Below are 110,784 nucleotides of genomic sequence, written 5' to 3'. Positions count from 1 at the left end.
TCCGACCTGAGCGGGTCGGGGCAGTGCAGTCTCAGTGGCCCGTCGTCCGGCAGGGCCCCACCGACCACGATGCGATCCTCGTGGGAGTAGAGCAGCCGGACCTCCCCTGGCACGAAGAGCTGTTCCACCAGGAACCGGCGGCGCAGCCAGTCGGTGGCCGCCCCGGTGATCTGGTCGGGTGCCGTGGCGTGCCGTACCTCCATCGCCCCTCCATTGTTCTATTACATGAAATTAGAAGCTGCTACATAGAACATTATGAGCATACAACGGCCCCCTTCCCCGCGCACTCACCGCGATTCCCGCCACGCGCGGGCGCCCGGAAAACGATCGCCGGAATGAGAACTTTTCCCGCCGGAACCGGGTCCCACATAGGGAATCGCCACCGAACGGACCACCGAGCACGCGGGAGAGACCGATGACGACTGGCATGACACGGACGACGATCCGGCTGGCGGCGGCCGGCACGGTCGCGGGCACGGTCCTCGCGACCGCCCTGGCGGGCGGCACCGCCCTCGCCGAGACGGGCGGACCTGGCGGAACGGGCGAGACGGGAAGGACCGCCGCGGGGATCCCGAAGAACTTCCTCCTGCACGAGCCCCGGGCCCGCAAGCCGGTGAGGTATCCGGGCGAGGAGACGTGGACCATCAGCGACAGGCTGGGAGCGAACCTGGGGATCAACCCGTGCGGCCTGCGCCGCCCCGCCGATCGCGACCGGGTGGCCATGCGGAGCGTCGACTACCAGGCTCCCGAGCACCACTCCGGCGAGCAGCTGGTGATCTACCGCTCCACGGCCGCCGCGCGCCGGGCGCTGGCCGGGCTCCTCGGGCAGGTCGAGAGGTGCGCCCGCGTCAAGTCAGAGGGCACGGTCACCAAGACCTGGGCCGACCCCGTCCGGGCCGGGGACCGGGCCGTGCGGATCACCCTCCAGGGCTACGACGCCAAGGGCGTGCGTCCGGCTGTCGGCGGGCAGCGGGCCGTCGTCGTCCGCGAGGGCCGGGCCGTCGCGGTCTACGTGCTGGCGGGCGAGTACGGCAAGGTGCGCGGCTCCGACTTCACCCGGCAGCTGAAGGACGCCAGGAAGATGGCGGCCAAGGTCTGCTCCCTGCGCGGCGTCTGCTGACCGGCGCGGGAAAGGCCCGCGGAACCGGCGCGCGCCCGCACGACGACGGGCAGGCGCGGCAGGGCCGGGCGGGACGGGCCCGCGGCAGGGCCGGGCGGGACGGGACGGGGTCCGCCGATCCGGGCGGCCCGGCGGTCCGTACGGCGACCGGTGCGGCCGCCGTACGGTGCGAGGGTCAGACCTCGACCACCACGGGGATGATCATCGGGCGGCGGCGGTAGGTGTCGCTCACCCAGCGCCCCACGGTCCTGCGGACCACGCGGCGGACCTGCTGGATGTCCACCACCCCGTCGGCCGCGTTCTCCTGCAGGGCCCTCTCGACCTGCGGCAGGATGTCGTCGAACATGGCCGGGTCGATGCCGGATCCCCTGGCGTGGATCTCCGGGCCCCCGGCGAGCTTGCCGGTGGCGGTGTCGACCACGATGACGATGGAGATGAAGCCCTCCTCGCCCAGGATGCGGCGGTCCTTCAGCGCGAAGTCGGTGACGTCGCCCACCGAGGTGCCGTCCACGTAGACGTAACCGGCGGGAACCGCGCCCACGATCTTGGCCCGGCCGTCGACCAGGTCCACCACGACGCCGTCCTCGGCGATCACGATGTGGTCGTCGGGCACCCCGGTCAGCGCGGCGAGCTTGGCGTGCGCCCGCAGGTGGCGCCACTCGCCGTGCACCGGCATGAAGTTGGACGGCCGCGTCAGGTTGAGCACGTACAGCAGCTCACCGGCGGCGGCGTGCCCGGAGACGTGCACCTTCGCGTTGCCCTTGTGCACCACGCGGGCGCCCCAGCGCGACAGCCCGTTGATCACGTTGTTGACCGCGGTCTCGTTGCCCGGCACCAGCGAGGAGGCCAGCAGGACCGTGTCGCCCTCGGCGATGCGGATCGGGTGGTCGCGGTTGGCCATGCGCGACAGCGCCGCCATCGGCTCGCCCTGGGACCCGGTGCAGATCAGCACCACGTCCTCCGGCGGCCAGCCCTCGATCTCCTTGGAGTCGACGATCAGGCCCGGCGAGACCCGCAGGTAGCCCAGGTCGCGGGCGACGCCCATGTTGCGCACCATCGAGCGGCCGACCAGCGCGACCTTGCGGCCGTGCTTCTCCGCCGAGTCGATGACCTGCTGGACGCGGTGGATGTGGGAGGCGAAGCTCGCCACGATCACACGCTTGCCCGCGGTGCGGATGACCTCGTCGATGACCGGCGCGATCTCCCGCTCGCTGGTGACGAAGCCCGGCACCTCGGCGTTGGTCGAGTCGGACATCAGCAGGTCGACGCCCTCGGCGCCGAGCCTGGCGAACCCGCCCAGGTCGGTCAGCCGCCCGTCGCTGGGCAGCTGGTCCATCCGGAAGTCGCCGGTGTGCAGGACGATGCCCGCGGGCGTCCTGATCGCGACGGCCAGCGCGTCGGGGATGGAGTGGTTGACGGCGAGGAACTCGCACTCGAACGGCCCGAACCGGTGCCGCTCCCCCTCCACGACCTCGCGCTTGGTGGGCTGGATGCGGTGCTCGGTGAGCTTGGCCTCGATCAGCGCCAGCGTCAGCCTGGATCCCACGATCGGGATGTCGCGGCGCTCGCGCAGCAGGTAGGGCACGGCACCGATGTGGTCCTCGTGCGCGTGGGTCAGGACCACGGCCTCGATGTCGTCCAGGCGGCCCCGGATGTATTCGAAGTCGGGCAGGATCAGGTCGATGCCGGGCTGGTCGGGCTCGGGGAACAGCACCCCGCAGTCGACGATCAGCAGACGGCCTTCGTACTCGAACACGGCCATGTTGCGGCCGATCTCGCCGAGCCCGCCCAGCGCGACGATGCGCAGGGCACCCTCGGGCAGCGCGGGCGGCAGCCCGAGTTCGGGGTGGGGGTGACTCATCCGGCCACACCTCTCTCAGAGGTCTCACATGCGACGGAGGCCCTGGTGGGCAGCAGGACTACTCCCTCGCCGAGCACTCCGTCCCCCAGCGGACCGTTGTGTCTTCTTTCTCGCAAACTCTCGTTCCTCCCGGATGCGGCCGGTGAGGGCCGCGGTGTTTTATCTCATGTCACAACTTCGTCGGACAGCTTCACACCGCCCGCGATCAAGTCTTCGCGCAGCCTCGCGAGCTGCTCCCGGGTCGCCTCCACCAGGGGCAACCTCATCGGTCCCGGGGGTTGTCCGACCAGGGACAACGCCGCCTTCGCCATGATCGCACCACCGGCCTGCATCATGATCGCGGAGACCACGGGAAGCAGCCTGCGGTGGATGGCGAGCGCGCCCGCGACGTCCCCTGAGCGGTACGCCTCGATCATCGCGGCGATCTCCGCGCCGACGACGTGGCCGATCACGCTGACGCACCCCACGGCCCCCACCGACAGCCACGGCAGGTTGAGCGTGTCGTCACCCGAGTAGTAGGCCAGGCCGGTGGACGCGATGATCTGCGATCCCTCGAACAGGTCGGCCTTGGCGTCCTTCACCGCGACGATCCGCTCGTGCCCGGCGAGCCGCGCCAGCGTCTCACTCCGGATCGGCACGCCGCTCCGGCCGGGGATGTCGTAGAGCATGGCAGGCAGGGCCGTCGCGTCCGCCACGGTGGTGAAGTGGCGGTAGATCCCCTCCTGGGGGGGCTTGCTGTAGTACGGCGTCACCAGCAGGAGACCGTGCGCCCCGGCGCGCTCGGCGGCTTTGGCCAGCCCCACGCTGTGGTGGGTGTCGTTGGTCCCGGCTCCGGCGACGACCGTGGCGCGGTCGCCGACCGCCTCGACGACGGCGCGCAGCAGGCGCTCCTTCTCGTCGTCCGTGGTCGTCGGGGACTCCCCCGTCGTGCCGCTCACGACGATGCCGTCGTTACGCTGCTCGTCCACCAGGTAGGTGGCGAGGCGCCCCGCTGTCTCGTAGTCGACCGCTCCGTCACTCGTGAACGGTGTGACCATCGCGGTCAGCATGCGGCCGAAGGGGGCGTCGGAGGTTCCAGTTGGCGCTGCCATAGACCGAACGCTACCTGGATCCGCTGAAACGGTGGACCCCGCCACCCCGCCTAACCTCCGTCCGCCGATGGGCCCAAGAGCGAACATCCCCCGAGGTGCCCGCTGCACACCGTACACGCGGATATACACCGCCGCGGCGACTGACCCCGGCCGACGCTCCCCGCGGGCCGTTCCGGCCTTGCCGTACGGGGAGGCGGAACGGCGACCGGGCCGGGCGTCCCGGGCAGCGGGAGGCCCGGAGTGATCGGGACGCGGATCCGGGTGGTCTCCGTCGGCGCGGGTTCGGCGCGGGTTCGGCGCGGGTTCGGCGCGGGTGAGGCCGGTCACCGCCGAAGGGCGGAAGGAAAGCGGGCAGAAAACGGCTTCCGCAGACCTCGCGCCCGATTACGTGAAATAACGAGGACTTTGTCCGCTTTGGCGGCGGCGAGGACATCCTTGAACGAGAAAGAGGCCGCCGATATGTGCTCGGGGGTACACACATCGACGACCTCTACCGTTGAATCGGTGATCCTTACGCGGGCGTTACAGGGTCTCTGAGATATTTTTGGCCACTTCTGGGAGCGGCGGTAAAGTTGGAGCTCCAAATCGGGGCCATTACCCTGCGTTGTGCATTGAATACGACAGGATGGGACAACGCCCCAGACCCCCAGGGATGGACACGTGGCAAGCTCCGATCCTGTCTACCTGCGCGTCGTCGCCGACATCCGGCGCCAGATCGTCGACGGCTCCCTTCCCCCCGGCGCCCCGATCCCCTCGCGCGCCCAGCTGACCAGGAAGTACGGCGTGGGCGAGACCGCCGCCCGGCACGCGCTGCGCGTGCTCGTCGCCGAGGGCCTGATCGTCGGCCGCGTCGGCTCGGGTCACTACGTACGAGAGCAGCCGGTGCTGCTCCCCCTGCACCGATGGCGTTTCCACGACCACCACGCCCCCTTCGGCGCGGACATCCAGTCACAGGGCACCCGGGCCACCTGGGACTGGCGGGCCGAGCCCGCCGGCGCCACCCCGGACATCGCCCACCGCCTCCGGCTGGACGAGTCGGCCCCGGTCACCCGCACCCACTACGTCTTCCGCGGCGACGGCAAGCCGATCCAGCTGGCCACCTCCTACGAGCCCGCCGAGTTCGGCGAGACCGCGGAGGAGAGCCCCCGGAGCCTGATCGCCCGCCTGTCGGCCATCGGCGTCAAGGTCACCGAGATCGTCGAGCAGGTCTACACCCGCGTCCCGCAACCGGCCGAGAGCGACGCCCTCGCCCTGCCCGCGGGCGTCCAGGTCCTGCACGTCGAGCGCACCCACTGGGCCGGAGACCGCCCGGTGGAGACCAGCGACATCGTCGTCCCCGGCGACCGCTTCCGCCTCGTCTACAGCCACCCTCTGCACCCCTGATACCCCGGGCCTGACGGCTGGCACCTCTCGTCTGCGCGGCGGGTGAGGGCGTTCCCGCGCGCCCGGAGGCGGGTCCTCACCGGCTCGTGTCCCGGCATCCACGCGCCGCCCGCCACGGAACCTCGGAAGCCCTCGTGGAGCCGTCGCGGAGCCTCGCGAAAACCATCGTGGAGCCGTCACGGGAGCCCGGAAGCCGGAAGGGCGTCCGCCGACCCGCGGCGCCACGCCGGGCAGCGAAACGGTCATAAAGCTTTAAAATTCCCTTCAGCCCCAATATCCCCTCCGGCCGCACACGTGGCTGACTCTCGGACGGAACGGATCACTCAACCATGATCCGGTCACCTGAAGATCAGCCACGAAGAGGGACAACAGATGCGTAGATGGCGTGCGGCCGCAGTGATCGCGACGATCGGTGTCGCGATGGGGGCGCTGTCCGGGACGGCGACCGCCGACGGGCACGGCGACGGCGACAGGCACCACCGCCGCACCTTCGACCTGCAGGCCCACCGGGGTGGGCTGGGGCTGGTCGTGGAGAGCACTCTCGCCTCGTTCGCCAACGGTCTGGAACTCGGGGTCAGCACGCTCGAACTCGACGTGCAGATCACCGAGGACGGCAAGGCGGTCGTGACCCATGACCGGCAGATCAACGGCAGGAAGTGCCGGGACACCGCCCCCGCGTTCGACGGCGACCCCGAGTTCCCCTACGTCGGCAAGTTCATCAACACGCTGACCCTGGCGCAGGTCAGGACCATGGACTGCGGCAGCCAGACGCTGGCGGAGTTCCCCGGCCAGCGGCCGGACCCCGGAGCCCGGATGCCCCTGCTGAGCGAGGTGTTCGACCTGGTCAAGCGCTACCGCGCGCACGACGTCATGCTCAACGTCGAGACCAAGGTCGAGGCCGGGGCGCCGCAGCAGACGGCCCCCAGGGAGCAGTTCGTCCAGGTCACGGCGGCCGAGATCCGCAAGGCCGGGATGCGGCGCCAGGTCACCATCCAGAGCTTCGACTGGGGAGCCCTGATGCGGATGCGCCAGGTCGACCGGAAGCTGCCTCTCGTGGCCCTGACCAACCGGGACTTCCTGCAGACGGGACAGCCCGGCGCGTCCCCCTGGCTCGGCGGGATCGACATCGACGACTTCGGCGGCGACCCGCTCAAGGCGATCAAGTCCTTCGGCGCGACCGCCTTCTCCCCCGTGCACGGCACGCCGCAGAACGGGAAGATCACCGACCCCGGCTACCAGCCCTACGTCACCAAGGAGATGGTCGACCAGGCGCACCGCCTCGGCATCAAGGTGATCCCGTGGACCGTCGACGACGAGCCGACGCTGAACAAGCTCATCGACGACGGCGTCGACGGCATCATCACCGACTACCCCGACCGCCTGCGCAAGGTGATGTCGGAGCGCGGGTTCAAGCTCCCCCGGCAGTACTCCCTCAGGTAGTCCCGACCGGGGTTCCCGCGCCGGCTTCCAGGCGGTCCCGACCGGGGTACCGCGCCGGTCTCGCGACCACATCGCCCCTCCCGGTGCCGGGTTCCCCCGGGACGGGGAACCCGGCGGGCGCTTGCGAAAAAGAGACGATCCCCGGGCCGCTGTACGGCGATCCCGCACCGGTCCCCTCCGACCGATGCGAGACCGCCGCCCGCCCACTCGCCATCCGGCCGGAATGTCGGCGCCACCTGGTAGAACCGACCTGGTTTCCCGAGCCGGAGGTGCCGATTGCGCGTCAAGGACATGCCCGCCAACGACCAGCCGCGCGAGCGCCTCCTGTCCGGCGGGGCGACCGCGCTGGCCGACCGGGAGCTGCTCGCCCTGCTGATCGGCTCCGGCAGCCGGGGCACCAACGCGATGGAGCTCGCCTCCCACCTGATCGCCCACTGCGGCGACCTGCACGGCCTGGCCCGCTCCGACGCCCACCGCCTGATGCGGGTGCCGGGCATCGGCCCCGCGAAGGCCGCGCGGGTCATCGCCGCCTTCCATCTCGTACGGCAGGCGCAGGCGGAGCCCGAGCGCCGCCGCGTCACCTGCTCCGGGGACCTGGCCGCCGTGGCGGCCCCGCTCCTGCGCGGCCTCAGCCACGAGCGCGTGGTCGTCGTGGTGTGCGACCCGGGCGGCGCGGTGACCCGCAAGGCGATCGTGAGCGAGGGCGGCAGCGACCACGCGCCCGCCCCGGTCCGCGAGATCATGAGCACCGTCCTCACCTCCGGCGGCTCCTCGTTCGGCCTGGCTCACAACCACCCCAGCGGCTCCCTCGACCCCAGCCCCGCGGACCTGGAGGTCACCGCCCGCCTTCGCGACGCCGCCGAGACCGTCGGCCTGCGCTTCCTCGACCACCTCGTCGTCACCGACACCGCCTGGCGCCGCATTCCTCCGTGACAGGAGAACCGGCGCCGTGTTCCCCGGGACAGGAAAGCCCGGGACAGGAGAGCCCGTGACGGGAGACGGAGCCCGGCAGGTGAGTGTGGGAAGGGACGCCTGCCGGGCCGCTGTCCGGCGGTCCCGCACCGGACCCTCCGACCGATGCGGGACCACCGCCCGACCTCCCTGGACGACATGGCCTCCTTCAGGGAGATCGGGGGCTTTTCGCGGGCGCCGGTCCGGGGTCGTCCCCCTCCCGGCGCCCGATCGTCAGTGGGCGGCTCCCATCAGGAGCCGAAGCCACAACTCCTGTGTCCGCTTGGCGACCACCCAGGGCGACTCGTGCACGACCACTCCCTTTCTCGCCCGTTCCGTTCGCCGTACGAACATCAGCCCGCCCGCCTGACAGAGCTCGTAGAAGGTGGGAAGGCAGTCACAGGTGTGTTCCTTGATCCGCAACCGGTCGGCCCTCGGCCGCTCGGGCCTCCAGTCGATCGGCTCGTATCCCACCTGCAACGGCGCCGCGTGATGCCCGTGATGCCGCCCGACCGGCACCCCCGCCACCACGAGGACTCCCATCCCCCACGTGCTCACCGAGACACCATAGTTCACTCAGCCCCTACTGGTCTAGCACACCTATCTACTCGTTCATTAAATGTCTGGTTTGCGGGTATACGTACCTTGCGGTCTATGATGCGGGCATGCTTGACCGCGAAGGCCCCGTCCCGGTCTACAAACAGGTCGCCGAAATGATCCGTGCGCGCATCGAGACGGGCGATCTCGGCCTTGGCGAGGCCGTGCCCAGTGAGACGGAACTCGAAGTCGAGTACGGCATCGCCAGGACGACGGCACGTCGAGTCGCGAGGGAGTTGCGCGAGCAGGGCCTGGCGTACACGGTCCAGGGAGAAGGGACCTTCGTCGGCGAGCCCGGAACCCCACGGCCAGAGGACCAGACCCCCGTATATCAGCAGATCGCAGCCGATGTACGGCGTCAGATCCAGGCGGGCGAGCTACGCCCGAACCGGCGGGTGCCCAGCGAGAAAGAGCTCATGCAGAAGCACGGTGTCGCCAAGGCCACCGTGCGCCAGGCGATGGCGTTCCTGCGCGACCAGGGATGGGTCTTCACCGTGCCGTATCGCGGCACATACGTATCGCTCGTCGAAGACTGGCCCGAAGTGACAAAGTAGGAACTATGCCGACAAACTCATCCCTATAGGTCTAGCACTCATAGCGACCGGTTACGTCGCCTGCCCGGCCGCAGGAGCGGAGTCATCCCCCAGGAGATTCTGATCTTGCCGAACGAAACAGGAAGTCACCACCAGAGCCTGGCGTCCCGGTGGTTCGACGAATCCCTGCGCATGACCTGGTCCCGCCGAGCCGGCGGCCGCCAGACCCGGCCGGGCGTCACTGGAGTTCGTAGATCAGGGACGTTTTCCCGGGGCCGTCGCCGTGCTGGGCCTGGACCCACAGGTGGGTGGTGCCGGGCGCCGGAGCGATGTCCACGATGCGGGCGGGCGGACCACTTCGAGGAAGAGCAGACCTCGTCCATTCGCCGTTGCGCAGATTGAGCACGTAGGGCGTTCCGTCGGCGGGATTGGCGGCGATCCACACACCGCCGACGGGGTCGGTGCGCACAGCCGCCAGCCCTGTGTGGTGGTTCACATCGAGTTTCACCTGGTTCCACGCCGCGCCGTTCCAGTGGAGGACGACCGGGCGGGCACCGTCGGCCCAACCGGGGCCGACCGCCCACACGTCATTCCTCGACCCCGCCGCCAGACCGCTCAACCTGCTGAGGAAGGGACGTCCGTGGCAACCGCGCCGGGCGAGAGCAGGAGTGCACGGTAGCGGGGCCACGCTCCATCGCCCGCCGTCCCAGTGCAGCGTTCTGGGCCAGCCCCTGTGATCGACCACCCACACGTCATCGGGACCGGCCGCCGCCACCACGGCCAGGTCCGTCGCCTCCGGGGGTGTATGCCGGCGCAGGGCCGTGCCGTCCCAATGAACCATGTCCGGAGGGGGTCCGTCGGGACCGCCTCCCTGCGCGAGCCACACGTCGTTCCGGCCGACGACGGCGAAGTCGCCGGTCCAGTCCAGGTGGCGGGGACGATGATGCGTCCAGCGGCCACCGGAGAACTGCCAGAGGTGCTCGGTCGAATCATCCCATTCGTCCGGCACATGGTTGATCACCAACACCGCGTCGCCGGACGCCGAGGCGCTGACGTCGATGTGTTCGGCCTTCTTCAGTTGGCCGGGCAGGCTGCCGACGGGATTCCAGCCGGAGGTGTTCCAGTGCAGCAACGACGTACCGGGGCGCCCTTCGCCGGTGACGAACAGCCATGCCTGGTTTCCCGCGGCGGGAACGACCCGGTGCGTGATGTCGGCAGTCGCGGGTTCGGTCGCGTATCTCAGGTGCCAACGGGAGGCCGGCTCACCGATCCGCCGCACGTCGGCCGGGCCGGCGTGCCTCACGACCCGGCCCGCCGCGTCTCCCGTCAGCAGGCCCGCGATCAACAGAGCAGAGAGCGCTATCCGCCATCCCGATCCACTGCTCATGACTCAGATCTTCGTGCGACACCCGTGTTCGCGGGACCTCGACGGGAGAGATCACGGAGTGTCACCGGAGCATCAGGGGGCTTTCTCGCTCCGGTCACGGGTGCGGGCGGGAGCGGAGGGCTTCCAGTGCCCGGTCGGCGTGGGCCTCCATGGAGCTCTCGCTGTGGATCACTTCCAGGAGGCGGTGGTCCACGTCGATGACGAAGGTCATCCGGCGGGTGAGGAACGGGCCCACCGCGACGGTGCGGCGGGCGCCGAGGCGCCGGGCGACGGTGCCGTCAGGGTCGGAGAGAAGCGGGAAGCCCAGCTGGTTGGCCTGGGCGAATCTCGCCTGCCGGTCGACCCGGTCGCGGCTGATCCCGATCCTGGTCGCCCCCTCGGCGGCGAAGTCGGCCGCCAGGTCGCGGAAGTGGCAGCTCTCGGCCGTGCATCCGGAGGTCATGGCCGCCGGATAGAAGAAGAGCACCACCGGCCCCTTCGCCAGGAATTCGCTGAGCCGCCGCCGCGTGCCCGTCTCGTCAAGAAGCTCGAAGTCCTCGACCACATCTCCCACCGAGAGGCCCACGCCCACGAGTCATCTCCTTATGTCATCGGAGGATCTCCGCTCGCCCCTGGCCGTCGTGATCGGGCGAGAGTGGAAGTCGGAGTCCCGATCTCATTTCTAAGCGATTCACCGGCCGAGCGACAGACCCACAATCGACCCGCCCTGGAATATCCATTCTCGTCCTGCGAAAACCTCATGAACCGGCCGCGAATCACCGCTGGGGCTCTCGGTCCGGTCGTCCTCGGCGTCCCCGGAAACGCGCCCCCCGCACGTACGGATGTACGACGACGAGCGCGAGGAACGTGCAGGCCGGGGCGACCACACCGGCCCAGGGCGGCGCGAAACGCAGGAGCAGGGACGCGCAGAGGGCACCGAGGACGAGAGCGACCACGATGGCGGCGCGACGCCGGTTGTCGGTGGACCAGCCCGACGCCGAGGTCTCGAACAGCGAGGTGAGGGTGCCCGTGACGAACGTGGCCGTGATGCCGGCGAGGTTGACGCGGCGGGCCGCGGCGGCCTGCATGCCCATGGCGCAGGATCCCGTCCCGATCAGCGCGAGGATCGCGACAGGGCCGGGGGCTCCCGCGATGAGCGCCCAACCGGCGAGGAAGGCGATCTGGAGGGCCAGATCGGCCCACAGGAGCCTGACGGCGGCCAACGGCCACAACGCGTGCCCCTCGCGACGCCCCGGCATTGTGAAGCCGATGAGGAGCCCCGCGCAGAACCCCGCGCAGGCGAGTCCGGAGCGCATCGCGTGGAGCAGCCAGTCCTCGCGGCCGACGAGGGCGAAAAGGATGAGATTGCCGGTCATGTTCGCCGTGAAGACACCGCCGAGCCCGAGGAAGGCGATCGCGTCCATCGCCCCCGCCGCCAGCGTCAGCAGCACGAGGGCGACATGACTTCGCCGCTGGAGGGACCTCGTCTCGGGTGTTCGTACGGGAACGGGCTCCGCACCGGACGCGGGGGCCGGATCGGAAGCGTGCGCGAGAGGTGGACCGACGGGCGCCGAGGGGTCTTCGCCCTCAGGGCGAGTCATGGGGCTGATCGGCCATCTGCCGTCCTCCGGGGTCATGCGGTTGCGCGCACGGTGAATTTTCCCAGCTCGGAGCGGTTTCACCCGGCTTCCCGCCTTCGAAAGCGGGTGACGCGACGCTTCCTTCCGAATCGGCCTCACGCTCGCGGGGGATCGTCCTATCCTGGTCGCATACCGTGCATCGAGGATCGGATCGACACCGTCGAATCCGACATCGCTGAGATCAAAAGCGACATCGCAGCAATCAAAGCCGGGCAGAGCGGTATGGAGCTGAAGCTCAACCGCGTACCCCAGGACGTCGCCGAGCTCAAAGCCGGGCAGGTCGAGATCCGCGACCTGCTCGTCCGTGTCGTTGCGCGGCCGGAGAACGTGGCCTCGTAGCCCGGTACGAGACCCGGACAGCAGCGAGCCCCGGTCCAGGGAGGGCCGGGGCTTTCGTATGCCACCGGCCAGGCGCTTAGAACACCGGGATGATGTCCTCGGGGTCGAGGACGTCGACCTGGACGCCGTCGATGTCGAGTTCGGGGATGGCGGGGAACTCGATGCCCCAGCGTTCGACGATGGCGCGGATCCTGGCCATGGCCACGCGCCAGTTGTCCGCCTGTTCCTCGTACGAGAGCACGCCGAGGCCCGCGTCGCGGGCGTGGTCCATCAGGACGCGGTGGTTGGGCAGGAAGTACGGCGGGAGCTCCCAGAAGCCGCCGGGGGGCTCCCAGAGGATCATCGAGAGGAAGACGAAGCCCGCGCGCAGCTGGCGGGTGATCAGGGAACGGGTGTCGTCGGTGAGGCCCGGCCACTCGTTCTCCAGGATGGTCACGCAGATCTGCAGGTGGCGCGACTCGTCGCGGCCGATGCGGTGGAACATGTCACCGAAGACGGGATGCCTGGTCCCGGTCGCCATGCCCCGGAACAGGGTGGACGCGGCCATCTCCCCCATCATGAAGCTGGTGAACAGCACCGGCAGGCTGTATCTGCCGACGGCGCCGCTGTAGCCCGTCCAGTAGCGGCCACCGTTGTGATAGAGCCAGCCGATGTTGTTGTGGGCGGCCTTCTCCAGGTCGGTGGCGGGGATCCAGTCGAGCGGCCCGCCCGGCCAGAGCCTGGCGATGGTGCGCTGGCAGCACTCCTCGTGATTCATCTCGTCACGCGTGATCGAGAAGAAGCACTTCCTCACCGGGTCCTCCTCGTGCTTCTCGAACGCCTGGATGGTGGCGCGGGCGAAGACGGCCGGGCCCGAGGCGTCGAAGTTGGCGAGCACGGAGAACCAGTACATGATCCCGAGGCGCTGCTCGTGGGTGAAGTCGCTCGGCCTGAGATCCTCCCAGGGCAGGTCGGCCGGGTTCCAGACCGTCCGCTTGGACTTCTCGTAGATGGCGGCGAGCTTCCCGGTCTCGACCCGCCACTCCATCGGGTAGATGTTCGGCTGAGGGATCTCGGGAGCGGGCCAGAAACCGCCCTCGGGAATCGTCAGGTCCGCCATGGCCACACCCCCTGTGACACCTTCGTTTCACATCTTGCGCCTGTATGTCACGTCTTTCAAGAACGCCCCGGGGTCCGGCCCGGCGCGCCCCGCTTCGGGATCCGTCACAGGACCTGCCCCACCTCGGGACCCGGCACAGACCCGTCCCTGCCCCGAAGACTTTCAGGAGCGGGCCCGCTGCGTCAGGGCGACGCACGCGAGGACGGCCAGCGCCGCCGCGATCGTGACCGGGCCGAACAGCTCCCCGAGCAGCAGCCAGGCCCACAGCAGCGTCAGCAGCGGCTGGGCGAGCTGGGTCTGCCCGGCGCGGGCGATGCCGCCCATGGCCAGGCCCGCGTACCAGGGGATGAAGCCGAGGAACATCGAGACCAGGCCGACGTACGCGAACCCGGCCAGCGAGGCGGCGGTGGGCCGCACGTCGGTGGTGAGCGCGAGCGCGACGGTGATCGGCACGGTCAGCGGGGTGGCGAGGACGAGGGTGTGGGAGATCACCCGCCAGCCGGGGGTCGCGCGGGCCAGGCGCCCGCCCTCGGTGTAGCCGACGGCGGCCGACAGCAGCGCGCCGACGAGCAGCAGGTCGGCCCCGGTGACGTGGCCGCCGCCCATGCTGAGGGTGAAGGCGGTGATCGACACGGCTCCGAGGCCGCAGGACACCCAGAACAGCGCCCTGGGCCACTCCCCCGCCCGCAGCACCGCGCAGGCGGCGGTGGCCGCGGGCAGCAGCCCGATCACCACGGCGGCGTGCGAGGTGGAGGCCCCGGCGTAGAGCGCCAGGCCGCTGAAGAGGGGGAAGCCGAACACCACGCCCGCCACGATGACGCCGTACGACCGGAGCTGGGACCTGGGCGGCAGCAGCGGCACCCCGGCCACGAGCAGGAACGCGGCGGCCGCGGCGGCGGCGACGGCGGCCCGGCCGACCGCCACCAGGTAGGGGTCGAAGCCCTCCATCGCGAAGACGGTCGCCGGGAACGACCCCGAGAACGCCAGCACCCCGAGCCCGGCCAGCAGGGTCCCCCGCCAGGCCCTGCCCGGTGCCCCGGGCGGCACCGGGCCGGCCGGCCTCCGATCGTGACGTGCCTCCCGTGGAGGCACCACACCGGGCAGCACCTCTCCTGGCGAGACCGGCGAGACCGTACCCGCCGCTATCCGATTTGGTACGATAGCGCTACTCTTTTCACTCATGAACGACGATAGCAGTATCGTCAGGCTCACCGCCACGCTCCGTGAGGAGGTGTCGCGGCTCCGTCCGGGCGACCGGCTGCCGTCGAGCCGGGAGCTGGTCCGGCTGCACAACGTGAGCCCGGTGACCGTGTCGCGCGCGATCGGCAGGCTCGCCGCCGAGGGACGCGTGATCACCAGGCCCGGCAGCGGCGCCTACGTGGCTCCGGCGATCACGCGGGGCGGCGACAGCGCCGACATGTCGTGGCAGACGGTGGCGCTCGGTGACAGGGTGGTGGACGACAGCGAGGTCAGCGGCCTGCTCACCGCCCCGCCCGAGGGGGTCATCCCGCTCACCGGCGGCTACCTCAACCCGGTCCTGCGACCCTCCCGGGCCCTGTCGGCCGCCGCCTCCCGGGCGCTGCGCCGCCCCGACGTCTGGGCGATGCCGCCGCTGGCCGGTCTCCCCGAGCTGCGCAGGTGGTTCGCCCAGGAGCTGGGCGGCGACGTCACCCCGTCGGACGTGCTCATCGTCAGCGGCGGGCAGGCGGCGCTCATCCACGCCTTCCGCGCCCTCGCCGCCCCCGGCACCCCCGTCCTCGTCGAGACCCCCACCTACCCGGGCGCGCTCGCGGCGGCGCGGGCCGCCGGGCTCCGCGCGACGGCCGTGCCCGTCGACCGCGACGGGGTGCGACCCGAGCTCCTCGCGGAGGCGTTCGCCGTGACCGGCGCGCGGGTCTTCCTCTGCCAGCCGACCCTGCACAACCCCACCGGCGCGACCCTGCCCCTGGAGCGCCGCGAGCAGGTGCTGGCGATCGCCCGCGCCGCCGGGGCGTTCGTGATCGAGGACGACTACGCCCGCTACTTCACCACCTCCCCCGTACCGCCGCCGCTGGTCGCGCTGGACGCCCACGGCACGGTCGTGCACATCAACTCCCTGACCAAGGTCCTGTCGCCGAGCCTGCGGGTCGCCGGGGTCGTCGCCCGGGGGCCCGCCGCCCGGCGCCTGAGGGCGAGCCAGCTCGTGGAGTCGTTCTTCGTGGCCAGGCCGCTCCAGGAGACGGCGCTGGAGTTCGTCGGCTCGCCCGCCTGGCGGCGCCACCTGGCCTCCCTGGGCACCGAACTGGCGCTTCGCAGGGACACCCTCGCCGCCGCCCTGACCGCCCGGATGCCCGGCGCCGGGATCCACCTCGTCCCCCGTGGCGGCCTGCACCTGTGGGTACGGCTCCCCGAGGACCGGGACGAGGAGATCGTGGTGGAGACCGCCAGGAGGGCGGGCGCCCTGGTGAGTCCCGGGCGCATCTACTACCCCGCCGAGCCGCCGGGCCCGCGCATCAGGGTGACCCACTCGGCGACCGTCCACACGGCCGAGCTGGTCGAGGGCGTGCGCAGGCTGGCGACGGCCCTGGACGGCCCCTGACCGCGCCCGGCCCGCCCTTCGACGGGCCCGCTTCCGTTTTCTCCCACGGGCCCCGGCATCGCACCTGAAGTCAGCCCGGCGGCGCCCATGGACAGCCCCTGGCCACCTGGTCGCCCTCGCGGGGGTTCGGGGGCGCCCCCTGCTCCCGAACCCCCGCGAGAGTGGTCAGGTGGCCGCGAAGACCTCGTGGTGGGTGACCGTGAGCTCGCGCTCGACCAGGAAGCGGTCGTCCTCGTCGTAGAAGACGGCGCGCGACGGATCGTCCCCCGCGAAGGCGATGATCGCCTCCCACGACTCCCAGAGCGAGGTCAGCAGGAACTCGGCCCGCTCCCCCACCTCCCGACAGGTGAAGCACACCCCCCGGTTGCCCTCGGTCGAGGTGTAGCCGACGTATCCCGTGGCCAGCAGGTACTTCTCATAGGCGGCGGCGTCCTCGGCGCGGGTCCAGCCTCTCCACACCCTCATGATCATGATCTCTCCTCCGGTACGACGCGCGCCTGCCGGTCTCCTTGAACGCGAGATAGGCCAGGTACCACATGACAACCTCCTCAAAACACCATCTATGACCTTATGATGGTGTCGAAAGGAACACAACCCCCTAATGGCGTACAGTGGTTGCGAAGAGGGAGGAGGCAAGGGACGACATGAGCGACCCCTCCGAGCTGGTGATCGCCTTCGTGAACACGTACGACGTCGAGGAGGGGACCGACTCGATCCCTTCCCCTGCCGCGCTGACCGCCTGGCTGGCCGGACGAGGCCTGACCGGCCCGCAGGACACGGCCACCGATACGGATCTGGCGACGGCCGTCGAGCTCCGCGAGACCCTCCGCGAGGCCCTCCGCCACAACCACGACCGCCCCGGCAGCGGTGATCACGACCCCGGGCCGTCGCGGTCCTTCGGCGCCCTCCCGCTGCGCGTCGCCCTGACCGCCGGTGGGCCGGTGCTCGAACCGGTCGCGACTGGGGTGCCCGGCGGCCTGGCCGGGATCGTCGCCGCCGTGATGAGCGCCCACTCCGGCGGGATGTGGCCGCGCCTGAAGGTCTGCACCGAGAGCACCTGCCAGTGGGCGTTCGTCGACTCGTCCAAGAATCGTTCACGCTCGTGGTGTTCCATGAGGGTCTGCGGCAACCGCACGAAGACAAGGGCATATCGGGCCCGACGGCAGACGGAGCCGGGTTCACGTCATCTCTGAGTCGGATTCCCCGATACGGTGTAAGAGCCTGCCTCACGGATCCACCCGCCTGATGCCCGCTCGCGTGGCACGAGATCTACGAGACAGCGCGTTTCGAGGCGACGGCAGACGGCAGAGAAGGAGCGGGCCGAGATGGCAGACGTAGGCGTGCGGGCGGCTCGGCACGAGGATGTCGCCGCGGTGACGGGCACCCAGATCCGCGCGTGGAAGTACGGCTACCGGGACTTCCTTCCCGAAGGACCGCTGGAGCAGATGACCGGCCCGGCGGCCGAGAAGATGTGGCGCCAGCAGTGGGAGGACGCGATCACCTCGCCGCCCAGCCGCCGGCACCGCGTACTGGTGGCCGTGGAGCAGGTCGTCCTCGACACCGACGCCTTCCCGGCGCTCGGTCCCGGCGGCATCGAGGCCATGGCCGCGCTGCAGGGCGCGGAGAAGGTCGCCGGTCTGGCCTCACACGCCCCGGCGGAGGATCCCGACCTCGACCCGACCACCGCCGGGGAGATGCTCACGTTCCTGATCGACCCCGACCACGTCCGGCGCGGCCACGGCAGCAGGCTGCTGAACGCCACGGTCGACTACCTCCGTGACGACGGCTACCACACCATCGTTACCTGGGTCTTCGCCGACAACTACGCGGTGCTCGGCTTCCTGGAGTCCGCCGGGTGGGGCGCCGACGGGGCCGAGCGGGTCATCGACATGGGCCGTACGGTGCGGATGATCCGCCTGGCGACCGACATCAGCTAGAGCCGGAGAGGAACCTCGCACGCCCATGGCCACCCCGAGCCAGTGGATCGCCGGAGCACGTCCGCGCACCCTTCCCGCCGCAGTCGTCCCCGTCGCCGTCGGCACCGGAGTCGCGATCGGATACGCCGGAGGGGTGTGGTGGCGGGCCCTGCTGGCCCTGTTCGTGGCCCTCGCCCTCCAGGTGGGCGTCAACTACGCCAACGACTACAGCGACGGGGTGCGCGGCACCGACTCCGACCGGGTCGGCCCGATGCGCCTGGTCGGCTCCCGCGCCGCCTCGCCCCGCCAGGTCCTCACCGCGGCCCTCGCCTGCTTCCTGGCCGCCGCGGTGGCCGGGCTGGTGCTCGTCGTGACCACCGGGGCGTGGTGGCTGCTGCTGGTCGGCGCGCTGGCGATCGCCGCCGCCTGGTTCTACACCGGCGGCTCCAGCCCGTACGGCTACCGGGCGCTCGGCGAGGTCTCGGTCTTCGTGTTCTTCGGCCTGGTGGCGGTGGCGGGCACCACGTACGTCCAGCTCGAGTACCTGCCCTGGCTCGCGGTGGCGGCGGCCGTCCCGGCGGGCCTGCTGGCCTGCGCGATGCTCGTGGTCAACAACCTGCGCGACATCGTGACCGACGGGCCCGCGGGCAAGCGCACCATGGCCGTGGTGCTCGGTGACCGCGGCACCCGGGTCCTCTACACCCTCTGCCTGCTGCTGCCCCTGGTGATCGCGCCCGCGCTGGCGCCGTGGCGGCCGTTCGCGGCGCTGGCGCTGCTCGCCGCCCCGCTCGCCGTCGCCCCGGTGAAGGCCGTGCGGGCGGGCGCGACCGGCCCCGCGCTCATCGCCACGCTCCAGCAGACGGGCCGCTTCCAGCTCGTGTACGGCCTGCTGCTCACCGTCGGCCTGGCCCTCTGAGCCCGCGAAGGCCCGGCTCGCCGGCCCCGCCGAGGCCCCGCCACCCGGCCCCGCCGAAGCCCGGCTTCACGATCCGCTGAACCGGTCCCGTCACAGGATGCGGCGCATCACGACGCGGGGGGCGATCTCGATGCCCAGCTCGCGCTCGTGGCGCACCAGCTCGGCCAGCTCCGGCCCCCACTCGGCCGGGTCGAGCACGGAGAAGCCGCGCCGGGCGTACCAGGGCGCGTTCCAGGACACGTCGCGGTAGGTCGTCAGCGTCACGGCGGCGAAGCCGGTCGAGGCCGCGTGCTCGTAGACGGCCTCCAGCAGGCGCCCACCGGTCCCCCTGCGCCCGTGGTCGGGGTGGACGGCGAGCTGGTCGAGGTGGACCTGCCCGTCGACCAGGCCGAACAGGGCGAACCCGATCGGCGGGTCGCCCGCCACGAGCACCCGGGAGGGGTCGTCGGCCTCCTCGACCATCGTGGTCCCCGGCGGGAAGGTGATCCCCACCTGGGCGAAGACCCCGTCGGCCGCCAGCTCCACCGCCACCAGCCCGGCCAGCTCCTCCGGCCGCGCCCAGCGGACCTCAGTCGAAGTCGAAGATGGAGTGCTTGTCATAGAAGTGGAGGATATAGCGGCACCGCTCGCAGATCATCAGGGTCAACCGGTGCGAGGTGATACCCCAGCGGCTGTCGAGCCTGCCCTGCTCCTGCTGGAACGCGGTGCCGTGACAGAGCGGGCAGGCGAGCTCGGAAGGCGTCATGGTCGTGCAACGAGCGGCGCGAGACCCGGGGTTCCGGAGGCGGCGGAACCGGCGGGCCACGCGCTAGAGGTCGAGAAGGTGCTCCAGGCCGACGGTGAGGCCGGGGAGCTCGCGCACCCGGCGCACGCCCAGCAGCACGCCCGGGGTGAACGACGAGCGGTTCATGGTGTCGTGGCGGATGGTGAGGATCTCGCCGTCGCCGCCCAGGATGACCTCCTGGTGGGCGATGAGCCCGGCCAGCCGGACCGCGTGCACGCGGACCCCGTCGACGTCGGCGCCGCGCGCCCCGTCGAGCTCCGTGCTGGTGGCGTCCGGCATCGGCGCGGAACCCGCCTTGCGTCGGGCCTCGGCGACCAGCTCGGCCGTGCGGCGGGCGGTGCCCGAGGGCGCGTCGGCCTTGTTGGGGTGGTGCAGCTCGACGATCTCGGCCGACTCGAAGTAGCGGGCCGCCTGCTGGGCGAAGTGCATCATGAGCACGGCCGCGATGCCGAAGTTGGGGGCGATCAGCGCGTTGACCCCGGGGTTGGCGTCCAGCCAGCCCCTGACGGTCGCCAGCCGTCCCGCGTCGAAGCCGGTGGTGCCGACCACCGGGTGGATGCCGTGGGAGACGCACCATTCGAGGTTGCCCATGACGACGTCGGGGTGGGTGAAGTCGACCACCACCTCGGCGCCTTCCAGCCCCTCGATCGGGTCACCCTGGTCGACGGCCGCGACCAGCTCCAGATCGTCCGCCGCCTCGACGGCCCTGCACACTTCGACACCGACGCGCCCTCGGGCGCCGAGAACTCCAACCCTGATCACGGGCCCAAGGCTATACCGAAGGACCCCGGGACGACGGACGGCCCCGGCACGGGACGACGGGGTCGCGCTCGTACGTGGAGCCGGTGAGGGCCGTCACGGAACGACGAACGGCCCCGGCGCGGGAACGCCGGGGCCGTTCGTACCGGAAGCTGTGAAGGACCGTCAGCCGGTGACGACCGCGCTGAAGTCCCTGTCCTCCTCGTAGGGGCCGATGACCGCGAGGGACATCGGGCGGGTGAGGACCTCCGAGGCGACCTCGGCGATCTGCTCCGGGGTCACCGCGTCGATCCTGGCGAGCAGGTCGTCGACCGAGAGCAGCTCGTCGAAGACCAGCTCGCCCTTGCCGATCCTGGACATCCGGGAACCGGTGTCCTCCAGGCCGAGCACGAGACCGCCGCGCATCTGGCCCTTGCCGCGGACGATCTCCTCCTCGGTGATGCCGTCGGCGACCACACGGAGCACCTCCTCGCGGCAGATCTTCAGCACGTCGTCGATCTTCGACGGCAGGCAGCCGACGTAGATGCCGAACTGGCCGGTGTCGGCGAGGGCGGAGGTGTAGGAGTAGGCCGAGTAGGCGAGGCCTCTCTTCTCCCTGATCTCCTGGAACAGCCGCGAGGACATGCCGCCGCCCAGCGCCGCGTTGAGCACGCCGAGCGCGAAGCGGCGCTCGTCGGTGCGGGTCAGCGCCGTCGTGCCGAGGACCAGGTTGGCCTGCTCGGTCGGCCGGTGCACCACCCGCGTGCCGGAGCGGAGCTCGACGCCGGGGCCCGACACGCGCGGGGGCACCGGCGAGGCGTCCCCGCCCAGGGCCCCGGCCCGCTCGTAGGCCGCGGCGACCAGGGCCACCACCCGCTCGTGGTCGACGTTGCCCGCCACCGACACCACGGTGTGGGTGGGCAGGTAGTAGCGCCGGTAGTACTCGGCGATCCGGTCGCGGGTGACCGCGGTGATCGAGTCGACCGTGCCGAGGATCGGCCTGCCGACCGGCGTGTCACCGTACAGCTCGGCGGAGAACTGCTCGTGCACCACGTCCGAGGGATCGTCGTCGTGCATGGCGATCTCCTCCAGGATCACGCCACGCTCGGCCTCGACGTCCTCCTCGCTGATGAGCGAGGAGGTCACCACGTCGGCGAGCACGTCGATCGCCACCCGCAGGTCCTCGTCGAGGACCCGCGCGTAGTAGCAGGTGTACTCCTTGGCGGTGAACGCGTTGATCTCGCCGCCGATGCCCTCGATGGCCGCGGAGATCTCCAGGGCGTCCCGCGTGGGCGTGCCCTTGAACAGCAGGTGCTCAAGGAAGTGGGAGGAGCCCATGTGCTGGGGGGACTCGTCTCTCGATCCGATGCCGACCCACATGCCGACCGCGACGGAACGCACGGTCGGCATGGACTCGGTCACCACCCGGAGCCCACCGGGAAGGACGGTGCGCTTCACGACCCCGGCGCCGTCCTTGCCGGGGTGCAGAGTGGTGGTGATCACGAGTTGCGGTCTTCCCCTCCGCCGCCACCGCGGTTGCCGCCGCCACCGCCGTTGCTGCTGCGGGTGCGGGTGCGGCGGGGCCGCTCCTCGCGGGGCCGCTCCTCGCGGGGCCGCTCGTCGGCGGCGGCGGACGCCTCGGCGGCCGGGGCCGCGGACGTCTCGGTGTCGCCGGACTCTGCCTTCGCGGCGGCCTCCTTCTCGATGACCTCGACGGGCACCAGGGAGAGCTTGCCGCGCGAGTCGATCTCGGCGATCTCCACCTGGACCTTCTCGCCGACGTTCATGACGTCCTCGACGTTCTCGATGCGCTTGCCGCCGTGCAGCTTGCGGATCTGGGAGACGTGCAGGAGGCCGTCCTTGCCCGGCATGAGGGAGATGAAGGCACCGAAGGCGGCGATCTTGACGACCGTGCCCAGGTAGCGCTCGCCGACCTCCGGCATGTGCGGGTTCGCGATGGCGTTGATCGCCGACCTGGCCGCCTCGGCGGACGGGCCGTCGGTGGCGCCGATGTAAATGGTTCCGTCGTCTTCCAGGGTGATCTCGGCGCCGGTGTCGTCCTGGATCTGGTTGATCATCTTGCCCTTCGGGCCGATGACCTCTCCGATCTTGTCCACCGGGATCTTGATCGTGATGATGCGCGGGGCCGTCGCGTTCATCTCCGCCGGGGAGTCGATGGCCTCCTGCATCACGTCGATGATCGCCAGGCGGGCGCCCTTGGCCTGCCGCAGCGCGGCCGACAGCACGGAGGCCGGGATGCCGTCCAGCTTGGTGTCGAGCTGGAGGGCGGTGATGACGTCCTTGGTGCCGGCGACCTTGAAGTCCATGTCGCCCATGGCGTCCTCGGCACCGAGGATGTCGGTCAGCGTGACGTACTGGTCGCCCTCGTTGATGAGGCCCATCGCGATGCCCGCGACGATGCCCTTCAGCGGGACGCCCGCGTCGAGCAGCGCCATCGTCGAGGCGCAGACCGACCCCATGGAGGTCGAGCCGTTGGAGCTCAGCGCCTCGGAGACCTGGCGGATGGCGTACGGGAACTCCTCGCGCGCCGGCAGCACCGGCAGGAGCGCCCGCTCGGCGAGCGCGCCGTGACCGATCTCGCGCCGCTTGGGCGAACCCACCCGGCCGGTCTCACCGGTGGAGTAGGGCGGGAAGTTGTAGTTGTGCATGTAGCGCTTGGTGCGCTCGGGGTTGAGCGTGTCGATCATCTGCTCCATGCGGAGCATGTTGAGCGTGGTGATGCCCAGGATCTGGGTCTCGCCGCGCTCGAACAGGGCCGAGCCGTGCACGCGGGGCACGATGTGGACCTCGGCGCTGAGCTGCCGGATGTCCTTGACGCCGCGGCCGTCGATGCGGACGCCCTCGGCGATGACGCGCTCGCGCATGAGCTTCTTGGTCAGCGACCGGAACGCGGCGCCGATCTCCTTCTCGCGGCCCTCGAAGTCGGGGCCGACCTTCTCCAGCACCAGGGCCTTGACCCGGTCGAGCTCGGCCTCGCGCTCCTGCTTGCCGGCGATGGTGAGCGCGGAGGCGAGCTCGCTGCGCACCGCGCCGGTCACGGCCTCCAGGACGTCGTCCTGGTAGTCGAGGAACAGGGGGTACTCGGCGGTCTCCTTGGCGGCGACCTTCGCGACCTTGGCCTGCGCCTCGCACAGCACCTTGATGAACGGCTTGGCGGCCTCGAGGCCCTGGGCCACGGTCTCCTCGGTCGGCGCCACGGCACCCTCGGCGACCAGCTTGAGCGTGTCGCGGGTGGACTCGGCCTCGACCATCATGATCGCGACGTCGCCGTCGGGCAGGACGCGGCCCGCGACCACCATGTCGAAGGTGGCGCTGGCCAGCTCGGTGTTGGTCGGGAAGGCGACCCACTGGCCCTCGATCAGCGCGACGCGGACGCCGCCGATCGGGCCGGAGAACGGCAGCCCGGCGAGCTGGGTGGACAGGGACGCGGCGTTGATCGCCACGACGTCGTACAGGTGCTCGGGGTGCAGCGCCATGATGGTGGCGACGACCTGGATCTCGTTGCGCAGACCCTTGACGAACGAGGGGCGCAGCGGCCGGTCGATCAGGCGGCAGGTGAGGATGGCGTCCTCGGAGGGACGGCCCTCACGCCGGAAGAACGAGCCGGGGATGCGGCCCGCGGCGTACATTCGCTCCTCGACGTCCACCGTGAGGGGGAAGAAGTCGAGGTTCTCCTTGGGATTCTTGGACGCGGTGGTCGCGGAGAGGACCATCGTGTCGTCGTCGAGATAGACGACGGCGGAACCCGCCGCCTGGCGCGCGAGCCGCCCGGTCTCGAACCGGATGGTACGCGTGCCGAATGAGCCGTTGTCGATAACGGCTTCGCTGCTGTGGACACCCTCCACGGGGGACCTCCTTGTGGGTCGGTCGCCCGCGTCCGGCCAGACGCACGTGTCGCGCCTGGTTCGTCGTGTTGCCGGCTCCCCGTAGGTGCAGCGCCGGTCTTCGATCGAAGCGCCCGGTTCCGTATGGCTTGTGCCATGATGACCGGGGGCCACTACCGAGGACCGGCCCTCCGACGCCGTGGGGCGCGCTTGCTTGCGGACGCGGGGCACTGTCTCGGCTATTCAGTTTGCTCACCGGGGCGGCGTCTTCGTGGCGCGACGCGCCGACACCACCCCGTATGAGATATGAGGGAGCGGCGCGAACGCCACTCCCTCACGACACTATCGGCGCAGGCCGAGCCGCTCGATGAGCGAGCGGTAGCGCGCGATGTCCTTGCTCTGCAGGTACTTCAGCAGCCGGCGACGGCGGCCGACGAGCAGCAGCAGGCCACGACGGCTGTGGTGGTCGTGCTTGTGCACCTTCAGGTGCTCGGTGAGCTCGCTGATGCGCTTGCTGAGCAGCGCGATCTGCACCTCGGGGGAACCGGTGTCGGTCTCACCCTTGGCGTAGTCACCGATGATCTGCTTCTTTGCTGCGGTGTCGAGCGACACTTTTCTCCTTGAACCTCTGCGGGCACGCGCAATTCCGGCTCCCCGAACGACCGTGCGTGCCTACAGTCGCCGTGGCGAGATCAGCACCGGGATCATGGACCACCGGTTACAGAGCTGACATGCCAGGTTACCACCGGCTTCGGCGCCCTCGCACATCGTACGAAAGCACCGGCGAGCCCTGTCCGGGAACCCCGATGGGACCGGGAGAGCGGGGCCGGAGGGGCCGCGTGGCGCGAGGTCCGTGTGACACGAGGGCCGGGCGGGACCCGGGCGGGAGCGGGTGGTGGCGGGCGGGAAAGGTCAGCTCGTCAAGCGCCGCACCTCGTCCACGTCGGCGTGGATCTGCGCGACGAGCGCCTCGATCGAGTCGAACCTGGTGTTGCCGCGCAGCCTCGGCCCGAAGTCCACGGCCACGTGCGCGCCGTAGAGGTCGAGGTCATCGCGGTCGAGCGCGTACGCCTCGACCGTGCGGGGCACGCCCTCGAAGGTCGGGTTGGTGCCCACCGAGATCGCCGCGGGCCAGCGCTCGCCGCCGTAGACGGCGGGCAGGTTTCCGGTCGAGACCCCCTGCAGCCAGCCGGCGTAGACGCCGTCGGCGGGGATCGCGGTGAACTCCGGCGACTCCAGGTTCGCCGTCGGGAAACCGAGTTGCCGGCCGCGCTGGTAACCGCGGACCACCACGCCCTCGACCCGGTGGGGGCGGCCGAGCGTCCGCGTGACCGCCTCCATGTCCCCGGCGGCGATCTGCTCGCGGATCCGGGTGGAGGAGATCGTCTCCCCCTCGCTGACCAGCGGGACCGCCTCGGCCACGAAGTCGTACTTCTCCCCGAGGGTGCGCAGCGTCTCCACGTCACCGGAGGCCTTGTGCCCGAAGCGGAAGTTCTCCCCCACCACGACCCCGGCGGCGTGCAACCGGTCGACGAGCACGGTCTGCACGAACTCGTCCGGGCTCATCCGGGAGAACTCCAGCGTGAACGGCAGGACGCACACCGCGTCGACCCCCAGCCCCGCGAGGAGCTCGGTGCGGTGCCTGGCCGTCGTCAGCCTCGGCGGGTGCGTGCCGGGACGCACGACCTCCTCCGGATGCGGGTCGAAGGTCACCACCACCGAGGACACCCCGAGACGCGCGGCCATCGCGACGGCACGGGTCACCATCTGCTGGTGCCCGCGATGAACGCCGTCGAAGACGCCGATGGTGATGACGGACCTGCCCCAGTCTTCGGGCACGTCGTCCAATCCGTGCCAGCCTCGCACCGCAGCCTCTTCCCTCGTAGCGGATGAACCCCTAAAGACTGCCATGCTCTCGGTCCTTCTCCCCAATCGGGGAGCCCCTTGGCCGCGCCCCGCCGCCGGCCACGCGGGACCTCGGAGAGCGTCAAGGAACTTCGGAGGACTTTCCACGGACTTTCCACGGACTTTCGACGGACTTCGCAGGACGAACAGGACAGACGCTGGCAGGCAGTCCGTCAGGAGACGAAGACCGCCAGGGACTTGGCGATCTGGCCGTGCTCCTCGACGAGCGCCACCAGGGTTCCGTCGGGGCCGAACACCCCGATCGGCCCGCTTCCCAGGCCCAGCGCGGGCAGCCGCCCGCCGTGCGCGACGGAGGCGGCCTCCTCGGCGGTCACGTCCCTGCGGGGAAAGGCCGCCGCGACCGCGTCGGCCATCGGCAGGATCACGCACTCGGCGGCGAGCCGCTCCAGGGTGTGGGCCGCCGACAGGTCGTAGGGGCCCACCCGGGTACGGCGCAGGGCGGTCAGGTGGCCGCCGACCCCCAGTCCGGCGCCCAGGTCGCGGGCGAGCGCGCGGATGTAGGTGCCGCTGGAACAGGACACCGAGGCGTCGACGTCGACGAGGTCGCCGTGCCGGCGTACGGCGGTGATCTCGAAGCCCGACACGGTCACCGGGCGAGCCTTGAGCTCGACCTCCTCGCCCGCCCTGGCCCGCTTGTAGGCCCGCTCGCCGTTCACCTTGATGGCGCTGACCTGCGGCGGGATCTGCATGATCGGGCCGGTCAGCGTGGCGACGCCCTTCCTGATCTCCTCCTCGGCGACCTGTGCCGCCGGCGCCGTGGCGATGATCTCGCCCTCGGCGTCGTCGGTGTTGGTGGTCTGGCCCAGGCGGATCGTGGCGTCGTAGCCCTTCTCGGTGAGCGCGAGGTGGCCGAGCAGGCGGGTGGCCTTCTCGACGCCGACCACCAGCACGCCGGTGGCCATCGGGTCGAGGGTGCCCGCGTGGCCGACCTTGCGGGTGCCCGCGATGCCGCGGAGCTTGGCCACGACGTCGTGCGAGGTCCACTCGGCGGGCTTGTCGACGATGATCAGCCCGCTCGGCGGCGGGGTGCGCTTGGCGCGAGCCGTACTCATTTCGATCCTTACAGGCGTGCCGGGAAGGGTTTTACAGCAGGGCCCGGAGACTCGGGAAGGGTTTTACAGCAGGGCCCGGAGACTCGGGAAGGGTTTTACAGCAGGGCCCGGAGACTCGCGATCGTCTCCTCGACGGGCTGGTGGGAGGTGAAACCCGCCGCCTTGGCGTGCCCGCCGCCCCCCAGCGCGGCGCTGACGCGCGAGACGTCCACCCCGCCCTTGGAGCGCATGGAGACCTGCCAGACGCCTTCGTCGTCCTCCTTGAGGATGGTGGCGACGTCCGCCTGGTCGGTGCGCCGGATCACGTCGATGATCCCCTCGATCTCGTCGTACGGCAGCCCGTACGCGGCGCGGTCGGCGCGGGTGACGAACGTCCATACCAGGCCGCCGCCCACCTCGGGCTCCAGCCGCACCCTGTCGAGCACGGCGCCGAGCACCTTCAGGTAGCCGAACGGGGAGCGGTCCCACAGCTCACGGGCGATCTTCTCGGGATCGAGCCCGGTGGCCAGCAGCCGGGCGGCCATGGCGTGCGCGTCAGGAGTGGTGGAGGAGTGCCTGAACGAGCCGGTGTCGGTGACGAGCCCGACGTACAGGCAGGTCGCGATGTCCTTGTCGACCGGCAGGCCGAGCCGGTGGATCAGCTCCTCGGCGAGCACGGCGGTGGCCGCGGCGTCGGGGTCGACCAGGTTGAGGGTGCCGAAGCCGGTGTTGGACGGGTGGTGGTCCAGCACGACCAGCTCGTGTGCCTTGGCCGTGTTGCCGGTCAGCACGCCGAGACGCCCGACGGTGGGAACGTCGAAGGTGACCATCACCTCGGGCGCGGCCGGGTAGTGCGCGGGATCGGCGAGCAGATCCTGCCCCGGCAGGAAGCGCAGCAGCCTGGGCACCGTGAAACGCCGGTCGCCGAAGGAGGCGGTGACCCGCTTGCCCGCCGCGCGCAGCGCGAGCCCGACGCCCAGCATGGAGCCGAGCGCGTCGCCGTCGGGCGAGACGTGGCAGGCCAGCGCGATCTCGTCCGCGGCGGAGATGAGCTCGACGGCCCGGGCCCAGTCCTGACCGGACACCGGGCCCGCCGAGTCGTCGTCACGCAGGTCGGGCGTCACGTCGCGGAGTGTCCCGCGCGTTCCGAGGATTCGTCTTCTTCGTCCCCGGAGTCGTCGCCGTCTTCCCGGTCCTCGGGCTTGCGGTAGGGGTCGGCGTCCCCGGCGTGCGAGGCTCCCTCGGCCCGCTTGGCGATCTCCACGTCCCTGGCCTTCGCCTCGGCGAGCAGGTCCTCCAGGTGGCGGGCGGTGTCGGGAAGCGGGTCGTGGGTGAACGTCAGCGTCGGGGTGTGGCGCAGGCCCGTCTGGCGGCCCACCTCCGAGCGGATGAGCCCCTTGGCGCTCTCCAGGGCCACGGCGGAGTCGGCCCGCTCGGCCTCGGAGCCGAACACGGTGTAGAACACCGTGGCCTCGCCCAGGTCGTTGGTGATGCGCGTGTCCGTCACGGTCACGAACCCCAGCCTGGGGTCCTTGATGCGGCGCTCCAGCATCTCCGCCACGATCTGCTGGATCCGATCGGCGATCTTGCGTGCGCGTGCGGCGTCCATAGCTCCCCCCTTCTCACGGGGAGGGCCGGTGGCGGTAGGGGTGCTTCCGCCCACCGGCCGTCTCCGTATCTAGTCCTCGTCCTCGTTGTAGAGCCGGTGCCTGGCGGACAGCAGCTCGATCTCCGGGTGGAAGGCGATCAGCCGCTCGCAGTCGTCCAGCACCGCGCCGCAGTTGGCGGCGGTGGAGGAGACGACCGCGATCCCGATCTCGGTACGGCGATGCAGATCGAGATGGCCGGTCTCCGCGACGGCCACACCCGGGAACCGTCGCTGCACCTCGGCGACGATGGGACGCACCACCGAGCGCTTCTGCTTCAGCGAGTGGACGTCGCCGAGCAGGATGTCCAATGTCAGGGCACCTACATACATAGTGGGTCACTCGCCACGGTCGGCACCGTGCCACGGGGCGCGGGCCCCGCCCGCCGGCCGCGCACCCGAGGGGCACTCGGGTGGCACGGCCGGCGGAACGGTTCCTTCGCCTGTCGAGGCATCAGGCTCGCGGCTTCTCCCGCATCTCGAAGGTCTCGATGACGTCATCGATCTTGATGTCGCTGTAGCCGACACCGATACCGCACTCGAACCCTTCACGGACCTCGGTCGCGTCGTCCTTGAAACGGCGCAGCGAGGAGACGGTGAGGTTGTCGGAGATGACGACCCCGCCGCGGATGATCCGGGCCTTGCTGTTGCGGACGATCGTGCCCGAGCGGACCAGAGCACCGGCGATGTTGCCGATCTTCGGCACCTTGAAGACCTCGCGGACTTCGGCGGTGCCCATCTGGACCTCTTCGAACTCCGGCTTGAGCATGCCCTTGAGGGCCGCCTCGATCTCCTCGATCGCCTGGTAGATGACCGAGTAGTAGCGGATGTCGACGCCCTCGCGCTCGGCCAGGTCGCGCGCCCTGACCTCGGGGCGCACGTTGAAGCCGATGATGACGGCGTTGTCGTCGGCGACCGCCAGGTTGACGTCGTACTCGGTGATCGCACCGACGGCGCGGTGGAGCACCCGCAGGCGCACCTCGTCGCCGACGTCGATCTTGAGCAGCGCGTCCTCCAGGGCCTCGACGGAACCGGAGACGTCACCCTTGATGATGAGCTTGAGCTCGTCGACCTGGCCCTTCTCCATCTCGCTGAAGAGCTCTTCGAGGGTGCGGCGACGGCCGGACTTGGCCATGTCCGCGATGCGCTTGCGCGCGGCGCGCTGCTGGGCGATCTGGCGCGCCATCCGGTCGTCGGTGACGACGATGAAGTTGTCACCGGCTCCGGGCGTCGCGGTCAGACCCAGGACCATCACGGGACGGGACGGGTCGGCCTCCTGGATCGCCTCGCCCTTGTCGTCGAGCATCGCCCGGACGCGGCCGAAGGCCTCGCCACAGACGATCGAGTCGCCGACGCGGAGCGTGCCGCGCTGGACCAGCACGGTCGCGACCGGGCCGCGGCCCTTGTCGAGGTGCGCCTCGATGGCGACGCCCTGGGCGTCCATCGTGGCGTTGGCCCGCAGGTCGAGCTCGGCGTCCGCGGTGAGCAGGATGGCCTCGAGCAGGTTCTCGATGCCGATCCCGTTCTTGGCGGAGATGTCGACGAACATCGTGGTGCCGCCGTACTCCTCGGCGACCAGGCCGTACTCGGTGAGCTGGGCCCGGACCTTGCCCGGGTCGGCGCCCTCCTTGTCGACCTTGTTGACCGCGACGACGATCGGCACGTCGGCCGCCTGGGCGTGGTTGAGCGCCTCGACGGTCTGCGGCTTCACACCGTCGTCGGCCGCGACGACCAGGACGGCGATGTCGGTCACCTTGGCGCCTCGGGCACGCATGGCGGTGAACGCCTCGTGACCCGGGGTGTCGATGAAGGTGATCTTCCGGTCTTCGCCCTCGTGCACGGTGCCGATCTGGTAGGCACCGATGTGCTGGGTGATGCCACCGGCCTCCCGCGCCACCTCGTTGGTGTTGCGGATGGCGTCGAGCAGCTTGGTCTTACCGTGGTCGACGTGACCCATCACGGTCACCACCGGCGGGCGCGCGACCAGGTCGGACTCGTCGCCCTCGTCCTCGCCGAACTCGATGTCGAAGGTCTCCAGGAGCTCGCGGTCCTCCTCCTCCGGGCTGACCACAAGCAGGTTGTAGTCGAGCTCGGCGGCCAGAAGCTGGAGCGTCTCCTCGTTGACCGACTGCGTGGCGGTCACCATCTCGCCCAGGTGCAGCATGATCTGCACCAGGGACGCCGGGATCGCGCCGATCTTGTCGGCGAAGTCCGACAGGGAGGCGCCGCGCGACAGGCGGATCGTCTGCCCGTTGCCGCGGGGGGCCTGCACGCCGCCGATCGCCGGGGCCTGCATGTTGTCGAACTCTTGACGCCGCTGGCGCTTGGACTTGCGACCGCGGGTCGGGCGCCCTCCGGGACGGCCGAACGCGCCCGCGGTGCCTCCACCGCGACCACGGCCACCGCCGCCGGGACGGCCGGCGAAACCGCCGCCACCGCCACCGGGACCACCGGTTCCGGTGCCGGGACGGCCGGCGCCGCCACCGCCACCCGGGCGACCGGCGAAACCGCCGCCGCCACCGGGACGACCGCCGCCACCGCCGGGACGACCGGCGCCGCCACCGCCGGGACGACCGGCACCCGCACCGCCACCGGGACGGCCGGCGCCGCCACCGCCGCCACCGGGACCGGCGGGCCGGCCCTGGGGCATCATCATCGGGCTGGGACGCGGACCACCGGGACGCGGGCCACCGGGGCCGCCCGCACCGCCGCCGGGACGCGGGCCACCGGCACCGGGACCCGGACGCGGGCCACCGGATCCGGGCGGGCCGGAACGTGCGCCGGGCGGACGGGGACCGGCGTTGTCGCGGTCCTGACGAGGACCGCGGTCCTCGCGGGGGCCGGGACGCGGACCCCTGTCGCCGGGACCGCCGTCACGGCCGGGGCCACCGGGACCACCGGGGCCGCCGGCGCGCGGCGGACGGGCCTGGCCCATGCCGCTGGCGTTCGACGAGAACGGGTTGTTGCCGGGGCGCGGGCCACGCGGGCCCGGACGCGGGCCGGGCTTGGGCGCACCGGCACCGGGGGCACCGGCACCGGGCCTGGGGCCCGAAGGCGCTCCACCACCCGGACCGCCCGCCGGACGACCGCCCTCGGGACGCGCCTCGGGACGCTGGGCGGGACCCGGACGCGGAGCGGGCCTGGGACCCGGCTTGGGACCGGGGCCGGAGGCCGCCGGACGTGCGCTGTCGGTGCGGGGTGCCTCGAACCGCGGGGCCTGCACCTGCGGCGGCTGCTGACGCGGCGGCTGCGGGGGCTGGACCGGCGGAGCCGGGGGGACGACCGGCGGGGCCGCCTGCGGCGCGGGGGCCGCGGGACGAGCCGGTGCGGGACCCGGACGAGGACCCGGCCTGGGGGCCGGTCCCGGCTTGGGGATTGATGTCGACGCCGTGGAGGCGCCGTTGGGCTGGCCGTCTCCCGGCCGAGGGGCCGCCTGAGGCGGCCTGGGGCCTCTGCCCCTGTCGGACGAGCCCTTACTGGGGCCGCCCAAAGCTTCCGTGAGCCTGCGGACTACCGGTGCTTCGATAGTCGAGGACGCCGAACGCACGAACTCGCCCATCTCCTGGAGCTTGGCCATGACGACCTTGCTCTCCACACCGAACTCCTTGGCGAGCTCGTATACCCGGACCTTCGCCACTGCACTCCCTTGTCTCGGCCCGGGAGGCGGTGCCGCCGGACCGTCGTTACGTTGACGTACTCATCGCCGCATGCTCATCAGGCGCTCATAGCTATCTGACCAGCCCATCAAATCGGCGTCCTACATGACAGTCGGTAACCATTTCACCCGATCCTTTCATCGTGTTGCTCTTCCAGGTGGCCACGCAGCCGCGACAGGTCGAGTGATTCCGCGACGCGAAAAGCACGCGGAAACGCTCGGCGACGCTCTGCGAGTTCGAGACAGCTCAAGGTGGGATGCAGTGAAGCACCACGACCTTGGAGCCGTCTTCGCAGGTCAGGGACGATAACGCCCTCGACCACCACCAGGCGGAGCAGCTCGGAGGAAACCGTGCGAACCCGGCACCCCACACATGTTCTCAGTGGGGCAGCCTGGCCACCATATTCCAGCTTACCGTGTGGGCGCATCTGCGGGACCGGCCGCGTCCCCCGGCTGGGTGTCGGGACGGATGTCGATCCGCCAGCCGGTGAGGCGGGCGGCCAGCCGGGCGTTCTGGCCCTCCTTGCCGATGGCGAGGGAGAGCTGGTAGTCCGGCACGGTCACGCGCGCGGCGCGGCCCTCGAAGTCGATCACCTCTACGTGGGAAACGCGGGCCGGAGACAGCGCATTCCCCACGAAATCCGCGGGATCCTCCGACCAGTCGATGATGTCGATCTTCTCGCCGTGCAGCTCCGTCATCACGTTGCGTACCCGTGAGCCCATCGGGCCGATGCAGGCGCCCTTGGCGTTCACTCCCGGGCGCCGCGACCTGACCGCGAGCTTGGTGCGGTGACCGGCCTCGCGGGCGACGGCGGCGATCTCGACCGTGCCGTCGGCGATCTCGGGCACCTCCAGCGCGAAGAGCTTCTTCACCAGGCCGGGGTGGGTGCGCGACAGGGTCACCGAGGGGCCCTTGTGGCCCTTCTTGACCTGCACCACGTAGCAGCGGATGCGGTCGCCGTGGACGTACTCCTCGCCCGGGACCTGCTCGCTGTGCGGCAGCACCGCCTCGATCTTGCCCAGGTCGACCAGGACCACTCGCGGGTCCTTGCCCTGCTGGATGACTCCCGCCACCAGCTCGCCCTCGCGGCTGGCGAACTCACCGAAGTTGATCTCGTCCTCGGCGTCGCGCAGCTGCTGCAGGATGACCTGCTTGGCGGTGGTCGCGGCGATGCGGCTGAAGTTGCCCGGGGTGTCGTCGAACTCCCTGAGCACCTCCCCGCTCTCGTCGTCGAGCTCGGCGGCGAAGATGGTCACGTGCCCGGACTTGCGGTCGAGCTCGGCGCGCGCCTTGGCCGCCGCGCCCTCGCTCCGGAAATATGCGATCAGCAGCGCGTCCTCGATCGCCTTGACGACCAGGTCGAAGGAGATGTCCTTCTCCCGCTCCAGGCTGCGCAGGACGCTCATGTCGATGTCCACGAGGCTTCCCCCTTAGCCCTCGTCGCCGTCTTCGCCGTCGTCTTCGGCGTCGTCGAGCCGGCGGAATTCCACCTGCACCCGTCCTCGGGTCAGGTCCTCATAGTCGATGCGGCGCGGCGCGCCGTCGACGTCCAGCTCCACGCCGGTCTCGTCGGTGGTGACGATCCGGCCCTCCACGGCGCTGCCGTCCCTCAGGTCGGCCTTGACCAGCCTCTTCACCGCGCGGCGCCAGTGGCGCGGCTCGGTGAGGGGACGGTCGACTCCCGGAGAGGAGACCTCGAGCACGTACGGGGTGGTCCCCATCGCCTCGTCGGCGTCCAGCGTCGCGGAGACGGCGTGGCTGACCTCCGCGACGTCGTCGAGGCTCACGCCTCCGTCACGATCGACCACGACACGCAGCAGCCGCCGCTTGCCCGCGGGGGTGACCGTGACGTCCTCCAAGTCGAGCCCTTCGGCTCCGACGACAGGTTCCAGAAGCTCTATCAGGCGGTCGCGGGATGTGGCGCTGCCCATGCCGACCTCCCATTGTCACGATCTCAGCCGGGCGGACCTCGCCCATGCGATTAACCAGCCTATCCACACCAGGGCGTGGAAACAGCGCCACTCGGTGTGGCGGAGCCGTCCGAGAAGCGAGGTGAGTGCCATTATTCCAAGCCCGTACGATGCTAAGTGCGTCAGCTGCCGACACAGAACCGGAGGTCGTCGTGCGTTCCGTCTCCCGGCGCGCCCTGCTGCGGGGCGGCGCTCTCGGGGTCGCGGCCGTGACGGTCACGGGATGCGCCGCCGAGGAGCGGGTGCCTCCCGCGGCCGCGCCGCCCGACCCCGAGACCCTGCTCCTGCGTGAGCTGATCGCGGGCAAGGAGCGGACCGTCGCCCTGTACGCCTCGGCGGCCTCGGCCCGGCTGGAGCCCTTCAGGCAGCGGCACGAGGCCCATCTGGCCGAGCTCCGCCGCCGTCTCCCGCCCGCTCCGGCCGCCACGTCCGCGACCCCGGCGCCCACCCCTTCGCCCTCCGGGAGCGCGGCCCAGGGCGGCAGCCCCTCGGTACGGACCCTGCGGGACCTGGAGCGCAGGGCCGCGGCGCTGCGTACCCGCCAGATCGAGGGGGTCTCGCCCCCGCTCGCCCAGTTGCTCGCCTCCATCGGCGCCTGCGAGGCCGCGCACGCCGTGGCCCTGTCGAGGTCGCTGTGAGAGGCGCCCGGGGTGCCGGGGTCAGGGCCGATCAGGGGCTCGGCGCGGCGCTGGCGGCCGAGCACGCCGCCGTGTACGCCTACGGGGTCCTCGCGGCCAGGACAACGGGCAGGCTCCGCGTGGCGATGACGACCACCTACAACGCCCACCGCGCCCGCCGCGACCAGCTCCGCACCATGACCATCGCCGCGGGCGGCACGCCCGCCGAGCCGAAGGCGGTCTACGAGCTCCCGGTCACGCCGTCGAGCGCGGCGCAGGCGGTGGAGCTGGCCGTGCTGGTCGAGCGGGGGGTGACCGGCGCCTACCTGGAGCTGGCGGCGTCCCCGGACCCGGCCCTGCGCAGGATGGCCGCGCTGGCCATGCAGGAGTGCGCCGTCCGCTCCTACGGCCTGCGCCCCGAGATCGAGGCCTTCCCCGGCATGCCGCCCCGGACTGCGCCCGAACCCGCCGCCACCCCCACGGTGACCCCGCCCCGGTGACGTTTCCCGCCGTTTTTCCCGGGTGACCGCCGCCCGGCGGAAAGGCCGGAACCGGACTGGTCAGCCTGGAAAACGATCTCTGGCCGGAGGCCCCGGATTCGCGAACCGTGATCCGAACCCGCTTTCAAACATGTTTGCACCACGTCTGCCGGGTAGCTGAATCTCGCGAAATACGCCTAAGGAGGAAGCAATGGGCTGGGGATACCGGAAATCCATGAAGTTCGGTCCGTTCCGTCTTAACCTTTCGCGGAGTGGAGTGGGCCACAGCTGGGGAAACCGCGCCTTCAGGGTCACCAAGACGGCCGACGGGCGCCGCACTCTGAGCGTCAACCTTCCCGGCGGTTTCCACTGGCGCAAGACGCTCAGCGGTAACGGCAGCCGTCGCTGATGGGCATTACCCGGGAACCGTTCGCGAACGCCGCTCGTTCTCATGACACGACGCGAGATTTCGGGGAGTCCGGGGAGAAGGCAATGGGCTGGGGATACAGGAAGTCGATCAAAGTCGGTCCCTTCAGGATCGACCTGTCCCCGCGAGGGGTCGGCCACAGCTTCGGCAACCGCCGATTCCACGTCAGCAGAACTCCTGACGGCCGCAAGTACGTGACCGTCAACCTGCCGGGCGGGTTCCACGTGGGCAAGGCGATCGGCCGGAGCTCCCGGCGTCACCGGCACTACCACTACTGACGCGGGGCCATATACCTGCATATACCTGAGAGAGCGGCCCACCCCTTTCCCAAGGGGTGGGCCGCTCTCTCGCGTTCCGGGTGACCCGCCTTTCAGGAGCGGATCTCGGGGGTGGACCGCTCGCCGGCGTCCGCCGGTCGCCGGGGCCGCGACGGCCGCGAGGTCATTCCCGGCAGGCCGCCACGACGCGCTCCACGGCCTCGGCGAGCGGGATCTCCTCCTTGGCGCCGGTGGCGCGGTCGCGCAGCTCCGCGACGCCCTGGGTGAGCCCCCTGCCGACGATCAGGATCGTCGGCATGCCGAGCAGCTCCGCGTCCTTGAACTTCACTCCCGGCGAGACGCCGGGGCGGTCGTCCACCAGGACGCGCAGCCCGTGGCCCTCCAGCTCCTCGGCGATCCGGGTGGCGGCCTCGACCTGGCCGTCCTTGCCGGTGCCCACGATGTGGACGTCGGCGGGGGCGACCTCGCGGGGCCATACCAGCCCGAGCTCGTCGTGCCTCTGCTCGGCCAGCACCGCCACGGCCCGGGAGACCCCGATGCCGTAGGAGCCCATGGTGACGCGGACCGGCTTGCCGTCGGGGCCGAGGGCGTCGAGTTTCGCTGCGTCGGCGTACTTGCGGCCGAGCTGGAAGATGTGGCCGATCTCGATGCCGCGGTCGATGGACAGGCCGGAGCCGCAGACCGGGCAGGCGTCGCCCGCGCGGACCTCGGCGGCCTCGATGGTGCCGTCGGCGGCGAAGTCACGGCCGGCGACGACGTCCGCGGCGTGCTTGCCGGGCTCGTTGGCGCCGGTCACCCAGGCGCTGCCGTCGACCACGCGGGGGTCGACGAGGTAGCGGATGCCGAGGTCCTTGAGGACCTGGGGACCGATGTAGCCGCGGACCAGGCCGGGGTGCTTCGCGAAGTCCTCGGCCTCGAAGATGGCGGGCTCGCCGGGGGCGAGGGAGGCCTCCAGCCGCTTGAAGTCGACCTCGCGGTCGCCGGGCACGCCGATGATCACGGTCTCGGTCTTGCCCGAGCCGGGGACGGTCACCTTGACCACGATGTTCTTGAGCGTCTGGGCGGCGGTGATACCGAGGCCGTGGTGCTCGTTGAGGTGGTCGACCAGTGTCTCGATGGTCGGGGTGCCGGGGGTGTCGAGCACTCGCATCGCGGGCCGCTCGCCGGTGATCGCGGCCGGCGCGGTGGTGACGACGGCCTCCGCGTTGGCCGCGTAGCCGCAGTTGTGGCAGGCCACGAAGGTGTCCTCGCCGGTTTCCGCGGGGGCGAGGAACTCCTCGGAGGCCGAGCCGCCCATCGCGCCCGACGTGGCGAAGCAGATCTTGTACGTGATGCCGAGCCGGTCGAAGGTCTTGATGTAGGTCTCGCGGTGGCGCTCGTAGGAGCGCTTGAGGCCGTCGTCGTCGAGGTCGAAGGAGTAGGAGTCCTTCATGATGAACTCGCGCCCGCGCAGGATGCCGGCCCGGGGACGGGCCTCGTCACGATACTTGGTCTGGATCTGGTAGAGGGTCACCGGATAGTCCTTGTAGGAGGCGTACTCCCCCTTGACCATGTCGGTGAACATCTCCTCGTGGGTGGGACCGAGCAGGTAGTCGGCCCCCTTGCGGTCCTTGAGGCGGAAGAGCGTGTCGCCGTACTCGGTCCAGCGGCCGGTCGCCTCGTAGTACTCGCGGGGCAGCAGGGCGGGGAAGAGCACCTCCTGGCCGCCCATCCGGTTCATCTCCTCGCGCACGACGCGCGTGACGTTCTCCAGGACCGTCTTGCCGAGCGGCAGCCAGGAGTAGACGCCGGGGGCGACACGGCGGACGTAACCGGCGCGGACGAGCAGTTTGTGGCTCGGGACTTCCGCATCTGCCGGGTCGTCCCTCAGTGTTCGAAGAAACAGCGACGACATGCGCAGCAGCACGGCTACTCCTAGTTGACGAGGTTCGATGCCTTACAGGCTATCGAGTCTCGCAAGCCGATTGTCGGTGGTCGACCGCTTCCGGGCCCGGGGGTGAGGGCTCAGATCCCGGTGAGGAAGACGAAGTACGAGGCCCCGAGGACCAGCGCGATCAGCGCGGAGCAGGCCCGGTCGCACCCGCGTCCCAGCGAGATCAGCGTCCCCAGCACGATCGCGATCACCACCGCGACGCCCCACGGCCAGAAACCGGAGACGTGCTCGGGCCCGCCGGGCATCGCCTTGTCGATCCCGTCGAACAGGGCCAGCCCGGCCGCGCCCCCGGCCGCGATGTCCCCCCAGCGGTCGTAGCGCTTGGCGAGGTAGGAGAGGACGCCGACGGCGACGAGGTTCGCGATCAGGAGGTTCATCGAGGCGCCGTCGCCGCCGAGGCTCAGGAGCCAGGCGTTCTTCTCGAAGATCGTGGCGACCAGCAGCGAGAGGATCGGGCCGAGCGCGGCCAGCATGCTGGAGAGGACCGCCCAGCCGAAGCCGGCCGCCGTCCGCCCCATGACGACGACGAAGAGGAGGTAGGCGTACGGATTGTAAAGCGCGTACAGCAGCTCGGGCCCGTAGGCCAGCAGCGCGCCGACGCCTCCGAGCAGCATCCCCACGAAAAGGGAGAGGACCATGTGCCGGAGAATGGCGCGATCTCGGCGGTCTCCGGCGACGAAGTCAAGCGTGTAATTACGTTCTACCAAAGCCACTGATCCCCCGATCACATTTGCTAGTGGCTATCAGCAGTGTATCTGACCTGGGAAAACATCTCGAACACGTCAAGTTTACAAAGCAAGCGAGCGCTTGATAACGATGAAGTGGACGAGCACTTGACCAAGCCGTTGCCGTGATCCTTCTCAGCGCCTTCTCCGGGGGCGGCCGGATCTCCGCGACGCCGTCCGCCCCTTTCTCGCCGGGCGTCCGGACGCCCGCGGCCGGTTCGCCGTACCGGCGGCCGCCCGGATGAGCGAGCCTCGCCCGCCGCCCGGGGCGGCGACCCTCGCGAGGCGACGCCGGCGGCCCGGCCGCTCCGGGGCGTCAGCCGCCGAGAAGGATCTCCCAGGGGTGGCGGGAGGTGGTCCTGCGGGTGGTGTCGAGCGCCTCGCCGAGGCGGCGCAGACCGGCCCTGCCGCGGAAGCGCTCGCGGTGCACGGGGTCGACGGCGCGCAGGACGAACGGGACGCCCATGACGTCCAGGGTGGCGTCACCCGCCGTGGCGGGACCGGAGCGGGTGACCAGCGCGCCGGGACAGCCCGGATCGCGGACATGCCTGGCCAGGACGGCGGCGATGTCGGCCGCGCCCGGGCCGTCTCGCCACTCGATGTGCCAGCCGTGGTCGGCCCCGCGCCACCAGGTCAGGTCACGGCAGGACTCCATGAGTTCCGACTCCCCGGCGAGCGCGGCCATCACCCGCCCGAACGCCTCGTACCGCAGCCCGCACGAAGGCCGGTCCTCACCGGACGTCCCGGGCATGCCGGGGACGCCGGGAGCACCGGGAGCACCCGGGGAGCCGGAGGAGCCGGGAGCGCGTCCTGTCCGGCGCGGTCCTCTCGCGTCCTGAAGCGGACTGTCCTTCGGACGCCGGGCATTCGCTTTGCGGCGCTTCTCCGCTCCTGAACTCACGAGAATCAACTGTGATCCGCCGGGCTTGTCCCCGCAAGTGCTGATCCGGTACTCGGACTCACGCCCCGGGGCGGGCCGACCGGCCGTCGCCGACGCGGGCCGAGGAGGCGGCACGCACCGGCCGGGCGGCGAACCGGGCGTCGGCCTCCCGCTGCAGGTCGTCCAGATCGCCGAGATCCGCGGGCGGCACGGCGTCCGGCAGTTGTCCCTCCATGAAGCGCAGCCGGCGGTCACGCCAACCGAGGATCACCCAGACCAGTTGCAGCAGGCCGCTGAGGACGACCAGCAGCGCCAGGCCACGGCCCGGCCCGGTGCCGATCACGGAGCCGACCGTGGCGGCGAGGGCTCCACCGGGTTCGAGCAGCGGCTGGACGTGACGCTCGGCCAGGGGCCCCATGACCAGGTAACCGAGCGGCATCGTCATCATCATCGTCATCATGAAGAGGGACAGCACCCGGCCCTGCAGTTCCAGGCCGACCTTCGCCTGTACCAGCGCCAGCCAGTGTCCTTCGGCGATCGAGTCACAGAACCAGATGGTGAACAGGCCGATCGCGGGGAGGTACGGGTTCTCGATGCCGGTGACGAACATTCCCACGCCGGACACGCCCAGGGCGAGGATCAGTCCGGTGGCCCTGCGGGGAGTGCCGCCCCACAGGCCCATGACCAGGCTGCCGCACAGGGCTCCCAGACCGCCCGCCGCCAGCGTCACGCCGAGCATCCCGGTGGACTGCTCGGTCAGCAGCATCGGGACGATGACGGAGAAGCCGATCATGTAAAGGACGTGGTGGACGACGAAGAACCGCATGGCGCGGAGCAGGGGCGGTCGCCGGGCGATGTAACGCCAGCCGTTCGTGATCTCCTTGAGGAAGCTCTCGTCGCGGTGGCGGAAGAGCATGTCGGGGAACCGGACCGCGAGCAGGGTCGAGGCCCCCACCAGGAAGCTGAGCACGTCCAGCGCGACGACGCCCTCGATGCCGATGACCCCGATCAGGCCCGCGCCGATCATCGGTGCGATCACCGTTCCCAGGCCCATGCCGAGATGGGTGATCCCGTTGGCGTGGCCCAGATAGCGTTTCGGCACCAGCTGCGCCACCGCGGCCACGTAGGCCGGACGCTGGAAGGCGCCGGCGACCGAGGCGACCGACACGACGAGGTAGATGTGCCACATCCGTAGTCCGTCGGCGAACACCAGCAGGCCGAGGACTCCCATCGCCAGGGCCGCCGCGGAGTCGCTGATCAGCATGACGCGCCGGCGATCCCATCGGTCGGCCACCGCACCCGCCACCGGCCCGGCGACGATTCCCGGCAGGATGCCGATCGCGTTGATCAGCGTGAACTCCGTGAGTGAGCCGGTTTGCTGGTAGACCCAGATGCTCAGGACGAGCGTGCTGAGGCTGCTGCCGATCATCGAGACGAACTGGCCGAGCGCCACCAGCGCGAACCGGGACAGGCCGGGCGCCGTTCGACGGGGTACGCGGCCGCGGACCGGTGGCGGATCCACCGGCTCCCGCCGGACCTCCCGCCGCGGCGCGTCCTCGCCCGGTCGGCGTTCGGCGTGCTCGACCAGGGCCCGGGCCAGCGGCTCCGCGTGGGTCTTCACGAAGAAGTGGCCGGCCCGGGGCAGCACCGCCAGCTCGACGGCGTCGGCGAAGTGCCGCCACTCGTGGTGGCGTTCCTCGTACAGCTCCGTGACGCGATCCCGGGAGCCGACGACACTGAGCACCGGTGCCCGCAGCCGCGCCTGCCCGGCACCCCGGTAGGCGGCGGTGAAGTACTCCTCGGCGTCCCGGGCGTCGTGCCGGACGTTGCGCAGCACGAACTGTTCCTGCTCGGGGCCGTCCAGATCGGTGAAGCCGCCACGCGCACGGAGGAAGGAGGCGTACTCCCGGTCGGAGGTGAACCGGTCGGTCGGGACCAGTCTGTGGAACCAGTCGAAGAACCGTCCGGGCAGCCGGGCGGTGGGGAAGCTCGCGCCGAGACCGACACCGACCACCTCGACGCCGGCCTCCTCGGCCCGCCGGGCGGCCTCGATCGTGATAGCGCTGCCGAGGCAGTGACCGTACAGCAGCACCGGTCCGGACAGCGACCGGAGCTCGCCGAGCATGAGTTCGGCCACCTCGGCGGCCGGCAGCAGGGGCTCGTCCGGCCGGCTCTGGTCGTGGCCGGGAAGTTCGACCGCGTAGAGGGACCAGTGAGCGGGAAGCGCCTCCGCCAGAGGCCGGTAGGAGATCGCGCTCCCGCCGGAGTAAGGGATCGCCACCACCGTCACACCACCCGCCGCCTGATCGGCGTCGGACGAGGTCAACCGGTGCAGCAGTCGCCGCGGTCCCGCGTCGGGCTCCGCCGGCCGCTCGTCGAGCAGGGCCGCGAGGCCGCGTACGGTGGGCTGCCGGTACAGCTCCACCAGTGCCAGGGAGGGGTCGACGCGCCGGACGAGCCGCAGCGCGCTGAACGAGTCGCCCCCCAGGGAGAAGAAGGAGTCGTCGATGCCGAAATCGTCGATGCCCAGCGTCTCCGACCAGATGGCCGCGACGCGACGCTCGGTGGCCGTCCTCGGGGCGGTGCCGGCGGAGGTCGTCTCCGAGACCGGCGGCGCCGGCAGCGCCCGCCGGTCGAGTTTGCCGTTGGGAGTGAGGGGCAACCGGGGCAGCACGACCAGCCGGGTGGGCACCATGTGGACCGGCAGGCTCGCGGACAGGGTCTCGCGGATCCCGGCCTCGGTGACCTCACCCCCCGGCCGCGGCACCACGTAACCCACGAGCTGGGCGATCCCCGAGGGCAGCGGGTGCACCGCGGCGGCGGAGGCGAGCACCTCCGGCAGCCCGGCGAGTGCGGTCTCCACCTCGCCCAGCTCGATCCGGTAGCCGTTGACCTTGACCTGGTCGTCCAGGCGGCCGAGGAAGTCGACGTTCCCGTCCCGGTGGTAGCGGGCGCTGTCCCCGGTCCGGTACATCCGGGCTTCCGGTTCGTCGCCGAACGGGTCGGGGACGAACCGCTCGGCGGTCAGTTCGGGCCGCTCGTGGTAGCCGAGGGCGACGCCCGCTCCGCCGAGATACAACTCGCCGACCACGCCGGGAGGGAGGGGCCTGCCGTGCGCGTCCAGGATGTAGACGCGGTTGCCGGGGAACGGCCGGCCGATCGGCAGCGGCGCGTCGGGCGAGAGGCCGGCGGTGTCGCCGTCGAAGTAGACGTTGTCCACCGTCACCTCGGTCACGCCGTAGGCGTTCACCACCCGGTTGCCGGGACCCACCAGCCGCCGCGCCTGCCGGTACTCCCGCACCTGCCACTTCTCACCCCCGCCGATCAGCAGCCGGACGAAGTCCAGGCTCTCCCCGGCCGCCTCGACGTGTGCGAGCAGGTTCCGCAGCACGGCGGGCACCAGCTCCGTGGAGTCGACCCGCTCCCTGCGCATCAGCGCGTACAGCTCCGCCGGGTCGAGCAGCACCTCGCGCGGCACGACCACGAGCCTGCCGCCGGTGCACAGCGCGCGCAGCGTCTCGCCCACGAACATGTCGAAGGAGAAACTGGCGGCCTGCTGGTACGTCCAGCCCGGCTCGAGGGCGTAGGCGTCCTGCCACATGGCCACCGCGTGGACGAGGTTGGCGTGGGTGACGACCACTCCCTTGGGCCGGCCCGTGGAACCGGAGGTGTAGATGACGTAGGCGGGGTCGGCCGGTCCCGCCGCCGCCTCCGGATCCTCGCCGCTCTCGGCGAGGATCCGCTCCGCCTCCCGGTCCAGGGCGACGACCGCCACGCCCTGCGGCGAGGGCGCGGCGGGCAGGTCGATCCTGGTGACGAGCGCGGTCGCGCCGCTGTCCTCCACCATGTAGGCGAGCCGGTCCGTCGGGTAGGCGGGGTCGAGGGGGACGTACGCGCCGCCCGCCTTGAGCACGGCCCACATCGCGGCGAAGAGTTCGATGCCCCGGTCAAGACAGATCGCCACGCGTACACCGGGGCGCACTCCGTGCCGGCGCAGCGTCCGCGCGAGCCGGTTCGCTCGCTCGTTCAGCTCCCGGTAGCTCACGGTCTCCGGGCCGCAGGTGAGCGCCGGTGCGCCGGGGGCCGACGCCGCGCATCGCTCGAACAGCTCGTGAACGGTGTCCGCCGCCGGCGACCGGATCGCGCCGTCGTTCCACTCCCGCAGGATCCGGTGCCGCTCGACGGGGGTGAGCAGGGGCAGCCGGCTCACCGGCGTGGCCGGCGCCTCGGCCGCCGCCCGGAGCAGGGTGAGCAGGTGGTCGACCAGGGCGTCGACGCGTTCGGCGTCGAAGAGCTCGGTGGCGTAGTCGACGGTGAGGACCGGGCCGTCCAGCGGGAAGTGCAGGCCGAACGCGAGATCCACCATCATCGCGGCCGGCGGCTCGTCACCGGCGTACCTCATGAGCGGGCGGCGCGGGGCGGGGGTGTTGTGCACGGTCACGCTGACTCCGCTGAGCCGGTTGACCTTGCCCGCCCGGGTGGTGCCCGCCCGCGCCTCGCCGATCGCCGCCATGATGTCCGGCAGCGGCAGGTCCTGGTGCTCCAGGTCCCGTACGACGGACTCCGTGACGCGGGAGAGCAGGTCGGCGAAGGTGGGATCTCCTGCGACGTCACCGCGCAGCGGCAGGATGTTGAGGGCGGCGCCCACCAGGTTCTCCAGGTCGACGTCGTCGCGCCCGGCGACCGGTGCCAGCACCGTCACGTCACCGCGCCCGGTGTACCTGCCGATCACGGCCTGCACTCCGGCCAGCAGCACCATGAAGAGGCTGGCGTGGTGTTCCCGCCCGCAGGAGCGGAGCCGGTCGAGCAGATCGGGCGAGAGCTCGCGGGAGATCCGCTCGGCCGCGAAGGACCGCACGGCGGGGGCCGGCCGGTCCGCCGGGAGCTCCATGTCCAGGTCGGCGTCGGCGAACCGGTCCTGCCAGTAGGCGGCGAGCGAGGTGTCGGCGGCCCTCGACTCCTTGCGGAGACCGAGCTCCGGCAGCCTGTCCGGCGGGGTCTCGACCGGCTCGCGGCCTTCCGCCAGGTCGAGGTACAGCTCCGCCAGCTCGTCCGCGAGCACGCCGGCCGACCAGCCGTCGAAGCAGAGGTGGTGGACGACGAGGAACAGTTCGTCGTCGCCGCCGGTTCGCAGCAGCAGCATGCGGGCCGGCGGGCCCTCCGCGAGGTCCATCGGCTCCCGCACGGCCTGGCGGCGCACCCGCTCGGCGCCCGGCGCCCGCTCCTCCCGCGGCAGGTCCCGCAGGTCGATCTCCGTCAGGGGCACGGTGCCCGTGGGGTCGACGACCATGACGGGTTCCCCGTCCTGGAACGGGAAGCGGGCCCGCAGCGCGGGGTGCCGGCGGACCAGCTCCGCCAGGCACGCCTCGATCAGGTCCGCCCGTGCCGCGCCGTCCCATCCGTACCGGATGCCGAGGGTGTACGCCGGCAGCTCGGCGCTCAACTGCTCGGTCATCCAGAACGTCCGCTGCAGCCCCGTGAGCGGCAGCACCCGAGTGCCCTCGGCCGATCCCCGCTCCGGCGTGTCCAAGGCGGCGCGGGGATCCCGCGGCACCTCGGCCGCACGGACCGCGGCCACCACCTCGGCGAACGTCGGGGCGGCGTACAGCTCGCTGAGCGCCAGCTCCGCCCCGTACTCGTGGCGAAGCCTGCTGATCATGCGGATGGCGTGGAGCGAGTCGGCTCCGAGCGCGAAGAAGTCCTCGGCGGGACCGACGCCGGTGACGCCGAGCAGGCTCTCCCACAGTGCGCGGACGCGCGCCTCGACCGTGTCCCGCGGACCGGCCTCCCGGCCCGCCACGCCGTCGGAGGCGAGCGGTACGGCCGCCAGCGCGGCCCTGTCGACCTTCCCCTGGACGTTGAGGGGGAAGGAGGCGTGCAGGGAGATCACGGCCGGCACGAGATAGTGCGGCACCTCCTCACGCAGGCGCCGCCGCACCTCGGCCGCGTCCGGGCCGCCGGCGTCCGCGACCAGGTGGCCTGCCAGCCGCGCCTGCCCGTCGCTCTCGTCGACCAGCACCACCGCGTCGGCGATGCCGGGAATCCCGCGCAGCGCGGCCTCCACCTCGGCGGGCTCCACCCGGAAGCCGCGGATCTTCACCTGCCGGTCGAACCGGCCCAGATACTCCAGCGTCCCGTCGGGAAGCCGTCGCACGCGGTCGCCGGTGCGGTACTCGGGCGCCCCTCCCGGCCCGGAGACGAACCGCTCCGCGGTCAGCTCGGGCCGGTGCAGGTAGCCGGTGGCCAGGGCGGCGCCGCCGATGTACAGCTCGCCCGGCCGGCCGTCGGCGGCCTCGGCGCCGTGCGGCGTGACGACCCGGCAGGTCACCCCCGGCAGCGGGAAGCCGATCGGCACCGGGTCGTCGCCGCGCCAGGACGTCAGATCGGCGGCGGTCGCCGTGACGATCGCCTCGGTCGGGCCGTAGGTGTTGAGCAGCCGCACGTGCCGGCGGACGCGCGCGTGCCAGCGCCCGACGGTCCGCGCGTGTGCGGCCTCCCCGCCGATGATCACCATGCGAACGCTCGCCGGCAGCGCCGCCTCTCCCCTGTCGATCGAGGAGACGAGCTCCCTCCAGTACGCCGTTGCCAGGGGGAGCACGGTGACGCCCAGGTCGGCACAGCCGTCCAGGAACAGGTCGGGCCGGCTGATCATGTCGTCGTCGCGTACGAGGACGGCCGCGCCCGCGGTCAGCGCGGGAAAGATCTCCTGAACGCTCGCGTCGAAGCTGAGCGAGGCGAACTGGAGCACGCGGTCGTCCCGCGTGATGCCGTACTCGTCCCGGGCGGCCCGGCAGAAGTGCGACCAGCCGCGCCGGGGCACCACGACGCCCTTGGGACGACCGGTGGAGCCGGAGGTGAAGATGACGTAGGCGGTGTCGTCCGGGGAAGCTGCGTCGACCGGCGGCGGGGCGGTGGCCGGGCCCGCCTCTCCCAGGCGCAGCACCGGCGTGCCGGCGGGCAGGGGCGGATCGGCGTCCATCGGCACCAGCACGACCCGGGGCCGGGTGTCCTCCAGCATCAGGGCCAGCCGCGCCGCCGGATAGCCGGGATCGAGCGGCACGTAGCCGGCACCGGCGCGCAGCACCGCCAGCATCGCGGTCACCGCCGCTCGTCCGCGTGGCAGGCACAGCCCGACCAGATCGCCGGGTTCGACCCCGGAGCCGGCCAGCGCGCCGGCCATGCGGTCCACCTCGGCGACCAGTTCCGCGTACGTCGCCTGGCCGGTCGCGTCGATCAGCGCCGGCGCGTCGGGCGCCCTGCGCGCCTGTTCCCCGATGGCGGCGAGCACGTCGAAGGGCGGGCCCTGCGACGCGGTGGCGAGATCGGAGGGTCGTTCCGCCGCCGTCGGGCCGGCGGTGCGCACGTCACTCATGCCTTGCCCTCCCGCCTGCGCAGGGCCGCCCAGAGGGTGCGGTAGAAGTCCAGGTAGGTGCGCTCGACGTGGACGGCGTGGAGCCGGGTCTCCTCGTGCCGCCGGGGTAGCCGGTTGATCGGCACGCTCATCGCGGCGTGGTGCTCGATGTGCAGGTTGTTGCCGTTGGTGAACCAGGTGCTCAGCCGGCTTCCCCTGATGGACCGGGTGTTGCGCAGCACGTCGGTGCTCTCGGTGTCGCAGAGGATGTGCTCGGGCAGTTCCACGAGGAAGTGCATCGGAACGGCGAGGAGGAGCGGCAGCACCCACAGTCGCAGCGGGTACTCGCCGTACCCGGCCACGGTGACGCAGAGCGCGACCAGGACGGCACCGCCCATGACGAGGTGATCGACGACGATGCGGCGGCGCATGGTGGGACTGACCGGCCCGAACCCGTACGTCCAGCGTCCCGTGGCGGCTAGCGCGACCTCCCACAGGACCGTGCCGAGCCGCCGGTAGTCGAACAGCCCGCGTACCAGGTGCGACACGGTCAGCGGGGTCCGCGTGTCGAAGCCGAAGAACTCGGTGTCCTGGGGAGTCCCGAGATGACGATGATGTTGCAGGTGACGCAGACGGTAGTGGCTGTAGACGACGAACAGGGGGATGCCCAGCGGGACGCCCGTCAGCCGGTGCGGCCAGGACCCGCGGAACGCCGAGTGGTGCAGGCACTGGTGCTGCAACTCGACGGCGTGCGTGTACGCGGCGGCGAGGATCACCACGCCGAGGACGGTCAACGGCGGCTCCGGGCGCAGCGCGAGGACCGTCCCCGCGGAGGTCAGCACCGCCAGCGCGACGAGCTTGGCGACGAAGATCCGCTGGTCGTCCCGGTTCACCTTGGTGCGTGCGAAGAGCAGCGCGGGGCCGCCTTCGGTGGTTGCGGTCATCATTTCCTCGATCAGGTGCGGTCGTCGGGGCTGGTCAACGTCCGCTGAGCAACACGACGTGGGTTCCGGACAGCGAGCCCGTCACGCGGGCGTGCGCGAGCAACCCGGCGAGGGCGACGGCCCCGGCCGCGGTGGGGTTCGCGCCGTACGGGACGAGCGCGGCCCTGGCCTCGATCAACTCCTCGTCCCCCACTCCGAACACCTCGCCGCCGGTGTCGGCGATGGCCGCCATCGCCTCGGGCCCCTGCAGGGCATGCCAGTTGACCAGCGGCTGGTTGTGATCGGATGTCGTGACGGCGTCCGGCGGCAGCGTCCGGTACTCACCCGGCCAGCTGGTCGCCACCGGGTTGTTGCCGGCGGAGCACACGCCGTTGATCACGCCGGGCCAGCCGAGCGCTCGCATCCGGCGATGGACGGCGATGGTCGTGGTGCCGTTGCCCACCGGAATCCACAACGCCGCGAGCGGCGCGTCGAGCGCCTCACGCAACGCGGCCACCACCACGCCGTGTCCCTCGAACACCGCGTCCACGTACGGACCGTCCACGTTGCCGTCGACCGCGTCCTCCTCCTCGGCCAGCCCGCGGGACGCGTCCACCGCCTCCTCGTAGCCGCCGCGCACCGCGACGACGTGGGCCCCCGCGTCGCGCATCCACGCGCCGCCGTCGCTCCAGCCCTCCGGCAGGACGACCGTGCAGGCCATACCGGCGGCGTGGCACGCCATCGCCATCGCGCGACCGTAGTTGCCGCAGGTCGCGATCACCACGCGCCGGTACCCGTCGGCGGCGGCGCGGGCCACCACCGCGCGGGCCGCCGGCTCCTTGTGGCTGCCGGAGGCGTACCGGCTCTCGTCCTTGATCAGGATGCGGGCTCCGGGGACGAGGCCCGTGGCGTCGATCAGCGGGGTGCCGTACGCGTCCGTGGGCGCGCCGGCGTACGGGGAGAGCATGGTGCGGTCGGCCTCTCGTCACGGAACTGGACCGCCTGCGTACGCAGGAGTGATCACAAGCGGTAACGCGACACCGGCCATGTACACAGGAGTGATCACAGGCGGTGACGCAGCAGCGATCCTGCTCTCGCCCGATGAACGAGGAAGGTCGCGAACGTGATGATCAAGCCGACGCCGAATGACATTTGGATCACGTTCCCGCCGTTCCCACCGGCGGGAACGGCGGGTGAATCGATCATGTCGGCGCGTGAGTCTGGCAGGTTGCCCCGGGGTGATACAGAATCAAGCAGGGCATCGCGTTCATGACATCCAACGCCGGGGAGGCGACATGTCACTGCGAGTCGCGATCGTGGGGTCAGGACCCGCCGGGATCTACACCGCCGAGGCCCTGACGAAACAGGCCACCGTGCCGCTCAGGGTGGACGTCCTGGAGCGCCTGCCGACGCCGTACGGGCTGGTGCGTTACGGGGTGGCTCCCGACCACACCTCGATCAAGTCGATAGCGGGCTACCTGCGCGGCGTGCTGGAGCTTCCCCAGGTGCGGTTCCTCGGTGGGGTCGAGCTGGGCAAGGACGTCGACGTCGCCGACCTGCTCGACTGCTACGACGCCGTGGTCTACTGCACCGGCGCGATGGTGGACCGGCGGATGGGCATTCCCGGCGAGGACCTGCCGGGCAGCGTGGCCGCCACCGACTTCGTCAACTGGTACTGCGGCCACCCCGACATGCCCGCCGACCGCTTCGTCCTCGACAGCCCCGAGGTCGCGGTGATCGGCGTGGGCAACGTGGCGGTCGACGTGGTGCGCGTCCTGGCCAAGACCGCCGAGGAGCTGCGCGCCACGGACGTGCCCGAGGAGGTGCTGACCAGGCTGGCCGCCAGCGAGGTGAAGACCATCCACATGATCGGACGCCGGGGCCCCGAGCACGCCAAGTTCACGCTGAAGGAGCTCAGGGAGCTGGGCGAGCTGACCAACGCGGACGTGCGCGTACGGCCCGAGGAGTGCGTGGCGGACGTCACGACGGCGTCCCGGCAGGTCCGGGGGAACGTCGAGGTCCTGCGGAGCTGGACCACCCGCGCCCCCGTGGGCCGCCCCCGGCGGCTGGACGTGCGGTTCTGGATGCGCCCGGTGGAGATCCTCGGCGAGGATCGGGTGGAGGCGCTCAGGCTGGAGCGCACCCGGCTGGTGGACGGACGGGTCGTCGGCACCGGCGAGTTCGAGACCCTCCCGGCCGGCATGGTGCTGCGCTCGGTCGGCTACCAGAGCGTGCCGCTGCCCGGCGTTCCCTTCTCCGAGACCAGCATGACCGTGCCGAACGAGGCCGGCCGGGTCCGCGACCGCGAGTACGTGGCGGGCTGGCTCAAGCGGGGCCCCACCGGTGTGATCGGCACCAACAAGTCCGACGCCGCGGAGACGGTCCGCACCCTCCTCGCCGACCTGGCCGGCCGCGATCCGGTACGCCGCGCGGACCTGGACGACCTTCTCGCCGCCCGGGGAGTCTCGCCGATCACCTACGAGCACTGGCTGTCCATCGAGGCGGCGGAGGAGGCCCTGGCCAGATCCCTCGACCGGGGCGAGCGGGTGAAGCTCCTCGGCCTCGCCGCCATGCTCACCGCCTGCGATCGGGAACCACGGCCGGGAAGCGACCTGGGGACCGGCTGAACCCGCCGAACCGACTGGACCGGCGGGAACGGCCGGACCGGCCGGACCGGCCGGACCGGCCGGACGTCGGGAACGGCCGGTGACCAGGACGCGTCCGCACCGGCGCGCCCCTCCGAGCCCGCGCGTCCGGCCCGAACCGGCCCCCACCCGAACCAGCACGTCCAGGAGGAGCACCAGCATGCGCGTCACGTTCGCCGACCCGTCCGCCCTGATCCCGGGTTTCCAGGAGACCCATGACGATCAGATCCTGCTGTACCCGTACCGGCCGGTCGAGTGGCAGCCCGTGCACACGGTCTACGTCCCGGCCGACCGGTTCGACGCCGGGACGACGCGGGAGTGGGGTGACGCCGCGCTGGAGTCGTTCCGGCGGCACCTGTCGGAAGGCGACCTGGCCGCGATCCTCGGCACGACTCCCGGCGTGTCCCCAGGCGCGGGCGAGGACCTCGCCGGGGCCGTGCACGGGAGGGTGGCCGCCAAGCTCGCCCGGGAGCCCGTCGAGGACCTCCGGATCGACTTCGAGGACGGTTACGGGACGCGTCCCGAGGAGGAGGACGGCCACGTCTCCGCCGCCGCCAAGGCGGTCGTGACCATGCACGCGGCCGGGACGCTCCCCCGGCGCTGGGGATTGCGGGTGAAGTCGTTCTCCGACGGCGACCCGGTCCGCGCCCTGCGGACCCTGGACGGTTTCCTCACCGGCGTGACCGAGCGTGCCGGGCACCTGCCGGACGGGTTCGTCGTCACCTTCCCGAAGGTGTTGATGAGGGAATATCTGCACCAGTTCGTCGACTTCCTCGACACGCTGGAGGACGGGCTGGGCCTCGGCCCGAACACGCTGAGGTTCGAGCTCCAGGTGGAGGCCCCGCAGACGGTGACGATGCTCCACGCCGGCCTGACGACCTCCCTGCGGGGGAGGCTGGCGGCGGCGCACTTCGGCGTCTTCGACTACACGGCGAGCTGTGGCCTTCCCCCGCACGAGCAGCGGCTGGACCACCCCGCCTGCGACCACGCCAGGCACGTCATGCAGACGGTCTTCGCCGGGACCGGGGTCGAGCTGTCGGACGGCTCGCTGGCCGCCTCCCCCGCCTCGGACGACGGGCGTGACGTGCGGGCCCTGTGGCGGCGCCACGCGGAGCTGGTCGGGCGCTCGCTGACCCACGGCTTCCACCAGGGCTGGGACATGCACCCCTCCCACCTGGTCAGCCGGTACGCGGCGGTGTACGCCTTCCACCTGTCCCGGTACGGGGAGTACGCCCGCCGGGTGCGCGCCTGGGAGGAGCGGCGCGACGCCGGGGAGGGCGTGATGGACGAGCCCGCCACGGTCAAGACCATGGCCGCCGCCCTCCGCCGCGCGGACCTGGCGCTGGGCACCGACCCCACCGGCCCCGCCGACCACACAGAACGACCGGTCTGACTCCGGTCGCCCACCCCGCCCGGGGGAACGCCCGGTCCGGCCGGCACGGCCGGAGCCCGGCGCCCCGGGCCGGTCGTCGAGACCTGCGGCGCTCCGGAAGCCTCCCGCCGGGGGCCTCCTGCCCCGCGAGCCTCGATGAGCCCTCAGCGGGCCTCAGGACCTCAGTCGATCAGGGCGCGCCACTCACGGACCCGGCGGGCGTCGACCGGGTCCGACCAGGACGCCCGCACGGCGCTGCCGACGTGGAAGGCCCGCACGCCGTACTCCATCAGCACTCCGACGTGGCCGGGCCGCAGCCCGCCGCCGGCCATGATCAGCGGGCCGTCCCCGGCCTCGCACCGGGTCTTGAGCAGCGGCAGCCCGTCCGACACGCCACCGGGCGCACCCGAGGTGAGCACGGTGGCGAGGTTGGGCAGGAGGCGGACGGCACGCCAGCTCGCCTGGGTGTCGGCCGCGTGGTCCACCGCCCGGTGGAAGGTCCAGGGCAGCGGCGCGACCGCGTGGATGAGCGCCTCGGTGGCGGCCAGGTCGACCGCTCCCGCCTCGTCGAGGAAACCGAACACGAACCCGGCCGCGCCCGCGTCGGCGAGGGCCCTGGCATCGCGGCTCAGGGCCTTCAGCGACTCGGGCGTGGCCAGGAACGAGGCCTCGCCGCGCAACATCACCATCTGCGGCAGCGCGCACTCCTTGGAGATCGCCGCGACCGTTTCCGGTGCCGGGGTGAGCCCGTCGGAGGCCATGTCGGCGACGACCTCCAGGCGATCGGCGCCGCCCGCCTCCGCGGCGACGGCGTCGCGCACGTCGAGCGTGATCACCTCAAGCAAGGATCCGGTCATGAATGGAGGCTATCGGATGGCTTTGTCCTGGGATCGCCGTGGTTCAGACATGCTCGGGGACGGAGGACCCGCGCCGGTCCGAGATGGGCAGCGCGAGGCCGGACGCGCGAGCGCGCAGGCCTCCCGGCCTCTGGAACAGGGCACCGGAGGCACGATGCGGCAGGTCGACCGTGCGGAGATGCGTGAAACGCTGCCTCCGATAGTAGCCCTGCAACCCCGGGTTGTCCTTGGAGCAGTCAAGCCGGAGCCATCTTTTCCCCAGGGTGAGGACCCGCAGGCCCGCCCAGTCCAGGAGCGCCTCCCCCAGCCCCGTGCCCGCGTGGTCGCGCGCCACGGCCAGCTTGTGAACGTAGAGCGCCGAACCGGGGTCGTCCCCCCGGGTCCAGAACTCGGGGTCGGCGTGGCCGTCCAGGGCGACGGTGGCGACGGGCCCTACCGGCCGGCCCGGCCCGTCCTCCCTGTCCAGCAGGTACAGGACGCCCTCGCCGATCAGCGGGGTGATGCGCCCGGCGGGGAACCCGTCGGCGGGCCACTGCCGCACGCCGCGGCGGTTCAGCCACCCGGCGGTCTCGGCGAGGAGCGCGAGCACCCCGTCGAGGTCACCTTCGGTGGCCCTGCGCAGCGTGAACGGGCGCGTGGCGGTGGGACTGGCGGTGTTCGAGTGCATGGTTCATCCCTTCGTTGCTTTCGGTACACGAGATGACACGGAGCGTGTCCATGTGATGGCGCACGGCGTCCATGCCGGGCTAGGCGGATGCCTAGGGGCCTGAGGCGAGCGGTGAGACCGCGATCGGGAGAGGCGGCGGGGCGGGGCACGCCGGAACGGGAGGCGCCGGCGGGAGCAGCGGAGAGCGGCCCGCCGGGGCGAAAGGCGCGGGGAAGCGGGAAGAGCGGCGTCTAGCCACCCGGCGGACGCGGCCCGGTGCTCGCCCGCGGCGCGGGCGGAACGAGGGCCGGCCCGTCAGGGCGGTCACGGAGACGTCAACGGCTTTCCAGCTCGTACCGGATCAGGTGCTTGTCGGCGGGCAGGACCGACACCGCCACGCGTACGGGGGTGTCGTCCTCGTCGTAGCCGACCCGGATGTAGACGACGACCGGCGTGCCGAGCTGGAGCTGGAGCCGCTCGGTCTCCGCGCTGTTGGGCATCCGCGCCCAGATGTCGTCGACCACCCGCACCTGCCGGTGGCCGAGTTCCTCCAGGACCTTGTTGGCCCCGCGCACGATGTCGCCTGGCCGGGTGATCTCGGAGTCGGCGACCAGGGCCAGGGGGAAGTAGGAGTCGTTGGTGTTGTACGGCTGGCCGTCCACGAAGCGCAGCCGGCGGCGGACCACGGCGAGCTCGTCGTCGGAGAGCTCCAGCCTGCTGGCGATCTCCTCGGCCGGTTGCACGATCGAGACCTCGATCTCCTGGCTCGGCGCGCGCCCCTCGCGGGAGACGGCCCAGGCGAAGGCCTCCAGGGTCTCCTCGCGCCGCGGCTGCAGCTCGCGCTGGGGGTGCATGAGCAGCGGGCGGCGTTCCCTGACGACGGTTCCCCTGCGGGGGGTGCGGGTGACCAGGCCCTCGTTCACGAGCTCGCCGAGAGCCAGCCGTACGGTGTTGCGGCTGACCTGGTGGGCGAGCATGAGTTCCGCCTCGGTCGGTAGCTGATCCCCCGGTCCGAGCGCACCGGAGTAGATGATCCTCCGTAGATCGGAGGCCACCTGTTGATACAGCGTTGACCGTGCCATTAAGTCCCCTTTGTGCCAACAAAACTAGACGATCTGGTTCTAGCGGGGAACAGCCCCTTGACCCAACCTCCCAAGACCCGCATCATCCAATCGTTGGTACAAATCCATCGAAAGGTCAGCGAGGGGGGTGGAGGCCGGTGCTGTCGGTCCGCACGGATACGCCGTACCTGCCCTGGCGCGATCCCCGCGAGGCAACACGTTTACTGCGTTACGCGTTGCACCGCCAGGGATTCACGCACACCTACCAGAGCAACGGAAACGGCATGTCCGTGCTCTCGGTGCTGACCGATCTGACTGTCTGGTGCAAGAACGGGCTGTTCGTCTGGAACGAGGACGGCGTCGAGTCGTCCCACCCGGCCGACGACCCGGTGGGAGCGGCCCGCCTCATCTCACGGCACTACCGGCGGCCCGCCCCCGACGACGACCTCTCCGAGGAGGGCGCGGACCAGCCGGTCCGCGCCCTCACCACCACAGACTCCGAGCGCGACTAGCAGGCCGAGGACCCCATCCCTCGCCGGGGTCCTCCGCCACCGCGCCCGGGGCGGAACGCGTCCTGGCGGGTCCCCCACGCCCGCCAGGGCGCGATTCCCATCGCGGGAACGCGTCCACGGGACGGGACCCGCCAAGGCGTGACCGCTCGCCTGCCCACCCCCCCGCCTCCGGCGGCGAGCGGCCCGCCGGGGACGGAAGACGTGAGACCGCGCGAGGGAAGACAATCGCCCCCATGCGGTTCGGGATCCTGGGCACCACGCGGGCATGGCACGACGGCCCCGCCAACGCCACAACCGCCACCGACCCCACCGACGTCACAGCCGCCGGAGACGCGGCCGGCGGTGAGGTACGCGTCGGCGGGCGCTGCTGGGCCTGCTGCTCGGCGCGGCCGTCGCCCTGCGGGGAGTCGCCGGTTACGAGGAGGCCATGCGCGCGTACGCGGCGGGATGCCAGAAGCCGGGCGACGGAGTGGGCAGGTGGATGGTTCCCGAGAGCCGGTTCATGGCCTGGTTCGTCAACCAGAACTACAGGCTCCTGCCCTACGTGCCGTGGAAGGGACTGATCGCCAGGAGCATCCGGCGGACGGCGAACGCCATCACCCTGAAGGACTACGAGCGTTGACCCGGCCGAACCTCACGCCACCGGCGAACGCCCTCGTTCGCGGGGAACCTTGAACGAGGCGCGCGCCCGGGGGCGCGAGACGGGACGGTCAATCCCGGTCGCCGAGGTCCAGGCGGTCGGCCAGGCCGGCGGCGGTGAAGGCGGCGACCAGCTCGTCGCGGCCCTCGGTGAAGTGGGCCCAGCTGTCGTAGTGGACGGGGACCACCCGGCGGGCGCCGAGGATCCTGGCGGCCTCGGCGGCCTGCGCGCTGTCCAGGACGATCGTTTCGCCGTCGAAGAGGACGGGGAAGCGGGGAGCTCCGGCGAAGAGGACGGCGGTGTCCACGGGGCCGAAGCGTGCTGCGATCTCCTCGACCAGGCCGAGGGAGGCGTTGTCGCCGCTGACGTAGACGGTGGGCATTCCCTCGCCGGTCAGGACGAAGCCGACCACCTGGCCGAGGATCGCCTCGACCTCCTCGCGCGGTCCGGGGCCGTGGAGAGCGGGAACGCCGGTGACGGTGACGGTGCCGCCGCCGGGGCGGTCCAGCTCGACCGACTCCCAGTCGGCCAGGCCCCTGGCTCCGTTCCCCAGGCGCCGCCCGCCGTCGGGGGTGGTGAGGGTGAGGGGGACGTCGGCGAGCAGGGTCCGGCCGGAGATGTCGAGGTTGTCGGGGTGCTCGTCGTGGGAGAGCAGGACCACGTCGATACGGCCCAGCTCGGCGGGGGTGGCGGTGGAGGGGGCGGTCTTGACCAGGAGCGGGCCGCCCGGCGTCTGGTAGTCGCCGGGGGCGTCGAAGGTCGGGTCGACGAGGAAGCGCAGGCCGCCGTACTCGAAGAGGGCGGTCGGCCCTCCGAAGACGCGAACGGAGAACCGCTCGCCGGCGGGGCTGGTGGCAGGCATGTGGAAAGTCCCTTGCGGATAGAGGGTGGTGCGGCGTGCCCGGGTTCCGGAAAGCTCCGCGAAGGCCGTCCCACCGTGCCCGCCCGTAACCAGATCCACTCTGCCAGGTCGCCCTCCGCGTAAGCCGAAGGGCACGGCCGGAGTCGGTCAAAAGCATGGGCCGGGAGGACCCGCCGGCGAACCGGACAGGGTCGGATCCGCCGCGAGCTCCCCGAGAGGTGCCGCAGCGGATCCATGACCGCTTCCCACGCGTTCAGGCCCGTCAGGCCCCCCGACCGCGTCGATCCCGGCCGCGACCGTGCCATCGGTCACGCGGATCGCCCTACCGGCGCGAACCGCTCAGAACCGTGCGGCGTCAGGTGGTGGCGCGGGCGGCCCTGTGGATGAGGTTGGCCACCGCGCCGGGTTCGGAGACGGTGACGGCGTGGGAGGCGTCGATCTCGACGGTCGTGGACTTCGCCCTCTTGGACATGAAGCGCATGGCTTCGGCGGGGATGGCGAGGTCCTGCTTGGTGATCATGCTCCAGGACTTGATGGTCTTCCACGCGGTCTCGGTGGCCCTGTCCTCAAGGGCGCCGGCGGCGATGGGGCGCTGGGTGACGGCCATCAGGTCGGTGGTCCGGCGCGGCACGTCGGCGGCGAACACCGCGCGGAACTTGTCCTGCCGGATGTACAGGTCGTCCGCCGTGCCGCCGTCCGCGGTGGGGAACGGGACGGTTTTGAGGGCGGGGCCGAGCTGGCCGCCGGGGAACCTGGCCGCCAGCTCGGCGGTGCTCTCGCCGACCTCGGGCTGGAAGCTGGCGATGTAGACGAGGGCCTTCACGTCACGGTCACCGTCGGCGGCCTCGCTCAGCACGGTGCCTCCGTACGAATGGCCGGCGAGGACGATCGGGCCGTTCACGCTGTTCAGCACGCTGCGGAGGTACTGCGCGTCGTGGCGCAGGCCGCGGAGCGGGTTGGCCGGGGCGATGACCGGGTAGCCCTTGCGCTTGAGGTCGGCGATCACCCCGTTCCAGCTGGAGGAGTCGGCGAAGGCCCCGTGGACCAGGACGACCGTGGGCTTGATCGAACCCGCGTCGGCGGTGGCGACACCGCTGGAGAGGAGCGCGGCGACGAGCACGCCGGAGGCGGCGGCTGCGCGCTTGAGGTTCGGCCTGAGATTCATGGAACTTCCCTTCCGTTCTGCGGAGGTGTGATCAGCGGGTGGTGGCGCGGGCCGCGGCGTCGATGAGCTCGGCGACGGCGTCCGGGCGGGAGACGGTGACGGCGTGGGAGGCGTCGATCTCGACGGTCGTCGACCCCGCCCTCTTGGCCATGAAGCGCATGGACTCGGCGGGGATGGCCAGGTCCTGGGTGGTGACCATGGTCCAGGACGGGATGGTCTTCCAGGCCGCCCTGGTCGCCTTGTCCGCCAGCGCGGTCGCCTCGATGGGCCGCTGCGTGGCCGCCATCAGCTCGGCCGTCTCCGGGGCGACGTCGGCGGCGAACACCGCGTGGAACATGTCCTGCCGGATGTACAGGTCGGTCCCCGTGCCGCCCCCGGCCGCCGGGTACGGCACCGGGTTGAGGGCGGGGCCGAGCTCGCCGCCGGGGAACCTGCCCGCCAGGTCGCCGGTGCTCTCGCCGACCTCGAGGTTGAAGCTGGCGATGTAGACGAGCGCGACGACGCCGGCGGCACCGTCGGCGGCCTCGCTCATCACCGACCCGCCGTACGAGTGGCCGGCGATCACGATCGGACCGGTCAGGCTGTCGAGCACGCTGCGCAGGTACCCGGCGTCCTCCCGCAGTCCGCGCAGCGGGTTGGCGACGGCGATGACCGGGTAACCGCGGCGTTTGAGGTCGCCCACCACACCGTTCCAGCTCGCGGACTCGGCGAAGGCGCCGTGGACCAGGACGACGGTGGGGGTTCCCGCCGCGGCGGGCTCGTGGGACGGGATGCTCATCGGGATCTTCCTCTCGGTACGGGAACGGCGGCCGCCGTCCCGGAATGAAATATGCAATATATTGCTAGCACTGTCAACGACACGGTCCGGTTGAAGTTTCCCGCCCGGTGTGTGCAATATATTGCATGCCCATCCCGCAAAACACGCCCGCCATCGACCGGCACCTCCTGCGCGACAACGTCTACCAACGCCTGCGCGACGCCATCGTCGACGGCAGCCTCGCGCCCGGCGAACAGTTACGCGACGTCGAGCTGGCGGCCTGGCTCGGGGTCAGCCGCACCCCGGTCCGTGAGGCGCTGCTGCGTCTCGCGGAGGCCGGGCTGGTCGTGGCCCAGCCGGGACGCTCCACGACGGTGAGCTCGCTGAACCTGCGCGACGTCCGCGAGGCCCGCGACGTGGTGGCGGCGATGCACGAACTCGCCGTCCGCGAGGCGGTGGGCGCCCTCACCGAGGCCGACCTCGACACGATGCGCCAGGCCAACGACCGGTTCCGCGCGGCGATCGAGAAGGGCGACGTCGAGGCGGCCCTGCGCGCCGACGACGAGTTGCACGGCATCCCCGTGCGAGTGGCCTCCAACCGGGCCCTCACCTCGGTCCTCGACCAGTTCACGCCGGTGCTGCGCCGCGCCGAGCGGCTGCGCTTCTCGTCGCTGGGCGGGCGCGCGTCCCTCGCCCGGCACGACAACCTGATCCGGCTCTGTGCCGCCGGAGACGCGGACCAGGCGGCGGCGGTCGCCTTCGACACCTGGCGCACGCTGCCGGCCACCGAGGAGTGAGCATGACCCTGTCCGACTTCCCCCGCCACCCGCTGACCTTCGGGCCGAGCCCCGTCCACCCGCTGCCGCGACTCACCCGGCACCTCGACGGAGCGTCGATCTGGGCGAAGCGCGAGGACTGCAACTCAGGGCTCGCGTACGGCGGCAACAAGACCCGCAAACTCGAGTACATCGTCCCGGACGCGCTCGCGCAGGGCGCGGACACGCTGGTGTCGATCGGCGGGTACCAGTCCAACCACACCCGCCAGGTCGCCGCCGTCGCCGCGTCGCTGGGGTTGAAGGCGGTGCTGGTGCAGGAGAACTGGGTCGACTGGCCGGACTGCGTCAACGACCGGGTCGGCAACATCATGCTGAGCCGGATCATGGGCGCCGAGGTCAGGCTCGACCCGGCCGGTTTCGGCATCGGCTTCAAGGACTCGTGGAACCGGGCGATCGAGGACGTGAGGGAGCGCGGCGGCACGCCGTACCCCATCCCGGCGGGTGCCTCCGACCACCGGCTCGGCGGGCTCGGGTTCGCGAACTGGGCGTACGAGGTGGCGCGGCAGGAACGCGAGCTGGGCGTCTTCTTCGACACCGTCGTGGTCTGCGCGGTCACCGGCTCGACCCAGGCCGGCATGATCGCCGGCTTCGCCGCACTCGAGGAGGCCGGCGGCCGGCCGCGCCGGGTGATCGGGATCGACGCCAGCGCGAAGCTCGAGGAGACCCGCGACCAGGTCGCCCGGATAGCGAGGGCCACGGCCGAGCTCATCGGCGTCGGCCGGCCCCTGCGGGACGACGAGATCACGATCCTGGACGGGTGGGCCGGCGACCTGTACGGGATCCCGGTGCGGTCGACCCTGGACGCGATCCGGCTCACCGGCGAGCTCGAGGGAATGATCATCGACCCGGTCTACGAGGGCAAGTCGATGGCCGCTCTGATCGACCTCGTCACCGGCGGGGAGATCCCCCGCGACGCCACCGTCCTGTACGCGCACCTGGGCGGTCAGCCGGCGCTGAACGCCTACAGCGGCCTGTTCACCGGCACCCGGCGGCTGACCTGACGCCGGTCACGGCCCGCGCCCGGACAGCTCGGGAACCGCCCGCGCCGTGGCCGGCCAAGATCGCCGTCCGCAGGGGAGGCGACTCAGCTGAGACCCCCGTTGGCCTGGAGGTTCTGGCCGGTGATCCAGCGCCCGTCGGGACCTGCCAGGAAGGCCACGACGTCCGCGATGTCCGAGGGCTCGCCGAGGCGGGCGAGCGGGGTCATGGCGGCCACCTGGGCCAGCACCGCCTCAGGGTTGGTGCCGCGCAGCAGGTCGGTGTCCGTGGCGCCCGGGGAGACCGTGTTGACGGTGATGCCCCGCTCGCCGAGCTCGCGGGCCGCGACCGCGGTCAGCTGTTCGAGGGCGCCCTTGCTCGCCGCGTAGGGGGCGATGCCGGGCGCGGGGCGGACGGTGTTGAGAGTGGAGATGTTGACGATACGGCCGCCGTCGCGCATGTGCCTGGCGGCGTAGCGGATGGTCAGGAAGGCGGCCTTGGCGTTGACCGCCATGGCGCGGTCGTACAGCTTCTCGGTGGTCTCCGCGAGGGAGATCGGGGTGAAGCTCAGCGCGGCGTTGTTGACCAGGATGTCGAGGCCGCCGAGAAACTCCTCGGCGCTCTCCATCAGCCACTCCGCGGCGCCCCGCTTGCCGAGGTCGACCTGGACGGCGCGGGCGCTCCCGCCCGCCTCCTTGACCGCCTGCTCCACCTCGCCCGCGGACGCGGCGGCGTTCGCGTAGGTGAACAGGACGTTCGCCCCGTCACGGGCGAGACGCTCCACGATCGCCCGGCCGATGCCCCGCGACCCCCCGGTGACCACCGCCGTCCTGCCCTCCAGCACCGCCATGCCGACCTCCGCGCCTCTCCCGTGAGCTCTCAGCCGTCCTTCTGACCCCGTGTCCACGGCGCCGGGCCCCGTGCCCGCCGTACCCGCCGTACCCGCCGCGCTCGCGGTCCCCTCTGCCTCCCGCGGTTCCGGGGTCCCACCGCCGAACCTATGATCGACCGGCGCGGTTGTCGACGCCTTTCCGCCCTCCCGCGACGTCATACGCCCCCGCTCCGAACCGGGCCGGAACAGGACGGGCTCATTGGTACGTTCCACATCCGTGATGCCGCGGATCTGGCGGAGTCCCGGTCCCGCGACCTAACCTGCCCACCATGACCACCGATGGGCGCTCGGCGCACATTCTCGACGTCCTGATCACCGAGTTCGGTGATTCCATCAAGCGTGACCCCGCGGCCTTCCGGCGCAAGTTCCGGAAGATGGCCGCCTCGCCCTTCGCCTTCTACCGGGGCAGCGCCTGCCTGTTCTACGCGGACATGACCGGCGCGTTCGCCGACGACGCCTTCCTGGACGAGCAGACGCGGCGCGTCTGGATCCACGGTGACCTGCACGCCGAGAACTTCGGCACCTACATGAACGCCTCGGGCGTCCTGGTGTTCAACGTCAACGACTTCGACGAGGCCTACGTCGGCCCGTACATCTGGGACCTGCGGCGGTTCGCGGCCAGCGTCGCGCTCATCGGGTACGCCAAGGCGCTCTCGGACGACGTCATCGGCGAGCTGGTGACCGAGTTCGCCCGCTCCTATCTCTCCGAGCTGCACGGCATCTCGGAGGGCGGGGACGACGCGATCGGCTCGCTGACCCTGGACACCACGAGCGGCGTGCTCCACCGGGTGCTGCAGCTCGCCCGGCTGAACACCCGGGTGGCGCTGCTGGACCTGGAGACGACCGTCGAGAACTTCGACCGCAGGTTCGCCGTCATGGACGGCCGCCATCCGGTGGACCGGGAGACCCGCGAGGCGGTGGAGGTGGCCTTCCGCGACTACCTGACGACCCTTCCCACGGTCTCCGCCGTCGAGCACAAGATCAAGGACTTCGCGTTGCGCACCGGCATCGGGATCGGCTCGGCCGGGCTGCCCTCGTACAACATGCTCCTCGAGGGCCACACCCAGGCCCTGGAGAACGACGTCATCCTCTACATGAAACAGGCCCAGGTGCCGGCCGTGGCGCGGCACATCACCGACGAGAAGGTGCACGGCTACTTCAAACACCAGGGCCACCGCACCGCCGAGTCGCAGCGGGCCCTGCAGGCGTACGCCGACCCGTGGCTCGGCCACACCACGCTGAACGGCGTCGGCCAGCTGGTCGCCGAGGTCTCCCCCTACTCGGCCGATCTGAACTGGGGCGACGTCAACGAGCCGGACGAGCTGGCCTCGGTCGTCCGCGACCTGGGCCGGGCCGTGGCCAGGATGCACTCGGTGGCAGACGACGAGTCCAGCCACGACCTGGTCGACTTCTCCACCGAGGACGCGATCGTGGCCGTGATCGGCGGCGACACCGAGGGCTTCACCCGCACTCTCGTCGACTTCGCCCACGCCTACGGGGCACGGGCCAGGGCCGACCACGGGCTCTTCGTCGACCTGTTCAGGAACGGCCGCCTGCCCGGTCTCTGACCCCGGCCGTCCCGGCCTCCGCGAGACACCTCTCCGGCGCGGGCACGCCGTCCGCCCGCATTTCAGTGTCGCTCAGTGCCGCTCAGTGCCGCTCCGCCTCGACCTCGCCCCGGGCGGAGGCGGAGCGGGCCTCGGCGTGGTGGCAGGCGACCTGGGCGGCGGCCGATGACGGCAGGACGGGCAGCGGCCGTGACACGCACAGCCCGTCGACCCCCGTCTCGGCCGCCGCGCCCGAGGCCAGGACCTGGCAGCGTGGGTGGAAGCGGCAGCCCCGCGGGATCCGGGTCGGGTCCGGCGGCTCGCCGCCCAGCACCACGGGCGACGGCGACTCCGGCAGGACCGACAGCAGCGCCTGGGTGTACGGATGCGACGGCGCGGTGAGGATCCGCTCCACCGGCCCCGACTCGACGATCCTGCCGAGATACATCACCGCGACGCGGTCGGCGATGTTCCAGGCCAGCCCGAGGTCGTGGGTGACGACCAGCGCCGACAGGCCCAGCTCGTCGCGGAGGCGGAGCAGCAGCGCGAGGATCTCGCCGCGCACCGACGCGTCCAGCGAGGCCACCGGCTCGTCGGCGACCAGCACCCGGGGGTCGAGCGCGAGGGCCCCGGCGATGACGACGCGCTGGCGCTGGCCGCCGGACAGCTCGTGCGGGTAGCGGTTGAAGAACCGCTCGGGGGGCCGCAGCCCGGCGCGCGACAGCGCCGACGCGACCCGTTCCTCCTCCGCGGGCAGGCGGTGGATGCGCGGCCCCTCGGCCACCGCCTCGTAGACGGTGTGCCGGGGGTTGAGCGATCCCGTGGGGTCCTGGAGCACGAGCTGCACCTCGCGCCGGTGGGCCCGCAGCGCGCGCGAGGAGTAGGCCAGCGGGACCCCGCCGTACAGGACCGATCCCGCGGCGGGCCGCTCCAGGCCGAGCAGTGTGCGGGCCAGCGTCGTCTTGCCGCAGCCGGACTCGCCGACCAGCGCGACGATCTCTCCCCGGCCCACGACGAGATTCACCCCGTCCACCGCGCGGGCGCGGCGCCCGCGCGAGACGAACTCCACCCGCAGGTCCCGCGCTTCGAGCAGGGTCATCGGGTCTCCTCGGGGACGCGGACGTGGACGCACGCGGCGGTGTGCGGCGCCTCGGCGCGGCCCGCGCCGGTACGGTCACCGGCACGGCCCACGGGCCACAGCTCGACCGGCTCCGACGCGCACGAGACGAGCGACACCGGGCAGCGGGGATGGAAGGAGCACCCCGTGGGCAGCCGGGCCGGATCGGGCGGGTCGCCGCCCAGCCCGCTGGGCGCCATCCTGGAGGCGGGGTCGCCGACGGTGGGGAAGGCCCCGGCCAGCGCCCTGCCGTAGGGGTGCCTGGCGTCCCGGAAGACCTCGCGCGAGGGACCGGACTCGACCACGCGGCCCGCGTACATGACCGCCAGCCGGTCGCACGTCGCGGCCAGGACCGACAGGTCGTGAGAGATCATGATCAGGCCGATCCCGTGCTCGGCGATGAGCGAGCGGATCAGCGAGAGCACCTGCGCCTGGATCATCACGTCCAGCGCGGTGGTCGGCTCGTCGGCGACGATCAGGCGCGGGGAACAGGCGAGCGCCATCGCGATCATCACGCGCTGGCGCTGCCCGCCCGACAGCTCGTGCGGGTAGCCGCGCGCCCGCCAGGCGGGCAGGCCGACCTGCTCCAGCAGCTCCGCCGTCCTGCGCCGCGCCGCCGCGCCGGTCGCCATGCCGTGCACCCGCAGCGGCTCGGCGATCTGGTCGCCGATCCTGCGCACCGGGTTCAGGGCGTGCTGGGCGCCCTGGAAGACCAGGGAGGCCGACGCCCAGCGGACCGCGCGCAGTCGCCCCCAGCTCATCGTGAGGACGTCCTCGCCGCCCAGCAGGATCTCCCCGGACACCAGCGCGTCCCTGGGCAGCAGCCGCAGCAGCGACATGGCCAGCGTCGACTTGCCCGACCCCGACTCCCCCGCCACTCCGAGGGCCTCGCCCTCCGCCAGGGCGAGCGAGACGCCCCGCACGGCGGGGACGTCCCCGGCCGCGCTCCGGTAGGTCACCGCCACGTCGCGCAGTTCGAGCAGGGTCACGACACCTCCCGAGGCCACGGGCCGGACGCGGCCGGGGTCCCCGGAGGCCGCGGGTCGAGTACGGTCACGAGTCCTCCCCCGGGTGTGGATCGAGCACGGTCACGAGACCCCCCGAAGGCGTGGGTTGAGTACGGTCTCCAGGGCGCGCCCGCAGAGGGTGAACGCCAGGACGACCAGGATGATGCACAGGCCGGGCGGCAGCACGTACCACCAGGCGCCCGAGGTGGCCGCGCCCCAGTCGTAGGAGCCGCGCAGCATGCCGCCCCACGACACCTGGCCCGAGTCGGCGCCCAGGAAGGCGAGGGTGGACTCGGTGACGATGGCGCTGGCCACCGTGAGGGTGGTGTTGGCCAGGACCAGCGGGGCGACGTTCGGCAGCACGTGCCGGGTCATGACGTGCCAGTGCCCCGCGCCCAGCGCCCTGGACCTCTCGATGTAGGGCCTGGCCTCCACCGCCAGCGTCTGGGCCCTGATCAGCCTCGCCGTGGAGGCCCAGGAGGTCACCCCGATCGCCAGGATGATCGTGGACGCGCCGCCGCCGAGGACGGCCGCGAGGACCAGGGCCAGGACCAGGGCGGGCAGTACCAGGAACCAGTCGGTGACGCGCATCAGCACGGCCGAGGCCCAGCCGCGGAAGTGCCCGGCCGCGATGCCGAAGACCGTACCGATCACCATGCTGAGCAGTGCCGACATGAACCCGATGAGCAGCGAGACCCGCGCGCCCCACAGGAGCATGAGCAGGACCGAGCGCCCGGACTCGTCGGTGCCGAGCGGGAAGTCCACGCTCGGCGGCGCCATCTTGGCGCCCGTCGCCCTGGTCACGTCCATCCCGGACGGGTCGGTGACCAGCGGCGTGACGAGGGCCGCCAGGACGGCGGCCAGCAGGATCGCCGCGCCGTACAGCCCGGCCCTGTTCCCGGCGTACGCGCGGCAGAACCGCACGAACGCGGCGCGGCGGCGCGTCCTGGCGATCGCGCGCGGCGTCCCTGCGCCACCGCCGGCCGCGTGCGGCGTCCCGGTGCCGTCGCCGGCCGCGCCCGGGGTTCCGGCGCCGCCGGTCGCCTCCCCTTTCCCCGGGCCCTCCTGCCTCGTGCCCTCCTCCTTCGTGCTCACGCCGACCTCACCCTCGGATCCAGGACGTGGTAGACCACGTCGGCCAGCGTGTTCATGAGGATCACCGCGACGCAGATGAGCATGAAGGCCCCCTGCATGACCGCGTAGTCGGGTCCCTTGATCGCCTCGACGAACAGCAGGCCGAGGCCGGGCCAGGAGTAGACGAACTCCACCGAGACCGCGCCGCCGACCACGAAGCCGATCTGCATGAAGACCAGGGTCACCGTCGGCAGCAGCGCGTTCGGCACCGCGTGGCGGCGCCGGACGTCGTCGTCGCGCAGACCCTTGGCGCGGGCGGTGGTCACGTAGTCCTGGCCGATCTCGTCGAGCAGCGAGGAGCGCATGACCAGCAGGTACTGCGCGTAGACGACGGCGACCAGGGTGAGGCACGGCAGCACCAGGTGGTGGGCGACGTGCAGGAGGTAGAGCGGCCCGTCCGGCGCGTCGACGTCCTGCATACCCCGGGTGGGGAACATGCCGGGTATCGGCCCCATCCCCGCCGCGAGGACCATGAGCAGCAGCAGTCCCAGCCAGAAGGTCGGCACCGACCACAGGGTCAGCGCGGTCCCCGTGGAGAAGCGGTCGAACCGGCCGCCGTGGCGCCAGGCGGCCCTGGTGCCCTGCCACATGCCCAGGCCGACCGCGACGACCAGCCCGGTGCCCACCAGCAGCAGCGTGGGGCCCACCCGGTCGCCGATGAGCTCGGCGACCGGCCTGCGGTACTCGTACGAGGTGCCGAGGTCCAGCCGCAGGGTTCGCAGCACGAAGTCCAGGAACTGCTCGCCCAGCGGCCGGTCCAGGCCCATCTGCCGCCTGAGCAGGGCGAGCTGCTCCGGGGTGACCGGCACGTCGCGGGTGTAGGCGATGGTGGGGTCGCCGGGGATCAGGCGGAACAGGAAGAACGTCGCGACGATCACCAGCCCGATGCCGAGCAGCGCCCCGCCGAGCTTGACCAGCGCGTAGCGCGCCACGCTCCGGCGGGCACCGCCCTCCTCGTGACCGTCTTCCGGCGACGCCTTCGTCAGCTCGTCCGGCAGGGTGCTCATCGGCCGCTACTCGCGGTCGTCGGCGGTGGCGCGGCGCCGCCTGGTGAAGAGGAAGATCCCGGCCCCGGCGAGCACGGCCGCACCCGCCGCGACGGCCAGGATGACGCCCCCCGTGGAGTCGTCGCCGGCCGGGGCCGCGCGCTCCACCGCCCGCAGGGAGTAGACGGGCCAGTAGCCGCTCCCGCCGTACAGGATGCCCTTGTCCTCCGGGATCGGGGTGATGGAGGCGATCCTGTCCTTGCGGTAGACCTCCAGGTTGTTGGGATAGTAGAGCGCGATGACGGGGGCCTCGGTGTAGAGCCGCTCCTGCATCCGCTTGATCAGGCCGACCCGCGCGGCCCGGTCGAGTTCGGCCAGCTGCGCCTGGTAGAGCCGCTCGAACTCCTCGTCGCAGAAGAACGACTCGGTCCCGCCGCCCTCGCCGCTCGCGGTGGGCCGGCGGCTGCACAGGTGGGTGGCCAGGATCTCCTCGGGGTCCGGGTTGACCGACCAGCCGCTGATCGCGATGTCGTAGAGCGCGGTGCCGCCCGTCTCCTCGGTGAACTTGTTGGCGTCGAGCTTGCGGGTGGTGATCTGGATGCCGATGTCCTTGAGCCAGCCGGTGACGAACTGGGCGAGCTTGTCCTCGACGGGGTCCTCGGTGTGGATGCTGAAGCGCATCTCCAGCTTGCGGCCTCCGCCGGGCATGGTCCGGATCCCGTCGGCGCCCTTGGCGTATCCGGCCTCGTCGAGGATGCGGTTGGCCTCGGCCTGGTCGAAGGTGACGGCCTTGTCGCCCTCGGCCCTCCAGAAGAACTCCCGGTACATCGGCGGGATGATCGAGCCGTCGGCCGGGACGGCGAGCCCGTTCTGCACCTGCGCGACGAGGGTCTTCTTGTCGATCGCGTGATGGATCGCCCTGCGCACCCTGGCGTCCTTCAGCGCGGGGTGCCCGTCGCCGATCGGCTCGCCGCCCGCCGTCTCGGCGCCCGGGTTGAGCTGCAGGTAGCCGGCGCGGCGGCCCTGGGTGTTCCACTGCACGAGGTCGGGGTCACCTCCCAGGGCCTGGAACTGCGGGGGTGCCAGCCGCCCGATCCAGTCGATGTCGCCCTTCCTCAGCCCGGCGACGGCCGCCTCGGGGTTCTCGTAGAAGATGACGTGCAGCTCGTCGATCTTGGGGGCGCCGCGCCAGTACGACGGGTTGGCCTTGAGCTTCACGTAGTTGTTCTTGCTGTGCTCGACGGGGATGTAGGGGCCGCTGCCGACGGCGGGGTAGGTCTCGTTCTCGAAGGTGCCGATGTCGGGCACGCCCTCCCACACGTGCTTGGGCACGATCGGGATCGGCAGCTCCAGCATCGAGGCCTGCGGCTTCCTGGTCTTGATGACCAGGGTCCGGTCGTCGGGCGCCGTCACGGTCTCGAAGTTCTCGACGGCGGGGCCGTTCGCCGTCTTGGCCGCGTCGTCCGTCATGATCTTGTTGAAGGTCCACGCGGCGTCCCCCGCGGTGACCGGCCTGCCGTCCGACCAGGTCGCCCCGGACCGGATCGTGAAGGTCCAGGTCAGCTTGTCCGGTGACGTCTTCCACGACTCGGCGAGGTCGGGGCCGGGCTTCAGGGTCTTCGAGTCGGACACCGTGAGATAGCCGTACGTCCAGCGGTGGATCGACGTCGAGATCAGCCGGACCGCCAGGAACGGGTTCATCGAGTCCATGCTCTGCGTCGCGCCCAGCCGGACGATCTTCTTCGCGGGCTGGGGCGCCCGCGCGGCCGGGACGTGCCGGACGGGAGAGGCCGGAAGCGCGAGAACCCCGGGAGGCGCGGGAGGCGCGGGAGGCGCGGAACGTCCCGGAGGTGACGCGTGCGCCACGGGAAGTGTCGTCGCCGACAGCGCCATCGACAGTCCCAGGCCCAGCACCGCCAGGCGCGCACCCGTTCTGAGCATGCCGTACCCCACTTCCGGATCGGTGACTCCCTGACAACGAAGGCACACCATATGAACGGCGCGTGTCAACGAGGGGTGGAAGATTGTTTCACTCTCGTTTTATTTGGCGACATTATTTTTCAAGTCTTCCCGACAAATCGCCATAAAAGGGACTGTAAATCAGAAATGGGATGCCCAGCGCGCGGAACCGACCGGTTGGTATGGACGGGGTCGCCGGGGGTGCGGCATGCTACAGAACATGACTCTGTTCTCGGTGGAAGGCAAGACCGTCGTCGTCACGGGCGGGTCCCGGGGAATCGGCCGGATGATCGCGGCCGGGTTCGTCGACGCGGGGGCCACGGTTTACATCTCCTCGCGGAAGGCGGCCGAGGTCGGCAAGACGGCCGCCGAGCTGGGGTGCACCGCGATACCCGCCGACCTGTCCACCGAGGACGGGGTGTCCGCGCTGTTCGAGGCCGTCGCGGAGCGCGAGTCCCGGCTCGACGTGCTGGTGAACAACGCCGGGGCGACCTGGGGCGCGCCGCTGGAGGAGTATCCCGAGCAGGCCTTCGACAAGCTCTGGGGGATCAACGTCAAGGGCGTGTTCTACCTGACCCAGCGGTTCCTGCCGCTGCTGCGCGCCGCCGCGAGCCCTGAGGACCCGGCCAGGGTGATCAACATCGGCTCGGTGGACGGCCTCCGGGTGCCGACGATGGAGAACTACGCCTACTCGGCGGCCAAGGCGGCCGTGCACATGCTCACCCGGCACCTGTCCCAGCGGCTCGCCAGGGAGTCGATCACGGTCAACGCGATCGCCCCGGGGCCGTTCGAGTCGAAGATGATGGCCTTCGCGCTCGACGACCCGGAGATGCGCGCGGCGGTCGCCTCCCACGTCCCGATGGGCAGGATCGGCAGCCCCGAGGACATGGCGGGCACCGCGATCTTCCTGTCCTCGCGCGCCGGCGCCTACCTCACCGGGGCCGTGATCCCGGTCGACGGCGGCATCTCCGGCCACGCGTAGGCTCCCCGGCGGCGGGGAGGCCCACCGGCGGGAGGAGGCTCCGGCGGCCCGGAAGACGCTCCAGCAGAAGAGGACTTTTCCCCTATAATCCTCTCAATATTACTTTCAACCACAAAAGCCCCAAAAGCTCCACCCGTAACACAAGTGTAAAATTTCCCCCCTTGCCGTCATTTCTTTCAGATGACAGCTTTACTTCATGCTGAAGCGTTTCAAGGTGATGGCACCGGCCGTACTGGCCGTCGCCATCGCCCTCCCCGCCGGAGCCGCCCAGGCGGAACCCACCCCGGCCGCACCCCCCGTGACCACCTGTGACGCCACCCGGACTCCCCCCGCGTACAACGGCAAGGTGCCGACGCCGAAGAGCGTTCTCGGCTTCGAGCTCGGCGAGCGGGAGGTCACCTCGGCCGAGTCGGACACCCTGCTCACCGCGATCGACAGGGCCAGCGACCGGGTCGTCTCCGGCACCCTGGCCACGAGCGCCGAGGGACGCCCGCTGAAGTACGCGATCGTCGGCACCTCGCACAACATCAGGAACCTGCGCGCGATCGAGACCTCGATCAAGCTGCTGCGCAACCCCCTCACCCCCGCCCCCGCGGCGAAGGTCCTCGCCAGGAACACGCCCGCGATCCTGTGGATCGCCGGAAACGTGCACGGCGGCGAGGAGAGCGGCACCGACGCGGCGCTGAGGACCCTGCACGACCTGGCCGGACGGGACGACTGCGCGGCCAGGCGGATCCTGGACAACGCCGTCGTGGTGATCCTGCCGACGCAGAACCCCGACGGCCGCGAGGCTGACACCCGGCGCAACGCCTACTCGTTCGACATGAACCGCGACTGGTTCGCGCGGACCCAGCCGGAGACCGACGGCAAGATCGAGCTGATGCGCAAGTATCCGCCGCAGCTCTTCATCGACGCCCACGAGATGGGCGGCACCGAATACTTCTTCCCGCCGAACGCCGACCCGTTCTACCACGACATCGCCGAGCCGACGATCGACTGGATCAACAACACCTACGGCGCCGCGATGATCGACGAGTTCACCGGGCGCGGCATCCCGTTCTTCAACCGCGACGTCTACGACATGTTCTACATGGGCTACGGCGACACGGTCCCGACGACCGGGTTCAACGCGGCGGGCATGACGTTCGAGAAGGGGAACGCCTCCCCGATCGCCGCCCGGGCCTTCGAGCAGTGGCTGACCCAGTGGGTCTCGCTCTCCGCGGCGGCGGCCAAGAAGACCGAGATCCTCACCGCCTGGCACCGCATGTACGCCGACGCGCTCAAGCAGGGCCTCGACGGCAAGCTGGAGCCGAACCAGGTCTACAACCCGGGCAACGAGGTCATCACCCAGGTTCCCGACCGCAAGGTCCGCCACTACTTCCTGCGCGCCGACGACCCGGCCAAGAAGGCGGAGACCGAGCTGATCGTGCGGCGGCTCCAGCGCATGGACGTCCAGGTGTTCAAGCTGGCCCTGCCGCTCACGGTCAAGGACTTCAAGGCCTACGGCAGGCCCGAGGCGAGGACCACCCTGCCCAGGGGCACCTACTGGATCCCGATGGCCCAGGGCCAGAAGCACTGGATCCAGGCCATGCTGAACGAGGACACCTACACGCCGTTCCCGTACTTCTACGACGTGACCGCGTGGAGCCTGCCGCTGCTCGGCAACGTCTCCGGCGGGTCCTCCGGCCAGGTGCTGCTGCCCCTCGCGACGCCGGTCCAGCCGGTGGGCGCCCCGTCGGCCAAGGTGACCACCTCCCGCAAGATCGGGGTCCTGCAGCTGTCCGGCGGCACGGCGCAGAACGCCGCCGAGTCCTCCGGCTGGCTCCGGCACCGCCTCGACCGCGACTGGAAGCTGCCCTACACGGTGCTCACCCCGGCCGACGTCGCCGCGGGCAAGCTGACCGGGCTGGACGTGGTGCTCGTGCCGGACGGCTCGGCCAACGCGGCGAACACCGCCCTCGGCGACGCCGGGCGCGCGGCGCTGCGCGACTGGGTCGGCGGCGGCGGGCGCTACGTCGGCTGGGCGGGCGGCACCCAGCTGGCCGTCCTGGCCGGGATCTCCGGCGTGACGCTGTCCGAGCCGACCTCGGACATCCCCGGCTCGCTCTTCAGGACCACCGTGGCCGACGGTCCGCTGAGCGAGGACGTCGGGTCGAGCGTCATGCAGTTCTACGCGTACGACCTGGTCATGCGCGCCGCGAACCCCGCGCACGTGGTGTCCTCCTACCCGGCCGCGAACTCGCCCGACTGGTTCCAGTCCGGTTTCGCGCTGGGCGCCGAGGAGCTCGGCGGGACGGCGGCCGCGGTCGACGAGCCGGTGGGCAACGGTCACGCGGTGCTGTTCGCCGCCGAGCCGAACTTCCGCGCCTTCACCGACGGCACGGCGAAGATCGTGTCCAACGCGATCACCGCCGACCTGCCGTCCGCCTCCGCGCGGGCGCGGGCGCTCGCCCCCGCTCCCGAGGCCTCGCGGGCCGCCGCGGCCATCCCGGACCGCGGGTCGCCGATCCGCGTCACGGTCCCCGCGGCCGACCGCGACAAGGTCGCCGCGGCGCTGAAGGGCTTCGGCGCCACCTGGACCGAGCAGCCCGCCACCGGCGGTGCCGTCCGGTTCACGGTCGCCAACCCCGAGGAGCTCGACCTGCACGAACACTCCTGGGCCCGCAAGCTCCCCGGCGCCCTGCGTACCGCCGGGGTCTCCCCGCTCGCGGTGGTGATGCCGCAGTAACACTTCTTCTCAGCGGTGCGGCGCGCGTCCTCTTCCCCGGGACGCGCGCCGTCGCGTTTCCTACGGGACCGGCTCAGAGCGCCTCGGCCAGGGCACGGGCCAGGTCGGCGGCGGCGCCGGGCGCGTACCGCAGGAACAGGTACGGCTCGGTGAGCTCGACCTCGATGAGAGCCGGAGCCCCGTCGGCCAGGCGGACCAGGTCCACCCGGGCGTAGAGCACCTCGGGAAACTCGCCCAGCACCCGCTCGGCGAGGGCGAGCTGGTCGGGCTCGGGGACACGGAGCTCCCCGTGGTCGTTGCCCTGTTCCGGCTCGCCCGCCCCCTCCACCAGCATCGCGTTGCGCCGGACGGCGTGACTGAACCGGCCGCCGAAGTACAGCAGCGAGGTCTCCCCCTCGGTCTCGACCATGTCCAGGTACGGCTGGATCATCGCGGTCCGCCCCCCGGCGGCCAGCCGGGCCGTGTGGGCCTCGGCCTCCTTCCGGTCCCCTGTCCTGATCGTGTCGCGGGCCCCCGCCGAGATCGAGGGCTTGACCACGTACTCGCCCAGGACGGGAAAGTCCACGGCCTCCCCCGGCCCGACCCAGTAGGTCGGGATGGACGGCACGCCCAGCTCCCGCAGGTAGGTCTTGTCGGTGTTGCGCTCCAGCACGGCCGCCGGATTGAGCAGCCGCGTGACCGACTCCGTCCGGTGGGCCCACGCGAGGAACTCCGCCCGCCGCTCCACGTAGTCCCAGGGCGTACGGACCACGACGGCGTCGAACGCGGCCCAGTCGACCTCGGGATCGTCCCAGCGCACGATCCGCCCGGCGATCCCCTCCTCGGCCCACGCCGCGACGGCGACCTCCTTCTCGTCGTCGACCCCGTCCGGGTCGGCGAAGGTCACGTACGCCACGGAAACACCCACGGAAGCCCCTTACGTCAGCACCAAATCAATAGAAGGCACCTTACCTAGGGCGTCTGCCGGATTACGGGCGGGATGTCGCACATCTCCAGGCTGGACGGGTCCGGACCCCGTACGAACTCGCGCGGTCCGACTGTGGCGACCACGCTGTCCGTGCGTGTTGCGCTGTCCGTGCGCGCTCCGGTGGGCGGGTGCTCCGGCCGGCCGTCTCAGTGACCGGTCTCGTCAGTCAGACCTCCGGCCTGGCGGGCGCGATGGTTACGGATTTTTTATGAGCCGGCCGGAACACCCGCCTACCTCCGCGACAGGACGACGGGGAGCGTGCCCGTCTAGCCGGCCGGAACACCCGCCTACCTCCGCGACAGGACGACGGGGAGCGTGCCCGTCTAGCCGACCGGCTTGACGATCCGCACCCCCACGTTGCCGGCCTCGGCAGGGACGATGATCCACTTGTCGTCTACGTCCGGCTTGGCGATCGGGGCGGCCTACAGGTCGTCGAGGACCTTGCGGGCGCCCTCGGGGCCGAGCTCGTACAGGAACGGCGGCTTCGACGTGGCCTGCGCCGGCTCCCAGGCGGCGGGCTCGAGGATGTGCTTGTTCATGATGTGCCTCCTTTCGCCATGGATCAGCTACGTGCTTCGCGCGGCACGTAGGCGAAGGTGGGACCGGCTCCGCCGGGCAGCGCCATCAGGGCCTGCGCGTGGGCCCTGAGCGTGAACATGGTGCGGGTGGCGTCCGCGAGCCGCCTCGGGTCGCCGTTGAATGCCTGCTCCAGCAGGTTCAGCAGGGTGCTGTAGGTGGTGTCGAACAGATCCTGCGCAGCCCGTACGGCAGTGCCCGGCTCGGCGGGCCGCGGGTTGGGCGTCATCGGGAGCACACCGGCCGGGTCGAGCACGAGCTCCTCCCCTGTGGGCCCGGATTTCGGGGTGTCGCCCCGCTGGTAGCGGCGGCCGAGCTTGAGCTCCTGGAAGCGGTAGTAGTGGGCGACCTCGTCCCTCTCGGGGTGGAAGACGTCCTGGTCACCGTCCCAGACCTCGCCGCGGGCGTTGCCTTCCCCCTGCTCGACGATCTCCTTGAACGCGCCGAGCGCGGACTCCAGGTCCTCGACGGCGAACAGCGATCCGGCAGTGTGACGGAAGCGGGCGCCGCTCACCTGCCGGGCCGGGTCGCCGGAGAAGACCTCCTTCTCGCCGAGCGTGTCGCACAGGTAGCGCAACCCCTGCTCGATCGCCGCGTAGAACTGCCCGATCGTCTCGTAACCGTCGTCCTCCGGCGGCGCGCTCGGCGCCGCCGGCTGCTCCAGGCGCAGGAACATCTCCAGCGCCTCCGGCCCGAACGGCACCAGCGACACCTCCAGATCGCTGTGCGGCAGCTTGCGCGGGTGCGGCGGCAGCATCTGCGGCATGTCCAGGCGCGGCGTGCCGCCGACGGCGTTGAGCAGGTTCGCCGCCAGCGCCAGGTGCAGCATCTCCTCCACGAAGACGCCGCTCACCACCTCGACGGCCGCCGGGTTGCGCTCCGGATCCAGCGAGTACAGCGCGGTCAGGTACGGCGGCAGCGTCGCGTGCTCCAGCTCGATCGCCCACTGCAGGTGCTCGCGGAGGCCGGCGAGCGTGTCGATCCGAACCGGTCGTTCGTGGTTCATTCGTGTCATACCTCGGGTTGTTGGCATGGCGGATCGGACCGCCGGCCGGTGGGCCGGTGGCCTGGTTCGATCCTGGGATCAGGCAGCGATGACGGCAGCCGGTGCCGTCACCCTGTCGGTACTTCGCGGGTTCAGGACGGGCGCGGCGCGCGGCGGTCCTTGCGCTGGGCCAGCTCGGCCTCTTCCACCAGCGTGAACATGGGCTTGCCCGGCTCGCACAGCATGGTGACCGTGAACCGTAGGGGGACGTCGTCACGGTTGTTGCCGTCCTGGTAGTGGATGACGTCGCCACCCGGCTCCCAGAACGCCTCGCCGGCCCGGATCACCCGCTCGGGCTCCCCTTCCAGCTCCATCAGCATCTCGCCCTCGAGCACGACGCCGAAGGCGGGACCCGGGTGGCGGTGCGGAGGCGCGCCCGGGTCTCCGGGCGGGTACTCGATCACCACCGTCATCGCTTGCGCGCCCTCGGGGATGAACGGCGGCTGCGCCTCCTGCAGCACGGTCAGCGCCGTCTGCCACGCGGTCGATCGCGGCTTGTCCATCGCCCGGCCCTACTTCGCGGTGGACTGGTCGAGCCAGTCTTTGTAGGTGATGGTGCCGAGCTGCGCGCCGTCACCGGGCACCAGCGACCGCTCGCCGAGCACGCTGCCGAAGTAGCGCGCCTGCGGGTCGGTGACGACCTCGCGGGTGTCGCCCCAGGCGGCCAGCGCCTTGCGGAAGAACTCGTCCATCTTGTACTGGGTCGGTCCGGCAATCTCGATCCGGCCGTTCAGCGGCGTCCCCACCGCGGTCCTGCCGACCGCCTGGGCCACGTCGTCGCCCGCGATCGGCTGGAACAGCACCGGCGCGATGTGCACCTTGCCGTCGGCTGTGGCCTCGTCGGCGATGCCGCGGTCGAACTCGAAGAACTGGGTGGAGTGCACCAGCGAGAACGGGATGCCCGACTTCTCGATCAGCTTCTCCTGGGTGATCTTCGCCGCGAAGTAACCGTTCTCCGGCATCCGCTCGGTGCCCACGATCGACACCGCGACGTGGTGGCCCACGCCCGCCGCCGCCTCCGCCGCCAGCAGGTTGCCCGTGGAGGTCTGGAAGAACTTCATGACGGCCTCGCGCTCGAACGAGGGCGAGTTCGACACGTCGATCACCACCTGAGCGCCCTGCAGCACCTCGGCCAGGCCCTCGCCGGTCAGCGTGTTGACGCCGGTGTTCGGCGAGGCGGCCACGGCCTCGTGGCCGTGCTCGCCGAGCTTCTTCACCAGCTTCGACCCGATGAGCCCCGTGCCGCCTATGACCACGATCTTCATTACCAGCCCCTTCTGTCTTCCGGGACTCGTGTGCGCCCCGGTCGTCAGCTAAGACAGGGCAGCCCCTTAAGTTGTGACAGGCGGCCTCGTGTTCGAGGGCGACCTGCTTGTTGGTGGCGCCGCCAGCGACGAGCCTGACGATCTGCGGCTCGGAGGCGGTCAGGCCGTCCCAGCCCGCGGCCTGCCTGCCGGACACCGCGCGCGAGCGGCGCTCGCCCAGGCCCTTGAGCCGATCGCGGACGCGGGTGGCGTCGTGCTCGGCCTCGGCCTGCTCGTAGAGCCGCAGGGCGACCTGGCCTGGCCGCTGGCCCGCCCGTGGGAGGAGCTGCCGCCGGTCACGCCGACGCGCGTGGAGTAGAGCGGCTTGAAAACTCCGCCCCGATGTAGTCGTGGTCCGTGGAAAGGATCTGGTCGTTCACCGGCATGCCCTTCAGTGCCAACGCTGGAGTTTGTCGGGGTTGAGGACGATCCACACCGCCGTGACCTCGGCTCCGGCCACGCTCACGCTGACCACCGCCACGGCCTTGCCCGCCCGCCGCAGCACGAGCCCTGCCCTGCCGTTCACCGATCCGATCGCCAGATCGGTTCCGGGCTGGTCGATCAGCAGCGCCGTGACAACCTGTGCGACCGCGTCCACGCCGTAGGACGGCCGTACCGCGACGCGCACCTTGCCGCCGCCATCGCTGACGACGATCGCGTCGGCGGCCAGGACCTCCCGCAGCGCCTCAGTGTCGCCGGCCTGGCAGGCTGCGGCGAACCTGCGAGCCACCCGGTCGTGCCTGGCGAGCATCGCCCGGCCATACCCGACCTGGTACGAGGCCGGACCCGGCACGGGTTGGGACGAGGTCACCGGGCCGCCGGGCATGTGGTCAGGGTCGGTTTCGGGGGCGGCGAGGAGCTCCAGGCAGATGCTTCCCGCTATCCGCGTCAGCCAGGCGCGCGGCTCCGCGATGGCGGCGCGTTCCTCCTGGTCGAGGGCGTACCAGCGGCGATAGGTCTCCTGGACGATGTGGTCGGCCGTGGTGTCCGAGCCGAACATCCACAGGGCGATCTCGAGCAGGTGCTGCCGTTCGTCGAGCATCTCCGCCAGCGACTCGGCGCCCGCCTCGGTCATGGTCTGCCGCCTCCTCCGGGGTTGGCAAGTAAGACCGGACAGCCCGTTACCTTGTGACAAAGCGGCTACGAGACCGCTCGAAGGCCTCGATCTTGATCGGGTTGAGTATCCACAGCAGGTGGTGGATCCCCTCCCTGGAGGCCTCGACGGCGAGCAGGGCGACACCGCTGCCGTCCCGGTTGACGATCACACCTGGCAGGCCGTTCATCTCGACCCACGTGATGGCGGCGCCCGGCCAGAACCACGGCGAGAACGCGGCCACGAACCTGGCCACCCGCTCGCTGCCCAGCACGGGGAACTTCGCCGATCCCCTGATGCCGTCGCCGTCGGAGGAGCTGACGACGTCGGTGGCGAAGAGCTTCTCCAGGGCGCCGACGTTTCCCGTCTGGGCGGCGTCGAGGAAGGTCTCCAGCAGGCGTCGGTGCTCAACCCTGTCGATGGGCTCGTGCCGTACAGCGGTCAGGCGTCTGCGGGCGCGGCTCACGATCTGCCTGACGTTGACCGGGGTGAGCCGGAGGATCTCCGCGATCTGCGGGTAGGGGTAGTCGAAGGCCTCGCGCAGGACGTACGCGGCGCGCTCGGTGGGATTGAGCCTCTCCATCAGCAGCAGGACGGCCAACTCCAGCGCTTCGCCCCGTTCCGCGCCGACGGTGGGGTCAAGGCTGGTGTCGACGGGTTCCGGCAGCCAGGGGCCGATGTAGGATTCGCGCCGCACGCGCGCCGACTGGGCCAGGTTGATGGCCAGCCGGGTGGTGACCAGCGCCAGGAAGGCCGGCGGGTTCTCGATGGTCTCGCGGTCGGTGTCCTGCCAGCGCAGCCACACCTCCTGGACGATGTCCTCGGCCTCGGCCGCGCTGCCGAGCATCCGGTACGCGATGCCGAACAGCCGCGGGCGCAGCTCGATGAAGGCGGACGCCGCTCGACCGAGAGCGTCCGCCTGTTCCGGGGATTCCGCGTTCATGTGCCCCACATCGATTCGCCCGTTGGCCTGGGCAGGGGTTCGTCAGCCTCGCGCGTGGCCGGCAGCCTCGAGGATAGTCGCTGTCACGGCGTCGGGCTGGGAGGCCGCGAGCGCGTGGGAGGTCGGCTTCGATCGTCTCTCCGCCGCGTTCGAGGGCGTAGCTGTAGGAGCCGGAGGGGCAGTGATCGAGGCACCAGCGACAGCTCGAGGTCGCCGTGGGGCAGCTTGCGGGGGTGAGGCGGCAGCATCTGCGGCATGTCGAGCCGCGGGGCGCCGCCGACGGCGTTGAGCAGGTTCGCCGCCAGCGCCAGGTGCAGCATCTCCTCCACGAAGACGCCGCTCACCACCTCGACGGCCGCCGGGTTGCGCTCCGGATCCAGCGAGTACAGCGCGGTCAGGTACGGCGGCAGCGTCGCGTGCTCCAGCTCGATCGCCCACTGCAGGTGCTCGCGGAGGCTGGCGAGCGTGTCGATCCGCGGCTCAGGCAACGTCGTCATCCGGCCGCGAGCCGTTCTCCAGTACCTCGACCGCGTCGCGCAGCACCCGCAGAGCGATCTTCTCGCGCTCGACGTCCGTCGGGTCGTACAGCCACTCGGTGACCGGCTGCCCCATCTCCTCCTCCGGGTGGCTGGCCTCGGCGATGATCAGCTCCTCCTCGATCTCGACGTGGAGCTCGTACAGGAACTCGTTCTCACCGTTCGGGGTGCTCATGTCTCCTCCATGGGTTGTCCGGCCGGCCTGCTGACCGCGTGGATCAGCCGGACGGCGATCTGGCCGGTGGCGAACAGGCGGGCGAAGCGCTCGCCCTGGCGGGCAGCGAGCGCGTAGGCGGGATCGGCCAGCCATGCCAGCGCCGCGGGGCTCGCGCTGCCACGGCAGGCAGCCGGTACCGCATGCCGCTCTCCGAGCAGCTCGACGGCGTCGGCGGTCCAGCCCGCGACATCGTCGGACTCGGCGACCATCGCCAACGCGGTCACAACGACTTCCCCCGTTCAGTGATGTGGCCAGACCGCCAGCTAAGACAGGACAGCCCTGGCACTTGTGACAAGGTCCGGCTACTCGACGAGTTTTCCCACGGTCGAGACCTCACGTATGAGCGCCGTGATCTCGGCGGGAATCGGCGGGATGCTCTCCCGCTCCACCGATCCGGGGCCGGACCAGCGAGGTTGACCTGCAGCGCGGGGTCGAGTTCCGGGTAGTCGGAGCGGTTGTGGCAGCCGCGTTCTCCGGCGCGATGAGACCAGATGTGTGGAACTGCACCAGCTCGGGGTCGCGGACGCGGCAGCCGGCCAGGACGGCCAGGCGGAGGGAGTCACCGGTGTTCTCATCACGCCGGGAGGAGGTGCGCCGCCAGATCCGGGCCCGCCCGCAGCCCGGCCCCTCCGGTCCCGATGACCAGGACGGACGTGGCGATTCTGTTCTCTGATGCGTGCGTGATACTCCTTCAGCTACGTGCCGCCCAGATGGCGACAGCGACCAGCGCGACGCAGGCGGTCGCGATCAGCGCGACCACGGCGGCCACCCCGATCCACGGCGCCGCGAGCGGCGACAACACGACTGCGCCGACGCACCCCGCCACGGCAGTGCGGGGGATGACGGAGTCCGCGTCGACCAGCGCGTGCACCGCCCGGAGCAGGATGAGATACACCCCGACCGGGATGGCGACCGCGTAGCCGATCGCCGTCGGCGATGCCGCCACCTGGCGCCCGCTCTGCTCCACCGCCACCTCGAGCCCGGCGCCAAGAGTCGCCAGCGCGGCGAAGACGCCGAAGTGGCCGTACCCCCACCAGTACGACCGATGACGCCGGTGGCTGAGCCCCTCCCCTGCCTCGACCAGGAAATACAGCCACCACAGGGCGAACAGCAGGACGAGACCGGATCCGGCGATGACGACGAGGGGACCCGCTTCGAGCGCCCCTCCAACCCCTCTGCTCGCGGCCAGGACACTCTCGCCCAGCAGGATGATCGTGAACAGGCCGTAGCGCTCGGCGATGTGGTGCGGGTGCCAGGTGGTTGCCCTGACCCGCTCCGCCCACCACGGCACCGCCAGCTCCAGGACGACCAGGCAGGCGAAGAACGGCAGCTGGAGTGACGCCGGTAGGAGGCCCGCCTCCACGAGAGCGAGCCGGAGCAACCAGCCCAGCTCGACCAGACCTATGCCCGCGGCGTAGCGGAGCCCCGTACGGCGGCTCGCCGGGTCTTCGAACGCGGCCCTCAGCCACTGGGCTACAAGCCCGATCCTCATGATGAGGTAGCCCAGGGTGATGATCCCGTAGTCGGAGTGGCCGACCGCGGCGGGCACGCCGGCGGCGAGGACCAGCACCCCCGCCATCTGCACCATGGTCAGCAGCCGGTAGGGAACGTCGTCGGTGTCGTAGGACGAGGCGAACCAGGTGAAGTTCATCCACGCCCACCAGATCGCGAAGAACACCTGGAGGAACGGGACCAGCCCGGCCAGGCCATGACCTTCAGCGATGGCGTGCGCGAACTGCGCCGTGATGGCCGCGACCGCGACCACGAAGGTGAGATCGAAGAGGAGCTCGAGCTGGCTCGACGCGCGATGCGGCTCGTCGACGGGCCGCGAGCTCATCCTGACCCGGGTCCGGATGGTGGTCCTGGTTGAGGGCACGCTCACGCTCCTGTCGCTCTTGCGGCGTTCGGTTCGCCAAGAAAGACCGGATGGCGTCGCGATCCGTGACAGCTCGTCGCGGCCAGCGCGGCCACCCGGGGGAGCAGGGGTGATCGGGGCACGAACGATCTCCGCTCTCGCCACGCCCAGGGGTGCTTTCCGCGGCGCGGGAGCATGATCACAATGAGCAGTCCCGCTCCCGGTGCTCGTCGAGTGCGCGGAGCACGTCGGCGCAGGCCTGCGCGAAGCCGGCCAGCCGCTCAGGCCCCAGCACGTCGACGAACAGGGCGTGAACCATCTCGGTGTGCTCGGGGACGGCCTTGTTGATCGCCGCGTAGCCCTTGTCGGTGAGCCGCACGTCGGGGTAGCGGCGGTCGTCGGAGTCCACTCGCTCGACCAGCCCGCGTTGCGCCATCCGGGTGAGCTGGTGGGACAGGCGGCTCTTCTCCCACTGGGTCGCGGCGGCCACCTCCGCGACGGGCATCTCCCGCCGCTCCGACTCCGTGAGCCGGACCAGGACCTCGAAGTCGGCCGCGGACAGGTTGCACTCGCGCTGCAGGTGCTGCTGCAGGTGCGAACCGAGGTGCTTGGCCATTTCGATGTACGTGCGCCACATCCGGTCGGCCTCGCCGAGTTCCTGTTCCCATCCCATGACGCCACTCTACTCGTTGCTTGACGTATCAACCTGGCGCTGTATGGTGGCCGGGTTGATACATCAATCTGAACACGTGAGGGTTTTGTCGCTATGAGCGAGCAGCAGATCATCGCCGTGGTGGGTGCGACCGGATCGCAAGGGGGCGGGCTGGTCCGCGCGATCCTCGACGATCGCAGTGGGCGGTTCGCCGCGCGAGCCCTGACCCGGGACCCGGGTTCGGCGCGTGCCAGGGAGCTGGCCGCGCTCGGGGCCGAGGTCGTCGGGGCCGATCTCGACGACGCGGACAGCCTGCGCAAGGCGTTCGACGGCGCCCACGGCGCCTTCGTGGTGACCAACTTCTGGGAGCCTCGCACGCCCGAGGAGGAGCGGGCGCGGCCCGCGACCACCAAGGAGCAGGAGCAGGCCGGCAACGCGGCGCGGGCGGGACAGGAGGCCGGCGTACGGCATTTCGTCTGGTCCACGCTGTCCGACACCCGCGGCTACTTCCGGCCGGGCGACGGGACGCCGAGCTTCGAGGGCTCGTACAAGGTGCCGCACGCCGACGGCAAGGCCGAGGCCGACCGGTTCTTCCTGGAGTCGGGCGTGCCCACCACCTTCCTGCAGGCGAACGTCTACTACGAGGCGTTCCGGGACATGTTCGCGCCCCGGCGTGACGAGACGGGCGCGCTGGTGCTGCCGCTCGGGTTCGGCGAGGCGCGGGTGGCCGCGCAGGCCGCGGAGGACGTCGGCAGGACCGCGCTGGGGATCTTCCACCACGGGATCGGGATGGCCGGCAGGCGGGTGAGCGTCGCCGGGTCCGTGCTCACCGGCGCGCAGTACGCCGCCGCGCTGAGCCTGGCGCTCGGCGAGCCCGTCACCTACCAGGCGGTCAGCCCCGACATGATCCGGGCCGCGGGGTTCCCGGGCGCGGGCGAGGTCGGCAACATGCTCCAGTACCTGATCGCGGCCGCCCCGGACATCGCCGAGCTCATCGACGTCGAGCTGCTGCGCGAACTCAACCCGAGGCTGCAGTCGTTCGACACGTGGCTAGCCGCCCACCGCGACACCGTCCCGCGCTGACCGGCATCCGCCCCCTCCACGCGCGTGGTCGCCCCGGGTAACGTCGCGGAGCCGTGTCACATCGGAGGCCGTTGTCAGATCGCGGACAGGTCCACGGCGATGTCCGCCGCCGGCGCGTTCCGTGCCCGGCTCCAGGAGGTCCCGGCCCACAGGTGCAGTACCTCGGCGTCCCCGCCGGCCGCTGCGGCGCGCCGCAGCGGCGCCGTCAGGTGGTGGAGCTGCGGATAGGCCGCGGGTGCCCGTCCGGAGTACTCCGTCATGAACCGGTTGAGCAGGCCGCGCGCCGGACGTCCGGTGAAGGCCCTGGTGACGGCGGTGCGGGTGAAGCGGGGATCGGTCAGCGCCGCACGGTGGACCGCGCTTGCGCCGCTCTCGGGGCAGAGCAGGAAGGCGGTGCCCGCCGCTGCCGCGACCGCTCCCGCGGACAGGACCCGGGAGACGTCGGCGGCCGAGGTGACACCACCGGCCGCGACGAGGGGAAGCCGTGACGCCTCCCGTACCCGGGACAGCAGGCTCTCCAGGCTCATCGCCTCGGCGTCCGCGTTGGTGAACGACCCACGGTGGCCGCCCGCCTCCTCGCCCTGGACGCACAAAACGTCGGCGGCCGAGGCCAGCCGCGCCTCAGCCGCCGACGTCACCGTGACCATCACCGTGGTCCCCCTGTCGCGGAACGCCCGGATCAGCTCGTCCTCCGGGCAGCCGAACGTGAAACTCACCACCGCGGGCGGGTCCGCCAGCAGATCCGCGACCTTGGCCGGGAAATCGTCGTCGCCTCCGCGCGGGACCCCCAGGTCGGCGCCCAGCCGCAGCGCCTCCCCCTCGATGACCCGCGCGTAGGCGTCGATCTCGGCCTGATCGACGTCGTCGGCCGTGGGCATGAACACGTTCACCCCGAACGGACGGGAGGTGAGCTCGCGCGTCCGCTCGATCTCCTGGCGCATCTGCGCGGCCGTCTTGTAGCCGGCCGCGAGAAAGCCCAGGCCGCCGGCTTCGGACACGGCCGCGGCCAGTTCGGGCGTGGACGCCCCACCGGCCATGGGAGCCTGCACGACCGGAAGCCTGAACGGCCACGGCGCCGGATCGGACATCGGCATCTCCTCCCCCGGCACCCTCGTGGCCTTGCCACCGGCGCCGCGACGGCGAACGGGACCCGGCGGCCGACCACCCGGGCACACCACGGGCGGTGTCCCCGTCGTCTCCGGCGTCTCCGTCAGGCTCTGGAAGCCTATGCCACCGCCCGGCGCCACCTCGCTCCAGGTCAGGCGGCCGGGGCGGTCGCCGACGGCACCTCGTGACGTCGTGGAGCCCTGATCGGGGAGGTCACGCGTCGTCCGGCAGCGGTTCGCCGGTCTCCAGCAGCGACTTCAGGCTCGCCAGCACGTTCGGCCAGCCGTGGCTGACCATCTCGGCCATGCTCGATCCGGGCTCGAAGTCGTCGTGCACGATGGTGAGCTTCACGACCTGCGCGGCCTCCTCGATCGTGAAGGTGACCTTCGAGCGGGCCTCGCCGGACAGCCGGGCGAGCAGCTCCTCGTCCCAGTCGAAGCGCTTGGCGAGCTCCGGGGTCATGGTGTGCCAGGTGTAGGAGAGCCGGCTGTAGGGTTCGGCCTCCAGCACGACCTGCTCCGGGTCGCTGATCAGCACGCCGTGGTTGTCCCAGGTCATCGGCGAGCCGACGGACCAGTCCGTGGTGAACTCCGTGGACCAGTAGCGGCGGGTGAAGGCGGGCTCGGTCAGCGCCTGCCATAGCTTCTGCGGGGTGGTGCGGATGTAGGTGGTGTAGACGAAGGTCGGCGCGTCCATCGGGGTCTCCTCCAGGGCGAGTTTCAGGTCCGCCAGGGCCTGGACCCTGGCGCGGTCGTAGCGGCTGATCCACCGATGGGCGATCTCGTGCACGGGCGCGGCGTTGAGGTAGTGCAGCTTCTCCCGGCCCCGCCGCACGGTGGCGACGAGCCCGGCCTCCTCCAGCACCGCGAGGTGCTTGCTGACGGACTGCCTGGCCATGTCGAGTCCGGCGCACAGCTCGCGCAGCGTCTGCCCGTTGCGGGCGTTGAGCGAGTCGAGCAGCGCGCGCCGGCTCGGATCGGCCAGCGCCTTGAACACCTCGTCCATGCCCGCCCTCGTACCCAGGTTGCCGCTCGTCGATATGCAGCCTTTCGGCTGCCTTTAACTTAGGCAGCCAGATGGCTGCATGTCAAGACGCGCGGCCACGAGGGACGGACCATGTGTCAAAGGCGCTAAGCCCCGCGAACCGGTTCCGGGCCGGGGGCGTCGACGAGGAGCTTGGCGACGGCGTCGCCGATGTCGGCGGGGTCCCAGCGGGCGCCCCGGTCGGCACGGGGACCGTGCCGCCAGCCGCCGGCGAGGGAGACGGCACCGCCCTCGACCTCGAAGACCCTGCCGGTGACGTGCCGGGATCCGGCCGAACCGAGCCAGGTCACCAGCGGCGCGATGTTGGCCGGGTGCGTGGCGTCGAAGCCGTCCGCCGGCCCGGCCGTCGTCGTGGTGAGGGCCCCTTCGGTCATCCGGGTGCGGGCGGCCGGGACGATCGCGTTCACCGTGACGCCGTAGCGGCCGAGCTCCGACGCGGCGACCCGGCTGAGCGCCACGACGCCCGCCGCGGCCGCGGAGTGGTTGCCCTGGCCGACGCCGCCGAACAGCCCCGCCCCGGAGGAGGTGTTGATCACCCGGGCGTCCACGGGGTCGCCCGCCTCCGAGCGCTCCCGCCAGTGGGCGCCCGCGTGCCGCAGCGGCAGGAAATGGCCCTTGAGGTGGACCCGGATCACGTCGTCCCAGTCCTGCTCGGTCATCGAGACCAGCATCCGGTCACGGACGAACCCGGCGTTGTTGACCAGGACGTCCAGCCGCCCGAAGGCGCTCAGCGCCGTCTTGACCAGGCGGGCCGCGCCACCCCACTCGGTGACGTCGTCGCTGTTGGCCACGGCCCGGCCGCCCAGGTCGCGGATCTCCTCGACCACCTCCAGGGCCGGGCCCGCGGAACGCCCGTCGCCCTCGCGGCCGGTGCCGAGGTCGTTGACCACGACCCTGGCTCCCTGCCTGGCGAACTCCAGGGCGTGCTCCCTGCCGATGCCGCGCCCGGCGCCGGTCACGATCACCACACGCCCGTCACAGATCCCGCCCATGCCAGGCCCCTTTCGCCGCGATCATGCAGAGTTTCCCGGCTGTTCACCTTTCATGTCTAGATGCGATCTTTAACCGATACGGCGAAGCCCCAGGGGCCCCGAGCCGTCAGTTCACGGTGAGGCCGCGGGCGGCGAGGATCAGGGCGGCCTGCGTGGGGCTGACGACCGCTCCGCGCAGCGACCGGAGCCGGGTGTCGTCGACCTCGCCCAGGTCGGCGCCGCGCAGGTCCGCCTTGGTGAAGACCGTCTCGACGATCCGGGCGCCGATCATGCGACAGTCCTCGAACACGGTCTTGGTGAAGTCGCAGCCCGACAGGTTGGCGTCGTCGAAGCGGACGCCCCGCAGATGGAGGTCCCGGAACGAGCAGCCGGTGAGGTCGGCCAGCGCCAGGTTGGACCCGTCGAACCGGTAGCCGGTGCCCCGGCAGGCGGACAGCACCGCACCGATCATGCGGCAGCCGGTGAAGGTGACGTCGGTGAGCAGGGCCAGCTCGAAGCGCGCGCCCGACAGGTCGACGTCGGTGAAGGTCGCGTCGACGAGCTCGGCGTTCGCGAACCTGAGCCCCGCTCCCCCGCCGCCGGTGAAACGCGCCCCGTCCAGGTCCGCGCGGCGGAAGTCGGCCCCCTCCAGCACGCACTTCTCGAACGAGGCCTCCACCAGCGACGCCCCGGCGAGGTCCGCGCCGGTGAGATCGCACTCCCTGAACACGTAGGGCCCGTCACCGGTCAGATGATCGCCGAGCGAGAGCCCCGCCAGATCGACCCCGTGGATCTCCCGCTGGTCCGCCAGCAACTGCGCCGCATTCATCCCGCGATTCAAGCAGCCCGCCCCGACAGAATCCCGGCCGCCCTCCTCCGGGCGGGCCCTCCCGGTCAGGCGGTGCCCGTGTCTCCGGCGAGGAGCTCTGCGGCGGCCTGGCCGCAGACGCGGGAGGCCCCGTGGGTGGCGACGTGGACGGCGCCGAGGTCGGAGCGGCCGGGCAGTCCCATCTCGACCACGACGGCGTCGGCGCGGGCGGCCAGCAGGTGCCGGAGCGCGTCGGCCTGCCAGGGGTGGCGGTGCGCGTCGCGGACGACGATGACCAGGGGACGCTCGGCCGCCGCGGCGAGCACGGCCTCGATGGCGCCTCCGGTGGCCGTGGAGGCGGCCAGCCGGGTGACCGTGGTGCCGGGGAGGAGCTTGCCGAGCGGCTCGCCGACGCCCCACGGGGTGTCCTTCTCGATGGCGAGGTTCATCTCGGGGGCGAGCTCGACGACGTGCGGCGGGGCTGCCAGCGGGAACACCGCGGCCGCGGAGCGGCGGGTGATCCGCAGCGCCCGCCGGGCGGCGGCCAGGCCGATCGACGGGGTGCCGGGACGGCCCGGGGCGCCGGGGCCCGAGAGCGCGCTCCGGCGGGTGGTCGTGGCCCAGAGGGCGAGCTCGCAGACGCGCCGGGAGGCGTCGGCGAGCCGTTCCTCGGAGAGCCTGCCCTCGATCACGGCGTCCACGATCGCGTCGCGGATCCCGATCGCGGTCTCCTCCCCCGCGTGCTCGCCGCCCACGCAGATCGCGTCGGCACCCGCGGCGACGGCGAGGACCGAGGCCCCGCCGATGCCGTACGGGCCGGAGACGGCGGCCATCTCGATGCCGTCGGTGACGATGACGCCCTCGAACCCCAGCTCGACCCTGAGCAGGTCGTGCAGGACCGGGCGGCTGAGGGTGGCGGGCATCGCGGGGTCCAGGGCGGAGACGAGCAGGTGCCCGGTCATGACCGTGCGCACCCCCTGCTCGACGGCCGCGCGAAAGGGCCGCAGCGCCACCTCGCGCAGTTCTCCGAGGGGAGCGGCGACGAGAGGCACGCCGTGGTGGGAGTCGACCGAGGTGTCGCCGTGGCCGGGGAAGTGCTTGGCGCAGGCGGCCACCCCCGCCGACTGCATGCCCCGGATCCAGGCGGTGGTGTGCCGGGCGACGAGGTCGGGATCCGCGCCGAAGGAGCGCAGGCCGATCACCGGGTTGTCGGGGTTGGAGTTCACGTCGGCCGAGGGGGCGAAGTTGAGGTTGACGCCCGCCCGGGCCAGGTCGCGGCCGAGGTCGGCGGCGAGTTCCTCGGTGAGGCCGGTGTCGTCGACCACGCCGAGGGCGAAGTTGCCGGGCCTGGTGCTCCCGCCCGCGGCCTCCAGGCGGGTGACCTCGCCCGACTCCTCGTCGATGCCGACCAGGACCTGGGGGTTCTCCTCCCGGAGCACGGCCGTGAGGTCGGCCACCTGGGAGGGGGTGGCGATGTTCCTGGAGAACAGCACCACTCCGGCCAGCCCCTCGCCGAGCCGGCGTCGGAGCCAGTCGGGCGGGGACTTGCCCTCGAAGCCGGGAAAGACCACCGTCTCCGCCAGGCGGAGCAGCTCTGGGCCGCGCTTCATTCACCCCTCCTCGCCTGACGGCCGGTCGGCTTTCCCGCCGAAGACGCGCAGACACCACGTTGTACCGGACCCCTGGGGAAAGCGCTCCCACAGCGGCTTTGCGCAAATCTAATAGGAAAGTTTCCTAATTGCTAGTGGGCTGACCATAGGCCTTCGGCTCATGATTTTGCAGATCGGGACGATGGACGAGTGTGGGGTCCGCTGATACGGAGCCGGGAACGAGAGCCGTCCGCCGCCCGCCCGGCGGCGAGTGCCGCAAGCGTTCGGCCAGAGCCGGGAGCAGGAACGAGCCTGCGCATTCCGGTGAACAAGCGATTGCGCAAGGGCTCATAATGGGGGCGTGAACACGCGAAAGAACTCCGGCGGCGCGACCACCACCCCGGTCAGGCGCCAGGGCGGGACCAGGCGCGCGGCCACATCCGGCCCCGCCTCGGAGCGCCGCGACCATCTCGTCAAGCTCGCCGCCGAGCTCTTCGCCCGCAAGGGCTTCCAGGCGACCACCGTCCGGGAGATCGCGGAGGAGGCCGGCATCCTGTCCGGAAGCCTCTACCACCACTTCGACTCCAAGGAGACGATCGTCGACGAGGTGCTGACCACCTTCCTCGACGACCTCGTCGGCCGTTACCGCACCGCCCTTGACCGAAGCGGCGACCCCCGCACGATCCTCTCAGAGATGGTGCGCATCGGTTTCAGCACGCTGGAGCCGCACCGCGCGGCGATCACCGTCATGCAGAACGACTGGAACTACCTGAGGTCCCTGCCCGGCGACCGTTTCGACTACCTGGTCAAGGCCGAGGACGAGGTCGAGCGCATGTGGGTCGAGCAGATCAAGCTCGGCCAGGCGGACGGCCTGTTCCGTGCCGACGTCGACCCCAAGCTCACCTACCGCATGATCCGCGACACCATCTGGGTGGCGGTGCGCTGGTTCCGCCCGGGAGGCCGCCTCAACACCACCGGCCTCGCCGAGCACTACATCACCGTCCTGTTCGACGGCCTCGCGACCGGCGAGCGGAGCAGCCAGAAGGCATGACGCCCGCGGAACCCGGCGCGGCGAGCGGCGCGGCCTGTGAGAATCAAGCGTCCGCGAAGCGAACGGGAAGTGGTGGGCGAGCATGGAGATACTGCAGAAGGCCGTGCGAATGGCGCTCACCGACGTGGCCGACCCCGCCAAGGCCCCGGGCATGCAGGCCTACATGAAGTCGTCGATGCCGTTCCTCGGCGTGCAGGCCGCTCCCCGCCGCGCCGCGCTGAAGCGGGTCTTCGCCGACTATCCCGTCGACACGGCGTCCGCGTGGAGGGAGGCGACGCTGGCCCTGTGGCGCGGGGCCGAATACCGCGAGGAGCGTTACGCCGCGATCGAGCTGACCGGCTTCCGCCTCTATCGCGCCTTCCAGACGCTCGACGCGCTGCCGGCGTACGAGGAGATGATCGTCACCGGAGCCTGGTGGGACTACGTCGACGAGCTCGCCGTCCACCGCGTCGGCGGCCTGCTCGCGGCCTTCCCCGACACCATGCGCCCCCTCATGCTCCGCTGGGCCCGCGGCACCGACCTGTGGAAGCGCCGCACGGCCATCCTCAGCCAGAACCGCTTCAAGTCCGCCACCGACACCGGCCTGCTGTACGCCTGCATCGAGCCGAGCCTGTCCGACAACGACTTCTTCGCCCGCAAGGCGATCGGCTGGGCCCTGCGCGAGTACGCCAAGACGAACCCCGGCGAGGTCGTCCGCTATGTCGACCACACCCGCATCAGCGGCCTGAGCCGCCGCGAGGCACTGAAGAACCTCCCGAACCGATGACCCGGGTACCGCGTCGGCGTCATCTCCCCCGAAAGACCGTGCTCCGCCCTTCCGGACCCGGACATGCCGGTCCTGCTGCGAACGGTGATCCCGGTGATCACTGTCCGCGGAGCCGCTTCTACGGGAAGAGGTCGAGTCGCGGCACAAGGCGTTCGCAGAAGTCGATGATCTCGGCTGTCCATGTGGTCGCCTCGTCGAGTTCGTCGCCGGTGACCGCCTCACTGGGCTGGCCGGAGTATTCGAGGACGTTTCTTCTGCGCCGCATGTGGTCGAGCCGGCGGAGAGGGGCACCTTCCCTCGTCTGCCCGAACTGACCCGTGACGGCTTCTCTGAGGGCGATGTGACCACCGGCGGACGTGGCACGCAGCCCCTGGGCCTGCAGGAGCGCGGCGGAAGCCTTCCGCGCGGCGTCGTAGCAGAGGGCGGACGCGCCGTCGGGGTCGGTGTCACGGATCAGCTCCACCGATTCGAGATGATTTCGCGCCGATTCGAGCATCGACTCGGCCATGTGATCGGCCAGAGGAACGCTTTGGAGCTCACGATTGTCGAGAAGCTTGCGGATCGCGGCTTCGCCGATGGTCCACTGCACTGCCGATCTCCCTCTAGACCTCCACCACGACCGTCGGCCCGCTCGCGATCTCGCGGAGCAGGCCTTCGCCGCCAGACTCCCACGCGGATACGCTCCGTAACACCGGATTCACGGAAATGCCCAGACGACGCTCGGCTCGCTCCGCCGCGTCGTAAACGTCCCCCCGGGATGGCGAGCCGATGACCAGGAGGTCCACGTCGTTGGGCTGGGGACCGGGCCGGCCGTGATAGCGCGCGGCCCAGGAGCCGAAGATGACGAGCCGTTCGACCCCGGACACCGACGCGAACTCCTCGGAGATGATCGCGGGAGGGCCGAAGGTGACGGCCAGCAGTTGCGTCAGTGGCCGCGAGGCGGCGGTCTCGTTGTTGGCCCTGACAAGCCGCGCTCTGCCTATCTTGCGCTCCCGGAGGAGACCGGGTGCCGGTGGGGGCGATCAGGACCGGGACGGCGGCCACTACTTGAGCGCGCCCGCGGTGAGGCCCTTCTGGATCTGGCTCTGGAAGAGCGTGTAGACGATCAGCATCGGCAGGATGGCCATGCTCAGCGCGGCGAACAGGGCCGACCAGTCGGCGTCGTAGCCCGCGGCCGTGGAGATGTCGGCGATGCCCTGGGTGAGCACCCACTTGTCCCGGTCGGAGTTGAGCAGCACCAGGGGCAGCTGGTACTGGTTCCACTGGCCGAGCACGTTGAAGATGGTCACGCTGACGATGCCCGGCTTCGCCATCGGCAGCATGATCTGGAAGAACACCCGGGTGTGCGAGGCCCCGTCCACGAAGGCCGCCTCGGCCACCGCCCCCGGCAGCGTCCTGAAGAAGGCCGCGAGGAAGAAGACGGTGAAGGGCAGCGAGTACGCGATGTAGACCAGCACCAGCCCGCCGTGCGTGTTCAGCCCGATGTACGGGCCGATCACCGGGACCGTCCCCATGTTCTGCACGACGAAGAACAGCGGGGTCAGCGCCAGGTAGACCGGGAAGGCCAGACCGGAGACGAACAACAGGTAGATCGACCGGTTTCCCCGGAACCGGTAGCGGGCCAGCACGTACGCGGCCATCGAGCCGAACAGCATCGTGCCGAAGGTGCCGAAGGCCACCACGACGATGCTGTTGATCATGTACTGGCCGATGTGCGCCTGCTCCCAGGCGCGGGCCCAGTTGTCGAGGCGCAGGGAGGCCGGCAGCGACCAGGCGTCGCCGAAGATCTCGTCCTCGCTCTTCACCGACGCGAGGAACGTCCACACGATCGGCACGACCACCAGGACCGTCCAGACCAGCAGCGCGACGTGCGTCAGGGCCGACAGGGGTCCCAGACGCCTCCTGCGCTCCTCGCGGGCCAGGGCCCTGCTCTGGGGAATCACGACGTCCGCCACTAGAACTCGATCCGCTCACGCCGCGACAGGCGAAGGGCCAGCGCCGCGAACCCGATGGTGAAGAAGAACAGCACCACGCCCATCGCGGAGGCGTAGCCGAACTTGAAGTACTGGAAGGCGGTGCGGTAGATCTCCGCCGCCATCACGGTCGTGGAGTGGTCCGGGCCGCCGTGCTCGGCCGTCATCACCCACACGATGGCGAAGACGTCCAGCGCGGCGATGCCGAGATAGACCCAGCCGACCTGGATGGTGTCCCACAGCAGCGGCAGCGTGACCCGCAGGAACAGCTGCGGCCCCCCGGCGCCGTCGATCGCCGCCGCCTCGAACAGGTCGCGCGGGATGGAGGCGATGCCCGCCGAGAAGAGCACGACGTAGAAGCCGACCGCCTGCCAGACCAGTACGGCGAGGATCGACCAGAACGCGACGTCGGTGCTGGACAGGAAGCCGATCGGCTCGAACCCCAGGGCGATGAGCGGCGCGTTGAGCATGCCGCTGCGGTCGGGCCTGAAGACCTGCTGGAACAGGACGGCGACCACGGCGACGGCGAGCACCTGGGGGAAGAAGAACACCACGCGGTAGAACTTCGACCCCCAGATGCCCCCGGTGCCGCCCCGCCCGCCCGCGTTGAGCAGGAAGGCGAAGAAGAGCGCGATCCCCAGCGTGAGGATCGGCATCAGGACCAGCAGGACGAGGTTGTGCCTGACCGCCTGCCAGAACACGTTGTCGGCCAGCAGCCGCTGGAAGTTCTCCAGGCCCACGAGGCGCGGGCTCGCGTTCACCCCGCGCCAGTCGGTGAACGCGATGTAGAAGGCCTGCGCGTAGGGCGCGATCACATAGATCAGGTAGAGCGCCACCGGGATCGCGAGGAATCCCGTGACGAACCGTGTCCTGCCGTGGTTCATCCCGGCTTACCGTTCCCTCGGTGGCGCGCCGCCGCCCGGCGGCACCGTCCCGACATGCATCATGACCTGGTCGTCCTTCCCCGGACGGCTCGCCGTCCCGCCGCGCCTCATGCGCGGCGTACACGACATGCACGACGTACCGCCGCCGCGTGCCGTCGTCACCGGCTGAACTTCTTCACCGAGGAGTCCTTCTTGATGGCGTCGGCCTTGCGCTGCGCGCGCTCCGCCCACTGGTCGACGGTGAGCTTGCCGGCCATGAGCTGCCCGGTCGCGGCGGCCACCTCGTCGTGCATCTCGACGTACCACTTGCGGAACAGGAACCAGACGGCGTTGTCGCCCGCAGCCTCCAGCGCGGCCGAGGCGCTCTTCAGGCCGGGCTTGAGCGTGCGGCCCTCGCCGGCGCCCTTGACGACCGTGAGCGTGGAGACCATCTCCATGAACTTGCCCGCGCCCTCCTTGGAGAGCATGGCGCGCATGTACTCCAGGCCCGCGCGGGGGTTGGCCGACTTCGCCGGGACGACGTACTCCTCGCCCGGCTGGGCGTGCAGGGTGCCGTACGGCAGGGCGTCGGAGGAGCCGAAGTCGGGGAGTGCGAACATCGCGTAGCCGAAGTCGGCCGGGGTGGAGTCCTTCTGCTCGTTCTCCAGCCAGGAGCCGCAGGGCAGCATCGCGACCTGGCCCTTGTTGTGCGCCGTCTGGGTCTGCACGTGGTCGAGCCCCGCGGTGCCCTGCAGCAGGTACTTCGACCCGATCTCGACGAAGGCCTCCGCGGCCTGCCTGACCGGCTCGGCCTTCCAGGCGCCGTCCTGGAGGTTGTCGATGTTCTTCAGCACGTCCTTGCCGCCGATCTTCGCGGCGAGCGTGAGGATGGCCTCGTAGATGTAGAACGGGTGCTTGCCCGCGTAGGTGAAGGGCGCCATCTTGCCCGACTTCTTGATGGTCTCGCACAGTGCCAGGAAGTCGGCCCAGGTCTTGGGGACCTGCCAGCCCTCGGCCTCGAAGAGCTTCTGCGAGTACCAGATGCCCCAGACGGTGTTGGCGTAGTTGAGGACGTACGGCTTGCCGTCGTAGCTGCCCAGCTCGATCGCGTTCGGGTCGATCGTGTCGCGCACCTTGACGGCGGGGTCGTCCCAGCTCGGCGCGTCGTACAGCGGCGTGAGGTCGGCGAGCTGGCCGTCCTGGACCAGGGCGCCGAAGTCCATCGCGTTGGCGCCGGAGTTGTTGACGAACTCCGGCGGGTTGCCGCCGGCGAAGCGCGGCTGGAGGGTCTTGGCGACCTCCTTGGTGGCGTTGTGCTTGATCTCCAGCTTGGGGTGTTTGGCCTTGAGCAGCGGCTCGTGGACGTCCGTGGCGTAGGCGTCGCCGAAACCGCCGTCGAAGATCCAGACCTCCAGGGGTTTGTCCTCGGCGAAGCCGAGCGGGTTGGCCGCGCTGGTGGCCCCGACGACGGGCGCCGAGGAGGCGGCGCCGCCGTTGCCCGCGGGGGTGGCGCACGCGGACAGGACCGGCAGGGTGAGGCCGGCCAGGGCCGCGCTGCGCAGGAGCTCGCGCCTGGATAGCTGGGTCATGCTTCCTCCTGGAAGTGGCCTGGGAGTGGAAGGCGGTGGCCTGGGAGTGAGAGGTGGCCCGGGGGTGGGAGGCGGCCCGGGGGTGGGAGGCGGTGGTCAGGCACCTCGCCGGATCCTTCCGGCGTAGCGGTTCTCGAGAGCGCGGTTGTGCTCGTCGCCGCCGGTCACGTTGGCGGAACGGTAGATCGGCGGGGTCAGGCCCGCTTCGGTCAGGCCGCGCACCACCTCGGCCACGACCATCTGGGCCAGCAGCGCCGAGGTGATCGTGGAGACCGCCCCGAACGTGCCGCCGTCCTGGAGCGGGAGGACCGCGTCGCCGTACGGGGCGCGGTTGTCGAGCACCACGTCGGCGAGGTCGAGCAGCTTGCGGCCCGAGGGGTGGCGGGAGGTCATCGCGGTGCTGTGCTGCACCGACGTCAGGGCGATCAGGTCGTGCCCGTGCTCCTTGACGACCGAGGCCAGCTCGACCACCGACCCGTTCACCCCGGAACTGGAGATCAGCACGAACACGTCGCGTGGCTCGACGGGGGCCAGGTCGTAGATCCGCCGGGCGACCGAGGGGTCGCGCTCCAGCTCGCCGGCCGCTCCGAGGAGGATGCCGACCGGGGCGTCCCCGTACAGGACGACGTCGCGCAGGGCCAGGCGGTTGCTGGGCACCAGGCCGCCCGCGCGCCCGGCGATCTCCATCGCGATCGCCTCGGAGTGGCCCGAGCCGAACGCCTGGATCACGCCGCCGCCGTGCAGGGACTTGACGATCAGCGCCGCCGCGTCCCCCACCGCGGCCGTCTGGGTCCTGGACACCTCGTCCACCAGGGCCTTGATCTCGTGAACGTACTCGGAAGCCCCGATCTCCACGGTCAGCTCCTCTCCACGCGATGGCTCTCCAGAGCCCGGATCGTCAATTCGAAGGCCTCGTTCGTCTGCTCGTAGGTGCGCTGCGCGACCGCGACGTAGACGGTGTCGAGGACGAAGAGCTGGGAGTGGACGGCGGCCAGGCCGCCCAGCCGGAAGGTGGTCTCGCGGCTGGCGGTGGTCAGCACCAGGTCGGACAGCTCGGCCAGCGGGGAGCGGGCGAAGGAGGTGACCGCGACGGTCAGCGCGCCCCGGTCGCCGGCCTCGCCGAGGGACTCCAGCACCTCGCGGGTCCGGCCCTGGTGGGAGATGCCGATCGCGACGTCGCCCTCGCCGAGCAGCGCGGCGTCGGCGAGCGCCTCGTGCGCGTCGGCGTGGCTCCAGCAGGGGACCCGGATCCGGCGCAGCCGCCCGCCCATCATCAGGGCCACCGCCCCGCTGGTGGAGACGCCGAAGATGAGGACGCGTCTGGCCGCGACGATGGCCTGGGCGACCTTGGCGACGGTGCCCGCGTCCAGCTGGGCCGCCGTCTCCTGGATGAGCCGGGAGTCGGCGGCGGCCATCACGCCGATCGCCGCGTCGAGCGGATCGGTGGGGCCGATCTCGTGGCCCACCCCCGCGTCCCAGTTGGCCTGCGCGGCGCGCCCGTTCTCGGTGGCCAGCGCGACCCGCAGCCCGGCGTACCCGGCGAAGCCGAACACCCGGCAGAAGCGGGTCACCGTGGCGGGTGAGCTGCCGCTCCGCTCGGCCAGCGTGATGATCGTGGAGCGTGCCGCCTCGGCGGGGTCGGCCAGGATCGCCTCCCCCACCCGGCGCAGTGCCTCGGGCAGCGCGGGCGTCTCGGTCTGTATGCGTCCGAGCGCGCCTGCGGCCACAAGTATTCCTTTCATCGGAAGTCATCTGGGTGAAAATTATTCTCAAGTCAAGCTCGCGTCAAGGCCGTCGAGGGCACGGTTGGGGGCACAACGCCCACGGCGCCGGGGCTTCGGGAAAAAATTCCGACAACCTTCGGCGCCTGTCGGGCGTCGTTTCTAACAGAGGTTCCAGAAAAGGAGCCGCCCGACGGAGGCGAACCCCACGATGACTCGACGTCCGGCCGACACGCCGCACCAGGTTTCCGGCGCACACGTCCACGACGAGCTGGCCGCCCGGCGCGCCAGGCGCGCCAGGGACCAGAGACTGCGCAACGACCCGCACATCCGGCTGCTGGAGCGCGAGCACGGCGTCCGCTTCACCGTCGAGGAGCTCCAGGCGGCGGACCGCCAGGCCCAGGAGTTGCTGGCGCCGCTCCGCCAGGAGCCGCCCCTCGACGAGGAGACCCGGTCCCTGCAGCTGCTCGTCTGGCGCCGTCTGGGCCCGAGGGGGTTCCAGGGGTTCATGCAGGAGCTGGAGGAGATGGAGGCCGAGCTGGCCAGGGCCAGGCACGACGGCTGGGGCGATATCAGCTAGACCTTTCCCCTCCCCCTCCGGCAGGTTCCCCACCCCGGCAGGCCCTCGCACCCGCCGTCGCGGTCTCACCCGATCACGGTGACGCGACCATCCCCCAGGCGAGCGATCGACCGCTCACGTGCGCGGTAAAGTGGAGGGAGATCCACTTTCACGCGTTAGGCCACCATGCTCCATCAGCGACTCCAGCCCTCCACGCCGTACGCCGCCCTGGTCTTCGACTGCGACGGGACCCTCGTCGACACCGCCGCCGCCAACGAGAGCGCCTGGCGGACCGCGCTGGCCGGATGGCAGGTGGACCTCGACCCCGCCTGGTACCAGGCCCGCACCGGCCTGTCCGCCGACCGCCTGCTGGCCGAGCTGGAGACCGAGACCGGAGCCGAACTCGACTACCAGGCGGTGCGCGCGGCGGCGCTGGACGCCTACCAGTGGCTGATCCACACGGTCACCCCGCACCAGACGGTCAGCGCGGTCGCGCAGGCGCACCGGGGACGGGTGCCGATGGCCGTGGCCTCGGGAGGCGCCCGCCAGGCCGTGGAGGAGACCCTGCGCGTCACCGGCCTGCGCCCCCTCTTCGACACCGTGGTCACCAGGGACGACGTCCGCTACGGCAAGCCGGCCCCCGACGTCTACCTCCTCGCGGCACGCCGCCTCGGCGTCGCCCCGCACGCCTGCGTCGCCTACGAGGACACCGACGAGGGGGTGGCCTCCGCCCTCGCCGCCGGGATGACCGTCATCGACGTGCGCCCCTCGCTCCGCTAGAAGATCCTCCCTCGCCCCGTTGGAACGTTCTCCCCGCCCCGCCGGGTACGCCCCCGGCGGCGGATCGCGGCGCGGCCGCGGACGGCCCTCGAATTGGCTACCTGTACTATCCAATGATGCGGATATCCGAGCTCAGCGCCGCATCGGGCGTACCCATCCCGACGATCAAGTACTACCTGCGCGAGGGCATGCTTCCCGCCGGGGAGCAGATCTCGGCCACCAGAGCGAGCTACGGCGAGGACCACCTGCGCAGGCTGCGGCTGATCCGGGCACTGCTGGAGGTGGGACGGCTGTCCATCGCCTCCATCGCCAAGGTGACGGCCGCCGTCGACGACACGAGCCTGAACCTGCACCGTGTCCTCGGCACCGCGCATTACGCCATCGCCCCGGCGGTCGAGCCGCACGCGTCCGGCGAGGAGTGGGCGCGCGCCCGCGCCGAGGCCGACGCCATGATCGCCGACCTCGGCTGGCAGGTGGATCCCGGCGCCCCGGCCCGCGACGAGCTGGCCCAGGCCGTCCTCACCCTCGGCCGCCTCGGCATGCCCGCCGACGGCGAGGCCCTGCGGCCCTACGCCGACGCCGCCCTGCGGCTCGTGACCGAACACGAGATCGGCACCATCCCGCTCGACGGCTCCCGCGAGGCCGCGGTCGAGGCCATGGTCCTGGGCACCGTCGTGCACGGCAGGGTGCTCGACATCATGCGGAGACTCGCCCACGAGTCGGTCTCGGCCCGTGTCCTCGGCACTTCCTGACCCCTCGCCTTCCCCACTTCCTATCCCATATGCGACAAAGGGGATTCAAGCCATCTAGAGCAATAATCGGTCTCCCCTGTGACGCATGTCTCCATCGTTCCAACCGTCCCGCGAAACGGCAGCTCACACCCCCGAAACAGGGGCGTGCGGATTTTCAACACGGCCACTGCCTGCCCATATAGGGCTGGGTAACACCCTGTTCACACACGGGCAACAGATGCGAAATCGCGACTTGCGAATCTTTGGGGGCAGCAGATCCCTCCATCCCCAAGGACTCCGCCGATGACCTTCAAGGCTGAATACATCTGGATCGACGGCACCGAGCCGACCGCCAAGCTTCGTTCCAAGACCAAGGTGATGGCGGACGGCGCGGAGCTCCCGATCTGGGGCTTCGACGGGTCCAGCACGAACCAGGCCGACGGCTCCTCCTCGGACCGCGTGCTCAAGCCGGTGTTCACCTGCCCGGACCCGATCCGCGGCGGCGACAGCGTGCTGGTGCTGTGCGAGGTGCTCAACATCGACATGACCCCGCACGCCAGCAACACCCGCGCCGCCCTCGTCGAGGTCGCCGAGAAGTACGCCGACCAGGAGTCCTGGTTCGGCATCGAGCAGGAGTACACCTTCTTCAAGGAGGGCCGCCCGCTCGGCTTCCCGATCGGCGGCTTCCCGGCCCCGCAGGGTGGCTACTACTGCGGCGTCGGCGCCGACGAGGTCTTCGGCCGCGAGATCGTCGAGAAGCACCTCGACTACTGCATCGAGGCCGGGCTGGCCATCTCCGGCATCAACGCCGAGGTCATGCCGGGCCAGTGGGAGTTCCAGATCGGCCCGGCCGGTCCCGTCGAGGTCTCCGACCACATGTGGATCGCCCGCTGGCTGCTCTACCGCACCGCCGAGGCCTTCAACGTCGGCGCCACCCTGGACGCCAAGCCGGTGAAGGGCGACTGGAACGGCGCGGGCGCGCACACCAACTTCTCCACCAAGGCGATGCGCGAGGGCTACGACCCGATCGTCACCGCCTGCGAGGCCCTCGCCGCGAACGCCCTGGAGCACGTCAAGCACTACGGCTCCGGCATCGAGGAGCGCCTCACCGGCCTCCACGAGACCGCCCCCTGGAACGAGTTCAGCTACGGCGTCTCCGACCGCGGCGCCTCGGTCCGCATCCCGTGGCAGGTCGAGGTGGAGAAGAAGGGCTACATCGAGGACCGGCGTCCGAACGCCAACGTCGACCCCTACCTGGTCACCCGCCTCATCGTGAACACCTGCTGCTCCGCTCTGGAGAAGGCCGACCAGGTCTGATCCCGACCGACGGACTCCGAAGGCCGCGGACGCCCTGCCGGGGGCGGCCGCGGCCTTCGGCATTCCGCCTTCGCCCTCTCGCCCCTTCGCCCCTTCGTCGTCTCCCGGCCAGGACTTCGCCCTCTCCCGGCCAGGACCGGAACCCGGGCCCGTGGTCGCCGGCGCCCGGCTCCCCCGAAGGCGGGCCGGCCGGCGAGACGGCCGGGCACGGCGAGGGCGAGAAGGACGAAGACAGGCAAGACGAGACGTTCCGACTCGCCGGATGATACATTCGGGCACGTGAAAACACCGAACCCGGCCCGTCGCAGCGAGCAGTCGCGCCAGGCCATCCTGAGCGCCGCCTTCGACCTGGTCGCCGAGTCCGGGTACGCCAAGCTGACGGTGGAGGCGATCGCCGCCCGCGCGGGGGTGGGCAAGCAGACGATCTACCGCTGGTGGCCGTCCAAGGGCGCCGTCTTCGTCGACGCCGTCCTCGCCGTGACCGGGGACGAGAAGGGGCACTTCGCGCTGCCCGACACCGGCGACCTCGGCGCGGACCTGCGCGTCGTGCTGCGGGCCATCGTCGACGAGTACAACGACCCCAAGCTCGACACGATGAGCCGGGCGATGACCATCGAGGCGCTGAACGACCCCGGGATCAACACCGAGATCATCGAGCGGATCATGGGGCCGCACCTGGAGGCGACGAGGGAGCGGCTGCGCGCCGCCCGGCGGGCGGGCCAGGTGGCCGAGGACGCGGATCTGAACGTGGCCGTCGAGTTGCTGTACGGGCCGATCTACCACCGCTGGATGCTGCGCACCGCCCCCCTCACCCACGAGTACGCCGACACGGTCGTGGGGTTCGCCCTCCGGGCCCTGAGGGCGGGATAGCGACGATCGGGAGCCGACCGGGAGCCGACCGGAAGCACGGACCGGACCGAAATTACCGGGCGCGCCACCCGCGCGGGACGGGCTCCGGCCGCCCGTCGCGCCCCGCCGGGGACCTCGCCGGTCCGGGTGGGCGCCGGACCGGGACCGGCTCCGGCGCATGATCGTCATCGGGCGTCTGAGCACGCACGATGAATCCGCCGGACCGGAGAAAAGTAAAATGTTTCCCCAGAGAGCGCTTACCCGTTCCGTTACCCCAGTTCCACGGGCTGGAACGAGCTAACGTCACGAAAATCCTACAAAACAGGTGCTTTAGGACAGCGCTAAACGGGTACCTCGCGCCGTACCATAACTGCGATGCGGGACGTAGTGGAGCAATTACAGCGCTTGGGCATGTCGGGCTACGAGGCCAAGGCGTACGTCACCCTGGTCGGCGCCGGACAGCCCCTCAACGGCTACGAGGTCGCCAAGCGGTCAGGCGTGCCACGCAGCACCGTCTACGAGACGCTCGGCAAGCTGGTGGCCAAAGGGGCGGCCTACGAGTTACGCGGCTCCGACGACGCCACCGACTACCTGCCGCTGCCGCCGCGATCCCTGCTGGAGCGCATGCGCAGGGAGTTCACCGACTCGATCGAGTCGCTGGAGGTCTCGCTGCCCGCGATCGTGGCGCCGCCCAAGGCCTACCTGATCCACAACCTCAAGGACGCCGGGGCGCTGCTCGCCCGGGCCGAGGACGTGGTGGCCGGGGCACGGGGCGACCTGTTCCTGTCGATCTGGCCCGAGGAGATGGGACTCCTCTCCTCGTTGATCAGGCGGGCGGTCGAGCGCGGCGTCGAGACCTCGGTGATGCACTTCGGGGCGGCACGGGAACCGGTCGGCAACCTGTACGAGCACCGCTTCCCCTTCCCCGGCGCCGTCCACGAGGGCGAGGGGACCGCGAAGGAGAACCCGGACCACCGGCTGCTGGTCGTCGCGGGTGACCGGCGGGAGGCCCTGATCGGCGGCTTCGCCGGGGGCACCGCGTGGGGCGTCTACACCGAGGATCCGGCCGTCGTCGCGATGGCGGTCGAGTACGTCAGGCAGGACATCGCCCTGCAGATCGTCGCCGACCGGGTCGGGCACGAGACCATGCGCGGGATCTGGGCCACCGACCCCGACCTCAGACGCTTCCTCGCCGACCGCGACCGCCCGGCCGCCCTGCTGCGCGCCGCCGGGGCACCCGGTCACCGTCCCTACGGTTCTCCCCCGTCACCTGGGCCCCTCGCCCCCCACGACCACTCTTGACAAATATTGGGTTTAACACGGATGTGACATCCTTTGGAGAGATTGTCTCCATATCGGATGTCTCCATATCGGGGGAAGGCAGGACATGGAAAAACCGGTCATCATGACGGTCGACGACGATCCCGGCGTGTCCCGTTCCGTCGCCCGGGACCTGCGGCGACGCTACGGCCACTCCTACCGCGTCGTCCGGGCCGACACAGCGGCCGACGGCATGGCCAGCGTCCGCGAGCTGCGACTGCGGGGCGACGACGTGGCGGCGATCCTCGCCGACTACCGGATGCCCCAGATGAACGGCGTGGAGTTCCTGGAGCAGGCCATGGACCTGTATCCCTACGCGCGCCGCGTGCTGCTGACCGCCTACGCCGACACCGAGGCCGCGATCCAGGCGATCAACGTGGTCGACCTCGACCACTACATGCTCAAGCCGTGGGACCCGCCGGAGGAGAAGTTCTACCCGGTGCTGGACGCCCAGCTCGACGCCTGGCAGCGGACGGACCGGCGCGAGTCCGACGAGCTGCGGGTGGTGGGCGCCCGCTGGTCGGCCCCGTCGTACGAGGTCAGGGACTTCCTGTCGCGCAACCAGGTGCCCTACCGCTGGATGCTGGCCGACTCTCCGGAGGGCGCCGAGCTGCTCGCGGCGGCCCAGGAGAAGGCGGCGGGGGAGAATGCGGCCGTCAGCCCGGCCAGGCTGCCGCTGGTCATCACCGGCGACGGTACGAAGCTCGTCGCGCCGAGCCTTTCCGAACTGGCCCAGGCCGTGGGGCTGTCCACCGCCCCGGCCACCGACTTCTACGACCTGATCGTGATCGGGGGCGGCCCCGGCGGGCTGGGCGCCGCGGTCTACGGCGCCTCCGAGGGGCTGCGCACCGTGATGGTCGAGCAGCACGCCTCGGGCGGGCAGGCGGGCCAGAGCTCCAGGATCGAGAACTACCTGGGCTTCCCCGACGGCGTCTCCGGCGCCCAGCTCGCCGACCGGGCGCGGCGCCAGGCCGCGAAGTTCGGCGCCGAGCTGCTCACCGCCCGCACGGTCACCAGCCTGGAGGTCAAGGGCCGGGCCCGGGTGGTCGGCTTCGCCGACGGCGGCACGATCGCCGCGCACACCGTCATCCTGGCCACCGGCGTCTCCTACCGGCGGCTGAACGCCCCCGGCCTGGAGGACTTCATCGGCTCCGGCTGCTACTACGGCGCGGCCCTGACCGAGGCGCCCGAGTGCGCGAACCGCGAGGTCTACATCGTCGGGGCCGCCAACTCGGCCGGCCAGGGCGCGGTCTACCTGTCGGGGTACGCCAGCAAGGTCCACCTGGTCGTCAGGGGGGAGGGGCTGGAGCGGACCATGTCGCACTACCTGATCGAGCAGATCTCGCGGATCCCGAACATCGAGGTGCACACCGAGACCGAGGTGGTCGGCGCCGAGGGCGAGGGCCACATGGAGCGGATCACCCTGAAGGGCCCCGAGGGCGAGCGCACCGTCGAGGCCGAGTGGCTGTTCGTCTTCATCGGCGCCCAGCCGATCACCGACTGGCTCGGCGACACCATCGAGCGCGACGCGAGAGGCTTCGTCCTCACCGGCCCCGACCTGACCGCCGACGAGAACAGGCCGCGCAACTGGCCGCTCCGGCGGGAGCCGTACCACCTGGAGACGAACGTGCCGGGGGTGTTCGCCGCAGGCGACGTCCGGGCGGACTCGATCAAGCGGGTCGCCTCGGCGGTCGGCGAGGGCGCGATGGCCGTGGCACTCGTCCACCGCTACCTGGAGAAGATGTGACCACCCCGGACGAGGTCCCTCCCCGTGCTCACGAGGGAGACCGAATGATCGACATTGACGTGCTCCGCGGGCTGTTCCTCTTCGAGAAACTCGACGAGGACAAGCTCCGGTGGCTCGCGAGGTACGGGGACGAGGAGGAGTACGACGCGGGCGAGGTGATCGTCAAGCAGGGTGATCCGGCCGACTGCTTCGCCGTGCTCATCGACGGTGAGGTGGTGATGATCACCGAGACCACCGCCGGGCCGGTCACGATGACCCCGAACTCGCAACCCGGCGTCTACGGCGGCGCGGTCCTGGCCTACCTGGGCGACCGCGCCCCGGCCACCTACGGCCACACGCTGCGCGCCACCAAGCCGACGCGCATGTTCATGCTTCCGGCCAGGAAGTACGGCATGATCATGGCCGAGTGGTTCCCGATGGCGGTGCACCTTCTGGACGGGGCCCGCCTGGGCGGGATGGCCCAGCGGGAGTTCATCGACCGGCGGCAGCGGCTGACCGCGCTCGGCACGATCACCGCCGGGCTCACCCACGAGCTCAACAACCCGGCCGCGGCGGCCGTACGGGCCGTGGACGACCTGCGGGAGAGGATGAGGACCTCGCGCGGGCGGCTGGCCGCGCTGGCCGAGGACGGCATCGAGCCCGAGCGGCTGCGCACGCTGATCGACCTGCACGAGACGTGCGTCACCAGCGCCTCGGAGGCGCCCTCCCGCTCCCCGCTGCAGATCTCCGACGCCGAGGACGAGCTGGCCGACGCCCTGGAGGAGGCGGGGGTGGCGGACGCCTGGGAGATCGCTCCGCCGCTGGTGGCCGCCGGGTTCAAGGCCGGCAAGCTGGACAAGGTCCGCGAGGCGCTGGGCGAGCGCTACCTGGACGGGGCGATGCACTGGCTGTCGGAGGCCATCGAGATCACCCAGATGCTGAACGAGGTGACCGACGCGACCGAGCGGATCTCCTCCCTGATCGCCTCCGCCAAGCAGTACTCCCAGATGGACCGGGCGCCGTACCAGACGGTGGACGTGCGGGAGCTGCTGGACAGCACCCTCACCATGTTCCGCGGCAAGATCCCGCCGGGGATCACCATCGCCACCGACTACGACCCCGAGCTGCCGCCCATCCCCGCGTACGCCGGGGAGCTCAACCAGGTGTGGACCAACCTGATCCACAACGCGCTGGACGCGATGGCCGGCACCGGCATCCTGACCGTCCGCACCCGGCTGGAGCACGACACGGTCGCGCTGATCGAGATCTGCGACACCGGCCCCGGTGTCCCCGAGGCCCTGCGTGAGCGGATCTTCGAGCCGTTCTTCACCACGAAGTCGGTCGGCGAGGGCACGGGCCTCGGCCTGGACATCTCCTTCCGCATCGTCGCCGGCCGCCACGGAGGCGACCTGCGCGTGGAGTCGGAGCCCGGCGACACCCGCTTCCAGGTGCGTCTCCCCCTCACCGAGACGGCCGACTCCACCTGAGACCGCCCGGCCGGCACCTCCCGCCCGGCGGCGGGAGGTGCCGCGACGCCCTCGACGCCCCGACGTCCGGGTGCCGTGGACGTCCGAAGACCCTGGTCGTCGCGGGAGCGGGGCACGTTCAGGAGCCAGCCGGGCACGTTCAGGAGCCGTGGACGCCGCGGGAGATGTCCATCAGGCGGGCGAGGACGGCGCCCCCGGAGACGCGGACACCGTCGTGCTGCCACTCGTTGGTCACCCAGGTCCGCAGGTTGCCCACCGTCCGCGCGGTGCGCATGGACAGGCCCTCGTCGACGTACATGTCGTCGTAGTAGACGGCGGCGGCCACCGGGACCCGGTTGGCGGCCAGCCGGGCGGGATCGTAGAGGGCGGGCCAGCCGGTGGCCGCGGCGAGGATCTCCGCGGCGCCCTTGAAGGGGCGGAGCGCGGCGATCTCGTCGAACATCCACGGGTAGATCATCTCTCCGGTGGGCAGCGTCGTCGCCGCGTCCTCCTCGAACTCCTCGGGCAGCAGCCGGTGCGCGGCCCAGCCGGTGGCGGCGCCCTGGGCGTAGATCGACTCGTGCAGGACCGCGTAGAGCGGGTTGCCGACGAAGCCGGTGGCCATCATGACCTCGTACAGGAACAGGTCGGAGAGCCTGTCGCCGGTCCAGGCCTCCTCCAGCACCCAGTGCAGATACTCGGCCCCGTCGCTCATGCCCAGGCACATGCCGAGGGTCTGCAGGCGGCGCACGGTCAGCACGTCGCCGTCCGGGAGGAGGACCTCGTGAAGGCGCAGGTGGCCGGCTATCGCGTCCAGACGGCCCGAGTCGTGCGGGTAGCGGGCGAAGTAGCGGTTCACCTTGTCGCGGACGCGCGGGTAGGTGCGGGAGTAGACGTCGTCGGCGGTGGCGTCGAGCCCGGACAGGCCCCCGGTCACGTAACAGGCCGCCAGGCCCTCGGGAGCCCGGGAGAGGTAGGTCAACGTGATGAAACCGCCGTAGCTCTGGCCGAGGGTCTCCCACGGCCGGTCGCCGCAGAGCTCGCGCCGGATCAGCTCGGCGTCGGCCACGATCGAGTCGGCCCGGAAGTGCCCGAGGCGGGCGGCGAGCTCGGCGTCCGTACCGCGCGCGGTCTTCGCGGTGATGGGGGTGCTGCGGCCGGTCCCCCGCTGGTCGAGCAGGAGGACCCGATGGGTCTTCAAGGCGTGCCCCAGCCACCCGTCGGCGGCGGCCGGGCGCGGTGACTTGCCCCCGGGACCGCCCTGCAGGAAGAGCAGCCACGGCAGGTCCTCCCCCTGCCGCGCCGGGTCCACCGCCTCGCGGGCGAAGACCTCGATCGTCTCGCCACCGGGGTCGGCGTGGTCGAGGGGGACGGTGAACACGTGGTCGGTGAGCGCCACACCGGGCAGAAGGACAGTCACCCACGGAAAGCTATCGGACCCGGGTGCTAGCTTTCGCCCCAGGTGGAGGACGGCGACCCTGGACGCGGAACCGTTCCCCGCGTCGGAGACGAGCATGACGACGACGCGGCGGTGGGCGTTGCCCGCCCACCGGGGGCTATCCGCCGGATCCGCCCAGTCCCTGTGCGACCGGGGTTCCGGACATCAGCAGGGGAAGGATGCTGTCTCGGAGTTCGGCGGTGGTCTGGCAGATTCGTTCGTGAGCCGTGATCTTCTCGTTCAGCGCGCCGAGTGTCTTGCCGATCGAGCGCTGCACCGGGAGGGGGGCGAGCGCGACGGGAAGCGCGCCCAGCGCTCTGGTGCTGATGTTGGGCACGGCTGTTCCCGCGCCGTTGCGGGCGAACCAGTTCTGAACAGACGGATGGCTCAGGTAGTGACTGAGGTACGACGGGTCGACCGATGGGCCGGGACGAAGTCTGATGATTCCCGTACCGATCACCCACCCTTCCTGTTCCGCCGTTACCAGGGCGTGCTTGCCGATGCCCCCGGTTCGTACGCACACGACGTCTCCGGCCATGAGCCGGTAGGAAGGCAGTTTCGCGGCGGCCTCCTCACCGATCCCGTCGGGGATTCCGGTGAATCTGTCGTCGGCGATGTTCCTCGGCTTCATCACGGCGACGGGACCGCCGGAGTCCGCCGGGGTGGAGGATCCCGCCTTCAGCTCGCAGATCTCTTCGAGCCTGACCTCGGTCCAGCCGTCAGGCAGTTCCCCGATGAGTGAACTCACCATCCGAGTCTCCTCAGCTCGTGTTCGGCTCTCGCGTCCGCCTCCGCCGCCCGTACGTGCAGGTCGTCGAGTTTCCTCAGCAGGGCTTCGACCGTCCGCCCATCGCCGGGCACGGCCGCCGGAAGCGGCACGACGTGTTTGCGGGGATTCAGGTTGTAGTCCTGATCACGAATGTCCCTGAGCGGTACGGACGTGGCCGGCGCGGAGCCCGGCTCCTCACCGCGCCGCTGGCGGGCGACGATGTCACCGATCTCCCGGATGTCGTCGGCACCGAGTTCCCGCCGGGTACGGGTGACCATCCGCCCCGTGCGCGAGGCGTCGACGAAGAAGACCTCCTCGCGCGACTCGGTCGGAGGTGTCAACAGCCAGACGGTGACGGCGACGGCCGTCGAGGAGAAAAGCCGGGGTGGTAACGCGATCACCCCTTCGACGCAGCCGTCCTCCACCATGCCCGCGCGGATCGCCCGTTCTCGCTCGTTCTCGGAGTAGGCGGCGTTGGGTGCCATGACGACGGCCGCGCGTCCTCCCCGCGCGAGCAGGCCGACCGCGTGCTGCAACCAGGCGAAGTTCGCGTTGTGGGCAGGCGGTGCCCCGTAGGGCCACCATCCGCGGTCAGGGTCGCCGGAGTACCAGTCGCCCATGTTGAAGGGCGGGTTGGTGACGACGTATTCGAATCGCGACCGGGGATACGGATTCCAGAGCTCGTGAACCGGACGAGTGGCGAGGTCGGCGTCCACTCCGTGGAGCGTGAGGTTCATCCCGGCCAGCGTGAGAGTTCGCCCGTCGGAAGTCTCGCCGCGTACCGAGGAAGGCGGCCGGCCGCTCGCCTCCCGGACACGGGCCGCCGCTGCGACGAGCAGTTCGCCCGTCCCGCAGGCCGGGTCGTGAATCGCTTGTGGCAGGTCCGGTGACAGAACCTCGACCAGCGCGCGTACCACAGAGTCCGGTGTGTGGAAATTTCCGCCTTTGCGACCTTCCAGTAGCGCGAAGTGTCCCAGCAGCCCGTGGAAGACCTCCGCGCCCCCACGGCGGTCGACCGCCTGATCGACCGCGTCGGCGATGCCGGCGAGCCTGCGACCGGACCGGTTGAGCGTCCCGAAACCAGCCCAGTCGAGCATCCAGTGGTTCGGCAGGATCGCGTCGACCTCTGCGCTCAGGCGTGCCAGGGCAATCGGGCCGTGCCCTTCCCGGAGATCACGTGTAACCGCGCCCCAGCTGCCGCTCCTCCGCACACGCAGGTAGACGAGGATGAGCACAAGATCCCGGTACTGGGCCGGGTCCACGGGGCCGCGCAGCCTCATGAGCTTCTCCCACAGGACGTCCTCCTCGTCGGAAGGACCGGGAGGCGCGCTGGAAGGTGCGGGCACGGGCACGGGCCTTTCCTCGTCGGAAGGCATGGCCAGGTTCCGACGAAAACGGGTGCCGTATGTGGAACCGGCCGGTTCTCCGGCCATGAGCATGTTGCTCGCGATCACGCGGCGATCGAGCCAGGCGCCGATGACCGACGTCTCGAAAAGCTCCTCGCCGCCGATCGGGACGGGCGACGGGAAGTCACGGTGACGGCGTTCCCAGTTGGTCACGGCCGGACGCCGCACCTCCGCCAGCCGGGCTATGTCGGACCGGGACACGTAGCCGTCAGGCCTGTTCGTCGTCATGATCCTCCTTCGGCTTCCGGGCGAGGATCTCAGGCACCCGGTCGAAGCGCCGCAGCCATGGCGCGACCTCGGGTTCCAAGTAGCCGAGAAGGCGATAAATCTTGGCGTGATCGGCCACCAGGTGCCGGTGGTGGATGGGCTCGTGGTGCATGATCCTGTTACGGAACAGCACCATCGCCTGGAGGTTGTCGCGCAGCTCGCCGCGACGGCCCGAATAGTGCGGGAAGGCCCTGTGCAGCGCCGGCACCCAGAGGTGCCGGTCGTAGGCCTGGCTCAGGAGCGACACCCAGAAGCCGAACGACAGTTCGGCGAGCACGTCGTCGGCCGTGAAAGGAATGCCGCTCCTACGACTTCTACGACCCAGGTCGTCCCGGGCTTTGGCGATCTTGCAGGCGTCATGGCTCCGCAGCGGTGCCACCTCCCACCAGTCGGCCCGGCCGTAGCGGGCGCGGAGCTGGTCATGCTCCGCGTTCCGCAGCCCTATCTCCAGGCAGTGCAGAGGACCGTAGAAGGCCTCCGACACCTCGACGTTCCAGCGGTACAGCCGCCATGCCCGCATGACATTTCGTCCGGAGACGTCGAGGTAGGGCGTGAAGCGCGGCGTGGAGAACACCCGCTGAAACCATTCAGGCAGTTCGGAGGTCACGACCGCTCTCTCTGGGATCAACTGTTGGGGACCGGCGGCGCCGGGTAGGGTGAACGTGTAAGCCCCGGGTCCGCCTCTGCTTCGCATGCCGCCCGGGGCACGGCTTTTCCCACGCCGGCTTCGGGCCACCGCCTCCCTGGGCGGGCCTGGCGTCCCGAAGATCTACCTGTCGCGGACGACGATATCTCCGCACCTGTCGACCCGCAAGCGTAATGCAATACAAAAACTGTTAACCCCCTCACGGAGACTTCCGGGAGAAGGTTCTCCGGATCGCCCACGACAGGGGCGGCCGCTCCGCGCCTGACAGAACTCCGACCCCGCGGCGTGCCGTACGGCCGTAATCTTTCATGGACCACGACGAGACCCGGCTTCTGGGAAGCGGGCCCCGCAGGAGCCCCGGAGCCCCTCCGACATGGATCGGCACTGTCCGTGACGTGAGAAACGACTCGATAACACCACCTTGACGCAGACGGAGCTTTGCCTCTTAAATTTCAATATGAATTAAGCCTCGAAGTTGAGCAGTCGCCACTCCCCGTGAGCGCTCACAAAGCGCGGGAGGGTGACTCGATGCGCAGAGAGCATCGGCTGGGCACCGGCTGGGTACTGCCCGGCGCCCGGCCACCGATCGTCGTCCCGGCGCTGCTCGTCAGGCGACACATCCGCGTAACCACGCAAGGAGCGATCAAGGGATGACCCAGACCGACGACCGGACCGGCACCGGCCTGGCCCTGTTCCCGCCCGCTTTCCGCTGGGGGGTCGCCACCGCCGCCTACCAGATCGAGGGCGCCACCGCGGAGGACGGCCGTACCCCCTCCATCTGGGACACCTTCTCCAGGACCCCCGGCCGGGTGCACCTCGGACAGACCGGCGACGTCGCCTGCGACCACTACCACCGCTACGCCGAGGACGTGGCCCTCATGAGGGACCTCGGCGTCAACACCTACCGCTTCTCCATCTCCTGGCCCCGGATCAAGCCCGACGGCACCGGACCGGTGAACCCCCGCGGCCTCGACTTCTACGACCGGCTGGTGGACACCCTGCTGGCCGCCGGGATCGACCCCATGGCCACGCTGTA

At 71.0% G+C, this 110,784-nt stretch carries 107 protein-coding genes (2 of these 107 running past the window's edge); 37 read left to right on the top strand and 70 right to left on the bottom strand.

Annotated elements, in window-relative coordinates; all coding sequences use genetic code 11:
* Window positions 1-203: the start of a 5-dehydro-4-deoxy-D-glucuronate isomerase gene (gene kduI / locus ACTOQ1_RS29020; RefSeq protein WP_440071145.1), read on the bottom strand. 610 nt of this gene lie to the left of the window's left edge; the window shows 203 of its 813 coding nt (coding positions 1-203); its start codon is at window positions 201-203; the stop codon falls past the left edge of the window.
* 212 nt (window positions 204-415) lie between these two features.
* Between kduI and ACTOQ1_RS29015 the strand changes: the two genes are divergently transcribed.
* Complete coding sequence (locus tag ACTOQ1_RS29015; RefSeq protein ID WP_440071144.1) at window positions 416-1,120, top strand: hypothetical protein; 705 nt, start codon at window positions 416-418, stop codon at window positions 1,118-1,120.
* Window positions 1,121-1,295: 175 nt separating this feature from the next.
* Here the strand turns inward: ACTOQ1_RS29015 and ACTOQ1_RS29010 are convergent, their stop codons facing one another.
* Both ACTOQ1_RS29010 and dapA read right to left on the bottom strand, forming a co-directional pair.
* The gene (locus tag ACTOQ1_RS29010) at window positions 1,296-2,981 is read right to left on the bottom strand and encodes a ribonuclease J (RefSeq protein ID WP_440071143.1); all 1,686 of its coding nucleotides are present in this window, start codon (window positions 2,979-2,981) and stop codon (window positions 1,296-1,298) included.
* Between the two features lie 164 nt (window positions 2,982-3,145).
* Window positions 3,146-4,072 (bottom strand): 4-hydroxy-tetrahydrodipicolinate synthase, encoded by a 927-nt coding sequence (gene dapA / locus ACTOQ1_RS29005; RefSeq protein WP_440071142.1) that lies wholly within the window; start codon window positions 4,070-4,072, stop codon window positions 3,146-3,148.
* A 660-nt stretch (window positions 4,073-4,732) separates the two neighbouring features.
* Here dapA and ACTOQ1_RS29000 point away from each other — a divergent pair.
* The 3 genes from ACTOQ1_RS29000 (at window position 4,733) to ACTOQ1_RS28990 (ending at window position 7,828) form a co-directional block, all read left to right on the top strand.
* Complete coding sequence (locus ACTOQ1_RS29000) at window positions 4,733-5,455, top strand: GntR family transcriptional regulator (protein ID WP_440071141.1); 723 nt, start codon at window positions 4,733-4,735, stop codon at window positions 5,453-5,455.
* 372 nt (window positions 5,456-5,827) lie between these two features.
* The gene (locus tag ACTOQ1_RS28995) at window positions 5,828-6,895 is read left to right on the top strand and encodes a glycerophosphodiester phosphodiesterase family protein (RefSeq protein ID WP_440071140.1); all 1,068 of its coding nucleotides are present in this window, start codon (window positions 5,828-5,830) and stop codon (window positions 6,893-6,895) included.
* 276 nt (window positions 6,896-7,171) lie between these two features.
* Window positions 7,172-7,828, top strand: a complete 657-nt coding sequence (locus ACTOQ1_RS28990) for a JAB domain-containing protein (RefSeq protein ID WP_440071139.1) — start codon at window positions 7,172-7,174, stop codon at window positions 7,826-7,828.
* Between the two features lie 252 nt (window positions 7,829-8,080).
* Here ACTOQ1_RS28990 and ACTOQ1_RS28985 read toward each other — a convergent pair whose 3' ends face one another.
* Window positions 8,081-8,404: a hypothetical protein gene (locus tag ACTOQ1_RS28985; protein WP_440071138.1), complete on the bottom strand. Its 324-nt coding sequence runs from the start codon at window positions 8,402-8,404 to the stop codon at window positions 8,081-8,083.
* A 107-nt stretch (window positions 8,405-8,511) separates the two neighbouring features.
* Here ACTOQ1_RS28985 and ACTOQ1_RS28980 point away from each other — a divergent pair, with 107 nt between their 5' ends.
* Window positions 8,512-8,997 (top strand): GntR family transcriptional regulator, encoded by a 486-nt coding sequence (locus tag ACTOQ1_RS28980; RefSeq protein WP_440071137.1) that lies wholly within the window; start codon window positions 8,512-8,514, stop codon window positions 8,995-8,997.
* A 217-nt stretch (window positions 8,998-9,214) separates the two neighbouring features.
* On the opposite strand, the gene ACTOQ1_RS28975 is transcribed toward ACTOQ1_RS28980, so the two are convergent.
* The 5 genes from ACTOQ1_RS28975 to ACTOQ1_RS28955 form a co-directional block, all read right to left on the bottom strand.
* Window positions 9,215-10,363, bottom strand: coding sequence for a hypothetical protein (locus ACTOQ1_RS28975; RefSeq protein ID WP_440071136.1), 1,149 nt, complete (start codon window positions 10,361-10,363; stop codon window positions 9,215-9,217).
* A gap of 94 nt (window positions 10,364-10,457) precedes the next feature.
* Window positions 10,458-10,934, bottom strand: a complete 477-nt coding sequence (locus tag ACTOQ1_RS28970; RefSeq protein WP_440071135.1) for a peroxiredoxin — start codon at window positions 10,932-10,934, stop codon at window positions 10,458-10,460.
* 184 nt (window positions 10,935-11,118) lie between these two features.
* Window positions 11,119-11,793, bottom strand: a complete 675-nt coding sequence (locus tag ACTOQ1_RS28965; protein WP_440071134.1) for a YoaK family protein — start codon at window positions 11,791-11,793, stop codon at window positions 11,119-11,121.
* A gap of 604 nt (window positions 11,794-12,397) precedes the next feature.
* Entirely contained in the window at window positions 12,398-13,420 is a 1,023-nt protein-coding gene (locus ACTOQ1_RS28960) for a hypothetical protein (protein ID WP_440071133.1), read from the bottom strand.
* A gap of 162 nt (window positions 13,421-13,582) precedes the next feature.
* A complete protein-coding gene (locus ACTOQ1_RS28955; RefSeq protein ID WP_440071132.1) occupies window positions 13,583-14,467 on the bottom strand; it encodes a DMT family transporter in 885 nt (294 codons plus the stop codon).
* 133 nt (window positions 14,468-14,600) lie between these two features.
* On the opposite strand from ACTOQ1_RS28955, the gene ACTOQ1_RS28950 reads away from it, so the two are divergent.
* Complete coding sequence (locus ACTOQ1_RS28950; protein WP_440071131.1) at window positions 14,601-15,998, top strand: PLP-dependent aminotransferase family protein; 1,398 nt, start codon at window positions 14,601-14,603, stop codon at window positions 15,996-15,998.
* Between the two features lie 165 nt (window positions 15,999-16,163).
* Here the strand turns inward: ACTOQ1_RS28950 and ACTOQ1_RS28945 are convergent, their stop codons facing one another.
* Window positions 16,164-16,469, bottom strand: coding sequence for a hypothetical protein (locus ACTOQ1_RS28945; RefSeq protein ID WP_440071130.1), 306 nt, complete (start codon window positions 16,467-16,469; stop codon window positions 16,164-16,166).
* 173 nt (window positions 16,470-16,642) lie between these two features.
* Here ACTOQ1_RS28945 and ACTOQ1_RS28940 point away from each other — a divergent pair, with 173 nt between their 5' ends.
* The 3 genes from ACTOQ1_RS28940 (at window position 16,643) to ACTOQ1_RS28930 (ending at window position 18,830) form a co-directional block, all read left to right on the top strand.
* Window positions 16,643-17,191: a CGNR zinc finger domain-containing protein gene (locus ACTOQ1_RS28940; protein WP_440071129.1), complete on the top strand. Its 549-nt coding sequence runs from the start codon at window positions 16,643-16,645 to the stop codon at window positions 17,189-17,191.
* A gap of 132 nt (window positions 17,192-17,323) precedes the next feature.
* Complete coding sequence (locus ACTOQ1_RS28935; protein WP_362677609.1) at window positions 17,324-17,935, top strand: GNAT family N-acetyltransferase; 612 nt, start codon at window positions 17,324-17,326, stop codon at window positions 17,933-17,935.
* A 25-nt stretch (window positions 17,936-17,960) separates the two neighbouring features.
* Window positions 17,961-18,830 carry a 1,4-dihydroxy-2-naphthoate polyprenyltransferase gene (locus ACTOQ1_RS28930; protein WP_440071128.1) on the top strand — a complete coding sequence of 290 codons (870 nt, stop codon included), beginning with the start codon at window positions 17,961-17,963 and terminating at the stop codon, window positions 18,828-18,830.
* Window positions 18,831-18,920: 90 nt separating this feature from the next.
* On the opposite strand, the gene ACTOQ1_RS28925 is transcribed toward ACTOQ1_RS28930, so the two are convergent.
* The 15 genes from ACTOQ1_RS28925 to rimP form a co-directional block, all read right to left on the bottom strand.
* The gene (locus ACTOQ1_RS28925) at window positions 18,921-19,430 is read right to left on the bottom strand and encodes a GNAT family N-acetyltransferase (RefSeq protein WP_440071127.1); all 510 of its coding nucleotides are present in this window, start codon (window positions 19,428-19,430) and stop codon (window positions 18,921-18,923) included.
* Window positions 19,399-19,575, bottom strand: coding sequence for a hypothetical protein (locus ACTOQ1_RS28920; protein WP_362677621.1), 177 nt, complete (start codon window positions 19,573-19,575; stop codon window positions 19,399-19,401). The genes ACTOQ1_RS28925 and ACTOQ1_RS28920 overlap by 32 nt, the downstream gene beginning before the upstream one ends.
* Before the next feature lie 63 nt (window positions 19,576-19,638).
* A complete protein-coding gene (gene dapB, locus ACTOQ1_RS28915; protein ID WP_440071126.1) occupies window positions 19,639-20,376 on the bottom strand; it encodes a 4-hydroxy-tetrahydrodipicolinate reductase in 738 nt (245 codons plus the stop codon).
* Window positions 20,377-20,538: 162 nt separating this feature from the next.
* Window positions 20,539-21,852, bottom strand: a complete 1,314-nt coding sequence (locus ACTOQ1_RS28910) for a M16 family metallopeptidase (protein WP_440071151.1) — start codon at window positions 21,850-21,852, stop codon at window positions 20,539-20,541.
* A complete protein-coding gene (locus ACTOQ1_RS28905; RefSeq protein ID WP_440071125.1) occupies window positions 21,852-24,218 on the bottom strand; it encodes a polyribonucleotide nucleotidyltransferase in 2,367 nt (788 codons plus the stop codon). The genes ACTOQ1_RS28910 and ACTOQ1_RS28905 overlap by 1 nt, the downstream gene beginning before the upstream one ends.
* 321 nt (window positions 24,219-24,539) lie before the next feature.
* A complete protein-coding gene (gene rpsO / locus ACTOQ1_RS28900; RefSeq protein ID WP_030904195.1) occupies window positions 24,540-24,809 on the bottom strand; it encodes a 30S ribosomal protein S15 in 270 nt (89 codons plus the stop codon).
* Between the two features lie 300 nt (window positions 24,810-25,109).
* The gene (locus tag ACTOQ1_RS28895) at window positions 25,110-26,063 is read right to left on the bottom strand and encodes a bifunctional riboflavin kinase/FAD synthetase (protein ID WP_440071124.1); all 954 of its coding nucleotides are present in this window, start codon (window positions 26,061-26,063) and stop codon (window positions 25,110-25,112) included.
* Between the two features lie 212 nt (window positions 26,064-26,275).
* Window positions 26,276-27,175 (bottom strand): tRNA pseudouridine(55) synthase TruB, encoded by a 900-nt coding sequence (truB, locus tag ACTOQ1_RS28890; protein WP_440071123.1) that lies wholly within the window; start codon window positions 27,173-27,175, stop codon window positions 26,276-26,278.
* A 95-nt stretch (window positions 27,176-27,270) separates the two neighbouring features.
* The gene (locus tag ACTOQ1_RS28885; protein WP_440071122.1) at window positions 27,271-28,278 is read right to left on the bottom strand and encodes a DHH family phosphoesterase; all 1,008 of its coding nucleotides are present in this window, start codon (window positions 28,276-28,278) and stop codon (window positions 27,271-27,273) included.
* Window positions 28,275-28,763, bottom strand: coding sequence for a 30S ribosome-binding factor RbfA (rbfA, locus tag ACTOQ1_RS28880; protein WP_344745459.1), 489 nt, complete (start codon window positions 28,761-28,763; stop codon window positions 28,275-28,277). The genes ACTOQ1_RS28885 and rbfA overlap by 4 nt, the downstream gene beginning before the upstream one ends.
* Window positions 28,764-28,832: 69 nt before the next feature.
* Complete coding sequence (locus ACTOQ1_RS28875) at window positions 28,833-29,132, bottom strand: DUF503 domain-containing protein (protein WP_329091737.1); 300 nt, start codon at window positions 29,130-29,132, stop codon at window positions 28,833-28,835.
* Window positions 29,133-29,253: 121 nt separating this feature from the next.
* Window positions 29,254-32,436, bottom strand: coding sequence for a translation initiation factor IF-2 (infB, locus tag ACTOQ1_RS28870; RefSeq protein WP_440071120.1), 3,183 nt, complete (start codon window positions 32,434-32,436; stop codon window positions 29,254-29,256).
* A gap of 143 nt (window positions 32,437-32,579) precedes the next feature.
* Window positions 32,580-32,882 (bottom strand): YlxR family protein, encoded by a 303-nt coding sequence (locus ACTOQ1_RS28865; protein ID WP_362677636.1) that lies wholly within the window; start codon window positions 32,880-32,882, stop codon window positions 32,580-32,582.
* Window positions 32,866-33,861 (bottom strand): transcription termination factor NusA, encoded by a 996-nt coding sequence (gene nusA, locus ACTOQ1_RS28860; protein WP_440071150.1) that lies wholly within the window; start codon window positions 33,859-33,861, stop codon window positions 32,866-32,868. The genes ACTOQ1_RS28865 and nusA overlap by 17 nt, the downstream gene beginning before the upstream one ends.
* Window positions 33,862-33,885: 24 nt before the next feature.
* Window positions 33,886-34,386 carry a ribosome maturation factor RimP gene (rimP, locus tag ACTOQ1_RS28855; protein WP_440071119.1) on the bottom strand — a complete coding sequence of 167 codons (501 nt, stop codon included), beginning with the start codon at window positions 34,384-34,386 and terminating at the stop codon, window positions 33,886-33,888.
* Window positions 34,387-34,577: 191 nt separating this feature from the next.
* Here rimP and ACTOQ1_RS28850 point away from each other — a divergent pair, with 191 nt between their 5' ends.
* From ACTOQ1_RS28850 to ACTOQ1_RS28835, 4 genes are all read left to right on the top strand, one after another.
* The gene (locus ACTOQ1_RS28850; protein ID WP_440071118.1) at window positions 34,578-35,063 is read left to right on the top strand and encodes a hypothetical protein; all 486 of its coding nucleotides are present in this window, start codon (window positions 34,578-34,580) and stop codon (window positions 35,061-35,063) included.
* Window positions 35,060-35,542 carry a ferritin-like domain-containing protein gene (locus ACTOQ1_RS28845; RefSeq protein ID WP_440071117.1) on the top strand — a complete coding sequence of 161 codons (483 nt, stop codon included), beginning with the start codon at window positions 35,060-35,062 and terminating at the stop codon, window positions 35,540-35,542. Before ACTOQ1_RS28850 ends, ACTOQ1_RS28845 begins: the two co-directional genes overlap by 4 nt.
* A 190-nt stretch (window positions 35,543-35,732) precedes the next feature.
* Window positions 35,733-35,930, top strand: coding sequence for a DUF4236 domain-containing protein (locus ACTOQ1_RS28840; RefSeq protein ID WP_329091724.1), 198 nt, complete (start codon window positions 35,733-35,735; stop codon window positions 35,928-35,930).
* 83 nt (window positions 35,931-36,013) lie between these two features.
* Window positions 36,014-36,226, top strand: a complete 213-nt coding sequence (locus ACTOQ1_RS28835; RefSeq protein WP_440071116.1) for a DUF4236 domain-containing protein — start codon at window positions 36,014-36,016, stop codon at window positions 36,224-36,226.
* A 163-nt stretch (window positions 36,227-36,389) separates the two neighbouring features.
* Here ACTOQ1_RS28835 and ACTOQ1_RS28830 read toward each other — a convergent pair whose 3' ends face one another.
* From ACTOQ1_RS28830 to ACTOQ1_RS28805, 6 genes are all read right to left on the bottom strand, one after another.
* Complete coding sequence (locus tag ACTOQ1_RS28830; protein WP_440071115.1) at window positions 36,390-38,132, bottom strand: proline--tRNA ligase; 1,743 nt, start codon at window positions 38,130-38,132, stop codon at window positions 36,390-36,392.
* Between the two features lie 98 nt (window positions 38,133-38,230).
* Window positions 38,231-38,797 carry a hypothetical protein gene (locus ACTOQ1_RS28825; RefSeq protein ID WP_440071114.1) on the bottom strand — a complete coding sequence of 189 codons (567 nt, stop codon included), beginning with the start codon at window positions 38,795-38,797 and terminating at the stop codon, window positions 38,231-38,233.
* Between the two features lie 403 nt (window positions 38,798-39,200).
* Window positions 39,201-39,635, bottom strand: coding sequence for a hypothetical protein (locus ACTOQ1_RS28820; protein WP_362677649.1), 435 nt, complete (start codon window positions 39,633-39,635; stop codon window positions 39,201-39,203).
* Between the two features lie 208 nt (window positions 39,636-39,843).
* Window positions 39,844-47,136 (bottom strand): amino acid adenylation domain-containing protein, encoded by a 7,293-nt coding sequence (locus ACTOQ1_RS28815; RefSeq protein ID WP_440071113.1) that lies wholly within the window; start codon window positions 47,134-47,136, stop codon window positions 39,844-39,846.
* Entirely contained in the window at window positions 47,133-48,059 is a 927-nt protein-coding gene (locus ACTOQ1_RS28810; RefSeq protein WP_440071111.1) for a fatty acid desaturase family protein, read from the bottom strand. Before ACTOQ1_RS28810 ends, ACTOQ1_RS28815 begins: the two co-directional genes overlap by 4 nt.
* A 34-nt stretch (window positions 48,060-48,093) precedes the next feature.
* Window positions 48,094-49,005, bottom strand: coding sequence for a pyridoxal-phosphate dependent enzyme (locus ACTOQ1_RS28805; protein ID WP_440071110.1), 912 nt, complete (start codon window positions 49,003-49,005; stop codon window positions 48,094-48,096).
* 328 nt (window positions 49,006-49,333) lie between these two features.
* Between ACTOQ1_RS28805 and ACTOQ1_RS28800 the strand changes: the two genes are divergently transcribed.
* Together ACTOQ1_RS28800 and ACTOQ1_RS28795 are read left to right on the top strand one after the other, a co-directional pair.
* Window positions 49,334-50,665, top strand: coding sequence for an FAD-dependent oxidoreductase (locus ACTOQ1_RS28800; RefSeq protein ID WP_440071109.1), 1,332 nt, complete (start codon window positions 49,334-49,336; stop codon window positions 50,663-50,665).
* A 178-nt stretch (window positions 50,666-50,843) separates the two neighbouring features.
* The gene (locus ACTOQ1_RS28795; RefSeq protein ID WP_440071108.1) at window positions 50,844-52,076 is read left to right on the top strand and encodes a DUF6986 family protein; all 1,233 of its coding nucleotides are present in this window, start codon (window positions 50,844-50,846) and stop codon (window positions 52,074-52,076) included.
* Window positions 52,077-52,237: 161 nt separating this feature from the next.
* On the opposite strand, the gene ACTOQ1_RS28790 is transcribed toward ACTOQ1_RS28795, so the two are convergent.
* The 3 genes from ACTOQ1_RS28790 to ACTOQ1_RS28780 form a co-directional block, all read right to left on the bottom strand.
* Window positions 52,238-52,912, bottom strand: a complete 675-nt coding sequence (locus ACTOQ1_RS28790) for a copper homeostasis protein CutC (protein ID WP_440071107.1) — start codon at window positions 52,910-52,912, stop codon at window positions 52,238-52,240.
* A 43-nt stretch (window positions 52,913-52,955) separates the two neighbouring features.
* A complete protein-coding gene (locus ACTOQ1_RS28785; protein ID WP_440071106.1) occupies window positions 52,956-53,579 on the bottom strand; it encodes a GNAT family N-acetyltransferase in 624 nt (207 codons plus the stop codon).
* 314 nt (window positions 53,580-53,893) lie between these two features.
* On the bottom strand, window positions 53,894-54,640 hold the full coding sequence (locus tag ACTOQ1_RS28780) for a GntR family transcriptional regulator (RefSeq protein WP_362834392.1): 747 nt from the start codon (window positions 54,638-54,640) through the stop codon (window positions 53,894-53,896).
* 263 nt (window positions 54,641-54,903) lie between these two features.
* Here ACTOQ1_RS28780 and ACTOQ1_RS28775 point away from each other — a divergent pair, with 263 nt between their 5' ends.
* Both ACTOQ1_RS28775 and ACTOQ1_RS28770 read left to right on the top strand, forming a co-directional pair.
* The gene (locus ACTOQ1_RS28775; RefSeq protein ID WP_440071105.1) at window positions 54,904-55,131 is read left to right on the top strand and encodes a hypothetical protein; all 228 of its coding nucleotides are present in this window, start codon (window positions 54,904-54,906) and stop codon (window positions 55,129-55,131) included.
* 427 nt (window positions 55,132-55,558) lie between these two features.
* Entirely contained in the window at window positions 55,559-55,753 is a 195-nt protein-coding gene (locus tag ACTOQ1_RS28770) for a hypothetical protein (protein WP_440071104.1), read from the top strand.
* An 88-nt stretch (window positions 55,754-55,841) separates the two neighbouring features.
* Here ACTOQ1_RS28770 and ACTOQ1_RS28765 read toward each other — a convergent pair whose 3' ends face one another.
* The 3 genes from ACTOQ1_RS28765 to ACTOQ1_RS28755 form a co-directional block, all read right to left on the bottom strand.
* Window positions 55,842-56,633, bottom strand: coding sequence for an MBL fold metallo-hydrolase (locus tag ACTOQ1_RS28765; protein ID WP_440071103.1), 792 nt, complete (start codon window positions 56,631-56,633; stop codon window positions 55,842-55,844).
* A 355-nt stretch (window positions 56,634-56,988) separates the two neighbouring features.
* Window positions 56,989-57,798, bottom strand: a complete 810-nt coding sequence (locus ACTOQ1_RS28760) for an alpha/beta fold hydrolase (RefSeq protein WP_440071102.1) — start codon at window positions 57,796-57,798, stop codon at window positions 56,989-56,991.
* A 31-nt stretch (window positions 57,799-57,829) separates the two neighbouring features.
* On the bottom strand, window positions 57,830-58,576 hold the full coding sequence (locus ACTOQ1_RS28755) for an alpha/beta hydrolase (protein ID WP_440071101.1): 747 nt from the start codon (window positions 58,574-58,576) through the stop codon (window positions 57,830-57,832).
* A gap of 125 nt (window positions 58,577-58,701) precedes the next feature.
* On the opposite strand from ACTOQ1_RS28755, the gene ACTOQ1_RS28750 reads away from it, so the two are divergent.
* Together ACTOQ1_RS28750 and ACTOQ1_RS28745 are read left to right on the top strand one after the other, a co-directional pair.
* Window positions 58,702-59,352 (top strand): GntR family transcriptional regulator, encoded by a 651-nt coding sequence (locus tag ACTOQ1_RS28750; protein WP_440071100.1) that lies wholly within the window; start codon window positions 58,702-58,704, stop codon window positions 59,350-59,352.
* Between the two features lie 2 nt (window positions 59,353-59,354).
* Window positions 59,355-60,392 (top strand): 1-aminocyclopropane-1-carboxylate deaminase, encoded by a 1,038-nt coding sequence (locus tag ACTOQ1_RS28745; RefSeq protein WP_440071099.1) that lies wholly within the window; start codon window positions 59,355-59,357, stop codon window positions 60,390-60,392.
* An 83-nt stretch (window positions 60,393-60,475) separates the two neighbouring features.
* Here the strand turns inward: ACTOQ1_RS28745 and ACTOQ1_RS28740 are convergent, their stop codons facing one another.
* Entirely contained in the window at window positions 60,476-61,219 is a 744-nt protein-coding gene (locus tag ACTOQ1_RS28740) for an SDR family oxidoreductase (RefSeq protein WP_440071098.1), read from the bottom strand.
* 311 nt (window positions 61,220-61,530) lie between these two features.
* Here ACTOQ1_RS28740 and ACTOQ1_RS28735 point away from each other — a divergent pair, with 311 nt between their 5' ends.
* The gene (locus tag ACTOQ1_RS28735; protein ID WP_440071097.1) at window positions 61,531-62,829 is read left to right on the top strand and encodes a DUF2252 domain-containing protein; all 1,299 of its coding nucleotides are present in this window, start codon (window positions 61,531-61,533) and stop codon (window positions 62,827-62,829) included.
* 82 nt (window positions 62,830-62,911) lie between these two features.
* Here ACTOQ1_RS28735 and ACTOQ1_RS28730 read toward each other — a convergent pair whose 3' ends face one another.
* From ACTOQ1_RS28730 to ACTOQ1_RS28710, 5 genes are all read right to left on the bottom strand, one after another.
* Window positions 62,912-63,907, bottom strand: coding sequence for an ABC transporter ATP-binding protein (locus ACTOQ1_RS28730; protein WP_440071096.1), 996 nt, complete (start codon window positions 63,905-63,907; stop codon window positions 62,912-62,914).
* Window positions 63,904-64,914 (bottom strand): ABC transporter ATP-binding protein, encoded by a 1,011-nt coding sequence (locus ACTOQ1_RS28725; protein ID WP_440071095.1) that lies wholly within the window; start codon window positions 64,912-64,914, stop codon window positions 63,904-63,906. Before ACTOQ1_RS28725 ends, ACTOQ1_RS28730 begins: the two co-directional genes overlap by 4 nt.
* A gap of 99 nt (window positions 64,915-65,013) precedes the next feature.
* Complete coding sequence (locus ACTOQ1_RS28720; RefSeq protein ID WP_440071149.1) at window positions 65,014-65,886, bottom strand: ABC transporter permease; 873 nt, start codon at window positions 65,884-65,886, stop codon at window positions 65,014-65,016.
* 137 nt (window positions 65,887-66,023) lie between these two features.
* Window positions 66,024-67,073, bottom strand: coding sequence for an ABC transporter permease (locus tag ACTOQ1_RS28715; RefSeq protein WP_440071094.1), 1,050 nt, complete (start codon window positions 67,071-67,073; stop codon window positions 66,024-66,026).
* Between the two features lie 6 nt (window positions 67,074-67,079).
* Complete coding sequence (locus tag ACTOQ1_RS28710; RefSeq protein ID WP_440071093.1) at window positions 67,080-68,993, bottom strand: ABC transporter substrate-binding protein; 1,914 nt, start codon at window positions 68,991-68,993, stop codon at window positions 67,080-67,082.
* A gap of 238 nt (window positions 68,994-69,231) precedes the next feature.
* Between ACTOQ1_RS28710 and ACTOQ1_RS28705 the strand changes: the two genes are divergently transcribed.
* Together ACTOQ1_RS28705 and ACTOQ1_RS28700 are read left to right on the top strand one after the other, a co-directional pair.
* Entirely contained in the window at window positions 69,232-69,993 is a 762-nt protein-coding gene (locus tag ACTOQ1_RS28705; protein WP_362677700.1) for an SDR family oxidoreductase, read from the top strand.
* 196 nt (window positions 69,994-70,189) lie between these two features.
* A complete protein-coding gene (locus tag ACTOQ1_RS28700; protein ID WP_440071092.1) occupies window positions 70,190-72,721 on the top strand; it encodes a M14 family zinc carboxypeptidase in 2,532 nt (843 codons plus the stop codon).
* 73 nt (window positions 72,722-72,794) lie between these two features.
* Here the strand turns inward: ACTOQ1_RS28700 and ACTOQ1_RS28695 are convergent, their stop codons facing one another.
* From ACTOQ1_RS28695 to ACTOQ1_RS28680, 4 genes are all read right to left on the bottom strand, one after another.
* Window positions 72,795-73,628 (bottom strand): ATP-grasp domain-containing protein, encoded by an 834-nt coding sequence (locus ACTOQ1_RS28695; protein WP_440071091.1) that lies wholly within the window; start codon window positions 73,626-73,628, stop codon window positions 72,795-72,797.
* 622 nt (window positions 73,629-74,250) lie between these two features.
* Complete coding sequence (locus tag ACTOQ1_RS28690; RefSeq protein ID WP_440071090.1) at window positions 74,251-75,270, bottom strand: ferritin-like domain-containing protein; 1,020 nt, start codon at window positions 75,268-75,270, stop codon at window positions 74,251-74,253.
* Window positions 75,271-75,401: 131 nt separating this feature from the next.
* Window positions 75,402-75,812: a cupin domain-containing protein gene (locus ACTOQ1_RS28685; RefSeq protein ID WP_440071089.1), complete on the bottom strand. Its 411-nt coding sequence runs from the start codon at window positions 75,810-75,812 to the stop codon at window positions 75,402-75,404.
* Window positions 75,813-75,821: 9 nt separating this feature from the next.
* Window positions 75,822-76,574, bottom strand: a complete 753-nt coding sequence (locus ACTOQ1_RS28680) for an SDR family oxidoreductase (protein ID WP_440071088.1) — start codon at window positions 76,572-76,574, stop codon at window positions 75,822-75,824.
* A 73-nt stretch (window positions 76,575-76,647) separates the two neighbouring features.
* Between ACTOQ1_RS28680 and ACTOQ1_RS28675 the strand changes: the two genes are divergently transcribed.
* Window positions 76,648-76,932: a hypothetical protein gene (locus ACTOQ1_RS28675; RefSeq protein ID WP_440071087.1), complete on the top strand. Its 285-nt coding sequence runs from the start codon at window positions 76,648-76,650 to the stop codon at window positions 76,930-76,932.
* Window positions 76,933-77,004: 72 nt separating this feature from the next.
* On the opposite strand, the gene ACTOQ1_RS28670 is transcribed toward ACTOQ1_RS28675, so the two are convergent.
* The 7 genes from ACTOQ1_RS28670 to ACTOQ1_RS28640 all read right to left on the bottom strand — a co-directional run bounded on the left by ACTOQ1_RS28670 (window position 77,005) and on the right by ACTOQ1_RS28640 (window position 81,930).
* The gene (locus tag ACTOQ1_RS28670; protein WP_440071086.1) at window positions 77,005-77,688 is read right to left on the bottom strand and encodes a hypothetical protein; all 684 of its coding nucleotides are present in this window, start codon (window positions 77,686-77,688) and stop codon (window positions 77,005-77,007) included.
* 46 nt (window positions 77,689-77,734) lie between these two features.
* Window positions 77,735-78,649, bottom strand: coding sequence for an RNA polymerase sigma-70 factor (locus ACTOQ1_RS28665; protein ID WP_440071085.1), 915 nt, complete (start codon window positions 78,647-78,649; stop codon window positions 77,735-77,737).
* Window positions 78,650-78,732: 83 nt separating this feature from the next.
* Window positions 78,733-79,146 (bottom strand): ferritin-like domain-containing protein, encoded by a 414-nt coding sequence (locus tag ACTOQ1_RS28660; protein ID WP_440071084.1) that lies wholly within the window; start codon window positions 79,144-79,146, stop codon window positions 78,733-78,735.
* Window positions 79,130-79,360 carry a hypothetical protein gene (locus ACTOQ1_RS28655; protein WP_440071083.1) on the bottom strand — a complete coding sequence of 77 codons (231 nt, stop codon included), beginning with the start codon at window positions 79,358-79,360 and terminating at the stop codon, window positions 79,130-79,132. The genes ACTOQ1_RS28660 and ACTOQ1_RS28655 overlap by 17 nt, the downstream gene beginning before the upstream one ends.
* Window positions 79,357-79,626 (bottom strand): hypothetical protein, encoded by a 270-nt coding sequence (locus ACTOQ1_RS28650; RefSeq protein ID WP_440071082.1) that lies wholly within the window; start codon window positions 79,624-79,626, stop codon window positions 79,357-79,359. The genes ACTOQ1_RS28655 and ACTOQ1_RS28650 overlap by 4 nt, the downstream gene beginning before the upstream one ends.
* 467 nt (window positions 79,627-80,093) lie before the next feature.
* Window positions 80,094-81,278, bottom strand: coding sequence for a low temperature requirement protein A (locus ACTOQ1_RS28645; RefSeq protein WP_440071081.1), 1,185 nt, complete (start codon window positions 81,276-81,278; stop codon window positions 80,094-80,096).
* Between the two features lie 178 nt (window positions 81,279-81,456).
* A complete protein-coding gene (locus tag ACTOQ1_RS28640; protein WP_440071080.1) occupies window positions 81,457-81,930 on the bottom strand; it encodes a MarR family winged helix-turn-helix transcriptional regulator in 474 nt (157 codons plus the stop codon).
* A gap of 93 nt (window positions 81,931-82,023) precedes the next feature.
* Here ACTOQ1_RS28640 and ACTOQ1_RS28635 point away from each other — a divergent pair, with 93 nt between their 5' ends.
* Window positions 82,024-82,992, top strand: a complete 969-nt coding sequence (locus ACTOQ1_RS28635) for an NmrA/HSCARG family protein (RefSeq protein WP_440071079.1) — start codon at window positions 82,024-82,026, stop codon at window positions 82,990-82,992.
* 74 nt (window positions 82,993-83,066) lie between these two features.
* Here ACTOQ1_RS28635 and ACTOQ1_RS28630 read toward each other — a convergent pair whose 3' ends face one another.
* From ACTOQ1_RS28630 to ACTOQ1_RS28610, 5 genes are all read right to left on the bottom strand, one after another.
* Window positions 83,067-84,080, bottom strand: coding sequence for a nitronate monooxygenase (locus tag ACTOQ1_RS28630; protein WP_440071078.1), 1,014 nt, complete (start codon window positions 84,078-84,080; stop codon window positions 83,067-83,069).
* Window positions 84,081-84,312: 232 nt separating this feature from the next.
* Window positions 84,313-85,104 carry an ArsR/SmtB family transcription factor gene (locus ACTOQ1_RS28625; protein WP_440071077.1) on the bottom strand — a complete coding sequence of 264 codons (792 nt, stop codon included), beginning with the start codon at window positions 85,102-85,104 and terminating at the stop codon, window positions 84,313-84,315.
* A gap of 125 nt (window positions 85,105-85,229) precedes the next feature.
* On the bottom strand, window positions 85,230-86,135 hold the full coding sequence (locus tag ACTOQ1_RS28620) for an SDR family oxidoreductase (RefSeq protein ID WP_440071076.1): 906 nt from the start codon (window positions 86,133-86,135) through the stop codon (window positions 85,230-85,232).
* Window positions 86,136-86,241: 106 nt separating this feature from the next.
* Window positions 86,242-86,943 carry a pentapeptide repeat-containing protein gene (locus ACTOQ1_RS28615; protein ID WP_440071075.1) on the bottom strand — a complete coding sequence of 234 codons (702 nt, stop codon included), beginning with the start codon at window positions 86,941-86,943 and terminating at the stop codon, window positions 86,242-86,244.
* 65 nt (window positions 86,944-87,008) lie between these two features.
* Window positions 87,009-88,532: a glycoside hydrolase family 3 protein gene (locus ACTOQ1_RS28610; RefSeq protein WP_440071074.1), complete on the bottom strand. Its 1,524-nt coding sequence runs from the start codon at window positions 88,530-88,532 to the stop codon at window positions 87,009-87,011.
* A gap of 340 nt (window positions 88,533-88,872) precedes the next feature.
* Between ACTOQ1_RS28610 and ACTOQ1_RS28605 the strand changes: the two genes are divergently transcribed.
* Together ACTOQ1_RS28605 and ACTOQ1_RS28600 are read left to right on the top strand one after the other, a co-directional pair.
* Window positions 88,873-89,562, top strand: coding sequence for a TetR/AcrR family transcriptional regulator (locus ACTOQ1_RS28605; RefSeq protein WP_440071073.1), 690 nt, complete (start codon window positions 88,873-88,875; stop codon window positions 89,560-89,562).
* An 82-nt stretch (window positions 89,563-89,644) separates the two neighbouring features.
* Complete coding sequence (locus tag ACTOQ1_RS28600; protein ID WP_440071072.1) at window positions 89,645-90,328, top strand: DNA alkylation repair protein; 684 nt, start codon at window positions 89,645-89,647, stop codon at window positions 90,326-90,328.
* Window positions 90,329-90,446: 118 nt separating this feature from the next.
* Here the strand turns inward: ACTOQ1_RS28600 and ACTOQ1_RS28595 are convergent, their stop codons facing one another.
* From ACTOQ1_RS28595 to ACTOQ1_RS28580, 4 genes are all read right to left on the bottom strand, one after another.
* Entirely contained in the window at window positions 90,447-90,917 is a 471-nt protein-coding gene (locus tag ACTOQ1_RS28595; RefSeq protein WP_440071071.1) for a hypothetical protein, read from the bottom strand.
* Window positions 90,918-90,930: 13 nt separating this feature from the next.
* Window positions 90,931-91,194 (bottom strand): hypothetical protein, encoded by a 264-nt coding sequence (locus ACTOQ1_RS28590; RefSeq protein ID WP_440071070.1) that lies wholly within the window; start codon window positions 91,192-91,194, stop codon window positions 90,931-90,933.
* A gap of 177 nt (window positions 91,195-91,371) precedes the next feature.
* The gene (locus tag ACTOQ1_RS28585; protein ID WP_440071069.1) at window positions 91,372-92,283 is read right to left on the bottom strand and encodes a carbohydrate ABC transporter permease; all 912 of its coding nucleotides are present in this window, start codon (window positions 92,281-92,283) and stop codon (window positions 91,372-91,374) included.
* The gene (locus tag ACTOQ1_RS28580) at window positions 92,283-93,185 is read right to left on the bottom strand and encodes a carbohydrate ABC transporter permease (protein ID WP_362677752.1); all 903 of its coding nucleotides are present in this window, start codon (window positions 93,183-93,185) and stop codon (window positions 92,283-92,285) included. The genes ACTOQ1_RS28585 and ACTOQ1_RS28580 overlap by 1 nt, the downstream gene beginning before the upstream one ends.
* Here ACTOQ1_RS28580 and ACTOQ1_RS28575 point away from each other — a divergent pair.
* Window positions 93,157-93,354, top strand: coding sequence for a hypothetical protein (locus ACTOQ1_RS28575; protein ID WP_440071068.1), 198 nt, complete (start codon window positions 93,157-93,159; stop codon window positions 93,352-93,354). The genes ACTOQ1_RS28580 and ACTOQ1_RS28575 overlap by 29 nt on opposite strands.
* On the opposite strand, the gene ngcE is transcribed toward ACTOQ1_RS28575, so the two are convergent.
* From ngcE to ACTOQ1_RS28560, 3 genes are all read right to left on the bottom strand, one after another.
* Entirely contained in the window at window positions 93,344-94,753 is a 1,410-nt protein-coding gene (ngcE, locus tag ACTOQ1_RS28570; RefSeq protein ID WP_440071067.1) for an N-acetylglucosamine/diacetylchitobiose ABC transporter substrate-binding protein, read from the bottom strand. The genes ACTOQ1_RS28575 and ngcE overlap by 11 nt on opposite strands.
* 96 nt (window positions 94,754-94,849) lie before the next feature.
* Window positions 94,850-95,608 (bottom strand): sugar isomerase domain-containing protein, encoded by a 759-nt coding sequence (locus ACTOQ1_RS28565; RefSeq protein ID WP_440071066.1) that lies wholly within the window; start codon window positions 95,606-95,608, stop codon window positions 94,850-94,852.
* Between the two features lie 2 nt (window positions 95,609-95,610).
* Complete coding sequence (locus tag ACTOQ1_RS28560) at window positions 95,611-96,495, bottom strand: MurR/RpiR family transcriptional regulator (RefSeq protein ID WP_440071065.1); 885 nt, start codon at window positions 96,493-96,495, stop codon at window positions 95,611-95,613.
* Between the two features lie 190 nt (window positions 96,496-96,685).
* On the opposite strand from ACTOQ1_RS28560, the gene ACTOQ1_RS28555 reads away from it, so the two are divergent.
* From ACTOQ1_RS28555 to ACTOQ1_RS28520, 8 genes are all read left to right on the top strand, one after another.
* A complete protein-coding gene (locus tag ACTOQ1_RS28555) occupies window positions 96,686-97,054 on the top strand; it encodes a hypothetical protein (protein WP_440071064.1) in 369 nt (122 codons plus the stop codon).
* Window positions 97,055-97,219: 165 nt separating this feature from the next.
* The gene (locus ACTOQ1_RS28550; protein WP_440071063.1) at window positions 97,220-97,813 is read left to right on the top strand and encodes an HAD family hydrolase; all 594 of its coding nucleotides are present in this window, start codon (window positions 97,220-97,222) and stop codon (window positions 97,811-97,813) included.
* Window positions 97,814-97,929: 116 nt separating this feature from the next.
* Window positions 97,930-98,565 (top strand): MerR family transcriptional regulator, encoded by a 636-nt coding sequence (locus ACTOQ1_RS28545; RefSeq protein WP_440071062.1) that lies wholly within the window; start codon window positions 97,930-97,932, stop codon window positions 98,563-98,565.
* Between the two features lie 282 nt (window positions 98,566-98,847).
* Complete coding sequence (gene glnII, locus ACTOQ1_RS28540) at window positions 98,848-99,861, top strand: glutamine synthetase (RefSeq protein ID WP_440071061.1); 1,014 nt, start codon at window positions 98,848-98,850, stop codon at window positions 99,859-99,861.
* Between the two features lie 279 nt (window positions 99,862-100,140).
* On the top strand, window positions 100,141-100,731 hold the full coding sequence (locus ACTOQ1_RS28535; protein ID WP_440071060.1) for a TetR/AcrR family transcriptional regulator: 591 nt from the start codon (window positions 100,141-100,143) through the stop codon (window positions 100,729-100,731).
* Window positions 100,732-101,085: 354 nt separating this feature from the next.
* Complete coding sequence (locus tag ACTOQ1_RS28530; RefSeq protein ID WP_440071059.1) at window positions 101,086-102,012, top strand: TrmB family transcriptional regulator; 927 nt, start codon at window positions 101,086-101,088, stop codon at window positions 102,010-102,012.
* Window positions 102,013-102,097: 85 nt separating this feature from the next.
* Window positions 102,098-103,777, top strand: a complete 1,680-nt coding sequence (locus tag ACTOQ1_RS28525) for an FAD-dependent oxidoreductase (protein ID WP_440071058.1) — start codon at window positions 102,098-102,100, stop codon at window positions 103,775-103,777.
* A gap of 44 nt (window positions 103,778-103,821) precedes the next feature.
* The gene (locus ACTOQ1_RS28520; protein WP_440071057.1) at window positions 103,822-105,243 is read left to right on the top strand and encodes an ATP-binding protein; all 1,422 of its coding nucleotides are present in this window, start codon (window positions 103,822-103,824) and stop codon (window positions 105,241-105,243) included.
* Between the two features lie 139 nt (window positions 105,244-105,382).
* On the opposite strand, the gene ACTOQ1_RS28515 is transcribed toward ACTOQ1_RS28520, so the two are convergent.
* The 4 genes from ACTOQ1_RS28515 to ACTOQ1_RS28500 form a co-directional block, all read right to left on the bottom strand.
* Window positions 105,383-106,642: an alpha/beta fold hydrolase gene (locus ACTOQ1_RS28515; protein ID WP_440071056.1), complete on the bottom strand. Its 1,260-nt coding sequence runs from the start codon at window positions 106,640-106,642 to the stop codon at window positions 105,383-105,385.
* A 136-nt stretch (window positions 106,643-106,778) separates the two neighbouring features.
* On the bottom strand, window positions 106,779-107,411 hold the full coding sequence (locus ACTOQ1_RS28510; protein ID WP_440071055.1) for a restriction endonuclease subunit S: 633 nt from the start codon (window positions 107,409-107,411) through the stop codon (window positions 106,779-106,781).
* Window positions 107,405-109,063: an N-6 DNA methylase gene (locus ACTOQ1_RS28505; RefSeq protein WP_440071054.1), complete on the bottom strand. Its 1,659-nt coding sequence runs from the start codon at window positions 109,061-109,063 to the stop codon at window positions 107,405-107,407. The genes ACTOQ1_RS28510 and ACTOQ1_RS28505 overlap by 7 nt, the downstream gene beginning before the upstream one ends.
* Entirely contained in the window at window positions 109,044-109,709 is a 666-nt protein-coding gene (locus ACTOQ1_RS28500) for a hypothetical protein (RefSeq protein WP_440071053.1), read from the bottom strand. The genes ACTOQ1_RS28505 and ACTOQ1_RS28500 overlap by 20 nt, the downstream gene beginning before the upstream one ends.
* Before the next feature lie 567 nt (window positions 109,710-110,276).
* Here ACTOQ1_RS28500 and ACTOQ1_RS28495 point away from each other — a divergent pair.
* Window positions 110,277-110,402, top strand: a complete 126-nt coding sequence (locus ACTOQ1_RS28495) for a hypothetical protein (protein WP_440071052.1) — start codon at window positions 110,277-110,279, stop codon at window positions 110,400-110,402.
* Window positions 110,399-110,784, top strand: the 5' portion of a protein-coding gene (locus ACTOQ1_RS28490; protein WP_440071051.1) for a GH1 family beta-glucosidase. It continues 1,000 nt past the right edge of the window; 386 of the gene's 1,386 nt are visible here — the first part of the coding sequence; its start codon is at window positions 110,399-110,401; the stop codon falls past the right edge of the window. Before ACTOQ1_RS28495 ends, ACTOQ1_RS28490 begins: the two co-directional genes overlap by 4 nt.

Source organism: Streptosporangium sp. OZ121, assembly GCF_051918885.1.
Classification (GTDB): Bacteria; Actinomycetota; Actinomycetes; order Streptosporangiales; family Streptosporangiaceae; genus Streptosporangium.
The sequence above is the reverse complement of the archived record's forward strand: the minus strand, read 5'-3'. Positions and strand labels throughout refer to the sequence as shown.

Excerpts from the sequence above, each read along its gene's own strand:
- ACTOQ1_RS29015 (WP_440071144.1), top strand. The coding sequence starts at position 416 with ATGACGACTGGCATGACACGGACGACGATCCGGCTGGCGGCGGCCGGC.
- ACTOQ1_RS29010 (WP_440071143.1), bottom strand. The coding sequence starts at position 2,981 with ATGAGTCACCCCCACCCCGAACTCGGGCTGCCGCCCGCGCTGCCCGAG.
- dapA (WP_440071142.1), bottom strand. The coding sequence starts at position 4,072 with ATGGCAGCGCCAACTGGAACCTCCGACGCCCCCTTCGGCCGCATGCTG.
- ACTOQ1_RS28995 (WP_440071140.1), top strand. The coding sequence starts at position 5,828 with ATGCGTAGATGGCGTGCGGCCGCAGTGATCGCGACGATCGGTGTCGCG.
- ACTOQ1_RS28980 (WP_440071137.1), top strand. The coding sequence starts at position 8,512 with ATGCTTGACCGCGAAGGCCCCGTCCCGGTCTACAAACAGGTCGCCGAA.
- ACTOQ1_RS28975 (WP_440071136.1), bottom strand. The coding sequence starts at position 10,363 with ATGAGCAGTGGATCGGGATGGCGGATAGCGCTCTCTGCTCTGTTGATC.
- ACTOQ1_RS28960 (WP_440071133.1), bottom strand. The coding sequence starts at position 13,420 with ATGGCGGACCTGACGATTCCCGAGGGCGGTTTCTGGCCCGCTCCCGAG.
- ACTOQ1_RS28950 (WP_440071131.1), top strand. The coding sequence starts at position 14,601 with ATGAACGACGATAGCAGTATCGTCAGGCTCACCGCCACGCTCCGTGAG.
- ACTOQ1_RS28945 (WP_440071130.1), bottom strand. The coding sequence starts at position 16,469 with ATGATCATGAGGGTGTGGAGAGGCTGGACCCGCGCCGAGGACGCCGCC.
- ACTOQ1_RS28940 (WP_440071129.1), top strand. The coding sequence starts at position 16,643 with ATGAGCGACCCCTCCGAGCTGGTGATCGCCTTCGTGAACACGTACGAC.
- ACTOQ1_RS28935 (WP_362677609.1), top strand. The coding sequence starts at position 17,324 with ATGGCAGACGTAGGCGTGCGGGCGGCTCGGCACGAGGATGTCGCCGCG.
- ACTOQ1_RS28930 (WP_440071128.1), top strand. The coding sequence starts at position 17,961 with ATGGCCACCCCGAGCCAGTGGATCGCCGGAGCACGTCCGCGCACCCTT.
- ACTOQ1_RS28925 (WP_440071127.1), bottom strand. The coding sequence starts at position 19,430 with ATGACAAGCACTCCATCTTCGACTTCGACTGAGGTCCGCTGGGCGCGG.
- ACTOQ1_RS28920 (WP_362677621.1), bottom strand. The coding sequence starts at position 19,575 with ATGACGCCTTCCGAGCTCGCCTGCCCGCTCTGTCACGGCACCGCGTTC.
- truB (WP_440071123.1), bottom strand. The coding sequence starts at position 27,175 with ATGAGTACGGCTCGCGCCAAGCGCACCCCGCCGCCGAGCGGGCTGATC.
- rbfA (WP_344745459.1), bottom strand. The coding sequence starts at position 28,763 with ATGGACGCCGCACGCGCACGCAAGATCGCCGATCGGATCCAGCAGATC.
- ACTOQ1_RS28875 (WP_329091737.1), bottom strand. The coding sequence starts at position 29,132 with ATGTATGTAGGTGCCCTGACATTGGACATCCTGCTCGGCGACGTCCAC.
- ACTOQ1_RS28865 (WP_362677636.1), bottom strand. The coding sequence starts at position 32,882 with ATGCGCCCACACGGTAAGCTGGAATATGGTGGCCAGGCTGCCCCACTG.
- nusA (WP_440071150.1), bottom strand. The coding sequence starts at position 33,861 with ATGAGCGTCCTGCGCAGCCTGGAGCGGGAGAAGGACATCTCCTTCGAC.
- rimP (WP_440071119.1), bottom strand. The coding sequence starts at position 34,386 with ATGGGCAGCGCCACATCCCGCGACCGCCTGATAGAGCTTCTGGAACCT.
- ACTOQ1_RS28840 (WP_329091724.1), top strand. The coding sequence starts at position 35,733 with ATGGGCTGGGGATACCGGAAATCCATGAAGTTCGGTCCGTTCCGTCTT.
- ACTOQ1_RS28835 (WP_440071116.1), top strand. The coding sequence starts at position 36,014 with ATGGGCTGGGGATACAGGAAGTCGATCAAAGTCGGTCCCTTCAGGATC.
- ACTOQ1_RS28825 (WP_440071114.1), bottom strand. The coding sequence starts at position 38,797 with ATGGTCCTCTCCCTTTTCGTGGGGATGCTGCTCGGAGGCGTCGGCGCG.
- ACTOQ1_RS28820 (WP_362677649.1), bottom strand. The coding sequence starts at position 39,635 with ATGCCCGGGACGTCCGGTGAGGACCGGCCTTCGTGCGGGCTGCGGTAC.
- ACTOQ1_RS28815 (WP_440071113.1), bottom strand. The coding sequence starts at position 47,136 with ATGAGTGACGTGCGCACCGCCGGCCCGACGGCGGCGGAACGACCCTCC.
- ACTOQ1_RS28810 (WP_440071111.1), bottom strand. The coding sequence starts at position 48,059 with ATGACCGCAACCACCGAAGGCGGCCCCGCGCTGCTCTTCGCACGCACC.
- ACTOQ1_RS28805 (WP_440071110.1), bottom strand. The coding sequence starts at position 49,005 with ATGCTCTCCCCGTACGCCGGCGCGCCCACGGACGCGTACGGCACCCCG.
- ACTOQ1_RS28800 (WP_440071109.1), top strand. The coding sequence starts at position 49,334 with ATGTCACTGCGAGTCGCGATCGTGGGGTCAGGACCCGCCGGGATCTAC.
- ACTOQ1_RS28795 (WP_440071108.1), top strand. The coding sequence starts at position 50,844 with ATGCGCGTCACGTTCGCCGACCCGTCCGCCCTGATCCCGGGTTTCCAG.
- ACTOQ1_RS28790 (WP_440071107.1), bottom strand. The coding sequence starts at position 52,912 with ATGACCGGATCCTTGCTTGAGGTGATCACGCTCGACGTGCGCGACGCC.
- ACTOQ1_RS28785 (WP_440071106.1), bottom strand. The coding sequence starts at position 53,579 with ATGCACTCGAACACCGCCAGTCCCACCGCCACGCGCCCGTTCACGCTG.
- ACTOQ1_RS28780 (WP_362834392.1), bottom strand. The coding sequence starts at position 54,640 with ATGGCACGGTCAACGCTGTATCAACAGGTGGCCTCCGATCTACGGAGG.
- ACTOQ1_RS28775 (WP_440071105.1), top strand. The coding sequence starts at position 54,904 with ATGTCCGTGCTCTCGGTGCTGACCGATCTGACTGTCTGGTGCAAGAAC.
- ACTOQ1_RS28770 (WP_440071104.1), top strand. The coding sequence starts at position 55,559 with ATGCGCGCGTACGCGGCGGGATGCCAGAAGCCGGGCGACGGAGTGGGC.
- ACTOQ1_RS28765 (WP_440071103.1), bottom strand. The coding sequence starts at position 56,633 with ATGCCTGCCACCAGCCCCGCCGGCGAGCGGTTCTCCGTTCGCGTCTTC.
- ACTOQ1_RS28760 (WP_440071102.1), bottom strand. The coding sequence starts at position 57,798 with ATGAATCTCAGGCCGAACCTCAAGCGCGCAGCCGCCGCCTCCGGCGTG.
- ACTOQ1_RS28755 (WP_440071101.1), bottom strand. The coding sequence starts at position 58,576 with ATGAGCATCCCGTCCCACGAGCCCGCCGCGGCGGGAACCCCCACCGTC.
- ACTOQ1_RS28750 (WP_440071100.1), top strand. The coding sequence starts at position 58,702 with ATGCCCATCCCGCAAAACACGCCCGCCATCGACCGGCACCTCCTGCGC.
- ACTOQ1_RS28745 (WP_440071099.1), top strand. The coding sequence starts at position 59,355 with ATGACCCTGTCCGACTTCCCCCGCCACCCGCTGACCTTCGGGCCGAGC.
- ACTOQ1_RS28740 (WP_440071098.1), bottom strand. The coding sequence starts at position 61,219 with ATGGCGGTGCTGGAGGGCAGGACGGCGGTGGTCACCGGGGGGTCGCGG.
- ACTOQ1_RS28735 (WP_440071097.1), top strand. The coding sequence starts at position 61,531 with ATGACCACCGATGGGCGCTCGGCGCACATTCTCGACGTCCTGATCACC.
- ACTOQ1_RS28730 (WP_440071096.1), bottom strand. The coding sequence starts at position 63,907 with ATGACCCTGCTCGAAGCGCGGGACCTGCGGGTGGAGTTCGTCTCGCGC.
- ACTOQ1_RS28715 (WP_440071094.1), bottom strand. The coding sequence starts at position 67,073 with ATGAGCACCCTGCCGGACGAGCTGACGAAGGCGTCGCCGGAAGACGGT.
- ACTOQ1_RS28710 (WP_440071093.1), bottom strand. The coding sequence starts at position 68,993 with ATGCTCAGAACGGGTGCGCGCCTGGCGGTGCTGGGCCTGGGACTGTCG.
- ACTOQ1_RS28705 (WP_362677700.1), top strand. The coding sequence starts at position 69,232 with ATGACTCTGTTCTCGGTGGAAGGCAAGACCGTCGTCGTCACGGGCGGG.
- ACTOQ1_RS28700 (WP_440071092.1), top strand. The coding sequence starts at position 70,190 with ATGCTGAAGCGTTTCAAGGTGATGGCACCGGCCGTACTGGCCGTCGCC.
- ACTOQ1_RS28690 (WP_440071090.1), bottom strand. The coding sequence starts at position 75,270 with ATGAACCACGAACGACCGGTTCGGATCGACACGCTCGCCGGCCTCCGC.
- ACTOQ1_RS28685 (WP_440071089.1), bottom strand. The coding sequence starts at position 75,812 with ATGGACAAGCCGCGATCGACCGCGTGGCAGACGGCGCTGACCGTGCTG.
- ACTOQ1_RS28680 (WP_440071088.1), bottom strand. The coding sequence starts at position 76,574 with ATGAAGATCGTGGTCATAGGCGGCACGGGGCTCATCGGGTCGAAGCTG.
- ACTOQ1_RS28670 (WP_440071086.1), bottom strand. The coding sequence starts at position 77,688 with ATGACCGAGGCGGGCGCCGAGTCGCTGGCGGAGATGCTCGACGAACGG.
- ACTOQ1_RS28665 (WP_440071085.1), bottom strand. The coding sequence starts at position 78,649 with ATGAACGCGGAATCCCCGGAACAGGCGGACGCTCTCGGTCGAGCGGCG.
- ACTOQ1_RS28660 (WP_440071084.1), bottom strand. The coding sequence starts at position 79,146 with ATGACGACGTTGCCTGAGCCGCGGATCGACACGCTCGCCAGCCTCCGC.
- ACTOQ1_RS28655 (WP_440071083.1), bottom strand. The coding sequence starts at position 79,360 with ATGAGCACCCCGAACGGTGAGAACGAGTTCCTGTACGAGCTCCACGTC.
- ACTOQ1_RS28640 (WP_440071080.1), bottom strand. The coding sequence starts at position 81,930 with ATGGGATGGGAACAGGAACTCGGCGAGGCCGACCGGATGTGGCGCACG.
- ACTOQ1_RS28635 (WP_440071079.1), top strand. The coding sequence starts at position 82,024 with ATGAGCGAGCAGCAGATCATCGCCGTGGTGGGTGCGACCGGATCGCAA.
- ACTOQ1_RS28630 (WP_440071078.1), bottom strand. The coding sequence starts at position 84,080 with ATGTCCGATCCGGCGCCGTGGCCGTTCAGGCTTCCGGTCGTGCAGGCT.
- ACTOQ1_RS28625 (WP_440071077.1), bottom strand. The coding sequence starts at position 85,104 with ATGGACGAGGTGTTCAAGGCGCTGGCCGATCCGAGCCGGCGCGCGCTG.
- ACTOQ1_RS28620 (WP_440071076.1), bottom strand. The coding sequence starts at position 86,135 with ATGGGCGGGATCTGTGACGGGCGTGTGGTGATCGTGACCGGCGCCGGG.
- ACTOQ1_RS28615 (WP_440071075.1), bottom strand. The coding sequence starts at position 86,943 with ATGAATGCGGCGCAGTTGCTGGCGGACCAGCGGGAGATCCACGGGGTC.
- ACTOQ1_RS28610 (WP_440071074.1), bottom strand. The coding sequence starts at position 88,532 with ATGAAGCGCGGCCCAGAGCTGCTCCGCCTGGCGGAGACGGTGGTCTTT.
- ACTOQ1_RS28600 (WP_440071072.1), top strand. The coding sequence starts at position 89,645 with ATGGAGATACTGCAGAAGGCCGTGCGAATGGCGCTCACCGACGTGGCC.
- ACTOQ1_RS28580 (WP_362677752.1), bottom strand. The coding sequence starts at position 93,185 with ATGAACCACGGCAGGACACGGTTCGTCACGGGATTCCTCGCGATCCCG.
- ngcE (WP_440071067.1), bottom strand. The coding sequence starts at position 94,753 with ATGACCCAGCTATCCAGGCGCGAGCTCCTGCGCAGCGCGGCCCTGGCC.
- ACTOQ1_RS28560 (WP_440071065.1), bottom strand. The coding sequence starts at position 96,495 with ATGAAAGGAATACTTGTGGCCGCAGGCGCGCTCGGACGCATACAGACC.
- ACTOQ1_RS28555 (WP_440071064.1), top strand. The coding sequence starts at position 96,686 with ATGACTCGACGTCCGGCCGACACGCCGCACCAGGTTTCCGGCGCACAC.
- ACTOQ1_RS28550 (WP_440071063.1), top strand. The coding sequence starts at position 97,220 with ATGCTCCATCAGCGACTCCAGCCCTCCACGCCGTACGCCGCCCTGGTC.
- ACTOQ1_RS28545 (WP_440071062.1), top strand. The coding sequence starts at position 97,930 with ATGCGGATATCCGAGCTCAGCGCCGCATCGGGCGTACCCATCCCGACG.
- glnII (WP_440071061.1), top strand. The coding sequence starts at position 98,848 with ATGACCTTCAAGGCTGAATACATCTGGATCGACGGCACCGAGCCGACC.
- ACTOQ1_RS28530 (WP_440071059.1), top strand. The coding sequence starts at position 101,086 with ATGCGGGACGTAGTGGAGCAATTACAGCGCTTGGGCATGTCGGGCTAC.
- ACTOQ1_RS28525 (WP_440071058.1), top strand. The coding sequence starts at position 102,098 with ATGGAAAAACCGGTCATCATGACGGTCGACGACGATCCCGGCGTGTCC.
- ACTOQ1_RS28520 (WP_440071057.1), top strand. The coding sequence starts at position 103,822 with ATGATCGACATTGACGTGCTCCGCGGGCTGTTCCTCTTCGAGAAACTC.
- ACTOQ1_RS28510 (WP_440071055.1), bottom strand. The coding sequence starts at position 107,411 with ATGGTGAGTTCACTCATCGGGGAACTGCCTGACGGCTGGACCGAGGTC.
- ACTOQ1_RS28505 (WP_440071054.1), bottom strand. The coding sequence starts at position 109,063 with ATGACGACGAACAGGCCTGACGGCTACGTGTCCCGGTCCGACATAGCC.
- ACTOQ1_RS28495 (WP_440071052.1), top strand. The coding sequence starts at position 110,277 with ATGCGCAGAGAGCATCGGCTGGGCACCGGCTGGGTACTGCCCGGCGCC.